Annotated in this window: 97 protein-coding genes and 2 tRNA genes (1 of these 99 running past the window's edge); 66 read left to right on the top strand and 33 right to left on the bottom strand. The window is 65.5% G+C overall.

Features of this window, described 5'->3' with window-relative positions:
- Positions 1–475: the 5' portion of an EamA family transporter gene (locus HQ354_RS06260; RefSeq protein WP_222634405.1), read on the bottom strand. It extends 458 nt beyond the left edge of the window; the window shows 475 of its 933 coding nt (coding positions 1–475); the start codon lies at positions 473–475; its stop codon lies beyond the left edge, outside the window.
- A gap of 72 nt (positions 476–547) precedes the next feature.
- Here HQ354_RS06260 and HQ354_RS06255 point away from each other — a divergent pair, with 72 nt between their 5' ends.
- Positions 548–1,447 (top strand): LysR family transcriptional regulator, encoded by a 900-nt coding sequence (locus HQ354_RS06255; protein WP_068423498.1) that lies wholly within the window; start codon positions 548–550, stop codon positions 1,445–1,447.
- Between the two features lie 34 nt (positions 1,448–1,481).
- On the opposite strand, the gene HQ354_RS06250 is transcribed toward HQ354_RS06255, so the two are convergent.
- Positions 1,482–1,874: an SHOCT domain-containing protein gene (locus HQ354_RS06250; protein WP_068423496.1), complete on the bottom strand. Its 393-nt coding sequence runs from the start codon at positions 1,872–1,874 to the stop codon at positions 1,482–1,484.
- A 126-nt stretch (positions 1,875–2,000) separates the two neighbouring features.
- Between HQ354_RS06250 and HQ354_RS06245 the strand changes: the two genes are divergently transcribed.
- Both HQ354_RS06245 and HQ354_RS06240 read left to right on the top strand, forming a co-directional pair.
- A complete protein-coding gene (locus tag HQ354_RS06245) occupies positions 2,001–2,432 on the top strand; it encodes a DUF6325 family protein (protein ID WP_167675788.1) in 432 nt (143 codons plus the stop codon).
- A gap of 10 nt (positions 2,433–2,442) precedes the next feature.
- Positions 2,443–2,718 carry an SHOCT domain-containing protein gene (locus tag HQ354_RS06240; RefSeq protein ID WP_068423494.1) on the top strand — a complete coding sequence of 92 codons (276 nt, stop codon included), beginning with the start codon at positions 2,443–2,445 and terminating at the stop codon, positions 2,716–2,718.
- 62 nt (positions 2,719–2,780) lie between these two features.
- On the opposite strand, the gene HQ354_RS06235 is transcribed toward HQ354_RS06240, so the two are convergent.
- Genes HQ354_RS06235 through HQ354_RS06215 form a run of 5 tightly spaced genes read right to left on the bottom strand, consistent with a single transcriptional unit; the run spans position 2,781 to position 8,326 of the window.
- Complete coding sequence (locus tag HQ354_RS06235) at positions 2,781–3,812, bottom strand: oligopeptide/dipeptide ABC transporter ATP-binding protein (protein WP_308115131.1); 1,032 nt, start codon at positions 3,810–3,812, stop codon at positions 2,781–2,783.
- Positions 3,809–4,867 (bottom strand): ABC transporter ATP-binding protein, encoded by a 1,059-nt coding sequence (locus tag HQ354_RS06230; protein ID WP_167675740.1) that lies wholly within the window; start codon positions 4,865–4,867, stop codon positions 3,809–3,811. Before HQ354_RS06230 ends, HQ354_RS06235 begins: the two co-directional genes overlap by 4 nt.
- Positions 4,864–5,799 (bottom strand): ABC transporter permease, encoded by a 936-nt coding sequence (locus HQ354_RS06225; RefSeq protein WP_167675738.1) that lies wholly within the window; start codon positions 5,797–5,799, stop codon positions 4,864–4,866. Before HQ354_RS06225 ends, HQ354_RS06230 begins: the two co-directional genes overlap by 4 nt.
- Positions 5,796–6,728, bottom strand: coding sequence for an ABC transporter permease (locus HQ354_RS06220; RefSeq protein ID WP_167675736.1), 933 nt, complete (start codon positions 6,726–6,728; stop codon positions 5,796–5,798). Before HQ354_RS06220 ends, HQ354_RS06225 begins: the two co-directional genes overlap by 4 nt.
- Before the next feature lie 44 nt (positions 6,729–6,772).
- On the bottom strand, positions 6,773–8,326 hold the full coding sequence (locus HQ354_RS06215) for an ABC transporter substrate-binding protein (protein WP_167675734.1): 1,554 nt from the start codon (positions 8,324–8,326) through the stop codon (positions 6,773–6,775).
- 296 nt (positions 8,327–8,622) lie between these two features.
- Between HQ354_RS06215 and HQ354_RS06210 the strand changes: the two genes are divergently transcribed.
- The 10 genes from HQ354_RS06210 (at position 8,623) to HQ354_RS06165 (ending at position 19,349) form a co-directional block, all read left to right on the top strand.
- Positions 8,623–9,795: an acyl-CoA dehydrogenase family protein gene (locus tag HQ354_RS06210; protein ID WP_167675732.1), complete on the top strand. Its 1,173-nt coding sequence runs from the start codon at positions 8,623–8,625 to the stop codon at positions 9,793–9,795.
- 52 nt (positions 9,796–9,847) lie between these two features.
- Complete coding sequence (locus HQ354_RS06205) at positions 9,848–12,004, top strand: acetate--CoA ligase family protein (protein ID WP_167675730.1); 2,157 nt, start codon at positions 9,848–9,850, stop codon at positions 12,002–12,004.
- Complete coding sequence (locus tag HQ354_RS06200; RefSeq protein ID WP_167675728.1) at positions 12,001–12,930, top strand: SDR family oxidoreductase; 930 nt, start codon at positions 12,001–12,003, stop codon at positions 12,928–12,930. The genes HQ354_RS06205 and HQ354_RS06200 overlap by 4 nt, the downstream gene beginning before the upstream one ends.
- Entirely contained in the window at positions 12,930–13,772 is an 843-nt protein-coding gene (locus tag HQ354_RS06195; RefSeq protein ID WP_167675726.1) for a MaoC/PaaZ C-terminal domain-containing protein, read from the top strand. Before HQ354_RS06200 ends, HQ354_RS06195 begins: the two co-directional genes overlap by 1 nt.
- Positions 13,769–14,560, top strand: a complete 792-nt coding sequence (locus HQ354_RS06190) for an acyl-CoA thioesterase domain-containing protein (protein ID WP_167675724.1) — start codon at positions 13,769–13,771, stop codon at positions 14,558–14,560. Before HQ354_RS06195 ends, HQ354_RS06190 begins: the two co-directional genes overlap by 4 nt.
- A 20-nt stretch (positions 14,561–14,580) precedes the next feature.
- Positions 14,581–15,042, top strand: coding sequence for a Zn-ribbon domain-containing OB-fold protein (locus HQ354_RS06185; RefSeq protein WP_167675722.1), 462 nt, complete (start codon positions 14,581–14,583; stop codon positions 15,040–15,042).
- Entirely contained in the window at positions 15,039–16,175 is a 1,137-nt protein-coding gene (locus HQ354_RS06180) for a thiolase (protein ID WP_167675719.1), read from the top strand. The genes HQ354_RS06185 and HQ354_RS06180 overlap by 4 nt, the downstream gene beginning before the upstream one ends.
- Before the next feature lie 88 nt (positions 16,176–16,263).
- A complete protein-coding gene (locus tag HQ354_RS06175) occupies positions 16,264–16,872 on the top strand; it encodes a TetR/AcrR family transcriptional regulator (protein ID WP_167675717.1) in 609 nt (202 codons plus the stop codon).
- Between the two features lie 153 nt (positions 16,873–17,025).
- Complete coding sequence (locus HQ354_RS06170; protein ID WP_167675715.1) at positions 17,026–17,862, top strand: MBL fold metallo-hydrolase; 837 nt, start codon at positions 17,026–17,028, stop codon at positions 17,860–17,862.
- Positions 17,859–19,349 carry an MFS transporter gene (locus HQ354_RS06165; RefSeq protein WP_167675713.1) on the top strand — a complete coding sequence of 497 codons (1,491 nt, stop codon included), beginning with the start codon at positions 17,859–17,861 and terminating at the stop codon, positions 19,347–19,349. The genes HQ354_RS06170 and HQ354_RS06165 overlap by 4 nt, the downstream gene beginning before the upstream one ends.
- Positions 19,350–19,380: 31 nt before the next feature.
- Here HQ354_RS06165 and leuA read toward each other — a convergent pair whose 3' ends face one another.
- The 4 genes from leuA to HQ354_RS06145 all read right to left on the bottom strand — a co-directional run bounded on the left by leuA (position 19,381) and on the right by HQ354_RS06145 (position 26,208).
- Positions 19,381–21,192 (bottom strand): 2-isopropylmalate synthase, encoded by a 1,812-nt coding sequence (leuA, locus tag HQ354_RS06160; RefSeq protein WP_068423641.1) that lies wholly within the window; start codon positions 21,190–21,192, stop codon positions 19,381–19,383.
- 172 nt (positions 21,193–21,364) lie between these two features.
- Entirely contained in the window at positions 21,365–21,598 is a 234-nt protein-coding gene (locus HQ354_RS06155; protein WP_167675711.1) for a hypothetical protein, read from the bottom strand.
- A 114-nt stretch (positions 21,599–21,712) separates the two neighbouring features.
- The gene (locus HQ354_RS06150; protein WP_222634406.1) at positions 21,713–24,337 is read right to left on the bottom strand and encodes a LuxR C-terminal-related transcriptional regulator; all 2,625 of its coding nucleotides are present in this window, start codon (positions 24,335–24,337) and stop codon (positions 21,713–21,715) included.
- Between the two features lie 203 nt (positions 24,338–24,540).
- The gene (locus HQ354_RS06145) at positions 24,541–26,208 is read right to left on the bottom strand and encodes an FUSC family protein (protein ID WP_222634407.1); all 1,668 of its coding nucleotides are present in this window, start codon (positions 26,206–26,208) and stop codon (positions 24,541–24,543) included.
- 129 nt (positions 26,209–26,337) lie between these two features.
- On the opposite strand from HQ354_RS06145, the gene HQ354_RS06140 reads away from it, so the two are divergent.
- The 15 genes from HQ354_RS06140 (at position 26,338) to HQ354_RS06070 (ending at position 52,431) form a co-directional block, all read left to right on the top strand.
- Positions 26,338–27,603 (top strand): aspartate kinase, encoded by a 1,266-nt coding sequence (locus tag HQ354_RS06140; protein ID WP_068426679.1) that lies wholly within the window; start codon positions 26,338–26,340, stop codon positions 27,601–27,603.
- Positions 27,600–28,622, top strand: a complete 1,023-nt coding sequence (locus HQ354_RS06135) for an aspartate-semialdehyde dehydrogenase (protein ID WP_068426676.1) — start codon at positions 27,600–27,602, stop codon at positions 28,620–28,622. The genes HQ354_RS06140 and HQ354_RS06135 overlap by 4 nt, the downstream gene beginning before the upstream one ends.
- Before the next feature lie 98 nt (positions 28,623–28,720).
- Positions 28,721–30,511, top strand: coding sequence for a multicopper oxidase family protein (locus tag HQ354_RS06130; RefSeq protein ID WP_167675707.1), 1,791 nt, complete (start codon positions 28,721–28,723; stop codon positions 30,509–30,511).
- A gap of 112 nt (positions 30,512–30,623) precedes the next feature.
- Positions 30,624–31,202: a TetR/AcrR family transcriptional regulator gene (locus HQ354_RS06125; RefSeq protein ID WP_068426668.1), complete on the top strand. Its 579-nt coding sequence runs from the start codon at positions 30,624–30,626 to the stop codon at positions 31,200–31,202.
- Positions 31,178–32,701, top strand: coding sequence for an NAD(P)/FAD-dependent oxidoreductase (locus HQ354_RS06120; protein ID WP_167675705.1), 1,524 nt, complete (start codon positions 31,178–31,180; stop codon positions 32,699–32,701). Before HQ354_RS06125 ends, HQ354_RS06120 begins: the two co-directional genes overlap by 25 nt.
- On the top strand, positions 32,698–34,398 hold the full coding sequence (locus HQ354_RS06115) for a GMC oxidoreductase (RefSeq protein ID WP_222634408.1): 1,701 nt from the start codon (positions 32,698–32,700) through the stop codon (positions 34,396–34,398). The genes HQ354_RS06120 and HQ354_RS06115 overlap by 4 nt, the downstream gene beginning before the upstream one ends.
- Positions 34,386–35,042, top strand: coding sequence for an acetoacetate decarboxylase family protein (locus tag HQ354_RS06110; protein WP_167675701.1), 657 nt, complete (start codon positions 34,386–34,388; stop codon positions 35,040–35,042). Before HQ354_RS06115 ends, HQ354_RS06110 begins: the two co-directional genes overlap by 13 nt.
- Before the next feature lie 51 nt (positions 35,043–35,093).
- On the top strand, positions 35,094–35,567 hold the full coding sequence (locus tag HQ354_RS06105; protein ID WP_068426659.1) for a Fur family transcriptional regulator: 474 nt from the start codon (positions 35,094–35,096) through the stop codon (positions 35,565–35,567).
- A gap of 75 nt (positions 35,568–35,642) precedes the next feature.
- Positions 35,643–37,157, top strand: a complete 1,515-nt coding sequence (locus HQ354_RS06100; protein ID WP_167675697.1) for a catalase — start codon at positions 35,643–35,645, stop codon at positions 37,155–37,157.
- 25 nt (positions 37,158–37,182) lie between these two features.
- Positions 37,183–37,653, top strand: coding sequence for a Dps family protein (locus HQ354_RS06095; protein WP_068426653.1), 471 nt, complete (start codon positions 37,183–37,185; stop codon positions 37,651–37,653).
- 92 nt (positions 37,654–37,745) lie between these two features.
- Positions 37,746–38,423: an HAD family hydrolase gene (locus tag HQ354_RS06090; RefSeq protein ID WP_167675695.1), complete on the top strand. Its 678-nt coding sequence runs from the start codon at positions 37,746–37,748 to the stop codon at positions 38,421–38,423.
- Positions 38,420–40,201, top strand: a complete 1,782-nt coding sequence (locus tag HQ354_RS06085) for a glycoside hydrolase family 15 protein (protein ID WP_167675693.1) — start codon at positions 38,420–38,422, stop codon at positions 40,199–40,201. Before HQ354_RS06090 ends, HQ354_RS06085 begins: the two co-directional genes overlap by 4 nt.
- A gap of 28 nt (positions 40,202–40,229) precedes the next feature.
- Positions 40,230–41,030 carry an SDR family NAD(P)-dependent oxidoreductase gene (locus HQ354_RS06080; RefSeq protein WP_167675691.1) on the top strand — a complete coding sequence of 267 codons (801 nt, stop codon included), beginning with the start codon at positions 40,230–40,232 and terminating at the stop codon, positions 41,028–41,030.
- Positions 41,031–41,040: 10 nt separating this feature from the next.
- A complete protein-coding gene (locus HQ354_RS06075) occupies positions 41,041–42,012 on the top strand; it encodes an LLM class F420-dependent oxidoreductase (protein ID WP_114330446.1) in 972 nt (323 codons plus the stop codon).
- A 201-nt stretch (positions 42,013–42,213) separates the two neighbouring features.
- Positions 42,214–52,431, top strand: a complete 10,218-nt coding sequence (locus tag HQ354_RS06070; protein WP_222634409.1) for a type I polyketide synthase — start codon at positions 42,214–42,216, stop codon at positions 52,429–52,431.
- A 60-nt stretch (positions 52,432–52,491) separates the two neighbouring features.
- Here HQ354_RS06070 and HQ354_RS06065 read toward each other — a convergent pair.
- Together HQ354_RS06065 and HQ354_RS06060 are read right to left on the bottom strand one after the other, a co-directional pair.
- Positions 52,492–52,565: transfer RNA gene (locus HQ354_RS06065), tRNA-Pro, on the bottom strand.
- A gap of 18 nt (positions 52,566–52,583) precedes the next feature.
- Complete coding sequence (locus HQ354_RS06060; RefSeq protein WP_068426697.1) at positions 52,584–53,570, bottom strand: metallophosphoesterase; 987 nt, start codon at positions 53,568–53,570, stop codon at positions 52,584–52,586.
- 104 nt (positions 53,571–53,674) lie between these two features.
- Here HQ354_RS06060 and HQ354_RS06055 point away from each other — a divergent pair, with 104 nt between their 5' ends.
- Positions 53,675–54,139 (top strand): GatB/YqeY domain-containing protein, encoded by a 465-nt coding sequence (locus HQ354_RS06055; RefSeq protein ID WP_068426643.1) that lies wholly within the window; start codon positions 53,675–53,677, stop codon positions 54,137–54,139.
- Between the two features lie 53 nt (positions 54,140–54,192).
- Here the strand turns inward: HQ354_RS06055 and HQ354_RS06050 are convergent, their stop codons facing one another.
- Positions 54,193–56,550: a penicillin-binding protein gene (locus HQ354_RS06050; protein WP_068426639.1), complete on the bottom strand. Its 2,358-nt coding sequence runs from the start codon at positions 56,548–56,550 to the stop codon at positions 54,193–54,195.
- Between the two features lie 299 nt (positions 56,551–56,849).
- Here HQ354_RS06050 and HQ354_RS06045 point away from each other — a divergent pair, with 299 nt between their 5' ends.
- Positions 56,850–57,173, top strand: coding sequence for a WhiB family transcriptional regulator (locus tag HQ354_RS06045; RefSeq protein ID WP_068426636.1), 324 nt, complete (start codon positions 56,850–56,852; stop codon positions 57,171–57,173).
- Positions 57,174–57,179: 6 nt separating this feature from the next.
- Here the strand turns inward: HQ354_RS06045 and HQ354_RS06040 are convergent, their stop codons facing one another.
- From HQ354_RS06040 to HQ354_RS06025, 4 genes are read right to left on the bottom strand one after another with little or no spacing between them, the layout of a single operon-like run.
- Positions 57,180–58,313 (bottom strand): ArsA family ATPase, encoded by a 1,134-nt coding sequence (locus HQ354_RS06040; RefSeq protein ID WP_068426635.1) that lies wholly within the window; start codon positions 58,311–58,313, stop codon positions 57,180–57,182.
- Positions 58,310–59,317, bottom strand: a complete 1,008-nt coding sequence (locus tag HQ354_RS06035) for an ArsA-related P-loop ATPase (RefSeq protein ID WP_068426634.1) — start codon at positions 59,315–59,317, stop codon at positions 58,310–58,312. Before HQ354_RS06035 ends, HQ354_RS06040 begins: the two co-directional genes overlap by 4 nt.
- 48 nt (positions 59,318–59,365) lie before the next feature.
- Positions 59,366–60,724: a wax ester/triacylglycerol synthase domain-containing protein gene (locus tag HQ354_RS25865; RefSeq protein ID WP_222634410.1), complete on the bottom strand. Its 1,359-nt coding sequence runs from the start codon at positions 60,722–60,724 to the stop codon at positions 59,366–59,368.
- Positions 60,725–60,737: 13 nt separating this feature from the next.
- Positions 60,738–62,105, bottom strand: a complete 1,368-nt coding sequence (locus HQ354_RS06025; RefSeq protein WP_068426626.1) for a WS/DGAT domain-containing protein — start codon at positions 62,103–62,105, stop codon at positions 60,738–60,740.
- Positions 62,106–62,164: 59 nt separating this feature from the next.
- Between HQ354_RS06025 and HQ354_RS06020 the strand changes: the two genes are divergently transcribed.
- Both HQ354_RS06020 and HQ354_RS06015 read left to right on the top strand, forming a co-directional pair.
- Positions 62,165–62,332, top strand: a complete 168-nt coding sequence (locus HQ354_RS06020; RefSeq protein ID WP_114330453.1) for a DUF4177 domain-containing protein — start codon at positions 62,165–62,167, stop codon at positions 62,330–62,332.
- Positions 62,333–62,335: 3 nt separating this feature from the next.
- Positions 62,336–62,791 carry a RidA family protein gene (locus HQ354_RS06015; protein WP_068426624.1) on the top strand — a complete coding sequence of 152 codons (456 nt, stop codon included), beginning with the start codon at positions 62,336–62,338 and terminating at the stop codon, positions 62,789–62,791.
- 37 nt (positions 62,792–62,828) lie between these two features.
- Here HQ354_RS06015 and HQ354_RS06010 read toward each other — a convergent pair whose 3' ends face one another.
- Positions 62,829–63,686 carry a Gfo/Idh/MocA family protein gene (locus HQ354_RS06010; RefSeq protein WP_068426622.1) on the bottom strand — a complete coding sequence of 286 codons (858 nt, stop codon included), beginning with the start codon at positions 63,684–63,686 and terminating at the stop codon, positions 62,829–62,831.
- A 17-nt stretch (positions 63,687–63,703) separates the two neighbouring features.
- Here HQ354_RS06010 and HQ354_RS06005 point away from each other — a divergent pair, with 17 nt between their 5' ends.
- The gene (locus HQ354_RS06005; RefSeq protein ID WP_068426615.1) at positions 63,704–64,483 is read left to right on the top strand and encodes an MBL fold metallo-hydrolase; all 780 of its coding nucleotides are present in this window, start codon (positions 63,704–63,706) and stop codon (positions 64,481–64,483) included.
- Here HQ354_RS06005 and HQ354_RS06000 read toward each other — a convergent pair.
- Complete coding sequence (locus HQ354_RS06000; RefSeq protein WP_019662947.1) at positions 64,480–65,154, bottom strand: Crp/Fnr family transcriptional regulator; 675 nt, start codon at positions 65,152–65,154, stop codon at positions 64,480–64,482. The two genes, HQ354_RS06005 and HQ354_RS06000, sit on opposite strands and share 4 nt — an antisense overlap.
- 256 nt (positions 65,155–65,410) lie before the next feature.
- Positions 65,411–65,671, bottom strand: a complete 261-nt coding sequence (locus tag HQ354_RS05995; RefSeq protein ID WP_222634411.1) for a hypothetical protein — start codon at positions 65,669–65,671, stop codon at positions 65,411–65,413.
- A gap of 161 nt (positions 65,672–65,832) precedes the next feature.
- On the opposite strand from HQ354_RS05995, the gene nth reads away from it, so the two are divergent.
- Genes nth through HQ354_RS05975 form a run of 4 tightly spaced genes read left to right on the top strand, consistent with a single transcriptional unit; the run spans position 65,833 to position 69,123 of the window.
- On the top strand, positions 65,833–66,570 hold the full coding sequence (gene nth, locus HQ354_RS05990) for an endonuclease III (protein WP_261768530.1): 738 nt from the start codon (positions 65,833–65,835) through the stop codon (positions 66,568–66,570).
- Complete coding sequence (locus tag HQ354_RS05985; RefSeq protein ID WP_114330458.1) at positions 66,567–67,226, top strand: TlpA disulfide reductase family protein; 660 nt, start codon at positions 66,567–66,569, stop codon at positions 67,224–67,226. Before nth ends, HQ354_RS05985 begins: the two co-directional genes overlap by 4 nt.
- Positions 67,223–67,936 (top strand): CoA pyrophosphatase, encoded by a 714-nt coding sequence (locus tag HQ354_RS05980; RefSeq protein WP_222634413.1) that lies wholly within the window; start codon positions 67,223–67,225, stop codon positions 67,934–67,936. Before HQ354_RS05985 ends, HQ354_RS05980 begins: the two co-directional genes overlap by 4 nt.
- Positions 67,933–69,123: a MarP family serine protease gene (locus tag HQ354_RS05975; protein WP_068426599.1), complete on the top strand. Its 1,191-nt coding sequence runs from the start codon at positions 67,933–67,935 to the stop codon at positions 69,121–69,123. The genes HQ354_RS05980 and HQ354_RS05975 overlap by 4 nt, the downstream gene beginning before the upstream one ends.
- A gap of 61 nt (positions 69,124–69,184) precedes the next feature.
- On the opposite strand, the gene HQ354_RS05970 is transcribed toward HQ354_RS05975, so the two are convergent.
- The 3 genes from HQ354_RS05970 to HQ354_RS05960 form a co-directional block, all read right to left on the bottom strand.
- On the bottom strand, positions 69,185–70,363 hold the full coding sequence (locus HQ354_RS05970) for an acetyl-CoA C-acyltransferase (RefSeq protein ID WP_222634414.1): 1,179 nt from the start codon (positions 70,361–70,363) through the stop codon (positions 69,185–69,187).
- An 81-nt stretch (positions 70,364–70,444) separates the two neighbouring features.
- Positions 70,445–71,380, bottom strand: a complete 936-nt coding sequence (locus tag HQ354_RS05965; RefSeq protein ID WP_222634415.1) for an alpha/beta fold hydrolase — start codon at positions 71,378–71,380, stop codon at positions 70,445–70,447.
- Between the two features lie 24 nt (positions 71,381–71,404).
- Complete coding sequence (locus tag HQ354_RS05960) at positions 71,405–71,923, bottom strand: phage holin family protein (protein ID WP_261768510.1); 519 nt, start codon at positions 71,921–71,923, stop codon at positions 71,405–71,407.
- A gap of 194 nt (positions 71,924–72,117) precedes the next feature.
- On the opposite strand from HQ354_RS05960, the gene HQ354_RS05955 reads away from it, so the two are divergent.
- Positions 72,118–73,491, top strand: a complete 1,374-nt coding sequence (locus HQ354_RS05955) for an MFS transporter (protein WP_243636750.1) — start codon at positions 72,118–72,120, stop codon at positions 73,489–73,491.
- A 54-nt stretch (positions 73,492–73,545) separates the two neighbouring features.
- Here HQ354_RS05955 and acs read toward each other — a convergent pair whose 3' ends face one another.
- Positions 73,546–75,489 carry an acetate--CoA ligase gene (gene acs / locus HQ354_RS05950; RefSeq protein WP_222634417.1) on the bottom strand — a complete coding sequence of 648 codons (1,944 nt, stop codon included), beginning with the start codon at positions 75,487–75,489 and terminating at the stop codon, positions 73,546–73,548.
- A gap of 447 nt (positions 75,490–75,936) precedes the next feature.
- On the opposite strand from acs, the gene HQ354_RS05945 reads away from it, so the two are divergent.
- The 5 genes from HQ354_RS05945 to HQ354_RS05925 all read left to right on the top strand — a co-directional run bounded on the left by HQ354_RS05945 (position 75,937) and on the right by HQ354_RS05925 (position 82,107).
- The gene (locus tag HQ354_RS05945; RefSeq protein ID WP_114330464.1) at positions 75,937–77,565 is read left to right on the top strand and encodes an ABC transporter substrate-binding protein; all 1,629 of its coding nucleotides are present in this window, start codon (positions 75,937–75,939) and stop codon (positions 77,563–77,565) included.
- A gap of 127 nt (positions 77,566–77,692) precedes the next feature.
- The gene (locus tag HQ354_RS05940; protein WP_068426581.1) at positions 77,693–78,619 is read left to right on the top strand and encodes an ABC transporter permease; all 927 of its coding nucleotides are present in this window, start codon (positions 77,693–77,695) and stop codon (positions 78,617–78,619) included.
- Positions 78,612–79,574 carry an ABC transporter permease gene (locus tag HQ354_RS05935; RefSeq protein WP_068426578.1) on the top strand — a complete coding sequence of 321 codons (963 nt, stop codon included), beginning with the start codon at positions 78,612–78,614 and terminating at the stop codon, positions 79,572–79,574. The genes HQ354_RS05940 and HQ354_RS05935 overlap by 8 nt, the downstream gene beginning before the upstream one ends.
- Complete coding sequence (locus HQ354_RS05930; protein ID WP_068426576.1) at positions 79,571–81,295, top strand: ABC transporter ATP-binding protein; 1,725 nt, start codon at positions 79,571–79,573, stop codon at positions 81,293–81,295. The genes HQ354_RS05935 and HQ354_RS05930 overlap by 4 nt, the downstream gene beginning before the upstream one ends.
- A 62-nt stretch (positions 81,296–81,357) precedes the next feature.
- Positions 81,358–82,107: an oxidoreductase gene (locus HQ354_RS05925; protein WP_068426574.1), complete on the top strand. Its 750-nt coding sequence runs from the start codon at positions 81,358–81,360 to the stop codon at positions 82,105–82,107.
- 381 nt (positions 82,108–82,488) lie between these two features.
- On the opposite strand, the gene HQ354_RS05920 is transcribed toward HQ354_RS05925, so the two are convergent.
- Entirely contained in the window at positions 82,489–83,322 is an 834-nt protein-coding gene (locus HQ354_RS05920; RefSeq protein ID WP_068426691.1) for an HAD family phosphatase, read from the bottom strand.
- 407 nt (positions 83,323–83,729) lie between these two features.
- Between HQ354_RS05920 and ssd the strand changes: the two genes are divergently transcribed.
- The 7 genes from ssd to HQ354_RS05885 all read left to right on the top strand — a co-directional run bounded on the left by ssd (position 83,730) and on the right by HQ354_RS05885 (position 88,286).
- Positions 83,730–84,833 carry a septum site-determining protein Ssd gene (gene ssd / locus HQ354_RS05915; protein WP_222634418.1) on the top strand — a complete coding sequence of 368 codons (1,104 nt, stop codon included), beginning with the start codon at positions 83,730–83,732 and terminating at the stop codon, positions 84,831–84,833.
- On the top strand, positions 84,830–86,005 hold the full coding sequence (locus tag HQ354_RS05910; RefSeq protein WP_084423775.1) for a TadA family conjugal transfer-associated ATPase: 1,176 nt from the start codon (positions 84,830–84,832) through the stop codon (positions 86,003–86,005). The genes ssd and HQ354_RS05910 overlap by 4 nt, the downstream gene beginning before the upstream one ends.
- Positions 86,002–86,799 (top strand): type II secretion system F family protein, encoded by a 798-nt coding sequence (locus tag HQ354_RS05905; protein WP_068426565.1) that lies wholly within the window; start codon positions 86,002–86,004, stop codon positions 86,797–86,799. The genes HQ354_RS05910 and HQ354_RS05905 overlap by 4 nt, the downstream gene beginning before the upstream one ends.
- On the top strand, positions 86,799–87,368 hold the full coding sequence (locus HQ354_RS05900; protein ID WP_068426564.1) for a type II secretion system F family protein: 570 nt from the start codon (positions 86,799–86,801) through the stop codon (positions 87,366–87,368). Before HQ354_RS05905 ends, HQ354_RS05900 begins: the two co-directional genes overlap by 1 nt.
- A 63-nt stretch (positions 87,369–87,431) precedes the next feature.
- The gene (locus HQ354_RS05895; RefSeq protein WP_068426563.1) at positions 87,432–87,635 is read left to right on the top strand and encodes a DUF4244 domain-containing protein; all 204 of its coding nucleotides are present in this window, start codon (positions 87,432–87,434) and stop codon (positions 87,633–87,635) included.
- A 20-nt stretch (positions 87,636–87,655) separates the two neighbouring features.
- A complete protein-coding gene (locus HQ354_RS05890) occupies positions 87,656–87,955 on the top strand; it encodes a TadE family type IV pilus minor pilin (RefSeq protein ID WP_068426559.1) in 300 nt (99 codons plus the stop codon).
- Entirely contained in the window at positions 87,939–88,286 is a 348-nt protein-coding gene (locus HQ354_RS05885) for an Rv3654c family TadE-like protein (RefSeq protein WP_068426557.1), read from the top strand. Before HQ354_RS05890 ends, HQ354_RS05885 begins: the two co-directional genes overlap by 17 nt.
- Before the next feature lies 1 nt (position 88,287).
- On the opposite strand, the gene HQ354_RS05880 is transcribed toward HQ354_RS05885, so the two are convergent.
- Both HQ354_RS05880 and HQ354_RS05875 read right to left on the bottom strand, forming a co-directional pair.
- The gene (locus HQ354_RS05880; protein WP_068426555.1) at positions 88,288–88,821 is read right to left on the bottom strand and encodes a MaoC family dehydratase N-terminal domain-containing protein; all 534 of its coding nucleotides are present in this window, start codon (positions 88,819–88,821) and stop codon (positions 88,288–88,290) included.
- 138 nt (positions 88,822–88,959) lie between these two features.
- Complete coding sequence (locus tag HQ354_RS05875) at positions 88,960–91,227, bottom strand: DEAD/DEAH box helicase (protein WP_261768528.1); 2,268 nt, start codon at positions 91,225–91,227, stop codon at positions 88,960–88,962.
- Positions 91,228–91,808: 581 nt separating this feature from the next.
- Between HQ354_RS05875 and HQ354_RS05870 the strand changes: the two genes are divergently transcribed.
- From HQ354_RS05870 to HQ354_RS05850, 5 genes are all read left to right on the top strand, one after another.
- Positions 91,809–92,012, top strand: coding sequence for a cold-shock protein (locus HQ354_RS05870; RefSeq protein ID WP_005248460.1), 204 nt, complete (start codon positions 91,809–91,811; stop codon positions 92,010–92,012).
- A gap of 186 nt (positions 92,013–92,198) precedes the next feature.
- The gene (locus HQ354_RS05865) at positions 92,199–92,786 is read left to right on the top strand and encodes a hypothetical protein (protein ID WP_167675673.1); all 588 of its coding nucleotides are present in this window, start codon (positions 92,199–92,201) and stop codon (positions 92,784–92,786) included.
- Positions 92,787–92,931: 145 nt separating this feature from the next.
- On the top strand, positions 92,932–95,943 hold the full coding sequence (topA, locus tag HQ354_RS05860) for a type I DNA topoisomerase (protein WP_222634420.1): 3,012 nt from the start codon (positions 92,932–92,934) through the stop codon (positions 95,941–95,943).
- A 200-nt stretch (positions 95,944–96,143) separates the two neighbouring features.
- Positions 96,144–97,331: a DNA polymerase III subunit delta' gene (locus tag HQ354_RS05855; RefSeq protein ID WP_068426548.1), complete on the top strand. Its 1,188-nt coding sequence runs from the start codon at positions 96,144–96,146 to the stop codon at positions 97,329–97,331.
- Between the two features lie 155 nt (positions 97,332–97,486).
- Positions 97,487–97,559 (top strand) — tRNA-Thr (locus HQ354_RS05850).
- 68 nt (positions 97,560–97,627) lie between these two features.
- Here HQ354_RS05850 and HQ354_RS05845 read toward each other — a convergent pair.
- The gene (locus tag HQ354_RS05845) at positions 97,628–98,839 is read right to left on the bottom strand and encodes a pyridoxal phosphate-dependent aminotransferase (RefSeq protein WP_068426546.1); all 1,212 of its coding nucleotides are present in this window, start codon (positions 98,837–98,839) and stop codon (positions 97,628–97,630) included.
- Between the two features lie 92 nt (positions 98,840–98,931).
- Between HQ354_RS05845 and HQ354_RS05840 the strand changes: the two genes are divergently transcribed.
- The 3 genes from HQ354_RS05840 to HQ354_RS05830 all read left to right on the top strand — a co-directional run bounded on the left by HQ354_RS05840 (position 98,932) and on the right by HQ354_RS05830 (position 101,631).
- Positions 98,932–99,555, top strand: coding sequence for a helix-turn-helix domain-containing protein (locus tag HQ354_RS05840; protein WP_068426544.1), 624 nt, complete (start codon positions 98,932–98,934; stop codon positions 99,553–99,555).
- 321 nt (positions 99,556–99,876) lie between these two features.
- The gene (locus HQ354_RS05835; protein WP_068426687.1) at positions 99,877–100,854 is read left to right on the top strand and encodes a LacI family DNA-binding transcriptional regulator; all 978 of its coding nucleotides are present in this window, start codon (positions 99,877–99,879) and stop codon (positions 100,852–100,854) included.
- A gap of 66 nt (positions 100,855–100,920) precedes the next feature.
- Entirely contained in the window at positions 100,921–101,631 is a 711-nt protein-coding gene (locus HQ354_RS05830; protein ID WP_167675667.1) for a type 1 glutamine amidotransferase domain-containing protein, read from the top strand.
- Between the two features lie 48 nt (positions 101,632–101,679).
- On the opposite strand, the gene HQ354_RS05825 is transcribed toward HQ354_RS05830, so the two are convergent.
- Entirely contained in the window at positions 101,680–103,356 is a 1,677-nt protein-coding gene (locus HQ354_RS05825; protein WP_222634421.1) for a phospholipase D-like domain-containing protein, read from the bottom strand.
- Between the two features lie 36 nt (positions 103,357–103,392).
- Positions 103,393–103,752 carry a nuclear transport factor 2 family protein gene (locus HQ354_RS05820; RefSeq protein ID WP_222634422.1) on the bottom strand — a complete coding sequence of 120 codons (360 nt, stop codon included), beginning with the start codon at positions 103,750–103,752 and terminating at the stop codon, positions 103,393–103,395.
- 71 nt (positions 103,753–103,823) lie between these two features.
- Here HQ354_RS05820 and HQ354_RS05815 point away from each other — a divergent pair, with 71 nt between their 5' ends.
- The 5 genes from HQ354_RS05815 (at position 103,824) to HQ354_RS05795 (ending at position 109,252) form a co-directional block, all read left to right on the top strand.
- The gene (locus HQ354_RS05815; RefSeq protein ID WP_222634423.1) at positions 103,824–104,696 is read left to right on the top strand and encodes a LysR family transcriptional regulator; all 873 of its coding nucleotides are present in this window, start codon (positions 103,824–103,826) and stop codon (positions 104,694–104,696) included.
- Positions 104,697–104,770: 74 nt separating this feature from the next.
- Positions 104,771–105,592, top strand: coding sequence for an SDR family oxidoreductase (locus HQ354_RS05810; RefSeq protein ID WP_068426531.1), 822 nt, complete (start codon positions 104,771–104,773; stop codon positions 105,590–105,592).
- A gap of 71 nt (positions 105,593–105,663) precedes the next feature.
- Positions 105,664–106,815, top strand: coding sequence for an acyl-CoA dehydrogenase family protein (locus HQ354_RS05805; protein WP_374107305.1), 1,152 nt, complete (start codon positions 105,664–105,666; stop codon positions 106,813–106,815).
- A gap of 20 nt (positions 106,816–106,835) precedes the next feature.
- A complete protein-coding gene (locus HQ354_RS05800) occupies positions 106,836–107,819 on the top strand; it encodes an ABC transporter substrate-binding protein (protein ID WP_222634425.1) in 984 nt (327 codons plus the stop codon).
- Between the two features lie 80 nt (positions 107,820–107,899).
- Entirely contained in the window at positions 107,900–109,252 is a 1,353-nt protein-coding gene (locus HQ354_RS05795; protein ID WP_167675665.1) for an NAD(P)/FAD-dependent oxidoreductase, read from the top strand.
- Positions 109,253–109,303: 51 nt separating this feature from the next.
- Here HQ354_RS05795 and HQ354_RS05790 read toward each other — a convergent pair whose 3' ends face one another.
- Together HQ354_RS05790 and HQ354_RS05785 are read right to left on the bottom strand one after the other, a co-directional pair.
- Positions 109,304–111,121, bottom strand: a complete 1,818-nt coding sequence (locus HQ354_RS05790; RefSeq protein WP_068426522.1) for an NAD(P)-binding domain-containing protein — start codon at positions 111,119–111,121, stop codon at positions 109,304–109,306.
- A gap of 154 nt (positions 111,122–111,275) precedes the next feature.
- Positions 111,276–112,151: an aldo/keto reductase gene (locus HQ354_RS05785; protein WP_068426516.1), complete on the bottom strand. Its 876-nt coding sequence runs from the start codon at positions 112,149–112,151 to the stop codon at positions 111,276–111,278.
- A 38-nt stretch (positions 112,152–112,189) separates the two neighbouring features.
- Between HQ354_RS05785 and HQ354_RS05780 the strand changes: the two genes are divergently transcribed.
- From HQ354_RS05780 to HQ354_RS05770, 3 genes are read left to right on the top strand one after another with little or no spacing between them, the layout of a single operon-like run.
- Positions 112,190–113,005, top strand: a complete 816-nt coding sequence (locus HQ354_RS05780) for a Cof-type HAD-IIB family hydrolase (RefSeq protein WP_068426513.1) — start codon at positions 112,190–112,192, stop codon at positions 113,003–113,005.
- A gap of 47 nt (positions 113,006–113,052) precedes the next feature.
- Entirely contained in the window at positions 113,053–113,598 is a 546-nt protein-coding gene (locus HQ354_RS05775; RefSeq protein ID WP_222634426.1) for an LpqN/LpqT family lipoprotein, read from the top strand.
- Between the two features lie 39 nt (positions 113,599–113,637).
- Positions 113,638–114,927 carry a plasmid pRiA4b ORF-3 family protein gene (locus tag HQ354_RS05770; protein ID WP_222634427.1) on the top strand — a complete coding sequence of 430 codons (1,290 nt, stop codon included), beginning with the start codon at positions 113,638–113,640 and terminating at the stop codon, positions 114,925–114,927.
- Positions 114,928–115,343: the final 416 nt, after the last annotated feature.

Below are 115,343 nucleotides of genomic sequence, written 5' to 3'. Positions count from 1 at the left end.
CGAGGTTGCCGAATGCCCAGCAGAGGCCGGCGAGCAGCGTCAGCAGGACGGGAAGCAGTGTTGCGGCTTGGGCTCGGTCATAGCCGATGAGCGCCATGCCCGCTATCGCGACGGAGATGCCGAGAATCTGGCGTCTGCTGATGCGCTCGCGCAGGAGAAGGGCGCCGAGGACGACCGTGAACGGCGCTGACGACTGCAGGACGAGCGACGCGAGCCCGGTCGGCATCCCCGCGTTCATCGCGCTGAACAGGAACGCGAACTGAAGAACCCCGAAGCCCACGCCGTAGAGCAGCAGCCACTTGATCGGGACCTTCGGCGGACGAACGAAGAGCAGCACCGGTACTGCGATGACGAGGAATCGCAGAGCGTTGAAGAAGAATGGAGGGAACTGATCGAGCCCGACGCGTATGGCCAGGAAATTCAGGCCCCACAGGACGGCGACAAGGATACCGAGGCAGCGGTCGCGGGTGTTCACTCGTTCATCGTCAGGTCTACCCACGTGTCAGCACAATCGAATGTTGCGACACCGACACTTAAGATTCGCTACATGAACGTCGAGCGCCTGCGAATACTGCGCGAACTTGCCGACCGCGGAACCGTCGGTGCCGTCGCAGTCGCATTGTCTTTGACGCCGTCGGCCGTGTCCCAGCAACTCAAACTGCTCTCGAAGGAGGCAGGGGTCGCGTTGCTGGAACCCGACGGGCGCAGACTCCGCCTCACCGACGCCGGCCATGCCCTCGTCCTTCGGGCCGACGAGGTCCTCGGGGCCTTGCGTCGAGCGACGGCCGAAATGGAGTCGTACAGTGCGTCACCGAAAGGGCGCGTGCGCGTCGCGCTGTTTCCGTCCGGTGCCGCTCTGTTGCTGCCGGGGGTTCTGGACCGCCTGCGAGACAGCGGGACACGAGTGGTTGCGCGTGACGAGGACCTACCCGCCTCGTCGGTGCCGGCGCTGCTTGCCGACTACGACGTCGTACTCACCCATCGCGACGATCGAGCACCGGCAACCGCTGCCGCGCGCATCGAAGTGGAATCCCTGATGCGTGAGCCGATCGACCTCGTGCTCCCGCCGAGTCATTCGTTGGCGTCGAGGCAGTCGGTCGATCTGCGCGAACTCGCCGACGAGCACTGGATCAGCGTCCGTGGCGGTTTCCCGGTCGACGACGTGTTGCTGTCCGTCGCCGCGGCAACCGGGGTGCAGCCTCGTGTGGTCCAGCGTATCAACGACTTCCGGGTCACCGAGGAATTGGTGGCGCGAGGCCACGGGGTCGCTCTACTGCCGCGATATGCCGTCGTACATCCTGCGCTCGTGCGTATTCCACTGTCAGGAGTGCGAGCAGGCAGGATCTACGAACTCGCGACGCGACCCCGTGCTCGCGAGCTGCCGGCCGTGAGGGCGGTGGTGGAGGCGTTCGAGGCGGAGGCTGCGCGTGTGCACGGAAATCCGTAGCCGTCCATGTATTTTCGTGCACATGCTCTGAGCGTCAGCGAAGAGCTTTCTCCTTCAGCTGTGAGAACTCCTCCTGCGAGATGGTGCCGTTGTCGAGGAGTGTCTTCGCGTGCGCGATCTCCTCGGCGGACGTACGGCCTGCCACCTGCTTGATGTATTGGTCCTGCTCGTCTTTCGCGTGCTGGACGGCGGCCACCTGCCGTTTCGTCATGTCGCCGCCCTTGACGATGATGTAGATCAGCGCGGTCAAGAAGGGCGCAACGATGAGGAAGAAGATCCAGATCGCCTTGACCCATCCCGACGTCTTGTGGTCGCGGAACAGGTCCCCGATGATCGAGAACAGCACCATCAGGTAGGCCACGAACGCGAAACTCACGATTACCAACCAGAGAAAATCCCAGAACGAGTCCACGGCTTGCTGCTCCATTCCGCTGATAGTGAATCCAGACAGCTCATCGTGGCTCGGACGCGCAACTTGATCATCATCCGAAACAGGTGAATTCACCCGCGCCGGATGATGCGCAGGCGCAGGGCGCGGAGAAGCATCGTGACGATGAACGAGACGATGTTCGACGTGGGTCCGGTGGGCGTTCTCGTGGTGACGTTTCCCGGCGATCGAGCCGACCCCGCCGTCGTCGCCGCGCTGGCGCAGGTCGTCGAGCAGCGTGTGATCACGCTGCTCGATCTCGTGTTCATCGGCCGCAGTCTCGACGGATCACTGCGGCAGGTCGATGTCGACGAGGCGCTCGACGACGTCGGTCTCGAAATACTCTCGCTCGAGGCGAAAGCTCTGATCAGCGACGAGGACCTCGACGTCGTACGGGGCACACTCGAGCCGGGCACATCGGCGGCGATACTCGTCTACGAGCAGACATGGGCGCGCACGCTGTCGCATGCGTCGCGCGAAGCCGGAGGAGATGTGGCGCTTCACGTCCAGATCCCCAGGGAAACAGTCGAAGTCGCGCTCGCGGCAGCACTGGTGTAGGAGGCAGGCGATGGTATTCGGACGCGGCCGCGTGGGCAGGCCGGGACTCCTCGGAACGGTGGCGCGCACGGCGGTGGTCGCCGGAACTGCCAACGCGACCAACAACATGATGAACCGTCGCAGGCAGGAGCGCGAGCAGCCGCAGCAGCCGCCCCGACAGGCTCCCTCACCCGATACGGGAGACGACCTCGTCGGCAAGATCCAGAAACTCGCGGACCTGCGCGACCAAGGAATTCTCGACGACGCCGAATTCGCGAAGGCGAAAGCCTCGCTGCTCGGCACCTAGCACCCCGGGGGCGGTGGAATCAGAAGGGCCCCGCGCTGATCGAGCGCGGGACCCCTCTGGTGTCAAGCGACCGAGTCCTTCTCTCGGATAATCGAATCGGCGAAATGGCAAGCGGACACGGACCCGTTGTCGCGTCGCTCGAGGTTCGGTTCGATGCGAGTGCAGACCTCCTGGGCGTATGGGCATCGCGATGCGAAGGCGCAGCCGGTCGGTGGATGCGCCGGGTCCGGCGAATCGCCCTCGAGAATGGTTTTGGGGCGTGCACGTTGGATAACCGGGTCAGGAACCGGAATCGCGGACAGGAGTGCTTTCGTGTACGGGTGGCGTGGTGAGTCGTAAACCTCTGCCGCAGAGCCGAGTTCGACGATTCGACCGAGGTACATGACTGCGATTCGATCACTGATATGCCGCACTACGCCCAGGTTGTGCGAGATGAACAGACACGTGAGGTCGAATTCCTTGTTGAGGTGGACGAGTAGGTTGATGACTTCCGACTGCGTCGATACGTCGAGTGCGGACACGGCCTCGTCGGCGACGATCACCTTCGGATCGAGCGCGAGAGCACGTGCGATGGCAACGCGTTGGCGTTGCCCGCCGGACATCTCGCCGGGATACCGCATCGCGAATTCGGTTCGCAGTCCTACCTTGGTCAGTAGTTCGGCCACTTGATCGTCGTGGTCTGCGCGCGAGGCCCTGTCGTAGATCCGCAGCGGCTCCGAAATCGCGTTGCCTACGGTCTTGGTCGGATCGAGCGATGCGTACGGGTCCTGGAAAATCATCTGCAGGTCCCGACGAGTGCGCCGAAGTTCTCGCCGGCCCAACGCCAGCAGATCTTTGCCCTGATACAAGACGGACCCTTCTTCCGGGTTCTCGAGCCGCAGGATCGAACGACCGAGTGTCGACTTGCCCGAACCCGATTCGCCGACGATGCCGAGCGTCTCACCGGCACGGATACCGACGCTGATGTCCCGCACTGCTCGGACGGTCTCACGGGGACGCCCCAGTACGTCGCGCGAACGCACGAAGGACTTGGACAAGTGCTGTACGTCGAGCAACACGGGCTTGGTGACGACGTTCTTCTCGAGAGTGGTCACAGCGACGCCTCCAGGTCTGCCGAATCGATGGTGCTGCGGGCCGGAACTGCCTCGATGGGCAACGCAGGGAGCAGGCCCGTCAGATCGTGGTCGGCGACGCGAACACACCGGGTGCTGCGGTCCGATCGGATTTCGATCAGTTCGGGATGCCGACCGTCGCACGTGCCCGCGACGGAATGTCGACACCGGGGCGAGAAGCGGCATCCCGACGGCATCTGCTCGGGCCGAGGGACCATGCCCGGGATCGCGACCAGATCATCCCCCGGTGCGATGCGTTGCGGTAGCGATTCGAGGAGCCCAGCTGTGTAGGGATGCAGCGGTTCCGCGAACAAGTGGTCGGCATGTGCAGTCTCGACGGGTTCTCCGGCGTACATGACGGTGACCTCGTCGCAGAAGTCCGCGACGACGCCGAGGTCGTGTGTCACCAGCAGCACCGCAGTGCCGAGTTCCGACTGCAATCGTCGAAGTAGTTGCAGCACACCGGCTTGCACGGTGACGTCGAGCGCTGTCGTAGGCTCGTCGGCGATCAGCAGTTTGGGATCACATGCGATCGACATCGCGATCATCGCGCGCTGCCGCATGCCACCGCTGAAGCTGTGGGGATAGTCCTTTGCCCGGCGTGCTGCGGCCGGAATTCCGACGAGGTCCAGCACCTCGATCGCCCTGGCCCATGCCTGCTTTCGTGAACTTCCCATGTGCGCGCGGACCGTCTCCGCGATCTGCTCGCCGACGGTGAAGACCGGGTTGAGACTGGTCATGGGTTCCTGGAAGATCATCGCGATCTCACGGCCGCGGATGGAGCGCATTCGGGCATCGTCCGCGTCCAAGAGATTCTCACCCGCGAAGTCGATGGTGCCGCGCGTGACTCTACTGTTGTGCTTCGGAAGTAGGCCGAGTATCGACAGTGCGGTCACAGTTTTGCCGGAACCGGATTCGCCGACGAGCGCACGAGTGCCACCCGCTGCAAGGTCGAGATGCGCGCCGGTCACTACCGGCGTCCAGCCTGCTTCGGTGCGAAATTCCACTTGCAGGTCGTCGATCGACAGAAGGTTCACGACTTTCTCCGTTCCTGGCCGACCGCGTCGCGGATGCCGTCGCCCAGCAGATTCAGGGACAGGATGGTGAGCATGATCGCCAATCCCGGCGGGACGACCATCCACGGGCTCTGGAATCGGTTGTCGAACGCGCTGCGGAGCATCGATCCCCAACTCGCGGTGGGTGGTTGGACGCCGAGTCCGAGGAAGCTCAGGCCGGCCTCGGCCAACAGGGCGAGCGACAGCATCAACGTGATCTGCACCAGCAGTGGTGATCTCACGTTCGGTAGTACGTGCATCAACACGGTGCGAGGCGTCGAGCACCCGACTACCTTGCTTGCTTCGATGTACGTCTCCTCCCGTACGTTGATGGTTGATCCTCGCACGACGCGGAACAGGCGAGGTGCGGATGCGGCGCCTACCGCCAGCATCGCGTTGAGGAGGCCGGGCCCGAAGATCGCGATGATCGCCAGAGCGAGCACGAGCGCAGGAAGGGCGATCAGGGCGTCGGCGATTCGTCCGGTGATCCAGTCGAACTTGCCTCCCAGATATCCAGCAAGAAGTCCGAGCGGTAGCCCGGTCACCGCCGCGAATCCAACGGCGATGAGCGGCGCGACGAGGGAAATCTGAGTGGCATAGATGAGCCGGCTCAGCGTGTCTCGCCCGAGCTGGTCGGTGCCGAGGATGTGACCATCGGAGAACAGGGGTAGGAACGCGGACGCCAGTTTCTGGTAGGCGGGATCGTACGGCGCGATCCACGGTGCAGCGATGGCGACGACGCCGAGGAGACCGAGAAAGATGAGGCACGCAATGTTGGTGCGGGACTTGAGGATTCGCCGGACGAAGAGACGACCAGGTGATGGTGGAGCCTGCCGGGTGCTGGTGGTCTTCGCCGAGGATTCGAGCTGACGTCGAGCGTTGTCCAGAGGCGACGAGAGAGGCTTGATCGTCATGATGTCCTGGCTTTCGGATTGAAGTACGCGTACGAGATGTCCACGAGCAGGTTGATCACGAGGACGAACAGCGTGATCACGACGACGAATGCCTGGATGACGGGGAAATCACGTTCGAGGATCGCCTTGAGAGCGACGGATCCGAGCCCCGGCATGCCGAACACCTGCTCGATGATCACCGCGCCACCGATGAGCGCGGCAGCCTGGAGACCGAACACGGTGACGACCGGCACGGCCGCATTCTTCGACGTGTGTTTGACGATCACCTTCCAGCGCGGCAGACCTTTTGCGGTGGCCGTGCGGATGTAGTCCCGTTCCAGAACGTCGATGACACCAGCCCGGGACTGCCTGGCGATCTCGGCAGCTGTGACGGTACCCAGTGCGAGGGCGGGCAGCACGAGGTGAGAGAACCATGCAGCGATGCCGTCGCTGAGAGGCGCGTACCCGGTTGCGGGGAAGAGTCGGAACTGCAACGAGAAGAACGTGACGAACAACAGACCGAGCCAGAAGCTCGGCATCGAGATGCCGAGGGTGGTCAGACTCGTGAGGGTTCGGTCGATCCACGTGCCCTGTCGTAGTCCCGCGAACACGCCGACGACGACTCCGAACACCAGCGACCACGACAGCGCGACGAACGCGAGAGACAAAGTGACGGGTAGAGCTTCGAGGATTGCGTCGATGTTGCGGTGGCTGCTGAGCAGCGAGGTGCCCAGATCGCCGGTCAGCAGGTTTCCGACCCAGCTGAAGTATTGAACGACGATGTTCTGATCGAGCCCGAGTTGGGCCCTGGTCGCGGCGATCTGCTCGGCCGACGCGTTCTCACCTGCCGCGACCACCGCGGCGTCGCCTGGGATCAAGTGGATCATCGAAAAACTGAGAATGGTGACGAGAATGAGCACTGGAACGGCAGCCAACAACCGTTTGACCATAAATATCAACACAATTGGAACACCTCATCCTTGTTCGGTGGGTTTCACTTGCTCACGTCCAACGTTCTGAGGCCCGTACCGCCGGTCTTGTAGAAGACGTAGTTTCCGACGTTTCCCTGGCTTGCGACCGAGGCCACCGAGTGACAGAGAACAATCTGAGCCGGACCCATCTCGAATGCCTCGGCCAGGAGGTCTTCGTACGCTGCCTTGCGTTCCTCGACGTCGGTGCTGCGCGCGGTCGCGGCGTACAACTCGCCCATCCGCTCGGTGGTCAACTTTCCGGGGTTGTCGCCTCCGGTGGGAAGGTATGCGGAGGACACGTAGAGGCCAGGGTCAGTACCGCCGCCGTACTGGCCGACGAGGGCGTCCGCCTCCCCAGTGACGAATCGTGCTCTGGCCTGAGTTGCGTCCATGACCTCGATGCGCATGTCGATGCCGATGTCGGCCAGGTTCTGCTGCACGACCTGGGCGTTGTTCTGGTAGATGGACAGGCTCGGAACCGCGGCGGTGAACGTGAAGCCGTCGGCGAGGCCTGCGTCGGCGAGCAGTTCGCGGGCGCGGTCGGGGTCGTAGTCCGACCATCCGCTGTCGTCGAGCGCGTCGCTGTGTGCGAAGTAGCCCTCCGGGTACGGTTGCGCACCAGGAACGCAGTCGCCCGAGTACAGGACTCGCGATATGGCAGCTCGGTCGATGGCGAGATTCATGGCCTGACGTACAGCCTTCTCGCCGAACTCACTTCTCGCGGTGTTCAGCGAAATTCGCGCCATGCTGGTGCTCGCGCCGTCGGAGGTGAACACCTGCAGTCCACCCGCTTTCGCTTCTTCCTTCTGCGGCCCGACTACGCCGGTCATCGTCGACTCGCCTGCCTGCAGCGAGTTCATGCGCGTTGCGGTGTCGAGCTGTATGAGGAAGGTGAGCTTGCTGAAGCGGTAGGCGTCGTCGTCCCAGTAGTCGGGCCTGCGGTCGAAGTGGTATTCGGTGCCGGGAATGCTGCTCGTCATCGTGAAAGCGCCTGCGCCGACTGGCTTCTGGTCGAGGTCGGTGTTGCCTAGCGCGGCAGGCGACACGAGCATTCCGGGGCGTGACGCGAGCAACGTCGGTAGCGAACCGCCAGGCCCGACGAGGTTGAGTCGAACGGTTCTCTCGTCGAGTACGTCGACCGACCCTATGGTCTTGTCGATCTGAGATTTGATCGTGGACTGCGGATCGGTGAGGATTCTGTCGATATTCGCCTTGACCGCAGCGGCGTCGACCGGGGTGCCGTCCGAAAATGTAGCTCCCGCACGCATGTTCAGGATGAATGAGGAATTCTCGTCGTCCAACTCCCAGCTCTCGGCCAGCATCGGTATCGGGTTGCCGTCGGTGTCGACGTCAGTGATCCGATCGTAGATCACCGTCAGTAACGGTAGGTCGTTTTCAGTAACTCCGCGATGGGGATCGAGGCTGCTGGGCACGACGATCTGCCCGTATATCACCGTCGCGTCACGATCGAGCGCATCGATGTCGAAAGTCCGCTGGTCGATGCCGGCGCATGCTACCGAGACGGCGCAGACGGTGGCGAGTACAGCTGCGCGTCCGAGAATCGAGCGGTACGACATGTGATGACCTCCGAATGGGTCGAGGGGAGGCGCCCTTCGAGCGGCGAAATCGACTGTGACTCTGCCCGAGAGGGGCTTCTTCGATACGTCGCGCCCGGCGCCCTGGAGCGATTTCTAGAAGGATGTTCTAAAACATTTGCCGTGTCAAGGCTCCGCGCCGATCTCGAGAAATCGGGCGGTGCGGGCTTGACAAGAGGCAGTCAATCGTCCACTGTCCATCTAGATCGAAGTTCTAGAATATGATTCGATCCCGCCTCCATTCTCATCCCCGTGGACCCGGAAGGGACGTGCAAGACATGGTCGATTTTGCATTGAACGAAGAAGAAGAATTGATGCGCAAGTCGGTGCGCGCATTCCTCGAGAAGGAGGTGATTCCGCTCGAGAGCGAGGTGCTTCGGAACGAGCGTGAGGGCCGGCCCGGCCTACCGCCCGAGGACATCAAGGCGCTGCGGACGAAGGCGCGCAAGTCGGGATTCTGGGGTATCAACACCCCCGAGGAGTACGGAGGGGCCGATCTGGGGCCGGTGATGAGCGCGATCATCGCTGCCGAAGCAGGTCGGACCTTCGTGCCGTTCTCCTTCGGTGGTTCGGCGGACAACATTCTCTACGGAGCCAACGACGAGCAGAAGCAGCAGTATCTGATTCCGACGATCGAGGGTGAGCGACGATCGTGCTTCGCGATCACCGAACCCGGCGCAGGATCCGACGCACGGAGCATCAAGACCCGCGCGGTCAAGGACGGTTCCGACTGGGTCATCAACGGCGAGAAAATCTTCATCACCGGCGGCAACGAAGCCGACTTCGTCATGGTTTTCGCCGTGACCGACAAGGAGAAGGGAGCCAACGGAGGCGTTACGTGCTTCATCGTCGACCGCGACATGGGCTGGACTTCCGCACCGATTCCGACGATGGGGCAGTGGGGTCCGGCAGCACTGTCCTTCGTCGACGTCCGTGTCCCCGAGAGCAACGTGCTCGGTGAAGTGGGCAAGGGATTCGAGCTCGCAATGAGCTGGATCGGCCAGGGCCGCTACATGATCCCCGCCCGAGCGATCGGCTCCGCCGAACGTCTTCTGGACATGGCGATCGAGCACTCGAAGAACCGCGTGTCGATGGGGCATCCGATCGCCGAGTATCAGGCTATCCAGTGGCAGATCGCTGACTCGCACGTCGAGATCGAATCGACGAAGCTCCTGACGTTGCGCGCGGCATGGATGGTCGCACAGGGCGTCGACGCCAGGCATGCGTCGTCGGTGGCCAAGCTGCACGGTTCGATCATGGCCAACAACGTCGTCGATCGTGTCCTCCAGATCCACGGCGGCATGGGCTACACGAAGGAACTCCCGATCGAACGGTGGTACCGCGAGCTGCGACTCCTGCGGATCTTCGAAGGCACCGACGAGATTCAGCGTCGCACCATCGCACGCAATCTCATCAAGGGATATGTCAATTCCGACGGCTTCGGCCACTGACGCCAGAGATGCTGGAACGCAACAGCGCGAGTCGACGACAGGACGAGAATTCATGACCAACCCGACAATCGAGGCCCTCGATCTACGCGCTTTGTTCGAGCCCCGCTCGATCGCACTGATCGGGGCGACGGACAAATCGCCATGGTCTCTCAACACATTTCAGAACATCAAGGACAGCGGTTTCGCGGGCGAGACGTATCTGGTCAACCGTTCCAGTTCGGTTGTCCACGGAGAACGCACGTATCCCAGCCTCGCGGATCTGCCGGATGTGGTGGACCTGATATTCGTCATGGTCCCGACGACAGTGGTGCTGTCCACCCTGCAAACGGCAGTGGAACATGGCGTACGGGCAGCCGTGATCCTGACATCGGGATTCGGCGAGACCGGTGCCGAAGGAAAGGCGCTGGAGGACGAGATCGTTGCATTCTCCCGCGCGAGCGGCCTGACGGTGCTGGGGCCCAACGGCAACGGATTCATCAATGCCGCGGAGAAGATCACGCCCTACGGGTTGCCGATCGGGCGTCCCCTCCTGACCGGGTCCGTCGGGTTCGTGCTGCAGAGCGGAGCGCTCGCCAGCTCGGTTCTGCAGTTTGCGCAGGCCAGGAACGTCGGACTCAGTTTCCTGACGGCCATGGGCAACGAGTCGATGATGTCCGTGACGGACGTGATGGAATACCTGGTCGACGATCCCAACACATCGGTCATCGCCCTGTTCCTCGAATCCGTGCGCGACCCGCACGAGTTTCGGCGAATCGCCCGGCGTGCGCTCGCTGCGGGCAAGCCGATAGTTGCGCTGAAGATCGGGCGTAGCGCGCTCGGTGCCCGTGCGGCACTGGCCCACACCGGCGCGCTCGTCGGCGACAATGCGGTCATCGACGCCGCTTTCGAACAGATGGGCGTCATCAGGGTTCGCTCGCTCGAGGATCTGATCTTGACGGCCGGATTGATGGCCAGCCTCGGCGGCGGCCTGCCGGGACCGCGGATGGGCGTCGTGACGCCGTCGGGCGGAGCGTCGGAGATCATCGCCGACCGTGCCGAGGACGAAGGACTCGAACTGCCGGCGTTCTCCGACGACACCACTCGACAACTACAGGACATCGTCCCGGACTTCGCCACCGTGCAGAACCCACTCGACGTCACCGGGTACGTGGTCATCGATCGAACCCTCATGCGACGCTCACTGGCGGTGGTCGCCCAGGATCCCGAGGTCGATTTCACAGTCCTGCTGTCGGAGTTGCCGCGCGTCCCCGCCGCCGACCCCGAGTCGGCACTCGCCGCGTACGGCGACTCGGCGAAGAACATCAAGGCAACGGCCGTTCCCACGGTCGTGCTGAGCACGGTGCTCACCGATGTGACCGATCACGGCAGGTCGATTGCTGCGGCGACCGATTTCCCACACGTCCTCGGCGGAATCGAGCACGGAATCACGGCATTGGGCAACGCCGTCCGATGGGCGGCGATCCAGCGCAACTTCGCCGGCGACGACATCCCGAGTCCCGAGACCGGGTCTGTTTCCCTCGATCGTGAGCCGACGGGCATGTGGACCGAATACGCGGCCGGAAGGTTGCTGCGCGAGCATGGTGTGCCGGTGGTTCCGACGGAACTGGCGACGACGGCCGACGAGGCAGTCTCGCACGCCGACGCGTTCGGCTACCCGGTCGTACTGAAGGCGGTCGCCGAGAACCTCGGCCACAAGAGCGAAGTCGGAGGCGTCCGTCTGAACCTGCACAACGCCGACGACGTCCGGGATGCGTTCGACTCGGTGACCACTGCGTTGCAGAAGATGGGCTCGACGGGAATCGCGACCATCGTGCAGCCGCACCGAAGCATGGACGGAATCGAGATGCTCGTCGGTGTGGTGCGAGACCCCGTGTGGGGGCTGACTCTCGCGGTCGGGTTGGGCGGTGTGTGGGTCGAGGTGTTGGCGGACGCTGCGATTCGGGTCCTGCCCGTGTCCCACGACGACGTGCGGCAGGCGATCGACGGGCTGCGCGGCATCACACTGCTGAAGGGTGCGCGCGGTACCGCCCCAGTGGATCTCGACGCGTTGGCGGCCCAGGTCAAACGCATTGCCGACGTCGCATACGGCCTTGGCCATCGACTGCAGGCGCTGGAGATCAATCCCCTGATGGTGAGCGGATCGCACTGTGAGGCGCTCGATGCGCTCATCACGTGGAGCCCGACCGACGAAGAAGAGGTATCGCGATGAGCGGAATTTGTGAGGGCAGAGTCGTCATCGTCACCGGCGCGGGCCGCGGCATCGGACGAGGTCATGCACTGGAGTTCGCACGCGAAGGCGCGACCGTCGTCGTCAACGACATCGGCGCCGACGTCGACGGGTCCGGGACGGCCGACGGGCCTGCGGGAGAGGTCGTCGACCTCATTCGCGCAGCCGGAGGCACGGCGCGGGTCGACGGCACGGACGTGTCCGACGAGGACGGTGCGAGGCGACTGATCGAGGAAACCGTCGAGCACTACGGCGACCTGCACGTCTTGGTCAACAACGCGGGAATCCTGCGGGACCGAATGATCACGAACATGACCGCCGCAGAGTGGGACGACGTCATCCGCGTCCATCTGCGTGGGACGTTCATGCCCCTGCGCCACGCATCGCGCTACTGGAAGGAGCGGTCCAAATCCGGTGCTGCCGTCGACGCGCGCGTGATCAACACGACGTCGTCGTCGGGCATCTACGGAAACGTCGGTCAGGGGAACTACGGCGCAGCGAAGGCCGGTATCGCGAGCCTGTCGATCATCGCGTCGATGGAACTCGCCCGCTATGGGGTGACCGTCAACGCGGTCGCGCCCGCAGCGCTGACTCGGATGACCGAAAACCTGGGCGGCAACGTCGGCCGGAAGGCGCCCGCACCAGGCGATTTCGATCCGTCGGCAGCGGACAATATCGCACCGCTCGTGGTCTGGCTGGGAAGCGAACAGTCGCGCGACATCACCGGCCGTGTGTTCAACGTGCGCGGAGGACACATCAGTGTCGCCGAGGGGTGGAGCGCAGGCCCGAGTTTCGACAAGGGTGCGAGGTTCGAACCCGGCGAACTCGGCGAGGTGGTGCCGCGCCTGGTCGCCGAGGCGGCAGGTAACGCGGCGATGAACGGGCTCGTACCGGAGAAGGTGTCCTGATGGCCCTCGATCTCGGCGTCGTCGGGGTGCCGAGCAATCCCGTGCAGCGGACGTGGTCGTCGAAGGATGCCCTGCTGTACGCGGTGGGTGTCGGTGCCGGGCAGGACTCGTCTCTGGACGAATTGTCGTTCGTAACCGAGAACTCCGCGGACGTCGCGCAGCAGGTCCTGCCGACGTTCGCGGTACTGGCCACACAAGCACGGTCCGGGCGATCACTGGGAACCTTCGATCCCGCGATGCTCGTACACGCAGAGCAAGCCTTCGAGACCACCGGGCTGCTGCCCGTCGACGGTGACGTTCAGGTGAGATCGACCGTGACGTCGATGCAGGACAGGGGAAGTGGAGCGCTCGTGGTCACCGAGGCGACCGCAGTCGACTCCGCAACCGGTGAGCTCGTCGCGTCGTCGCGCTCGTCGGTCTTCATCCGGGGTGAATCGGTCGGCAGTACCGGAGACCGCACCGGCGACGCGCCGATGCCGAACACCGCGCCTGATTCCAAGCTGACCTACGCGACGCGTCCGGAACAGGCTCTGCTGTACCGCCTTTCCGGTGATCGCAACCCCTTGCACTCGGATCCTTCGTTCGCTGCGCGCGCAGGATTCCGGTCACCGATCCTTCACGGACTGTGCACGTACGGCGTCACCGGGAGGGTGCTGCTGCACGAGCTCTGCGGTTCCGACCCGACGCGACTGCAGTCGATGTCGGGACGGTTCACCAAGCCGGTGTTCCCCGGTCAGGAGTTGACGGTGTCGATCTGGGACACCACCGACGGCATACGTTTCCGGGTGACCACGTCGGACGACACCGTGGTCCTCGACCGCGGAACGGTGACCGTCCGATGACCGCCACGGTTCGGGAAGCGGCTGTGTCACGGCCGGACACCAAGGCGCCGTTCTTCGACGGCGGCGACGGACGCTACGAACCGCGGCCGCATGCCCGAAGTCCGTGGTCCGAGAATCTCGTTCACGGGCGCCTCGTTTCCGGGCTGATGGCGCGGGAAGTGGAACGGGAACACCTCGCCGATGGATTCCACCCGGCTCGAATGACAACCGATCTGTTCCGCCCCATTCCGATGGGGCCGATCGACATCACGACGTACGTACGACGAGCGGGCCGACGCGTCAGGATCGTGGAAGTCCAGGCATCCGTCGACGGCATGCCCGTGGCGTCGGCGAGTGTGCAGGCATTGCTCGCTGGAGCTGAATCGACTCCTGTGGCCTGGTCGCCCGTCGAATATCGCGCTCCGGCACCGGAATCGGTGTCGCCGCCCGTGAGGCAGGCGCCCAGGCACTTCGGAGAGGTGCGACGGCTGGAACCGTCGGAAGACGGCCGAAAATTCTCCTGGTTTCGTGAGACGTGCCGGCTGCTCGAAGGTATCGGTGACACGCCCTTCGAGATCGCGGCGATGGCGGCGGATTGGGTAAGCCCCTTCACAAACATGGGGGCGAAGAGTCTGAACTTCATCAACGCCGACGTGACGCTGTACCTGAGCCGGCTCCCGATCGGCGAGTGGATCGGCTTCGAGAATCTCGACCACGCGGTCGACAACGGCGTTGCGGTATCCGTGTGCGCCCTCCACGACGAACAGGGCCGCATAGGTACAGCGGCATCGGCTGCCCTGCCCTACTAGCACTACGAGAAGAGATACAGATGACAAGTTCCACGGTGCCCTCGTCCGCCGAGGTGAAGCCGAAGAAGACGCTCCGCAAACTCGCACCGAAACCCACTCCGGAGACGGCGTTCTACTGGGCCGAGGCTGCGGCGGAGCGACTGGTGGTGCAACGTTGCCTGGACTGCAGAACCGCGTACTTCTATCCCCGGGATTTCTGCCCCGCATGCAATTCCGGCAACGTCGAATGGATCGAATGTTCGGGGCGTGCGTCGCTGTACAGCTACGTCATCGAACACCGCCCAGGACCAGGATTCGAGGACGAGGGGCCCTACGTCGTCGCCGTAGTCGAACTGGAGGAAGGACCACGCATGATGACCAACATCGTAGGCGTCGAACCCGATCCCGATCTGTTGCCGCTCGACCTCGATCTCGTCGTCCGCTTCGAAGAACGCGGTGACATGAAAGTTCCCGTGTTCGGGCCTGCCGGGAGTGCGTCGTGAGTACCGGTGTCGTGATCGTCGGCGCGGCCGAGACGGACGAGATCGGGACGCTGCCGCACCGGTCGACACTCGGGTTGCACATCGAAGCAGCACGAAATGCGTTGGCAGACTGTGGACTACACCCGAAAGATGTCGACGGCATCGCAGGGGTCTCGATGCCGGGGCCGCTGTCGGTGGCTCACAGCCTCGGCATCGAACCACAATGGATGGATACGACGAGTGTCGGTGGGACGTCATTTCTGACGCACGTCCGTCATGCGGTTGCCGCGTTGAGCACCGGTCAGTGTTCGGTCGTATTGATTACCCACGGCGAATCCGGCCGGTCGAGAGTCGGTGCGCCCGCGTACGCACCGGATGCGGCGTCGTTGCCAGGCCAATTCGAGGCGCCGTACGGAGTCACGGGACCGCCGAGTCGATTCACGCTGCCATTCCTGCGGTTCATGAAGGAGACGGGCACGCAGGCGCGACATCTCGCCGATGTGGCTGTTGCGCAGCGCAAGTGGGCGAGTATGAACCCCAGGGCGAAGTTCCGCGACCCGATCACCGTCGACGACGTGCAGAATTCACCGGTCATCGCGTGGCCGTTCCATCTACTCGAATGCTGCCTGGTCACCGACGGTGGTGGAGCACTCGTCCTGACGACCGTGGACCGGGCGCGTGATCTCGACGTCCCGACCGTCGAGATCCTCGGCACCGGGGAAGGATACGAAGGGCCAGGAATATCGATGATGGAGGACTTCACCTCTTTCAAGGGATTCAAAAAGTCGGGGGCTGCCGCGTTCCGATCGGCGGGTCTGTCACCGTCGGACATAGACCACGTCATGATCTACGACGCCTTCGCCCATCTTCCGCTGTACGGATTGGAAGATCTCGGGTTCGTGGGGCGCGGGGAAGCCGGCGAATTCGTGCGTGAGGGGCATACGTCGCCAGGTGGATCGTTGCCGGTCAACACCAACGGCGGTGGTCTGTCCTATACGCACACCGGGATGTACGGGATGTTCGCGATTCTCGAATCGGTCCGGCAGTTGCGCGGGGATGCTCCAGCCCAGGTGGACGGTGTTCGAACGAGCCTCGTACAGGGCAATGGTGGCATGTTCGCGGCAGGGGCGACCCTTGTTCTCGGTGCGGCATAGCCGGGGCAGCCCTTCCCGGCTTGACCGCGTCTCAATTCTAGAATTACGCTCTTCCGATGTGGTACGTAAAGTGGGCGCGGGGGATTTCGTGACCGACAGAGATTCGTCGCCGACGACATGGCAGTGGGCCAAGACCGGTGAGACGCAGAGAAAGTTGCTCGACGCCGCGCAGACAGTGTTCGCGGAAGCTGGTTTCTTGAACGCCAACATCTCCGAGATCGTGGAGAAAGCAGGGTCGAGCACGGGAAGCCTCTACCACCACTTCGGTGGTAAAGCGGAACTGTTCAGCGCGCTGTGGGATCGACACAACTCCGCACATCTCGAACAGGTTCGTGCCGCAGTTCTCGAGCAACGCCGTTCGGGTACGACGGACCCCCTGGAACTGTTCTGTATCGGTGCCCGCGCTTACCTTGCGGGAAGTTGGCAGCGTCGGGACGTCGCCCTGGTCTTCGTCGACACGGATGGACCGCCTGGGTTCGAAAAACTACGGCGAGACAACCGAATCGAGTGGATTCGCCAGAACTCGGCGCTTCTCGGCCCCGGGAACGACAGTGAGCACCGCATCACGCTCGGGGTGCTGACTGACATCATCGTCGAGTCTGCGAGGGAAGTAGTGCTGAACTGCAAAACCAAGCGGCAGGCGAACGTCGTCGCCGACATCATGTGCGACTTGATACGGCGGATCGCGGCGAACTGACGCCTGAGTTCGTGGCATCGATGGCCCGTGGCATCCGATAGACGGTTGCCGCGGGCCATCGATGCTCTGCGGGAACAACTTTCGTGACTTCGGGTAGCGACTTACGTCAAATATTCGAGTAGCATTCTAGAAGTACCTTCTAGAGAGGTTGCCATGTTGACATCGAGAACTGAAGTTCCCCAGGTAGGCGTTGCGGTGCGGGTGGCGCCGCGAGTCGAGTGGTTGCTCGCGCCGAACGCCGGCGCGTGGACATTCGAGGGCACCAATACCTGGATAGTGGGGGACCCGTCGGCGGCAACCTGTGCGGTGATCGATCCTGGCCCGGACGACGGGCGTCATGGGGAGGCGCTTCGTGCCACAATCGGTGACCGCATAGTGACGGAAGTTGTTCTGACGCACGGGCACGACGATCATGCCGGTGCGCTGGCGTCGCTCGTGGGCGAAACGGGTGCGGCTGTCATCGCCGCTCGCCGGCCGGACGGCGCCCCCACCGCGCACGACGGTGACCGGCTGACGCTCGCGGGTGCGGTGGCCGCAAACATCGTATCGACTCCTGGGCACACTCGGGATTCGTTGTGTGTCCATCTGCCCGACGACAGGGTGGTGTTCACCGGTGACACGGTGTTGGGCGCAGGTTCTCCCGTCGTACATCCGAAGCTGCTGCGGAGCATGCTCGACAGTCTCCGCGCGCTCGAACGAATCGGTTCGACGAACACAGTGTCGGTCCTCCCGGGGCACGGCCCGGTCCTCCCGGATCTCGCAGCCGCGGTCAAGCGTCGAATCGACGCGCGGCTCAGAAGAATTCATCAGGTCGACGGCCTCCGGAGCCAGGGATACTCGGCCGTCCCGGTGATGGTCGAGCGGATGTATCCGCATCTGGAGCACCCGGACGTGGTCAAGGCAGCGCACAGTTCGGTACAGGCAATGCTGACGTTCCTGGACGAGGAGCAGCCCGAGGGGCAGGTGTCGGAACAGGATCGACAACGATGACCGCGAGACCGGACACCGACGCAGAATGCTCGCACGACACAGCGCGATCCGAACGCGACGTCATGCGCGATGCGTGGCGGACGCTCAGTGTTGTGGCGTTCGCCAGCATGGTCATCGGCATGTCGGGGAGTGCGCTGAATGTCGCACTGCCGACTGTTGCAAGGCATTTCGACGCCAGCAGCCTCGCCGCCAGCTGGATTCTTCTCGCCTACATGCTCACCAACACCGTGTTGTTGGTGGCATTCGGGCGTATGGCGGACATGTTCGGACGCAGGACGATGTACCTCACCGGTCTTGCGTTCTACACCGTGGGCAGCGTTGCGTGCGGGCTCGCCCCCAATGCCTGGTGGCTGGTGGGATTTCGGGTGATCCAGGCTGCGGGCGGCGCGATGTTACTGACCAACAGCGCGGCTCTCGTCACCGCCGCTTTTCCCCGCCGGCGCCTCGGCGAGGGCATGGGCATATACCTCGCGTCGTTCTCCATCGCTCAGTTGTGCGGACCGACACTCGGCGGTCTGCTCGCCCAGCAGGCTGGTTGGCAGTGGGTCTTCTGGTTCAACGTCCCGATCGGAATCATGTGTCTGATCTGGGGGTTCGTCGCACTGAAACCCACGCCGCGTACCGGTCGTTCGTACTCGCTCGATCTGCGTGGCAACGCCATGATTCTCGTTGCTCTGACGTGTGGTCTAGCGGCGCTGTCTCAGGCCACATCGCTCGGATGGTCCCACCCACTCGTCGTCGGCGGGCTGTTGATCAGCGCAACGATCGTCCCACTGTTCCTGTGGTTCGAGAAGTCCGTGGACGATCCGTTGATCGACATTCAATTGTTCAAGCACTGGCCGTTCGGGTTCGGGCTGCTCGCGTCTTTTCTCAACTCGATCTCGCAAAGTGGCGTCGTTCTGTTGATGGCACTGTATTTCCAGGCGGTTTCGGGTGTCACACCACTCGTCGCGGGAGTGATGGTGTTGCCAGTGGCGGTCGCCGCGTTGACGGCATCGCTGAGTTCGGGTCCGCTGCAGCGCATCGTCTCGGCGTCGACGCTTGCCGTGATCGGCAATGTCGTCACCGTGGTGGCGCTCGTCGTACTGTTCGTGGGAACAACCGGGCGAATGCCGCTCTGGGTGCTCCTCGTGGGGTTGGCAATAGCCGGATTCGGTTCCGGCCTGTTCATGCCGTCCAATGCGACCGCGATCATGGGCGACCTGCCCGACGAACGGCTCGGCATCGCAAACGCCATGCGACTGTTGCTTCAGACGAGTGGATTCGTCGTCGGTACCGCAGTGATTCTCTCCGTCGTGACCAGTGCACTTCCCCTGGAACTACGAAAGTACGTGTTCGCCGGCACGATCAGCGAGATCTCGGATGCGGCCGTCGAGCAGCTGCTCACCGGCTACGGCCGAACAGTCGCCGCGATGGTCGCGGTAGCGGTCCTCACTGTCGGGGTCTCGCTCTTCGCCCGACACTCCCGCATCGTCGATCGGCGATGATCAACCGTGCGGGAGTGCGGCGAGGTGGTGCTTACTTCAGCGCGCGGTTGACCGCCGAGACGACTGCGCGCAGAGACGCCGTCGTGATGGAGGTCGCGATGCCGACGCCCCAGACGGTGACGGCATCGCCGTCGGGTCCGGTGACCGAGGCTTCTACGTACGCGGCGGCCTGGGCGTCGTCGCCCGCCGACATGGCGTGCTCGGAGTAGTCGAGGACGCCGATGTCGTAGCCGACGGTGGAGAGGGCGTCGACGAAGGCAGCGAGCGGTCCGTTGCCGTGGCCGTTGATGTCCTGTTCGACGCCGTCGATCTTCACCGTCGCGACGATCTGGTCGGTGCCACCGTCGGTTTCGGCTGCGATGACCTTCTGCTTGATGCGCTCGAGCGGGCGGATCGGGCTCAGGTACTCGTCGGCGAAGACGTCCCACATCTCCTTCGGCGACACCTCGCCGCCCTCACCGTCGGTGATGCGCTGAACGGCCTGCGAGAACTCGATCTGCAGTCGACGCGGCAGCGCGAGACCGTGATCGGACTTCATGATGTAGGCGACGCCGCCCTTGCCCGACTGCGAGTTGACGCGGATGACGGCTTCGTACGTGCGTCCGACGTCCTTCGGGTCGATCGGCAGGTACGGAACCTGCCACAGGATGTCGTCGACGTCCGAATCCTGCTCGTCCGCAGCAACTTTCATCGCGTCGAGGCCCTTGTTGACGGCGTCCTGGTGGCTGCCGGAGAACGCGGTGTAGACCAGATCGCCGCCGTAGGGGTGCCGCTCGTGCACCGGCAGCTGGTTGCAGTATTCGACGGTGCGGCGGATCTCGTCGATGTTGGAGAAGTCGATCTGCGGGTCGATACCGCGCGTGAACATGTTCAGGCCCAGCGTCACCAGGCATACATTGCCGGTGCGCTCGCCGTTGCCGAACAGGCATCCCTCGATACGGTCGGCGCCTGCCTGGTAGCCGAGTTCGGCTGCGGCGACACCGGTTCCGCGGTCGTTGTGCGGGTGCAGCGACAGAATGATGCTGTCGCGACGGTTCAGATTGCGGCTCATCCACTCGATGGAGTCCGCGTAGACGTTCGGCGTCGCCATCTCGACCGTGGCGGGCAGGTTGAGGATGATCGGCTTCTCGGGCGTCGGATCGATGATGTCGACGACGGCGTCGCACACCTCCTTGGCGTACGCGAGCTCGGTGCCGGTGTACGACTCGGGCGAGTACTCGTAGCGCCAATCGGTGTCGGGGTAGTTCGCGGCGACCTCGAGGCACTTGCGTGCGCCGTCGGTCGCGATCTTCTTGATGACGTCGCGGTCGGCCTTGAACACGACGCGACGCTGCAGGATCGACGTCGAGTTGTAGAAGTGCACGATGACGTTGCGTGCGCCCTCACAGGCCAGGTAGGTGCGCTCGATCAGCTCGGGGCGACACTGCGTCAGGACCTGGATGGTCACGTCGTCGGGAATGGCCCCGTCTTCGATGATCTCGCGAACGAAATCGAAGTCGGTCTGGCTGGCGGACGGAAATCCGACCTCGATCTGCTTGTAGCCCATGCGGACGAGCAGATCGAACATGCGACGCTTGCGCGCCGGGCTCATCGGGTCGATCAGCGCCTGATTGCCGTCACGCAGGTCGACGGCGCACCACTGGGGTGCACGGTCGGTGACCTTGTCGGGCCACGTGCGGTCGGGGAGCGTGACGGGCTCTACCTCTTCCGCGAACGGGCGGTAACGGTACGTCGGCATCGACGAGTTCTTCTGTGTGTTCCACACAGGCTGGTCGCTGGGCGCGGGGCGCGACGGCGGGGTGATGGTGCGCGATCCGGACGTGAATGCGTCAGCTGGTGACATGGTCTCATCTCCGAGTTCTGGCTGAATTGATGATCGACCGGCGCGATGAAACCCCGCGACGGGAAGCCAGTCTGGATCAGACCCCGTCGCGGCGATCAAGAAGAAGCGCGCGCTGCATGTCTGCGAGTGTACTACCGGCCACAAGCCTCCGACGGCCGGGTTGGTTCGCAGATCAGTCCGGAAGCCGCCTGAGCTCGACGAGCGTGAGGCCGAGAGCGTCGAAGCGAGCCAACATTCCGCGGAGTGCGGTCTCGTCGTCCAACGGACCGAACAGGCGGGTGTAGGGCTGCGGAATCGGGGAGACGGCCAAGTCCGGGAACGCGGCCATCGCGCGTTCGGACAACGAACCTTCGACGACGAATTCGTAACGGACCCCTCCTGGAAAGGCGTCGGCCTGCTGCGCCATGGTGCCGCTCCTTCTCGGATCCGCACTTCGAGTGTCGCTTCCAAGAATGCCTGGTAGCAGAGCGTCGGGTCATCACCCGCAGATGGTGATAAGCGGCTTCGCCGCGCGCACGAGCTACAGCAAACCCAGCTCGTGCGCAGCAGCGATCGCGTCCCGCCGCGACCGCACCTCGAGCTTGCGATAGATGCCGCGTAGGTGCGTCTTGATGGTGTTGACCGAGACGAAGTGGTCCGACGCTATCTGCTCGGCGGTTCGCCACGACGGCAGCTCCCGCAGGAGTTCGAGTTCGCGCGGAGTGAGCGTCGTCGACGACCGGGGTTCGACGTCGGGGTGCCGGTGCGGAATGGCGGTGCGGGCCGCGTCGGCGAACGCTTCGAGCCGACCGAACCGGCCGTGGTTACGCGTCAGGACGTCGCGCACGTTCTGCCCGGCCTCGGCGAACGGGCGCAGAATCCGTTCCGGCTCCGCCAGCGCGAGCGCGCGCGTGGCGAGCTGGAACGACTTCGTCGGATTGCGGCGGGTGAGCGCGATCGACGACGCCGCGAGCAGTGCTCGGATCAGCGTGACGGGACTGACGCATCGTCGCGAGCCGTCGACGACCGCGGCGAGTTCGGATTCGGCAGCATCGAGTCGGCCCGCACGGCGATGGACGTCGGCGGCGAGGAGAGAGATCTCGCCGGTCCGGCCGAGCCGCCTCGACGTCACACCGACGAGTTCTGTGGCCCACAGCGACTCGCCCGCCGCGAAGTACTTCTGCTGCACGACCGGAACGAGTAGTGCTTCGAGTCCCGGGATGACGGGCCGTTCGTACTCGATCCATTCCCGTCCGACCTTCGGAACACCGTGCGCATCGGTACGGGTTCCGAGCGCACTCGCGGCACGGCGACCGTACTCGGCGACAGCAGGTTCCGCCGCGAGACCGATGGTGGCCCACAGCGTCGTCGAATGCGTGACGGCGTCCATCCGCAGATGCGCGACGACCGCTGCGAGCGACAGTGCGGCGTCGGCGATCTCGGTGTCGGCGATCCCATGACGACGTGCGTGCTCGACGGCGGCGCGGGAGCCCCGCAGCGCGTCGTCGAGGTGACCCCCCAGTAGTTCGACGGCGGCCGCGGCGGTCATACACATCAGTGCAGTCCGGTGCAGCCGTCCGGCGCGGGCGTTGGCGGTGGCGTCGGACAACAGCTTTCGGGCCTCGGACGTTCGCCCGAGATACATTCGCGCGATGCCCGCGGTCGCCAGTGTGAAGGCGTCGAGGCCTGGGTCGTCCGCCCGTCCGATGTCGAGCATCTCGAGCTTGTCGAGTGCAGCACGGATGTTCCCGGTCTGCATCGCAGCCTGCACCTCGAGAGTGCGATGCAGCAGCTCCGAACGGTCGTCGACGCGGCCGTCGGTGGCATGGCCGCGCAGTGCCGCGAGGGTCGACATCGCAGGTGCGGTGTCACCGACCGTCAGATGTGCTGCGGCACCGAGCAATCGACCGTACGCCGATTCGGCGACGGCGCGTGGCCCGTGCTCGAGGGCTCGCAGGATGACGTCGGAATGCCCTTCGAGGACGAGATCGAGCCCGGACGTCGTCAACGTCGCGACGGCCGCGGGACCGTCGCCCGAATGCATGCTGTGTTCCAATGCCTGCAGTGGCTGCTTCGACGCCGTGAACCAATGTGATGCAACGGTTTCGAGATTTCGAACCTGTTCGACGCCCCATCGATACATCTCCGCGCGCAGGTACTCGCGCATGAGGGGGTGATAGCGATAGGTCGGTGTCGGCCCCGGAGTCTCCTCGATGAGGAAGTTGCGCGCCAACAGCATGTTCAGTGTCTGCCGGACCTCGCGGCTGCCGGTGAGTTGTTCCGCGAGATCGACGGTGAACCACGCGGGAACCGATGTCTCGACGAGGAACCGGCGGACCGCGGGCGTCAGGCCTTCGAGAACCTCGCTGACGAGATAGTCCGCGACGCTGTGCTGCGAGCCGGTGAACCGATCGACCGTCGAACCGGGATCGGGGCTGTCGGCGAGTGTCATCGCGGCCATCCGCAGGCCGGCTGCCCATCCCTGCGTTCGTTCGATCACTGCGTCGAAAGCATTGCTGCTCAACAGAATTCCTGCATTTGCGAACATCGTGTCGGCTTCGGCTCTCGTGAAGGCGATGTCGACCGAACCGATGTCGCGCACACGTCCGTCGAGTCTGAGCTTCTGCAGAGCGAGCGGCGGCTCGTATCGGCCCGCGACGACCGTGCGCAGTCCGCGGGGCGGCCAGTGCAGGAAGTTGCCCAGTGCAACGAGAACGTCGGGGTCGTGCAGAAGATGAGCGTCGTCGAGAACGAGCACGACCGGGACGTCGACGCCGTCGAGCGCAGCGAACAGCAGTGCACTGAAGTCGTCGTACCCGGGTTCGCTCGGTGCGGGCAGTTCCGCAACGGCATCGGCGACCTGGCTCGATCCGCTCTGCATCAACGCCGACACCACGCACGATCGGAGAGTCGCGAGCGAATTGTCCGTCTCGTCGACGGACACCCACGCGACGGCCGTGTCCGTCGCGGCGAACGCATCGGCCAACCAGTCGACGAGCAGCGTCGTCTTGCCGGAACCCGCTGGGGCCGTGAGCAACATGACCGTGCCCGGCTCCGCGACGGCGACGTCCAAAGACTCGATCAGCCGGCCGCGACGGATGGTGGCTCCGGGGCGCGCTGGGACCCGGCATCGTAGATGCGGCACAGCACAAGGCAACGCGGTCATCCGATCGACCCTCCCGACGGTATGGCGCACGCGGGCCGATGGAGTGCCGATGGCCCGACACGGTGAGCTTGGTCCGTACCTCGTTGGCGGACCCGCCAATAGTATTACCGTTCAGTCGGATTCGGGTCGGTGAACCGAGAAGGTCTTCCGGCACCGATTGTTTCGAGCCGCCGGATGGGAGTGGCCGTCGGGAAACGAACGCTTTATCGGCCCGGAGGTTTCGATTCTCGGCCTCGATCGAACCGCTCGTGCTGTTTCCGGGCGGAGTCGAGATCGTCGATTCTGGTGAGCCAGTCGTCCGATGCGACGCCGGGGCCGTCTTCCGACCCTACCGCGCAATGGGCGAGCAGTTCGTACCCGAGTCGATCGACCTCGACGTGCCGTCCCCACCGCGCTTCCGTCCAGCGACGGTCGTTGTGCGCGGCTTCCGCCCCCGCGAGCGCCGAGTTGATCAATTCGAACTGCAGATCGCGGCGGAGTTCCATGCACACCGGATCCGACGGACGCGACGTCGACAGACACTGCGTGAGACGACGGGACAGTTCGAGCACCCGCCCGTCGGACCACCCGAGTGCGCGTCGGAAAGCATGTCTCTGCGCTCCCCACAGCGCGGCGAACGCGACGGCGACGCCCAGGAACGTCTCGACGATCCGGTCCACGACGACGGCACCTGTCGAGAAGTCCGGGTGCGACAGCGTGCCGATCGTCAGTGCGAGCGGCGTGATGAACACGACGGCGAGGCCGTAGTTGCGAGGCACCGACACCTCGATGAAGAACTGCAGTGCCATCACGACCAGGATGACCCCGGCGCCGTGAACCGGCGCGAGTTGCAGCCCGGCGAACACCGCGACGCCGAGCACGGTGCCACCCAGCCGCAGCAGACCGCGGTAGCTGCCGTGGATCCTGTCCGGACCTTGTTGCAGAACGAGAACAGCGCCGAGTACCGCCCAGTCCGGCCTCGGCAATCCCAGCGCGACGGTCGATCCACCGGCGACGACGGCAGCGCCGAACACCCGGACCGACGTGGCGACGGCGTGAGATCGACGGTCGAGCGACCGTGCCAGGCGGTAGCGGACGCTCGGGCGGTCGAGCGGAAGTGTGTCGCTCACGGGCTCGAACACCGTGTCGGAGCTGCTCCCCGCCCGCAGCGCCGCAGCGAATCGGTGGTGGGCGTCGAACAACGTCTCGACGAGGGCGGGCCGCGGCGATCGGCCGGGGAGACCGGCGTCGTAGACCGCTTTCCATGCCGTGTGCAACCGCGAGCCGGCGATTCTTCTGGCGCTCGGATCCTCCAGGTAACCGTCGACGGCGGTGACCGCCGCCGCGACGGCCTGTTGCTCGGGCGCACGAGGTGACCACAGCATGGCCGTCATCGAGACGACGGCAGCGGTGACGGCGCCTGCTGCCGCCCAGGCTGCTGCCGTCGTCGGCGATATGTGGGCGCTCGGGAGATACGACGACACCGCGCACACCAGGACGAAGAAGAATGCGCCCGGGATCCCGATGCGCAGCGCAGCCACGACGTAGACGGCGATCGCTGCGACGAGCGACAGCACGAGAACCGGAACCATAGCGACCTCGACCGTTCCGGCGGACGCGCCGACGAACACCGACGTGACCAGCGCGGCTCCCGCCGTCGACACGACCCGCCACCTGGCTCGATACGGTTTCCCCTCGCCGTAGATCACCGCGAAGCTCCCGGCGACGACTAGAAGTACCGCGTCCTGGTGACCGAGAAGCCACGCGATCGACGCCGGAATCCCGAAGGCCACCGCGGCCCTGACGCCACCCGGCCATTTGCGTCCGGCCGACGGCAGACCGAACAGCATGCGCCGCGCACTGGGCCGCGGAGGCAGTGTCAGACCGTTCACTCGAACACATGCTAGAGCCCAGGCGAACAGGGATGTCCCAGGTAGCGACCGTCACCCTCGGCACGCCCACCGGTAAGGTGTTCGTCGATCACTGCCTTGAACCAGCGATAACAGCGGAGGTACACACGCGTGGCTCTCATCGTCCAGAAGTACGGTGGATCGTCGGTGGCTACCGCCGAACGCATCCGACGCGTTGCTGAACGAATCGTCGAGACCAAGAAGGCGGGCAACGACGTCGTAGTCGTCGTCTCCGCCATGGGTGATACCACCGACGAACTCCTCGACCTGGCCGAACAGGTCTGCCCGGCGCCCCCGGCGCGCGAGATGGACATGCTGCTGACGTCGGGTGAGCGCATCTCCAACGCCCTCGTCGCCATGGCGATCCATTCGCTCGGCGCCGAAGCGCGATCCTTCACCGGCTCCCAGGCGGGCGTCGTCACCACCAGCGTGCACGGCAATGCCAAGATCATCGACGTCACCCCGGGCCGCGTCCGCGACGCGCTCGACGAGGGATCGATCGTGCTCGTCGCCGGCTTCCAGGGCGTCAGCCAGGACAGCAAGGACGTCACGACGCTCGGACGCGGCGGCTCGGACACGACGGCCGTTGCCCTGGCAGCGGCGTTGAACGCCGACGTCTGCGAGATCTACACCGACGTCGACGGGATCTTCACCGCCGATCCGCGCATCGTTCCCAACGCTCGCCATCTCGACACCGTCTCGTTCGAGGAGATGCTGGAGATGGCCGCGTGCGGAGCGAAGGTGCTCATGCTGCGCTGCGTCGAGTACGCGCGTCGATACAACGTTCCCGTACACGTTCGCTCGTCGTACACCACGAAACCCGGAACCGTCGTTTCCGGATCTATGGAGGACATTCCAGTGGAAGAAGCCATTCTCACCGGCGTCGCGCACGATCGAAGCGAAGCCAAGGTCACCGTCGTCGGCATCCCGGACTCCCCGGGCTACGCGGCCAAGATCTTCCGTGCCGTCGCCGACTCCGAGATCAACATCGACATGGTGCTGCAGGGTGTCTCCAAGGTCGACACCGGCAAGACCGACATCACCTTCACCTGCCCGAAGGCCGACGGCCCCACGGCCGTCGAGAAGCTGACGAAGCTGCAGTCCGAGATCGGCTTCGCGCAGGTGCTCTACGACGATCACATCGGCAAGGTGTCGCTCGTCGGCGCAGGCATGAAGAGCCACCCCGGCGTCACCGCGACGTTCTGCGAGTCGCTCGCCGCCGCAGGCGTCAACATCGATCTCATCAGCACGTCGGAGATCCGAATCTCCGTGCTGGTCAGCGATACTCAGCTCGACGACGCAGTCCGCGTACTGCACGAGGCATTCGATCTCGGCGCCGAGGAAGAAGCCGTCGTACACGGAGGTACAGGACGATGACAGTAGTTGCAGTCGTAGGCGCGACCGGCCAGGTCGGTGCCGTCATGCGCACCCTGTTGGAGGAGCGCAACTTTCCGGCCGACACCGTGCGTTTCTTCGCGTCGGCGCGTTCGGCGGGCAAGAAGCTGCCGTTCCGCGGCGAGGAGATCATCGTCGAGGACGCGTCGACCGCGGACCTCAGCGGCATCGACATCGCTCTGTTCTCGGCGGGCGCCACGCTGTCTCGCGAGCAGGCACCGCGCTTCGCCGAGGCAGGCGCCGTCGTCATCGACAACTCGTCGGCCTTCCGCAAGGATCCCGAGGTTCCCCTCGTCGTCAGCGAAGTCAACCCGCAGGACGCGAAGAACCCGCCCAAGGGCATCATCGCCAACCCGAACTGCACCACGATGGCCGCGATGCCGGTGCTCAAGGTGCTGCACGACGAGGCGGGTCTGCAGCGTCTGATCGTCTCCAGCTACCAGGCCGTCTCCGGTAGCGGACTCGCAGGCGTCGAGGAACTCGCGACGCAGGCACGTGCCGTCATCGGTGACGCGGAGAAGCTGGTGCACGACGGAAGCGCCGTCGACTTCCCGGCACCGAACAAGTACGTCGCGCCGATCGCGTTCAACGTCCTGCCGTTGGCAGGATCGCTCGTCGACGACGGCAGCGGCGAGACCGACGAGGACCAGAAGCTGCGCAACGAGTCGCGCAAGATTCTCGGGTTGCCCGACCTGCTGGTCAGCGGAACGTGTGTGCGTGTCCCGGTCTTCACCGGCCACTCGCTGTCGATCAACGCGGAGTTCGGCAGCCCGCTGTCGGTCGAGCGTGCGCGCGAGCTGCTGGCGTCGGCGCCCGGTGTTTCTCTCGTCGACGTTCCGACGCCGCTCGAGGCTGCGGGCAAGGATGCGTCGCTCGTCGGCCGAATCCGTCAGGACCCGGGTGTCCCCGAGGGCCGCGGACTCGCGCTCTTCGTTTCCGGCGACAACCTGCGCAAGGGTGCTGCTCTGAACACCATTCAGATCGCGGAGCTGCTGGTCTAGGCGGCTTCGCCGCTCGTGAGCAGAAATGTGTAGTGGGCTACGCATTTCTGCTCACGAGCGCCGCCAGGCGCCTACTGTGGTCGCCATAGGGGGTGCGTGTGGACGGAATTTCGCGCAGAACTGCTCTCCGCCTGGCCGCGTTCGGCACTGCCGCGGCACTGGTCCCGGCCGTTCGAAGTGCCGGAGCTCAGGACATCTTCGGCGGCCACAGCCCGCTGCTGTTCCATTCCCCGCCGCTGCGGCCCTTCGCCGACGAGCTGCCCCGGCTCCCCGTCGTCAGCGGGACGACTCTCGCACTCGACGCGCACAGCAGCGCCCACTCCTTCCATGCCGATCTGCCGCCGGCTCCGACCTTCGGGTACGGCGGACTCGACTATCTGGGCCCGACCGTCGAGAGTGTCCAAGGGCAACCCTGGACGCTGCAGTACACCAACACGACGCAGGGCAATCCGCTTGCCGCGGACATGGATATGTCGCTGCACGCGATGAGCGAGCACGACCGACACATGACGCCGACGTCGCTGCACCTGCACGGCAGCATCACCCCGCCTGCCAGCGACGGACACTCCGAGATGTTGGTCTATCCGGGAGTGTCGCTCACACAGAGCTTTCCGGGGCTGAACGAGGCGGCCGGACTGTGGTACCACGATCACGCGATGTCGATCACGCGCATCAACGTCTACGCCGGTCTCGCGGGCATGCATCTCGTTCGAGACCGATACGACACCGGCGGGCCGGACAATGCGCTCGGGTTGCCGTCGGGTGAGTTCGAGATACCTCTGATACTGCAGGAAAAGATCATGAATCCCGACGGGAGCATGAGCATTCGAACGAACGTCACTGTGCCACAGGGAAGATGGGAAGGCGGCGGCACCGGAGACGTCGGCGTCGTCAACGGAAAGATCTGGCCGACGATGGAGGTCGCGCGCGGGTTGTACAGGTTCCGGATCGTCAACGCCGGGTCGTACTCGGTGTGGAATCTGTTCCTGTCCAACGGGATTCGGTTCTGGGTGATCGGAAACGATGCCGGATTGCTCGACGCGCCCGTCCTGGCCGACAGCGTCCGACTGGCGCCGGCGGAACGCGTCGACGTGCTCGTGGATTTCGGAGCTCTGCAGCCGGGCGAGGTCGTCGAGCTACGCAACGACGAGCCGCCGCCCGCGCAGGCCGCGTCGTTGGGTGCGGTGCCGATGCCGCTGTTCTGTCAGTTCAGGGTGGCGTCCGGACGAGGGTTCGTCGGTGACGTCATGACGATGTACCGCGGCGGCAAGGGGCAACCGGCGCTGCTGCCGCCACCTCCGACGCCGACGGTGCAGCGCACGGTGACCGTCAATCAACCGTCGACCGGATTGTCTCTCGAGACGCCGATGATGAACCTGAACAACCTGTTCTACGACTCGCCGGACATCGAAATGCCTGCTCAGGGCACCGTCGAACAGTGGAGCATCGTCAACACGACGGTCGAGCCGCATCCGATCCACCTGCATCTGGTGCACTTCCGGACGGTGGGCAGGGCGCCGATCGACCTGAACGCGTACACCCGGGACAATCCGCGACCGAACGTCGGCGTCAGGTGGGCGCCCGACGTCGAGCGATACATGACGGGTCCGCTGGCGCCACCTGCGGCATGGGAGGCGGGTGCGAAGGACACCGTCAACACGTATCCGGGCACGGTGACGCGGATACTGGTGCGCTTCCTGACGGCCGACGAGCTCGGATTCGACCCGGACGCAACATTTTCCGCGCCGGCGGGTGGGCACGAGATGAGTGGGCACGACATGGGTGGCCATGGGAGCGGCGGCGGTGAGTTGCGGGGCTACATGTGGCATTGCCACATGCTGGACCACGAGGACCACGAGATGATGCAGCGTTTTCGGGTCGTGCGCTGACGCACCCGTGCGTGCTTGGTTGCACTTTGGGCCAACTATCCGCGCACGGATGGCGCAGCCGCACTAAAAAGCAGTCTGGACTGTTTGTTGTTTTCGCGTTATCGTCGTTCCTGTGACCCACAGCACCGAAGCACCTCCGCGGCGCACCCAGGCGGAACGGGCGGCAGGCACGCAGGCCAAACTGCTCGACGCGGCGATCGACTGCCTCGTCGAGCTGGGCTTCGCGAAGACCAGCACCCAGGAGATCGCCCGACGCGCAGGCGTGTCCCGCGGCGCCCAGCTGCACCACTTTCCGACCAAGGAAGCGCTGGTCACCGCCGCGGTCGGCCATCTCGTCGACAAGCGACTCGCCGAGATTCTCGCGACCGAACCGGATCCTGAACGCGGCCTCGAGGTGCTGAGCGACGCGTTCTCCGGCCCGCTGTTCTACGCGGCGCTCGAACTGTGGGTCGCAGCGCGAACCGATCCGGCGTTGCATGCGGCGATGGTCCCGCTCGAACGCCGCGTCTCCGACGCCATCATGGGCGGCGCGACAGCGATCATGGGCAGCCGTATGACCCGGGAATCGATCGAACTCAGTGTCGAGTTGGCCCGCGGACTTGCCGTGTCCGCTCTGTTCCGAACCCCCGAATCCGACGCCACTCTACGTGCCCGGCTTCTGCCGGCATGGGAAGACAAGGTGATGCAGTGACTGCAATCGAAGGAACGTTGCCGGAGTCGGTCCAGGTACTCGTCGTGGGTGCCGGATTCGCCGGAATCGCCGCTGCAGCACGGATTCTCGACGACGACCCGAGCGCGGACATCCTCGTCATCGAGCGTGCCGACGACGTCGGTGGTACGTGGCGCGACAACACCTATCCGGGGTGCGCGTGCGATGTGCCGACGTCGTTGTACTCGTTCTCGTTTGCTCCGAGCCCCGACTGGACCCACACGTTCGCCCGTCAGCCGGAGATCTACCGGTACCTGCGCGGCGTCGTCGACTCGCTGGGACTGCGGCGACGCATCGTCACGGGATGTGAACTGCTGTCGGCGACATGGGATTCGGTTACGCAGCGGTGGACCGCGGAAACGTCGCACGGAACGGTCACGGCCACGGTTCTCGTCGCCGCCACAGGCGCATTGTCGACTCCGAAATTTCCGAACGTGCCCGGGATCGAGAAGTTCACCGGCACGATGTTCCATTCGGCGACATGGAATCACGAGCACGATCTGACGGGTCGCCGTGTCGCGGTGATCGGCACCGGGGCGTCGGCGGTGCAGTTCGTGCCCGAAATCGTCGACCGCGCACAGCGTCTCACGGTGTTCCAGCGCACGCCCGCGTGGGTCGTTCCGCGTCTGGACCGCACGCTCGGCAGGCTGGAAAAGGCGCTGTACCGACGCTTCCCGGCAACGCAGAAGGCGGTTCGCGGCGCGATCTACGGCTATCGCGAGGCCTACGTCAGCGCCCTGGCGCACCACCCGGGCATCCTTCCGCTGGTCTCGAACGTCGCCAAGATGCATCTGCGCAGGCAGGTCAAGAACCCGGTCAAACGCGCCGCGCTGACACCGGACTTCATGATCGGCTGCAAACGTATGCTGCTGTCGAACGATTGGCTGTCGACGCTGGACCGCGACGACGTCGACCTCGTCGACAGTGGCCTCGCCGCCATCGGGGAGAACTCGGTGACCGACGCCCGAGGCAACGAGTACGACGTCGACACCATCATCTTCGCGACCGGGTTCACTCCGACCGAACCGCCTGTGTCGCACACGCTTCGAGGCGTCGACGGCCGTACGCTCGCCGAGGTCTGGGGTGGCAGCCCGAACGCCTACCGCGGAACGACCGTACACGGGTTCCCGAACCTGTTCCTCATGTACGGACCCAACACCAACCTGGGACACAGCTCCATCGTCTACATGCTCGAGTCTCAAGCCAACTACCTGGTGTCGGCGCTGCAGCAGATGCGTCGGCACGACATCGCGGTCATCGACGTCATGAAACAGTCGCAGGTGCAGTACAACTCGTGGATTCACGACTCACTGTCCGGAACCGTATGGAACGCAGGCGGGTGCTCGAGCTGGTACCTCGACTCGGAGGGCCGTAACCCGGTGATGTGGCCGACCTACACGTTCACCTTCCGCAACTCGACCCGCACGTTCGACGTCGACGAGTACACAACGATCCCCGCCTCGAAAGGTGCGACGGTATGAGCGATTACGACGTTCTGATCATCGGATCCGGTTTCGGCGGAAGCGTCGCGGCGCTGCGTGCGACCGAGAAGGGCTATCGTGTCGGCGTTCTCGAATCGGGCCGACGGTTCGCCGACGACGAGTTGCCGAAAACCAGCTGGCGTCTGCGGAAGTACCTCTGGGCGCCCGCCCTCGGCTGCTACGGCGTGCAGCGGATCCACCTGCTGCCGGATGTGCTGGTCATGGCGGGAGCCGGCGTCGGCGGCGGTTCGCTGAACTACGCGAACACGCTGTACCAGCCGCCGAAACGGTTCTTCGAGGACCCGCAGTGGGGCCACATCACCGACTGGCAGCGCGAACTGGCGCCGTACTACGACCAGGCCAAGCGCATGCTCGGCGTCACGACCAATCCGACGATCACGCGGTCGGACAAGGTCATGAAAGAGGTGGCCGAGGACATGGGCGTCGGCGAGACGTTCACCAGCACGCCGGTCGGTGTGTTCTTCGGCGACGCGGGCAAGACGTCGCCTGATCCGTTCTTCGGCGGTGTCGGCCCGACGCGGACCGGGTGCACCGAGTGCGGTTCGTGCATGACGGGATGCCGCGTCGGCGCGAAGAACACGCTCGTCAAGAACTACCTCTACCTCGCCGAACAAGCTGGGGCAGAGGTGCATCCGCTGACGACGGTCACCGCCGTCGGGCCGGCAGAGAACGGCGGCTACGAGGTCGTGACGCGTCGTACCGGCGGCAAGGTGCGTCGAGCGGAAAAGGTGCTGACGGCCGACCAGGTCGTGTTCGCGGCCGGCACCTACGGCACGCAGAAGCTCTTGTTGGCCATGAAGGAAACGGGACAGCTGCCGTGTCTGTCCGATCGCATCGGCAGTCTCGTCCGCACCAACTCCGAGGCTGTGCTCGCTGCAACCGCGCGCGGACGCGACGTCGACTACACCGAGGGTGTGGCGATCACGTCGTCGTTCCATCCCGACGATCACACGCACATCGAGCCGGTGCGATACGGCAAGGGCAGCAACGCGATCGGACTTCTCCAGACCGTCCTGAGCGACGGCGGCGGAAGGACGCCACGAATTCTCAAGACGCTCGGCGTCGCGCTGCGGCATCCCGGCGCCGCAGTCCGTAGCCTGTCGGTGCGCCGATGGTCAGAACGCACCGTCATCGCACTCGTCATGCAGACCGACGACAATTCGCTCGAACTCGGCTCGAAGAAGGGCTGGTTCGGTCGGCGTCTGACGAGCCGACCGGGTGCGGGAGATCCGCCGCCGCAGTGGATTCCGCAGGGCCACGAGGCAATTCGACTGCTCGCCGACAAGATCGACGGTGATCCGGGTGGGTCGATCGCCGAGATCGTGAACATCCCGATGACGGCCCATTTCCTGGGCGGGTGTGCGATCGGGGATTCCGCCGAGCGTGGCGTCGTCGACGCCTACCATCGCGTGTACGGCTACGAGGGGCTCCATGTCGTCGACGGGTCGGCGGTCAGTGCGAACCTCGGAGTCAATCCGTCGCTGACGATCACGGCGCAGGCCGAGCGTGCGATGGGGCTGTGGCCGAACAAGGGCGAGCAGGATGCGCGTCCTGCCGTCGGGACGCCGTACCGCGAGGTCGCCCCGACGGCGCCGACGCGGCCCGTCGTGCCGGCTGCCGCACCGGGTGCGCTGAGACTCCCACTGCTGCAGGGAGGGTCGTCATGTGGAGCGTGATCGAGTCCGAAGCCGACCACGGCGACTGGCCCGACAGTCCGCCGCCGCCGTGGCCTGCGGAAGTTCGGGCGACGATCTGGTGGCATCGTGCGACCGCCGCGGGACGGGAACTGCTGCCCGAGGCTTCGCTGCCGGTGACGGTCGCGATGGTCGTGGACTACGCGAGTTCTCCCGTCGGCCCCTACCGCGAGATCCTCGCAAGCCCGACGCTGCGACGCCCGGGCGGTGGACACGGGAAGCTTCCTCGGTTGGCGGTGCCGTTCATCGCCGTCGACTCCGATCGCTCCGTGCACGGCGGCAGAACGCACTGGCAACTGCCGAAGGTCCTCGCCGATTTCGACGGTGACGTGCTGGGGGAGTCGCGCGCCGAGGGGCCGGACTGGTCGGTGGCCACCACGGCGTCGAGACGCGGCCCGACGTTCCCGATGAAGGGCGGAATCGGGTTCTCGCAACCCGTCGACGACGAGTTCCTGATCGCGGGCTCCCGTCTGACCGGCAAGGCGCGGCTGTGCCGCGTGACGGTCGACGCGCAGGGCCCGACGCTGGGCTCGTGGCTGAAGTCGGGCACGCATCTGGGTCTGCAGATCGTGTCGGGGAAGATGACGACGGGCCCATCGCGCCTGGTCACGGTACCGGAGGACTGACAGGCTCCCCGCTTTCTTGACTAATTCCAGAAAAGCGGCATACTCGAATGCATGCCCAAGGACGACGTGACCACGGATCCGGCCGCGCTGCTGCGCAGCGTCGGTCTCCGTGTCACCGGTCCGCGTGTGGCAGTCCTGAATGCAGTCGCAGCCCGGCCGCATTCGGATGCCGACGACGTGGCAGCGGTGGTACGGGCCGAAACCGGTTCGGTGTCGACGCAGGCGGTCTACGACGTGCTCCGCGCGTGTGTGAAAGCCGGTCTGTTGCGACGCATCGAGCCGGCCGGATCTCCTGCGCTGTACGAGACCCGGATAGGCGACAACCATCACCACCTCGTGTGTAGAAGTTGTCAGAAAGTGGTCGACGTCGATTGCGCGATCGGCGCGGCGCCGTGCCTCGACCCGTCGGATTCCCAGGGATTCGTCGTCGAGGAAGCCGAAATCGTGTTCTGGGGGCTGTGTTCCGAGTGTGTCTCGGCAGCGCGTGCTTCCGCAGCGAACGTTTCGGTTACCGGTACCCCGTAGTTCCATGCACTGTTCTTGCCTTCCGAGCCAGCCCCTCGGAAGGCGCCCAGCCAACCGACCAGGAGGCATGCAGACATGACCAACCCCACGACCACCAACTCCGGCATTCCGGTTCCCAGCGACGACCAGTCGCTGACCGCAGGCACGCAGGGGCCGATTCTGCTCCACGATCACTACCTGATCGAGAAGATGGCGCAGTTCAACCGTGAGCGTGTGCCCGAGCGAGTGGTGCACGCCAAGGGTTCGGGCGCGTTCGGCGTTCTCGAGATCACAGAGGACATCTCGCAGTACACGAAGGCCGCGGCCCTGCAGAAGGGTGTGACGACCGAGGCACTGGCACGGTTCTCGACGGTGGCAGGCGAGCAGGGTAGCCCCGACACCTGGCGTGACCCAAGGGGTTTCGCGCTCAAGTTCTACACAACCGAGGGCAACTGGGACCTCGTCGGCAACAACACGCCGGTGTTCTTCGTCAAGGACCCCATCAAGTTCCAGGACTTCATCCGAAGCCAGAAGCGCATGCCCGATTCCGGTCTGCGCGACCACAACATGCAGTGGGACTTCTGGACGCTCTCTCCCGAATCGGCGCACCAGGTGACGTGGCTGATGGGTGATCGCGGTATCCCGCGCAGCTACCGTCACATGGACGGGTTCGGTTCGCACACATACCAGTTCATCAACGCATCCGACGAGCGTTTCTGGGTCAAGTTCCACTTCAAGACCAACCAGGGCATCGACTTCCTGACGCAGGAGAAGGCCGACGAGCTGGCGGGTACGTCGCCCGACAACCACCGTCAGGATCTGTTCGGCGCCATCAAGGAAGGCAACTTCCCGAGCTGGGACTTCTACATTCAGGTCATGCCGTACGACGACGCGGAGAACTATCGGTACAACCCCTTCGATCTGACGAAGGTCTGGTCGCAGAAGGACTACCCGAAGATCAAGGTCGGCAAGCTGACGCTGAACCGCAACCCGGAGAACTTCCACGCGCAGATCGAGCAGAGCTCGTTCGAGCCGTCGAACCTCGTGCCAGGCATCGCTGCCAGCCCCGACAAGATGCTGCTCGGCCGGATCTTCTCCTACGCCGACGCGCACCGATACCGCATCGGAACCAACTACGCGCAGCTGCCGGTCAACGCGCCGAAGTCGCCGGTGAACACCTACTCGAAGGAGGGGTCGATGCGGTACGCGTTCAACTCTCCCGAGACGCCGGTCTACGCGCCGAACTCGTACGGCGGACCGCATGCGGACAGCGCGAAGTACGGCAACGACGGATCCTGGGACTTCGAACCGCGATTCGTGCGCACCGGGTACGTCGAACACCCCGAGGACGGCGATTTCGTCCAGGCGGGCATCCTCGTTCGCGAGGTCATGGACGACGCGCAACGAGAACGCCTGGCGTCGAACATCATCGGACACGCACTCAACGGAGTGACCGAGCCGGTTCTGCAGAGGGTCTTCGAATACTGGCGCAACGTCGACGCCGATCTCGGCAAGAAGGTCGAGGAGGGTGTCCGCGCAGGGCAGTCCGACGCGGCCCCCACCACGAGCCAGTCGCCTACCACCCCCGGTGACGAAGCCGAAAAAGTATGATCCTCTCACCAACAGGAGGTAAGAGATGACCAACCCCATCACCAGCACCCTCGACGCCGGACAGCAGAAAATTGCCGGAGATGCCTTGCAGGGCACCGTCGTCGACCTGATCGATCTCTCGCTCATCGCCAAGCAGGCGCACTGGAACGTGATCGGAAAGAACTTCCGATCCGTGCACCTCGCTCTCGACGAGTTGGTCACTGCGGCACGTGATTTCACCGACGAGGCAGCCGAGCGCGCCACCGCGATCGGTGTCAGTCCTGACGGCCGCTCCGAGACGGTGTCGGCAACCGCAGGCACCAAGGGCTTCGGCACCGGATGGACGAAGGACGACGAGGTGACGGCCGCCGTCGTCGACAACCTCGCTGCCGTCGTCGATCGGCTGCGTGGACGCATCGCCGACACCGAGGCCGCGGATCCGGTGACGCAGGACCTGCTCATCGCCATCACCGCTCGCCTCGAGCAGCTGCACTGGATGTGGCAGGCGCAGGTCTGACCTGTCGTTTCACGGTAGAAGGGGACTCCTCGTTCGAGGGGTCCCCTTCGTCGATTTGTTTCGTGGAACAAACCGGTGGGTAGTTCGGTGCCATGACTTCACGTCCCGGCGCAGTTCTGTTCGACATCGACGGCACACTCGTGGACTCCAACTACGTGCACGTCGACACGTGGTCGAGGGCGTTCGCGGACGCGGGTGTGGCCGTACCGTCCTGGAGGATCCACCGATGCATCGGCATGGACGGAGACAAACTGCTCGAAGCACTGGTCGGGGCGTCCGACAGCGCCGTGGCGCTCGAAGCGAAGGACCTGCACAGCGACTACTACAGCGACGCCAGTGGCCGTCTGCAGATTCTTCCCGGTGCGCGCGAACTGCTGCAGCGGATCGAGGACGAGGGACTGACCGTCGTGCTCGCGACGTCGGCACCCGAATCGGAGCTCGCGACACTGCGTGACCTTCTCGACGTCGAGGACATCGTGTCCGTGGTGACGTCGTCGGAGGATGCCGAAGACGCGAAGCCGAGCCCGGAACTCGTCGACGTGGCGTTGCAGCGTGCGGGAATTCCGGCCGAGAACGCAGTCCTGGTCGGCGACAGCGTGTGGGACATGAAGGCGTCTCGCGCGGCGGGTGTCACATGTCTCGCGGTCCGGTGCGGTGGTGTCCCCGACGCCGAATTGCGCGCTGCCGGAGCAGAAGACGTGTACGACGACCCCGCCGATCTGATCGAGAAGTTGAGCGACAGCCCCATCGGGAGACTGATCGACGCATGAGTCGTCAGCAGGGCTACACAGGCATCGAGAACTACGCGGCAATCGGCGACGGGCGCACCGTCGCGATGATCGCCGACGACGGCCGGATCGACTGGCTTCCACTTCCCAACCTCGATTCGCCTCCCCCGTTCGCGGCGCTGCTCGACGCCGAGCACGGCGGCTGTTTCGCGCTGGCGCCGGCGGAGGACTTCACCGTCGAGCGCGATTTCGTCGACGGCACCAACGTGTTGTCGACGGTCTACACGACTCGCAGCGGATCGGTGCGCGTCCTCGATTCGCTCAATACCGGTGTGGCAGGCCGTCTTCCGTGGGTCGAGCTGGCCCGTCGGGTCGATGGAATCGACGGAGCGGTCGAGATGCGGTGGCGCGTGGCTCCCGGCACGATGATGGGAATGACGTCGCCGTGGGCATACGACACCGCCTACGGGACGGTGCTCCGCGCGGACGGCGTGACGATGGCGATGCGAACATTGAACGCCGACGACGTGACGATCGAATCGCAGAGCGTCGGAGGCACTTTCACCACCTCGCCGGACTCACGGCATCTCGTCGGGCTCGTCGCAACCGAGAACGAGCCGCTGCACCTGCCCGAGCCGGTCAAGGTGGCCGAGCGCGTGGATCGGACCATCGGCAATTGGCGCGTCTGGTCCGAGGAGTTCTCCTACGACGGGCCGTGGACCGATCATGTCGAACGCAGTGCGCTCGCTCTGAAGCTGTTGCTGCACGCGCCGTCCGGGGCCATCGCGGCCGCGGCGACGACGTCACTTCCGGAGAACAGGACCGGAGGCAAGAACTGGGACTACCGCTATGCCTGGGTTCGCGATACCGCGTACACGATCCGCGCGATGTTGAGATTCGGGATGCGCGAGGAAGTGCACGGTGCAGTTGCTTGGCTGCTGAAGGTGATTCGTGCCAACGACCCCCTCGTCGGCGTGTTCTACACCCTCGGCGGAGACGCTCCCGGCGGAACCGAGAAGCCGGACATACCCGGATGGCGCGGAATCGGACCCGTCGTGAACGGCAACCGAGCAGCCGATCAGTTGCAGCTGGGCATATTCGGTGATCTGTTCTCCATCGTTCGCCTCTACGTCGACGGCGGCAACATTCTCGACGCCGACACCGGACGCCTGTTGGCGAGCATCGCCGACGAGGCGTGCGACTCCTGGCAGCGTCGCGACGCGGGAATCTGGGAGTTGGAGGAGGAACACCACTACACCAACTCTAAGCTCGGATGCTGGCAGGCGCTCGACTGCGCTGTGCACCTCGCCGAGCTGGGACAGATCCCCGGCGTGCCGGACCGGTGGCGGGCGGAGAAGGAACGCATCCGGGACTTCATCGAGAACGAGTGCTGGTCGGACGAACGGCAGGCGTACATGGCCTACCCGGGCTCGAACAGTCTCGACGCGTCCGTTCTCCTTGCGGCAGAGATGAATTACGACCGCGGCGAACGCCTGTCGTCGACCATCGACGCGCTCGGCGACGAACTCGGCGTCGGCCCGCTGCTCTATCGCTACAGCGGCGTCGACAAGGAAGAGGCCACCTTCGTCGCGTGTGCGTTCTGGCGAGTGTCCGCGTTGTCGTGCGTCGGCCGCGTCGACGAGGCGAAGGCGCTGATGGATCAGCTGGTCGAGCTGTCCAACGACGTCGGTCTGTACAGCGAGATGATCGATGCTTCGGATGGGTCGTTCCTGGGTAACTTCCCGCAAGGGCTCAGCCACCTCGCACTCGTGAACGCAGCGCTGACCATCGCGCACGAGCACGACGCAAGTTCGAACTAGCTACTTTTCGATCGGAGCAGAGAATCTGATGGACCTGGGTATCGAAGGACGGACCGCGCTCGTCACCGGCGCCGATTCCGGAATCGGTTGGCACACTGCGAAATTACTTCTCGAAGAAGGCGCCACCGTCGTCATGAGCGATCGTGATCCGAACAAACTGGAGGAAGCGAAGAACGAACTCGACGCGCCCGAAGGTCGCTTGTTCGCCTTTCCGGCAGACGTGACCAAGACCGCCGAGGTCGAGGACCTGGCGGCGAACGTGCAGAAAGCCGTCGGCGACATCGACATTCTGGTGCAATCGTCGGGAGTCACCGGCGCACAAGGACTGTTCCACGAAATCGACGAAGAGGGGTGGGCCAGCACCATCGACATCGACCTCATGGGGCCGGTGAGGTTGCTGCGCGCGTTCCTTCCCGCGTTGCGACGCGGCGGCTGGGGCCGCATCGTGCTGCTCACGTCCGAGGACGCCGTGCAGCCGTACGACGACGAATTGCCCTACTGCGCAGCCAAAGCGGGCGTACTTGCGCTGTCGAAGGGACTTTCGCGCAGTTACGCGTCGGAAGGATTGCTCGTCAACGCCGTGTCACCGGCGTTCATCCACACGCCGATGACCGACGCGATGATGGACAAGCGAGCCGAAGAAGAAGGCACCGACCGCGAGGGCGCCATCGAGGGCTTCCTCGCCGAAGAACGCCCGTTCATGGAATTGGGCCGACGCGGCGAGCCCGACGAAGTGGCATCCGTCGTCGTGTTCCTGTGTTCCGATCGCGCGAGTTTCGTCAACGGTTCGAACTACCGGGTCGACTCCGGTTCCGTAGCAACGATTTAGGAGAGACGGCATGACCAATTTCGGCTACACACTGATGACCGAGCAGGCCGGGCCCAAAGACCTGGTGAAGTACGCCGTCGAAGCCGAGAACGTCGGCTTCGACTTCGAGGTCGCCAGCGACCACTACTCGCCGTGGCTGTCCTCGATGGGGCACGCGCCCTATGTCTGGACCACGCTGGGAGCCGTCGCGCAGGCCACCGAACGCGTCGAACTGATGACGTACGTGACGTGCCCGATCATTCGGTATCACCCAGCCGTCGTCGCCCAGAAGGCTGCGACGCTGCAGATCCTCGCCGACGGCCGCTTCACGCTCGGCCTCGGCACGGGTGAGAACCTCAACGAGCACGTCGTCGGTGAGGGATGGCCGTCCATCGACAAGCGTCAGGACATGTTCGTCGAGGCGCTGGAGATCATCGAGAAGCTCCACGCCGGCGGCCTCGTCACCTACGAGGGGAAGCACTTCCGCGTCGACTCCGCCCGGATCTGGGACCTGCCCGAGAACGGTGTCCCCATCGGCATCGCGGTGTCCGGCGAGAAGTCGATCGAGCGGTTCGCGGCCTACGCCGACCACCTCATCGCCGTCGAGCCGAACCCCGATCTGGTCAAGGGATGGGCCGATCACCACGACGGGCCGTCGCGCACCATCGGTCAGATTCCGATCTCGTGGGACCCGGACAAGGACGCGGCCATCGAGCGGGCGCACGACAAGTTCCGCTGGTTCGCCGGTGGATGGGCCGTCAACGCCGACCTGCCGACGACCGCAGGCTTCGCAGGGGCGACGCAGTTCGTCCGCAAGGAAGACGTGGCCGAGACCATTCCGTGCGGTCCGGATCTGGACGCCATCGTCGACGCGGTCAAGCCGTACTGGGAGGCAGGGTTCACCGACATCGCGCTCGTACAGGTCGGCGGGGAGACGCAGGAGCGGTTCTTGGCCGAGGCGGCCGGGCCGCTGCTCGAGAAGCTGCGTAACGCGTCGGCATAGCTGCACGTGCGTGCGAATGTAGTGGCGCCTTCTGGTCGCTCCGCAGGCTTCGCTCCTGGCCCTCTATACATTCGCACGCACGGGTCGCTCGCGGCTTTTCCCGTTCCGGCCGTCGTCGCCGACTCCCGCGGATAGACTCGATTCTTCGAGAATTCGGGGACTATCGGGGGAGGTCCACGGCTGTCGGTGTGGGAGGGCGACGTGGCCGATCGAACGACGCTGCTGGACTATCTGAAGAAGGTCACCGCCGAGCTGTACCAAGCCCGGGAGAAGCTGCGCGACGCCGAGGACGCGACCCGCGAACCGATCGCCGTCATCGGCCTCGGATGCCGATTCCCTGGCGGAGTTCGATCACCCGACGACCTGTGGCGCCTTGTCGAATCGGGTCGCGACACCGTCTCCGACTTCCCCGACGACCGCGGATGGCCGTCGTCGGCGCTGTACGACCCGACAGGCGAGCACGGTGGCACGACGTACACCGTGCGCGGCAGCTTCCTCGACGATCCCGCCGGCTTCGACCCCGAGGTGTTCGGCATCTCGCCACGCGAAGCCCTCGCGATGGATCCGCAGCAACGCGCGCTGCTCGAAACCAGCTGGGAGACCCTCGAACATGCGGGCATAGACCCCAGATCGGTGCACGGCCGACAGGTCGGCGTGTTCACCGGATTGTCCGGCATCGACTACGCCTCGCGCGTCGGCGGAATGCCACCCGAGGAACTACAGGGCTACTTCATCACCGGCAACGCGATGAGCGTCGCGTCGGGCCGTATCGCGTACAGCCTCGGACTCACCGGGCCCGCCGTCACCGTCGACACTGCGTGCTCGTCGTCGCTCGTGTCCCTGCATCTGGCGGCACAGGCGTTACGCAGCGGTGACTGCGCACTCGCGCTCGCGGGCGGCGCGACGATCATGGCGACGCCTGCCGTGTTCGTCGAGTTCAGCCGCCAGCGCGGCCTCGCGCGTGACGGCAGATGCAAGGCGTTCTCCGCAGCTGCCGACGGCACCGCGTGGGGCGAGGGCGCGGCGATGATCGCTCTCGAGCGGCTGTCCGACGCGAAGCGCCACGGTCGTCGGATACTCGCCGTCGTGCGCGGTAGTTCGGTGAACCAGGACGGCGCGAGCAACGGACTGACCGCACCGAACGGGCAAGCGCAACAACGCGTCATCGCGCAGGCGCTCGCGGGCGCCGAGCTTCGACCGGAGGACGTCGACGTCGTCGAAGCACACGGCACCGGAACGACGCTGGGCGATCCGATCGAAGCGCAGGCCCTCCTCGCCACCTACGGCCGCACCCGCCGCGAGAGCCCGTTGTGGCTCGGGTCGGTCAAATCGAACCTCGGACACACACAGGCCGCAGCGGGTGCCGCGGGCGTCATCAAGATGATCATGGCGATGCGGCACGGTGTGCTGCCCCGGACGCTGCACGTCGACGCGCCGACGCCGCACGTCGACTGGTCGTCCGGTGGAGTGAGGCTTCTCGAAGAACCCGTGCCCTGGCCCGAGACCGGCAGGCCGCGTCGGGCAGCGGTGTCGTCGTTCGGCATCAGCGGCACCAATGCGCACGTGGTCCTCGAAGAACCTCCCGCTGTCGACGCCGTGTCCGGCGAGACGTCCGACGACCCTGTCGCCTGGGTACTGTCCGGACACACCGACGCGGCACTGCGCGATCAAGCTGCCCGGTTGCGCGCAGCAGTCGGGCCCGATCACGACCCGGCGGCTGTGGCGGCATCGCTGATCCACGGCCGCGCCCGCTTCGATCGGCGAGCTGGGCTGGTGGGCACCACGACCGACGAGCTACTCGGTGGCCTCGACGCGTTGGCGCGCGGTGACCCGCACCCGAGCCTCGTTCTCGGCGCTGCGCACGACGCAGGTGACCGGCCCGTGTTCGTCTTCTCCGGTCAAGGCGCCCAATGGGTCGGAATGGCAACCGAATTGATCGAATCGTCCGCGGTGTTCGCCGCCGCGATGCACGACTGTGCAGAAGCACTACAGCCCTACATGACCGTCTCGGTTCTCGATGCGTTGAACGACGCAGAATTGCTCGATCGCGTCGACGTCGTCCAGCCCGCTCTCTTCGCCGTCATGGTGTCGTTGGCTCGGATGTGGCAGTCCTACGGCGTCGAACCTGCTGCGGTGGTAGGGCATTCGCAAGGTGAGATCGCTGCGGCCCACGTGGCGGGCGCCCTCACTCTTCCCGACGCGGCCCTGGTGGTCGCGGCACGCAGCGCGGTGATCTTCTCGTCCGCAGACCGGCGTGGAGGGATGGCCTCGGTGGCGCTGCCGGCCGTCGACGTGCGGTCCGATCTCGAAAGACGTTCGTCCAGTGTGGAAGTCGCGGCCGTCAACGGACCGACGGCCACGGTGGTGTCCGGGCACGGTGACGAGCTCGACACGCTCGTCGCGGAGTGGCAGAGCCGAGGCATCCAGGCCAAACGACTCGCGGTCGACTACGCGTCGCACCACGCGGACGTGTCGAATCTGCGCGAGCCGATCCAGGCCGCGTTGGCATCGGTGATGCCCGTGCGGAGCGCCATCCCGTTCGTCTCGTCCGTGACAGGCGGGGTCGTCGACGGCGCCGAGTTGGGCGGGCAGTACTGGTATCGCAACCTCCGCCACACCGTCCGATTCGACGATGCGGTGAGAACCCTTGCAGCACAGGGGTACCGCCAGTTCGTCGAAGTCGCGCCGCACCCGATCCTGACCGCGGCGCTGCAGGAAACCCTGGACTCGGCAGGTGTCTCCGGTAAAGCGATCGGCACACTGCGACGCGACCGCGCAGGTCTGCGTCGGTTCACATCCGCACTCGCCGAAGCGCATGTGAACGGCATCGACATCGATTTCGACAAGATCGACTGGGCGCGTCGCGGGACGCACGAATGGATCGATCTCCCCACCTACGCGTTTCAGCACCGCCGCTTCTGGCTCGATGCCGTCGTGCCCGACGGGGACGTGACGTCGGCCGGTGTGGATCCGGGTGGGCATCCGATGCTGGCTGCCTCGATGGTTCTCGGTGACGGGAGTGGCGTCGTCGCGACCGGAGTGCTGTCGTCGCACCGACTTCCGTGGCTCGCGGACCATGGCGTGAACGGCACACTTCTGCTTCCCGGCACGGCGTTCGTCGAACTGGCGTTGCATGTGGGCCAACGCGTCGGGTGCGACCGGATCGACGACCTGGTCGTCGCGGTGCCCCTCGTCGTCCCGGCCGACGGCGAGGTCGCGGTGCAGGTATCCGTGCAGGGTGACTTGGGTAGCGGGTCGTCGACCGTTGCGGTGCATTCACGACCCGTCACCGCGTCGTCGGACCATCCGTGGACGATGCATGCGACCGGAACGATGAGCGCTGGAACGACGTTCTACGACGGGAACGAACAGCCCTGGCCACCCGACGCCGACCCGGTCGACATCGACGGCATGTACGACGCCCTCGACACGACAGGCTACGAGTACGGCCCGCTGTTCCGAGGGCTGCGTCGTGCGTGGCGACGCGGCGACGAGTTGTTCGGGGATGTGGTGCTGAACGCGGACGACGCCGCCGACGCGGTCGCCGGGTACGGAATTCACCCTGCACTGCTCGACGCTACGCTGCACGTCATCGCGCTAGCCGAGGCGACGACAGGCACCACTCCTCCCCAGGTCGTTCCTGCAGGCTCCACTCCCGCCCCCGCCCCCGGTGTCCGATTGCCGTTCGCGTGGAACGACGTGCGGTTGCACGCCGAGGGTGCCACCGCGGCCAGGGTTCACGTCATGCCGATCGGGCCGGAACGGTACCGGGTGGCGGTGTACGACGTCACAGGGCAACCGGTTCTGACCGTCGGCAGCCTGACGCTACGACCCATCACCGACACCGCACCGACGCTCGGCACGACGGGCAGCCTTTACCGCGTGGAGTGGCTACCGGTCGGGATGACGAATGCGGCTGTGCGACAGTCCATCGATCTGTTCGACGCGTTGGCCGGGGGAGATGCAGGCGGCCGTGTTCTTCGACTGGATCTGCGCGCGGTCGACGGTGACGACACACCCACCAGGGCGCACGACAGCGTCCACGCCGCACTGTCGGCGGTACAGGAGTGGCTCCGCGACGACGGACTGGCCGGGACCGAACTTCTGATCACAACACTGCAGGCGGTGTGCGCCCGGGACACCGACTCGATCGACGACGTGGCGATGGCGCCTGTCTGGGGGCTGATCAGTGCGGTGCAGCACGAGCATCCCGATCGGATCACGATGGTGGACCTGGACGGCGATCCGGACGAATCGGTCCTGTCGGCAGCGTTGTCCTGCAACGAAAGTCAGCTCGCAATGCGCGGCGGCGTCCTGCTGGCCCCGATGCTGGCGTCGCAGTCCGTCGTCGACGACGCCGTACCCACTGCCTTCGGGCCGGACGGAACGGTGTTGATCACCGGCGGAACGGGAACGATCGGCTCCCTCGTCGCCCGGCATCTCGTCGAGAAGTACGGAGTCGGGAAGCTGGTGCTGGTCGGTCGGCACGAGCACCGTCTCGCACCGGACATCCCCGACGCCGAGGTACGCGTCGTCGCCTGTGATGTCGCCGATCGAGATGCCGTCGCCGCGATGCTCGACGGCATCGACGACCTGGTCGGGGTGATCCATGCGGCGGGCGTGCTCGACGACGCCACCGCCCAGGCCCTGACCGGCGAGCAGCTCGACCGCGTGATGCGTCCCAAGGTCGACGGCGCGTGGAATCTACACGATCTGACGAAGGACAGGGATCTGCAGGCGTTCGTGCTGTTCTCCTCTGCCGCAGGCATTCTCGGCGCAGCAGGACAAGCGAACTATGCGGCAGCCAACGTGTTCCTCGACGGCCTTGCCCAGCATCGCCGAGCCCGTGGTCTGCCTGCCGTCGCGATGGCGTGGGGACTGTGGGACACACCGAGCGCGATGACGTCGCATCTGAGCGAGACGGATCTGAGCCGTCTGCACCGCGTGGGTATGGACACCATCGACCAGGCGTCCGGGCTCGCGCTGTTCGACGCCGCACTCGCGGTGGACCGCCCGCTGATCGCCCCGCTGCGCCTGTCCAAGCGCACCGCCGCGTCGGGCGCTGCGCCGCCGATCCTGCGCCGAATACTCGGACTGCGCCGTCGCACCGCGGCGACCGAGTCTCCGACCGGATTGGCCGAGGAGCTCGCCTCGCTCGATGCCGACGCCCGTCATCTACGGGTGCTCGACCTCGTCACGACGCACGTAGCCGCAGTGCTGGGGCACGAGGGCAAAGAGGACATCGACCCCGAACGCGCGTTCAAGAACCTCGGGTTCGACTCGCTGACGGCCGTGCAGCTACGCAACGACCTGGCGTCGGCCACCGGCGTCACGCTCGCCGCGACGGTGGTGTTCGACCACCCGACCGCCGACGCGCTCGCCCGCGAGCTCGAGGCACAGGTGCTCGGCATCTCCACAAGCGTTCCGCAGGAGACACGTTCGCGACGGGACGACATCCCGATCGCGATCGTCGGTATGGCATGTCGCTACCCGGGAGGGGTGGCCGAGCCTGAGGATCTATGGAGGCTCGTCCGCGACGGGCGGAACGTCGCCGGCCCGTACCCGGACAACCGAGGGTGGATTCTCGACGACGTCTACGACCCCGATCCGGCGAAGCCGGGCACGACGTACATGAAGGAGGGCGGGTTCCTGTACGACGCAGACGAATTCGACGCCGCCTTCTTCGGGATCAGTCCGCGCGAGGCCGTCGCGATGGACCCGCAGCACCGTCAACTGCTCGAACGAGCGTGGGAAGCGCTGGAGAGTGCAGGCATCCCGCCGGATGCTCCCGGTCTCGAGGATACCGGCGTGTTCGTCGGAATGATGGGCAGCGACTACGGCTTTCACCTGATGAGCCAGCGCAACGTCGATGCCGAGGGTTATCTGATGACCGGCACCAGTAACAGCGTGGCGTCCGGTCGAATCTCGTACACACTCGGTTTCACCGGACCGGCGGTCACCGTCGACACCGCCTGTTCGTCGTCGCTCGTCGCGATGCACCTGGCGTCACGGGCTTTGCGCGACGGTGAATGCTCTCTCGCGCTCGCGGGCGGCGCGACCGTGATGGCGACGCCGGGTGTGCTCGTCGAGTTCAGCAGGCAACGTGGTCTCGCCGCGGACGGGCACTGTAAACCGTTCTCCGACAGAGCAGATGGGACCGGGCTGAGCGAGGGCTCGGCAATGGTGGTGCTCGAGCGTCTCGACGACGCCCGTCGCAACGGCCATCCGGTGCTTGCTGTCGTCCGGGGATCGGCAGTCAACCAGGACGGGGCATCGAACGGGTTGACGGCGCCGAACGGGCCGTCGCAGGAACGCGTCATCCGACAGGCACTGGCCGATGCGCGGCTCACACCCGCTGATATCGACGCGGTCGAAGCGCACGGAACCGGAACGACACTCGGCGACCCGATCGAGGCGCAGGCGCTGATCGCTACGTACGGCCAGGACCGACGCGACGACCCGTTGTGGCTCGGTTCGATCAAGTCGAACATCGGACACACCCAGGCGGCGGCCGGCATCGCCGGAGTGATCAAGATGGTGATGGCGATGCGTCACGGCACGCTACCGCCGAGTCTGTACGGTGACACACCGACTCGCGTCGTCGACTGGACCGCCGGAGACGTGCGGTTGCTCGGTGAAGAGGTGCCCTGGCCGTCGAACGGCAGGCCGCGGCGCGCGGGAGTGTCGTCGTTCGGTATCAGCGGCACGAACGCGCACATGATTCTCGAACAGCCACCGCTCTTCTCGCGTGTCGAGACGTCGACGGCGACTCCGCTCGTGTGGGTTCTGTCCGGGAAGACGGTCGACGCGATGCGAGCCCAGGCGGCCACTCTGATGCAGTTCCTCGAGACCGAGGATTCTCCGTCGCCTGCAGACATCGCGTACACGCTCGCCACCGGGCGACCTGCGTTCGCCCATCGGGCGGCGATCGTCGGTGACGACCTCGCGGACCTGCGCTCGGGTCTCGCGAGCGTCGCCGCGGGCACCGCCGCGTCGAATGTGCTGGAGGGCAGTCGGATACGTGGCAAGTCGGCGATGATGTTCACCGGCCAGGGCGCGCAACGACTCGGCATGGGCGCGCGGTTGTACGAGACGTTTCCGGTGTTCGCAGCCGCGCTGGACGACGTCTGCGACGCACTCGACGAGCATCTCGACATGCCGGTGCGGGAGGTCATGTGGGGATCGGACGCGGGCCTGTTGGACCGGACCGAATTCACCCAACCTGCTTTGTTCGCCGTCGAATCCGCGGTGTATGCGCTGCTGCGATCGTGGGGACTCGCGCCGGACTGTCTGATCGGTCATTCGATCGGTGAGATCACGGCGGCCTGTGCGAGCGGTGTGCTCGACCTGCCCGACGCGGCCGCGCTGGTCACCGCCCGAGGCAAGGCGATGCAGTCGACCGAGCCGGGTGCGATGATCGCCGTGCGGGCGCGGGCCGAGGACCTCGACGCGATCGTGGACGGCCGCGTCGACGTCGCGGGGATCAACGGGGTCCAGTCGATCGTGCTGGCAGGCCCGGTGCGCGAGATCGATTCGGTGGCAGACGAATTGAAAGAAAAGGACATCACTGTCACGCGCTTACGCGTCGAACGCGCGTTTCATTCTTCGCTGATGGATCCGGTCCTGGACGACTTCGGCCGGACGGCGGCCGGACTTTCCCTGCGCATGCCGTCGATTCCGTTGGTGTCCAACGTGACCGGCCGAGTCGGGGATGTCGCGGGACCGAACTACTGGGCGCGGCACGTCCGAGAACCCGTTCGCTTCCACGACGGCATGCGTGCTCTGGACGAACTCGGCGTCACGACGGTGATCGAGGTCGGGCCGGGATCGGTGCTGACAGCCCTCGCGGCAGAGGTCGTGCCGAACGCGATCGCAACCCTGCCTACGGACGACGAACCACACGACGTGATGCGGGCGTTGGCGTCGTCCTTCGTGTGGGGTGCGTCGATCGACTGGGACGCCGTGCTCCCGGGGTGCACCCGAGTCGCATTGCCCACGTACGCGTTTCAGCGGCGATCGTTCTGGCCGGCCCCGGCGCGCGGGTTCGCCGGTGAACCCGCCGATCTGGGCCTGAACGACGCAGGCCACCCGCTGCTCGGAACCCAGCTCGAACTGGACGACGGCACGGTGGTGTTCACCGGACAGCTGTCGCTGCAACGAGATCCGTGGCTCGTCGACGACCGTACCCTTCTGCCCGCGGCGATCGTCGAGCTGATGCTGCATGCAGCGGGAACCGTCGGATTCGACAGTATTCGCACACTCGCCCTTCACGAGCCTGTCGAGTTTCCGGCTTCCGGAACCGTGAGCATCCGCGTCGTCGTCATGCCCGCGGACGACGACGGTTCCCGCACGGTCACGCTGTCGACGGCCGAGACCGTGCACGCGACAAGCACTCTCGTGGATGTCGTGAACGTGGTTCAGGGCGACACCGACTCGGCGGACGCGTTCGCCGTGACGCTCGACGACGGGATCGACGCAGACGGTTACGGCGTTCATCCGTTGCTTCTGCAGGGCGCGCTCGATGCGGTCGGTGAGTCGCCGACGGGGCTGACCGGAATTGCTCTCGGTAAGACAGGCGCCAGTACCGTGACCGTCTCGCGCACCGCCGAAGGACTCCGTCTGCACGCCGACGACGGAGAGCCGGTCCTCACCGTCGACGCTGTCCGCGTCGCACCCGAGGACGGTCGCGTCGGCTCTGCGCGGCGGCTGCATCACACGGTGTGGATCCCGGTGGAGTCGACTGTAGTTGTGCACGAACGCTCTTCGCGGCGTCTGATGATCGCGAGCACTGCCGACGTGGAATCCGCGCACACACAGTGCGCGCGCGTGCTGACGGAACTCCAGGACGACACGACGAATACGGATGGGCCTCTGGTCGTCGTCACTCGTGGCGCCATGGCCGTGGGACCCGACGACCGGGTGGATCCCGCCGCGGCCGCGGTATGGGGTCTCGTCGGGTCAGCGCAGAACGAAAACCCCGGCCGCACTGTACTGCTCGACGTCGACGACCCCTCCGACCTGGATGCGGTGGTCGACGTCGCCGTCGCGACCGGGGAGCCCCAGGTGGCCGTGCGAGAAGGCGCATTGTTCGCACCTCGGGTGCGGCGTCTGGATGCCGAGGAACAGTCATCGGACACCGTGTTGGATCGAGACGGCACCGTTCTGATCACCGGTGGGACAGGTACTTTGGGAACGCTCGTCGCCCGCCACCTCGTGGAGCAACACGGCGTCCGGCATCTGATCCTGACCAGCAGGCGCGGGCCGAAAGCCGACAATGCCGAGGACCTGCGCCGCGAACTGACGTCCGCGGGTGCCAATGTCGACATCCTCGCGTGCGACGTCGCGGACTACGAGGCCGCAGCGGCGCTGCTCGATGCAGTCCGTGCCGACCATCCGCTGACGGCCGTCGTCCATGCAGCCGGCGTCGTCGACGACGCGACCCTGTCCTCCCTGACCGCGGAGAAGCTCGACGCCGTGCTGCGGCCGAAAGCTGACGCAGCGTGGAATCTGCACCGGCTCACCGAGGGCATGGACCTGCAGGCCTTCGTGCTGTTCTCCTCGCTCGCAGGCGTTCTCGGCGCTCCCGGTCAGGGAAACTATGCCGCCGCCAACATGTTTCTCGACGCGCTCGCCCTGCGTCGGCACCGGGAAGGCCTGCCTGCGACGTCGATCCAATGGGGCATGTGGGAGCCACCGAGTGCGATGACGGCCGAGCTCGGTCCCATCGACCGCGCCAGGGCGTCGCGAACCGGGATGATCGCGCTGCGAGAATCCGAGGGGCTCGCGCTGTTCGACAGCGCGGTGGCGTCGGGCGAACCGGTTGTGGCCGCGGTGCGTCTCGACCGGTCCGTGTCCGAGGTTCCACCGCTGTTCCGCGGCCTCGTGCGCCAGGCGCGCGCACCGCAGGTGGCGTCGGACGTCCACGGCAGCGGGCCCGACGCGTGGGCGGAGACGCTGGCCGAGCGGACCGTCCCGGAACAACGGCATTTGATGCTCGATCTCGTCCGCGCCGCCGCCGCGACCGTCCTCGGGTACGAGACAGCGGACTCGGTTGACCCGGACCAGGCGTTCAAGGAACTCGGATTCGATTCGCTCGCCGCGGTCGCGCTGCGCAACCAACTCGGCGCGACGACAGGCCTCAGGCTGCCTCCCACAGTGGTGTTCGACCATCCCAGCTCACGCGCCGTCGCCGACTTCCTCCGAAGCGAACTGATGCCCGATCCCGTGACGGCCGCGCTCGCCGACGTCGAACGCCTCCGCGCCGCAGTCTCCGAGGTGAGCGACGACTCTCGGGCGCAGATCGCGGAACGGCTCTCGGCTCTGCTCGCCGACCTCGGTCCGACTCCGGACGCGACCGTCGACCGAATCCACGCCGCGACGAGCGACGAGATTCTCGACCTCATCGACAGGGGGCTCTGACGGCTTTTCCCCGAGAAGCAGAAAACCCCCGGCTCTCGGTGAGAGCCGGGGGTTTCGCTGTCGGGGTGGCGGGATTCGAACCCACGACCTCTTCGTCCCGAACGAAGCGCGCTACCAAGCTGCGCCACACCCCGTGTACCGCGTGCAGAAGTCTAGCGTACGACTGCCTCGGAACGCGAAACGCCCTCGTCGGACCCGGTTTTTCCGCCCTTTCTCGGGGCCGGAGTGAGCGTCAACAGCGTCGCTTCGGGCCTGCAGCAGAACCGCGCGGGAGCCCACGGGGACGTGCCGATGCCGGCCGAGACGTGCAGCTGGGTGTGTGCGCCCCACTTCGACGGACCCTTGACCCGTGAGCGGTCGAGCTGGCAGTTGGTGACGAGCGCGCCGTAGAACGGCAGGCACAGCTGACCGCCGTGTGTGTGGCCCGCGAGAACCAGGTCGTAGCCGTCCTCGGCGAAACGGTCGAGGACACGCGGCTCGGGGGAGTGCGTGATGCCCAGGCGCAGATCGGCCAGCGGGTTGGGCTGACCGGCGATGGTGTCGTAGCGGTCGCGCTTCAGATGCGGATCGTCGACGCCCGCCGACGCGATCCGGACACCGGCCACCTCGAGCTCCCGACGGACGTGCGTCACGTCGTGCCATCCGCGCTCGGTGAACGCGGCACGCAGGTCGCGCCACGGCAGCGACTCGCCCAGCACGCGCTTGTGTTCCTTCTTGAAGTACAGCAGCGGGTTCTTCGGCTTCGGCGCGAAGTAGTCGTTGCTACCGAACACGAACAGGCCGGGACGCGCGAGAAGCGGGCCGAGGGCTTGAACGACGGCAGGCACCGACCGCATGTGCGACAGATTGTCGCCGGTGTTGACGACGAGATCCGGCTCGAGCCGGTCCAATTCGCGCAGCCAGTTCTGTTTCATGCGCTGGCCCGGCATCATGTGCAGGTCGCTGATGTGCAGCACGCGCAGCGGAGAGGATCCTGGTTCGAGGACGGCCATCGACGTCTCGCGCAGCGTGAATGCGTTGCGTTCGATGAGCGTTGCATACCCGATCCCGAGTGCTGCGGCTCCCGCGGTCGCGAGGGCTGCGCTCCGGACGGGTGCCTCGGCCGCGCTCCGACGAGCACGTGCTGCGGCATCGAGAATGCTGGAGTTGGTAGCACTGTTGTTCACGAACACACAGCCAACGATACGTCAGGCCTGGGAATCGACGTGCGGTGTCGGGGAGAGCCCGCGTAGCGTTCTGTGACATGTCCGAACTCAAGTCCCAGCTCCGATCCGATCTCACCGCCTCCATGAAGGCGAAGGACAAACTCCGCACCGCAACGATCCGGATGCTTCTCTCCGCGATTCAGACCGAGGAAGTCTCGGGCAAGGAAGCCACCGAGCTGACCGACGAGCAGGTGCTCAAGGTGCTCGCGAAGGAGTCGAAGAAGCGCGGCGAATCCGCCGAGATCTACACCGAGAACGGTCGCGGAGAGCTCGCGGCCAACGAGCGCGCCGAGGCGCAGATCATCGACGAATACCTACCGACGCCGCTGACCGACGCCGAGCTCGCCGACGTCGCGGACACCGCGATCGCTCAGATCGCCGAGGAGATCGGTGAGCGTCCGGCGATGAAGCAGATGGGTCAGGTCATGAAGGCGGCCACGGCGCTCGCCGCAGGCAAGGCCGACGGCTCGCGCATCTCGAAAGCGGTCAAGGATCGGCTCTAGCGAGCCGCGCACGTGCGTGGGAATGTATAGCCCGCTACACATTCCCACGCACGTCAGCGCGGAGCGGTGAGCCCCGGTATCGCCGGGATCTGAATGTTCGGCGGAATGGTCGGGATCTCGATGTTCGGCAAGGACGGGACCGCGGGCGCGGCAGGAGCCTGACGCACCGACCCGTCGCTGACGTAGATCGTGATGGTCGATCCGGGAATGGCCGAACCCGACGGTGACTGCGACGTCACCGTCCCGCGGGAGGCCGAGCTCTCACTGGTCGCGACCGACACCTGGAAGCCTGCGCCCTGCAGCGTCGACGTCGCCGAACTCTGCGACTGACCCGTGACGTCGGGAACCTGTCCGTTGGCCGAGCCTCGCACGTACTTCTGATCCACCGGCGGCAGTTCCACCGGACCGAACTTCGTCGCCACCGGACTCATCGCGTTGTACCAGGTGCGGGCCGGCTCGTTACCGCCGAACAGGTTACCGTCGCCGCACGGGCGCAGCGGGAACGAGCAGATCTCTCCGGGCGTCGGCGAGTCACCGTAGGTGAGCACAGCAGCGGCGTAACGGTTGGTGAACCCGAGGAATCCGGACGACATGTGCGACTCGGTGGTACCGGTCTTGCCTGCCATCGGAAGCGTCCAACCGACCGAACCTGCAGCCGACGCCGACGTTCCACCCGGCTGATCGTCCTTGCTCATCGCGTTCGCGAGCGTGTTGGCCAGACCCGGCTCGACGACCTGCTCGCAGGCCTGCTGCGTCACCGGAACCTGCTTGCCCTCACGGTCGAACACGGAGTCGATCGGCGTGGGCGGGCACCACTTGCCCCCGGACGCGAGCGTCGCGGCCACGTTCGAGAGCTCGAGCGGATTGACCCACGTCGGTCCGAGGGTGAACGAACCGAGGTTCTGCGACTTCTGCATGTCGGCCATGCTCTGCTCGCCGAACCCGGACGTGTTGGGGTCGGCGTACGACCGCAGCCCGAGACGCACCGCCATATCGACCGTCGGTGTGACGCCGACGGACTCGATCAGCTTCACGAACGCGGTGTTCGGCGACTGCGCCAACGCGTCGGTCACGGACAGCTGAGCCGGGTAGTTACCCGCGTTCTCGACGCAGTACGTGGCAGCCGGGCAGCCGCGGGCACCTCCGTCACCCATTCCCTTGACCTCGGCCCGTCTCGGCACCTGCAACACCGCGCTCGTTCCCAGGCCGCGTTCCATCGCCGCTGCCGTCGTGAACACCTTGAAGATCGATCCCGCGCCGTGACCGACGAGAGAGTACGGCTGAGCCTGCACGGTCTCGTCCGCGTCGGCGTCGAGGCCGTACGTGCGGCTACTGCCCATCGCGAGGATGCGATGAGAATCCTGACCCGGTGCGACGACGTTCATGACCGTCGCGACGTCGTCGACCGTCGGGCTCGTGTTGGACACCAACGCGGCTTTGGTCGAGTTCTGGACCTCCGGATCGAGCGTCGTACGGATGAGGTATCCGCCCTTGTCGATCTGCTCGCGACTGATACCTGCGTTGGCCAGGTACTGCAGTGCGTAATCGCAGAAGAATCCGCGGTCACCCGCTGCGATGCAGCCCCGGGGTAGCGAGTTGGGCGTCGGGAGGACGCCGAGAGGCTCGGACTTGGCGGCGCGGAACTCGTCGGCCCGGTCCGGGATGTTCTGGATCATCGTGTCCAGAACGATGTTTCGTCGTTCGGTGACGCCCTGCTCGTTGGTGTACGGATTCAGCGCGGAGCTGGACTGCACCATGCCGGCGAGCATCGCGGACTGCTTGGCGTCGAGCTGGCTCGCGTCGACACCGAAGTACGTCTGTGCGGCGTCCTGGATGCCGAACGACGCGTTGCCGAACGGCACGAGGTTCAGGTACCGCGTCAGGATCTCGTCCTTGGTCAGTTCCTTGTCGAGCGTCAGCGCCATCCGGATCTCACGGATCTTGCGGGCAGGCGTCGTCTCGATCGCCGCGCGGCGCTCGGCGTCGGTCTTCGCGACGACCAGCAGCTGGTAGTTCTTCACGTACTGCTGATCGAGCGTCGACGCGCCCTGCTCGACCTGGCCGCTCGTCGTGTTGGTCAAGAACGCGCGCAGCGTGCCCTGCCAGTCCACGCCCTGGTGCTCGGCGAAGCGCTTGTCCTCGATGGAGACGATGGCGAGCTTCATCTCGTTGGAGATCTTGTCGCTCGGCACCTCGAATCGCCGCTGCTCGTACAACCAGGCGATGGGATTGCCTGCGGCGTCGACCATCGTCGACACCGCGGGAACAGCACCCTCGACCAGTTCGGCGGACACGTTGTCGACGGTGTCGGCCGCACGATTGGACGCGTAGCCGAACCCTCCCGCCAACGGGAACATGACGCCGGCCAACAGAGCACCTGCAAGTGCGGAACATCCGGCGAGCTTCGCCACGGTTTTTCCAACTGACACGACTGACAGAGTACGTGTGTCGCGCCCCCTGTCCCAGGTGCCGTCGGAGAGCTATGCGAGTAAGCCCTGGTCGGGACGCGCGTACCAGAAAAGTGCCGTTGTCATCTTGCGTTCGACGCTGTCTTTACCTAAATTGTGAGCACGGTGTGATTCACATAACACTTGCATATGAATGTGGGGCAGCTCCTAAGTCGGTGTGCTTCGAGCGGTGAAGCAGTCGTCGGTACGGGGCTTGTGGAATGTCCAACGAGGGCGTTCGAATTGCAAAGGGGTATCCGCAAATGCACACGACAGCAGCACCGGCGCGGCTCGATGTCGAAGAAGCAGAAGCTCGAATTGCCTGGGTGTCCCAGGCCAGATGCTCGGGCACGGATCCTGACCAGCTTTTCGTCAGGGGGGCGGCACAGCGTAAGGCCGCAACGATCTGCAGGCACTGTCCTGTACTGATGCAGTGCGGAGCCGACGCACTGGACAACAGGGTGGAATTCGGCGTCTGGGGTGGGATGACAGAACGGCAACGGCGTGCACTGCTCAAGCAGCACCCCGAAGTCGAATCATGGGCGGACTTCTTCGAGTCGCAGCGCCAGCAGCAAGCTGCGATCTGACGGCGGTCAGGCCGACTGCGTCAGCTGATCGGCCACCGCACGCAGGGCGTGCAGATCCGACACCTCGAACGGTAACGACGGCACGCCGACGATCGGAACTCGCGGATGCGCCGACGTGAACCGTCGGAGCAGACGCAGTTCGCGAGTCGCGGTCACCGAACGGGCAGCGTGGATTCGTAGAACTGCTGCGGTCAACGCCGCTGCGTCGTCGTCGACGTCCGTCAACTGGTCCGCGGCCGTGACCGCGTGATCGGCCGGCAACGCCGACAGCGTCGGGTGGGTCCGATTGAGCACGAGGCCCGCCAGCGGCATCCCCTCACCGCTGAGCCTGTCCACGAAGAACGCCGCCTCACGCAGCGCGTCGGGCTCCGCCGCCGCGACCACGATGAAACTGGTGCCGGGTGCCCGCAGGAGCTGGTAGGTGCGCGTCGCACGTTCCCGGAAGCCGCCGAACATCGAATCCAGCGACTGCACGAACGCCGACGCGTCCGTCAGCATCTGGCTGCCGATCACCGTCGACACTCCGCGTAGTGCCAGGCTCATCGCGCCCGTCACCATGCGTGTCAGGCCGCGGCCGGGGGCCATCAGCAACCGGATGAACCGGCCGTCGAGGAATGATCCGAGACGTTGCGGGGCGTCCAGGAAGTCGAGCGCGTTACGCGACGGCGGCGTGTCCACGACGATCAGATCCCACGTCCGATCCGCGGCGAGCTGGCCCAACTTCTCCATCGCCATGTACTCCTGCGTGCCGGAGAACGACGACGCAACCGTCTGATAGAACGGGTTGGCCAGCACCTGCTCGGCCTTCTCGGGCGTCGAATGCTCGATGACCATCTCGTCGAACGTGCGACGCATGTTCAGCATCATCGCGTGCAGCTCGCCCTTCGCCCCGGCGGGCAGCTTCACCGGCTGGGGTGAATTGTCGAGCTCACCGACCCCGAGTGCCTGCGCGAGACGCCGCGCCGGATCGATCGTCAGCACGACGACCTTGCGTCCTTCCTCGGCAGCCCGCAACGCCATCGATGCGGCCGTCGTCGTCTTGCCGACGCCGCCTGCCCCGCACACCACGACGATGCGCGACGACGCGTCGCGCAGAATCCTGTCGATGTCGAGGACTGCCGTTTTACTTGGAACGGTCACTTGACACCCTGCTCTCTGAGTTCCGCCGCCAGTTCGTACAACCCACCGAGGTCGACGCCGTCGGCGAGCATGGGAAGGTGCAGGCGTGCCGTATCCAACTCGTCGAGCTGGGCGGCGCTCTCGACCTGCGCGGACAACGTCGACGCATGTTCGATGGTTTCGGTCAGCAGGCCCGCGAAGTCGTCGTCGGACAGCGAAATCCCGGTCTTCTCCAGCCCGGTCCGAATGGCTGCCGCGTCGACGGTTCCGTGTGCCGCGTCGGACAGCGCGTCCGCCGGGAGATAGGCAGGCTCGGTGCGATTGACGACGACGGTGCCCAGGCGCAGGTCGGCGGCTTCGAGCTCGCGCACTGCGTCGGCTGTCTCCTGCACCGGCAGCGCCTCGAGCAGCGTGACGAGGTGCACGACGGTGTCGGCCGAGTGCAGCAGCCGCACGACGCCTTCGCTCTGCGAGCGCACCGGACCGCCCTTCGCAAGGTCTGCCATCGCTTTGGTGACGTCGAGGAAATTCCCGATCCGACCCGTCGGCGGGGAGTCGACGACGACCTCGTCGTAGACCCGCCGGCCCGCCTTGTCCGTGCGGATGACGCACTCCTTGACCTTGCCGGTCAACAGCACGTCGCGCAGGCCGGGGGCGATGGTCGTCGCGAACTCGATAGCGCCGATCTTCCGCATCGCGCGGCCGGCGAAGCCGAGGTTGTAGAACATGTCCAGGTATTCGAGGAACGCCGTCTCGATGTCGATGGCGAGCGCGTAGACCTCGCCTCCGCCCTCGGCCGACGCCACGCGCGTCTCCGTCGGCGGCAGCGGCGGAACGTCGAACAGCTGGGCTATGCCCTGGCGTCCTTCGACCTCGACCAGCAGGACGCGCCGCCCGTCGGCGGCGAGCGCCAACGCCAGCGCGGCAGCGACCGTCGACTTCCCGGTGCCGCCCTTGCCCGAGACGAAATGAAGTCGCGCGGCGGCAGCCTTGTCCGGCCAGCCGTCGAAACTCGATGTAGCCACACCACGACCATATAGAGGAATCGCGAACTGCCTCGTCAGAAACGCACTTCAGCTCGTTGCGTCGGCAACATCGGCGACGGCGTCGGCCAGGATCTCGGCGTAGCGCTCGTGGTCCGGGAACGTGTCGGGGCACGCGACGACGCATACCGAGACCGCGTCGCCGAGGCCGTAGAAACCGTGGGTGAGCGACCGAGCAGGCCCGAGCATCGGAAACCCGGCCGTGAAGGTGGCCGGTCGACCGCACAGCTCGAGATTTGCATCGCCTCGGTCGACGCTGACCACGGTGACGTTCGTCAGCACCGATTCGGGAACGCGATGGTTCGGCGGTATGCGTCGGGCGTTCAGCTTCCTCATCGCCAGAAAAATCGGCGCGGGGATCCGGTTCTCCGCGGTGATCCACCGCAGCAGAGCGGGGTCTGCGATCTCGGCGCGGGCGCGCGACAGCGACTCGCGGATCGCGCGTGCACGCTTCCGCAGATCGGGGATGCTCACGTGCAGATCGACGGTTCCGTTGACGATGCGGTTGACGGCGGTCCACCGTGCATCCTCGGGAACGGCCATCGGCACAAGTGAATTCAAGCTCTCGGGCGCCCCGTCGCCTATTTCGGCAAGGTACCGTTCCGTGGCCAGGCTCACCGCGGCCAGCCCGAGCGTCGTCACCGACACGGACTTCTTCGCGAAAAGATCCGGCGGACATACGTGTACGTGCGATACGCGTGCGGGAGTCGGGTCGGCATTGCTCGCTATCGCGGGGCGCGGTGAATCGCGTTGTGCTGGTTGCGAACCGTGCACGCGCTCGTAGTCGCGACGTGCTCGCCATGCCGCGACGCGGGCAGTCGCCGTCCGAAACGGCAGAGCAAGCGCCGAGGCGATCGCGATGGGAAGAAGCGACGCCGACGTCCGAGCGGGTTCGTGTCCTGCGGACGTCTCGGTCGGCTTCGGCGCGAACAACAGCCGCGCGAGCCGTGACGCACCTCGGCCGTCCGTCAACGCGTGACTGACCTGGAACACGACGACCACGGCATTGCCGGGGGTCTGCGGAACCCCGGACACCTCGCGGGCGACGTGGATATGCCATGCCGCGCGTGTCGCGTCGACCGGGTCGGTGAGAAGGCGGTCGACGACTCGTCGGAACTCCGGCCACGTCGGCGCGTCCGAGATTTCGTGAACGTGCGACTGCGCCGGCGCGTCGTCGAACACCCAGCGCGGGAAATCGAGATTGCCCGGCACTTCGACGATGCGTTGCGCCAGTTCGGGAATGCGCTGCGCTCGGGCTTCGACGAAATCGCAGATCTGACGAAACGTGGGCGTCGGCCCGGCCGGAGCGAACGCGAGCAGGACGTATTGGTCGCGCGACGCATCACCGGAGTAGTGGAATGCGGCGTCGATGATGTCGAGGCGACTCACGTGTGGCACCCTCTCACAGTTCGCGGATCGAATCGATCAACGATTCGACGTACTTCTCGTGGTCGGGAACGACATCGGGGCACGCGAGCACGACGACGGTGATGATGTCGCCGCCACCGAAGAAACCGTGCACCAGTGGGCGGTTCTCGGCCAGCATCGGCGTACCCGACGTGAATGTCACACGGCTGCCGCATAATTCGAGCATCGGTCGAGTGCGGCCGCGGTCCACGCTGACGACGTTCGTGTGGGTCCAGAACGTCGTCGGACGCACGGTCTTTCGACGTTGCCGAAGGCGCTGCGCGGCAAGTACGACGGGTGCAGGCAGAAGTTCCTCCGCGCGAGCGATGTCGAGCAGTTCGGGTGACGTGACGCGTCGGCGTTCGGCGACAACCGATTCCGCGATCAGTCGAGCCCGCTTGGTCGGATCCGATTCACCGAGGTGCAGATCGACCATGCACGACAGAGCCCGGTTGGCCGACGACCATTCGATGTCGGGACCCAGGGAGACCGGGACACTCGCGTTGAGGACGTCGGGGATGTCGTCGCCGTGTGCGCGCAGGTACTTCTCGGTCGCCGACGCGACGGCGGCCAGGGCCGCGGCCGTGACGGGAACCCCGCGTCCCCGCAGCGCCGACGCGGGCAACGGGACGATGTGGACGGCACGGCTGCCGGTGGGATCGACCGTGAGCCGCGTCGACGGTCCGGGCCGTACCGGCGGCGCCAGCTGAGAACGACTGGCTGCGTAGCGTTTTCGGGCCGAACGAATGTGAAGTCCGTAACGGGCCAGTCGTATCGGCGTCGCGAGTACCGACGCGGTCGCGGCCAGTATCGGTGCTCGTGGCCGTCGGACAGGGGCGTGTCCGGGTAGCGCTGCGCCGACGACGTCGTCGGGTGTCCCGGGAGGTGCGAACAGTGCACTCGCGATGCGGGTGAGACCGAGACCGTCGGTCATCGCGTGACTGACCTGCAGGACGACGACCGTCGCCGCGCCGTCGACCGTCGGCACATCGCGGACGCCTCGGAGAACGTGCAGATGCCAGGCCCGGACCCGCGCGTCGAGACCGACCTCGAGAATGGACGAGATGCGCGTCTGGCACTCGGGCCACGACGTGCCCGTGAGGTCGTGGTCGGACAGGTGATCGGCGGTGTCGCCGGCACTGGGAACCCACGACGGGAAGTCGAGGCCGAGTGGCGCTTCACGCAGCACGATGTTCAGGCCTGGCACCACCGGTCGCCGCGCTACGACGTGCGCTTCGATCGCCTCGAACGTGGGAGGGACGGCGTCCTCGGCGTCGAACACGTAGATGCCGTACATGTCCGTCGGTCCGCTCACCGCGCGCAGGAAGTGGAACGCCGCGTCCTTGATGTCCAGTTTTGCCATGGTGAGTGGACTGTAAGGTGCACTCAGCGGTCTGCGCCAATGCGACTAGGCTCACCCGCATGAGCGAACGAATCACCTGGGAATACTTCACCGCGCCGGTCCTGATCCACGCGACCAAACAGATCCTCGACAACTACGGAGCCGAGGGCTGGGAACTCGTCACCATCATGTCCGGACCCAACGGGGGCGACACGTTGGTGGCCTACTTCAAGCGTCCGAAGGTCTGACGCATGGCTGACTGGTCGACGCGCCTGGACGAGCTCGGCATCGAGCTGCCGTCCGTCGTACCCCCTCTGGCTGCGTACATTCCGGCCGTGCAGACGGGTTCGCTGGTCTACACGTCCGGACAGCTACCGATGGTCGCAGGCGAACTGACCGCGACGGGCAAGGTCGGCACCGACGTGTCCGCCGAGGATGCCGCCGAGGCAGCCCGCGTCTGTGCCCTCAACGCGCTGGCTGCCATCGACGCCCTCGTCGGGGTCGACGCGATCAAGCGGGTCGTCAAGGTCGTCGGCTTCGTCGCGTCGGCACCTGGATTCACCGGGCAGCCCGGTGTCGTCAACGGGTCGTCGAACGTCATCGGCGAGATCTTCGGCGACGCGGGCAAGCACGCCCGGTCAGCGGTGGGCGTCGCGGAACTGCCGCTGAACGCGCCCGTCGAGGTCGAGCTGATCGTCGAGGTGTAGGGGCCTTCGGCCCACGTGAGCGCGAATGTATAGCCCTCTATGTATTCGCGCTCACGTGTGCGAGCACCTTCTGCAAATGCAGACCCCGCTGCACCGAGCAGGGATGGTCGATTCCGGACTCGATCGACTCCAGGAACTCGTCGAGCAGCACCGCGAAGCAATCCGTCGCGGGCGTCGACCTGTCCGCCAACGACACGACACCGTCGCTGCCGCTCAGTTCCACGCGAAACAGCGACGGCTGCACCGGCGTCCGCAGCGACAGCGACGAGGTGCTGATCGCGCCGCCGTCGTGCTCGAGCACGACGGTCCACGTATCCGACGCCGCATCGAGTCGCGCCAGAGCGACCCCGGCGATGGGACCGAGCGCGACATCCAGCAGATCGAAGACGTGTGGTCCCACATCGAACAGAGCTCCGTCGCGATGGCGCCATTCGGACAGCGAGTACTCGCCGCCCAGCACGGCCCCCGAGAGCCACGTCCCCGACCCGGCACTGAACGTCCGTCCGTCGGTCTCCGCGAGAAACGCCCGCGTCTCCGGCGCGAACCGACGCGTCAGCGCCACGATCGACCGCACCGACGCGTGTCCGACGGCGTCGGCCAGCCGGCGCGCCTCGTCGAGCGTCGCGGCGATCGGCTTGTCCAACAGCATGTGCTTGCCCGCCTCGGCTGCCGCGACGGCCATCGGTGCCTGCACCTCCGGCGGCACCGCGAACGAGACGGCGTCGACATCGGCGAGCAACGCGTCGTAACTGTCGTACACGGGCGCTCCGACGGCCGCCGCCGCGTCGGGACGTCGCGCCCACACTCCGGCGAACTCGACGCCCGGATGCGCGGCGAGCGCGGGACCATGCGTCGACCGCGCCCAGGGGCCTGCACCTACCAGTCCGATTCTCATACTCCTAAAGTACGGCTATGACTCTCGCGCACCCGGCCTACGGTCAGCTCCGGCAGGTAACCGACACCGCGGCGGTTCTGCTCGCCGACAATCCAGGCAAGATGACGCTCGACGGCACCAACACGTGGATTCTTCGTGCACCGGGGAGCGGCGACTGCGTCGTCGTCGATCCGGGACCGAAGGACACCGACCATCTCGACGCGGTGGCGTCGACGGGCAACGTCGTGCTCGTGTTGGTGACCCACCGCCACAAGGACCACACGGGCGGACTGAAGAAGTTCCACAAGATGACGGGTGCGCCGATTCGCGCGCTGTCGGAGAAGTACGTTCACGGCAGCACGACGCTGACCGACGGGGAAGTGATCGACGCTGCGGGCGTTCGCATCACCGTGTTGGCGACACCCGGGCACACCGCGGATTCGCTCAGCTTCGTCCTCGACGACGCGGTCCTGACCGGCGACACGATCCTCGGTCGCGGCACGACGGTGCTCGACCCGAAGGACGGCACGCTCGCCGACTACCTGTCGTCGCTGGACCGTCTCGAAGCCGCGGGCGACGGCAAGATCGCGCTACCAGGGCACGGCGCCGAGGTTGCGAACACTGCCGAGGTGGCGCGGTTCTACCGCAAGCACCGGCTGGAACGGCTCGATCAGATCAAGGCGGCGCTCGACGAGCTCGGTCACGATGCCAAGCCGATGCAGGTGGTCAAGCACGTCTACGCGGACGTCGACAAGAAGCTGTGGCCAGCTGCGCGCATGTCGGTGAAGGCGCAGCTGACCTACTTACGGGAGAACTAGCGCGCGCGACGAGCGAGACGCTCGGAATCCGAGATCAGCACGCTCTTGCCTTCGAGGCGCAGCCATCCGCGGTGCGCGAAGTCGGCGAGAGCCTTGTTGACGGTCTCGCGCGATGCGCCGACGAGCTGGGCGATCTCTTCCTGCGTCAAGTCGTGCGTGACGCGCAGCGAGCCGGCTTCCTGCGTGCCGAAGCGCTGAGCGAGCTGCAGCAGAGCCTTGGCGACGCGTCCGGGAACGTCCGTGAAGATCAGGTCGGCGAGGTTGTTGTTGGTACGACGCAGGCGACGGGCCAACACGCGCAGCAGCTGCTCGGCGATCTCGGGACGCTGATCGATCCACGCCTTGAGTGCGTCGCGATCCATGCTGACCGCGCGCACCTCGGTGACCGTCGTCGCGGTCGACGTGCGGGGGCCGGGGTCGAAGATCGACAGCTCACCGAACATGTCCGACGGGCCCATGATCGTCAGCAGGTTTTCGCGTCCGTCCGGGGAGCGGCGTCCGAGCTTGATCTTGCCGGAGACGATGATGTACAGCCGGTCACCGGGCTCGCCCTCGTTGAAGACCACATGTCCTCGGGGGAAGTCGACCGGCTGCAGCTGCTTGGTCAGCGCCGCTACTGCGGAGGGTTCGACTCCTTGGAAGATGCCGGCCCGTGCCAGGACGTCGTCCACTTGCGCTCCTTTTGGGATGTCGCCGACCCAGTCACCCGCGCCGACGATGGCGTTTCTCGCGACACGAGTCCGCGCCTCTCACGACGCCCGGACTCATGTCCGTAATCAAACATGACATTTATCTCGGTGAAGTCTACGTCGCCGAGATCGGAAGTGAGTGGCAGGCGCCACCGAAACGTCGTGAAGAAATCGCACGTAATGGACCATTCACCGAGAATTCACCGTCGAACGAGGGTGTTCGACGCGTTTTCGGGGGTCAGCTTGCGCGTTGGTCGGCCAGGTCCTCGGCGTCGTCGACGACGGGCGCGCGGCGCTTGCGGTTGTTGAAACGGTCGAGCGCGTGCGGCATGCCCTCGTTCGCGAGCGTCGCGACCTCGGACGAACTGGCCTGATCGAGGAACTCCTGGACTTCCTGCTCGTGAACCCCCAGCTTGCTCAACCTGAACTCCACACGCTCCATGGCGAGCGCGAACATCATCAGGAGCACTGGAAAGAGCACCACGGCGAGTCCTTGCATACCGAGCAGTAAACACCCGAAAGGTCTCGATAAGAACACAGGGCAGATTCGTTGCCGATTCTTGTCCGTACAGTTGTGGAGTGAAATCGACTGCCGCCTCGGGCCCCGACGTGCGCAAACGCGAGGAGACCCGACTGGGGCTCGTGCGACGCGCTCGCCGCATGAATCGCGAGCTGGCCCGGGCTTTTCCGCACGTCTACTGCGAACTCGACTTCACAACTCCTCTCGAACTCGCCGTCGCGACCATCCTCTCGGCGCAATGCACCGACAAACGCGTCAACTTGGTGACGCCCGCTCTGTTCGTGAGATATCGCACTGCCCGCGATTACGCGGAAGCCGACCGAACCGAGCTGGAGGAGTACATCCGCACGACGGGCTTCTACCGCAACAAGGCGAACTCGTTGATCGGTCTCGGCGCGGCGCTGCTGGAGAAGTTCGACGGCGAAGTGCCCGGGAATCTGAAGGACCTCGTGACGCTTCCCGGTATCGGTCGCAAGACGGCCAACGTCGTGCTCGGTAATGCCTTCGACGTTCCCGGCATCACCGTCGACACGCATTTCGGCAGGCTCGTCCGACGGTGGCAGTGGACCGAAGAAGAAGACCCGGTCAAGGTCGAACATGCAGTCGGCGCGCTCATCGAGCGCAAGGAATGGACGGATCTGTCGCACCGCGTGATCTTCCACGGCCGACGCGTCTGCCACGCCCGCAAGCCCGCGTGCGGAGTCTGCGTTCTGGCCAAGGACTGCCCGTCCTACGGGCTGGGACCCGTCGACAAGGTGGCTGCGGCGGCGTTGGTGAAGGGACCCGAGACGGACCACCTTCTCGAATTGGCAGGAGTGGAGCCTGCGGAACGACCCTCGGGGTCAGGCGTGACGCCCGCTTCCGGAAGCGGGTCATGAACGCGTCTGCCGGCCGGTGGTCCCTCGCGGCGTTGGTCGTCGTCGCCGCGCTCGTGTTCGCGATCTGGCCTCGGGGGAACGACGAACCGACCACGACGACCGGTCCGGGGCAGGGCGCCCCGATCTCCGAGGAACGACGCGACGCCGACACTGCGCAGGCGCTTGCTCCACTGCGGGAACGAGCCGCCCTGGATGCATGCCCGACGCCTCCTGCCGGGGCCGTCTCGTCCGGCCCGCTTGCCGGTGTCGAACTCGAATGCATCGGCGACGGCAGCCGCGTCGACCTGGGTGCAGCGCTCGCGGGCAAGCCCGCTCTGATCAACCTGTGGGCGTATTGGTGTGGACCGTGCAAGGAGGAACTTCCGCACCTGCAGGAGTACGCCGACTCGGTTGCGGACGAGCTGACCGTGCTGACCGTGCACCAGGATCGCAACGAGGCCAACGGGTTGACGAAGCTCGCCGACTACGGCGTTCGCCTTCCGGGTGTACAGGACGGTGCAGGCCGTATAGCAGCCGCGGTCGGCGCGCCGAGCGTGCTACCGGTGTCGATTCTCGTCGACGCGGATGGCAATGTCGCCAGAGTGTTGCCACAACCTTTCCGAAGCGTCGACGAGATCGACGAGGCCGTTCGCACCGATCTCGGAATCGCCCGGTGACCGCGCCGCAGTGGTTGAAAGCCGTCGTCGACGCAGCCGGGGGAGAACGCGGCCTCACCGACACCGACGGCATCAATCCCGTGCTGCAACGTAAGGCCGTCGGCCCCGAGCCGACGCGTCCCGCCTCTGTCCTCGTGCTCTTCGGTGGAGCGTTCGACGCCGATCCGGCCGCTCGCGGGGGACTGCCCGCGGACGCCGACGTCCTGTTGACTCAACGAGCTGCGACGCTTCGGCAACACAGCGGCCAGGTCGCCTTCCCCGGTGGTGCAACCGATCCCGGCGACGAGTCTCCGATAGCCACCGCATTGCGCGAAGCACAGGAAGAGACGGGACTCGATCCGTCCGGTGTGCAACCGCTCGCGACGATGCCCGGAATCTACGTGCCGCCGTCGCGGTTCGACGTCGTTCCCGTGCTCGCGTACTGGAGAACGCCGAGCCGCGTCGGAGTCGTCGACACGAACGAGGCAGAACGCGTCGTCCGTGTGCCGTTGCGTGAACTGCTCGACCCGGACAATCGGTTTCAGGTCCGACACCCCGCCGGGTATCAAGGCCCTGCTTTCGCCGTGGACGGGATGCTCGTCTGGGGCTTCACCGGCGGTATTCTTGCGGGTCTTCTGGCCGTCTCGGGCTGGGAGACCGAGTGGGATACATCCGACATTCGCGATCTGGAGGCGAGCTTGGCTGCCGTTGGCGCAGGGTTGGAACGATGACGGGCGGGACCTGGGTCGACATCGTCGTCGTCGGTATCGCGTTGCTCGCAGCGGGTTCCGGATGGCGGCAGGGCGCGGTGGCGTCGGCGATGGCGTTTCTGGGCGTCATTCTCGGGGCTGTCGCGGGCATCCTGATCGCACCGCACGTTCTCGAGCACGTCGACGGGACGAGGCTGCGCGTGTTCGTCGGCATCGCGCTCATCGTGGTTCTCGTCATCATCGGCGAGGTGTCCGGGATGGTTCTCGGGCGGGCACTCCGTAGCGGAATGCATTCGCGCGGTGCCCGGTCCGTGGACAGCGGCGTCGGCGCGGTCCTGCAGGCTGCGGCCGTGCTCGCCGCGGCGTGGCTACTGGCGATACCGCTGACGTCGTCGTCGCAACCCGAGGTCGCCACTGCCGTGCGCAGTTCGCAGGTGCTCGGCAAGGTCGACGAGGTCGCACCTCAGTGGCTCCGCGGGATCCCCAAGGAATTCTCGGCGCTGCTCGACACGTCCGGGTTACCCGACGTCATCGGTCCGTTCGGGCGTACGCCGGTCGCGAACGTCGAACAGCCGGATCCCGCCCTGGCCGCGAGCCCGCTCGTCGCGCAGTTGCAGCAGAGCGTGCTGAAGGTTTCCGGTGTCGCACCGAGTTGCCAGAAGGCGCTCGAAGGATCCGGATTCGTCGTCGCACCGCAGGTCGTCATGACCAACGCGCACGTCGTGGCCGGAACCGAAGGCGTCACCGTCGATTCGCTCGGCACGGTCTACGACGCCGAGGTCGTGCTGTTCGATCCCGAAGAAGACGTCGCGATCCTGCGAGTCCCCGGGCTGGACGTGCCCGTCATGAACTTCTCGCCGGAGCCTGCGGTGTCGGGGGAGAGCGCGATCGTGCTCGGCTACCCAGGAGGTGGCCCGTACACGGCGAGTCCGGCACGTATTCGCGAAACCCTGAACCTGGAAGGGCCGGACATCTATCGAACCGGGACCGTCGAACGTCAGGTGTACACGGTCCGCGGATCGGTGCGTCAGGGCAACTCCGGCGGACCGCTCGTCGCCGAGGACGGCCAGGTGCTCGGACTCGTGTTCGGTGCGGCCGTCGACGACCCCGACACCGGATTCGTGCTGACGGCCGACGAGATCGGCGACGAGCTGGCCAGTGGTGTCAACAGCTCGAGCGTTGTCGGCACCGGCGCCTGCATCGTGTAGCGGCTACGCCGCACGTGCGTGCGAATGTACAGCCCGCTGTACATTCGCACGCACGACGGCGTCAGGCCCGGAGAATCAGCGCGTTGCCCTGACCGCCACCGCCGCACAGGGCCGCAGCGCCGACGCCACCGCCGCGGCGCTTCAGCGAATGCGCCAGCGAGAGCGCGAGGCGCGCACCCGACATGCCGACGGGATGGCCGAGAGCGATCGCGCCGCCGTGAATGTTCACCTTGTCGGCGTCCAGGCCGAGCTGACCGACCGTCGCGAGTGCGACACCGGCGAACGCCTCGTTGATCTCGACGACGTCGAGGTCGCCGACCTTCAGTTCGCCATCCTTTTCGAGCGCCTTCGCGATCGCGTTGGCGGGCTGGTGCAGCAGCGAGGTGTCCGGGCCGGCGACGAACGCCGACGTGCCCAGCTCGGCGATCCATTCCAAGCCGAGCTCCTCGGCCTTCGTCTTGCTCATCAACACCACGGCGGCGGCGCCGTCGGACAGCTGTGACGCGGACCCGGCCGTGATCGTGCCGTCTTCGAGGAACGCGGGACGCAACTTGCCGAGACTTTCGGCGGTCGTGCCGGCCCGGATGCCCTCGTCGTCGGAGACCGTCGTCGATCCGCGGCGGCTCTTGATCTCGACGGGCACGATCTCGTCGCCGAACCGGCCGTCCTCGGTCGCCGCAGCAGCGAGTTCGTGTGAGCGAGCGGCGAACGCGTCCTGGCCGGCGCGATCGATGTCGGTGCCCTTCACGTAGCGGTCGGTGGCCTCGCCCATGGACACGTCGTCGAACGCGCAGATGAGGGCATCGCGGTCGAGGGAATCGTCGAGTGACGCCGAGCCGTAGCGGAATCCGGTGCGTGCACCGCGCGCGAGATAGGGCGCGTTGGTCATCGATTCCATGCCGCCTGCGACGACGATGTCGGCGTCACCGGACTTGATCAGCCGATCGCCGTCGATGATGGCCTGCAGTCCGGACAGGCACAGGTTGTTGATCGTGATCGCAGGCGTCGTCAGCGGGATCGACGCGGCTGCTGCCGCCTGGCGGGCCGGGTTCGGCCCGACACCTGCCTGTACGACATTGCCCATGATGACCGCGTCGACGGATCCGACGTCGACCCCGGCCTTCTCGAGTGCGCCGCGGATCGCGTGCGCGCCGAGATCCGCTGCGCTGAGCGACGCCAGTGCGCCGGCAAGTTTTCCGATCGGCGTCCGTGCGCCCGCAATCAGTACGGTCTGTGTCATGTGCGTCTCCCGTGGTCGTCGGTGAGACGCACAATACTTGGGCGTCCTAGCGTTTTCGCACGCGCCCAGCTCCCGCGGGCGTCAGGGCTGATCGCGGCACAGCGCCAGAAGCTCCGCCGTCACCTCGTCGGGCGCTTCCTGATGCGTGTAGTGACCCGCGCCGACGACGGTGTGCAGACGCCGTTGCGGTGCCCACTTCGCGTCGGCCGCGACGGTCTTCCGCAGCACGTACGGATCGTGTTCACCGTGGATCTGCAGAACGGGAATGTCGAGTGTCGTGTCCATCGCCTGCATGAATCGGCGCCCGTCGGACCGGAATTGGCTGCGGAACGCCCACCGCTGATATTCCAACGCGCAGTGCGCGGCACCGGCGATGCGAATCGCGGATCGCATCTGCGTCGCGACACCGTCGAACTCGTCGCTGTTCTGCCACGAAGCGGAGGTCCGCGCTCGCAGAATGCGCTCGACGGCAGCCCCGTCGTCCTTGGTCAAGGCACGCTCGGGCGCGATCGGGACCTGATAGCGCAGGAAGAACGGCAGCAGTGCGCGTCGCTGACCCTTGTCGCGCAGGACGCCGTGCCGCAGCGCGATGGGGTGGGGCGACCCGACCAGGCCGATCGCGCGTGTCATACGCGGATGCAGCGCGGCCGTCGCCCAACAGACGAGACCGCCGTCGGCGTGTCCCACCAGCGTCGCGTTGGTGTAGCCGAGAGCGCGAATGAGCCCGACGACGTCACCGGCCAGGGTCCAACCGTCGTAGCCGCGAGGCGGTTTGTCGGTGTCGCCGTAACCGCGCAGGTCGACGGCCACCGCCCGAAAACCGGCGCTCGACAGCGCCGTCAGTTGATGGCGCCACGACCACCAGAAATCGGCGAAGCCGTGCAGAAGAACGACGAGCGGGGCGTCCGACGGCGCATCGGCGGTCTCGACGACGTGAAATCGGATGCCGTTGGCATGGACGTCGCGGTGGATCCACGGTCCACCGAAGCGAACGGTGGACGGATCAGGCTGGATCATCGGCGAGCCCGGCGACGCGCGTCGCTACTTCTTGTAACCGGGGATGCCGGGCGTGGTCTCGTGCTGGTTCGGCAGAACCGTCGACGCCTGCTTCAGCGAGTCGATGGTCTTCTCGGGCTTGCGCAGTTTCTTCACCCGCCGGTATCCGAGGAACGCGAGGACCGCGGCCACGAGAACCATGAAGGCGAAGACGATCAGGAACGCAGCCCACCGGGGCAACCAGATGTCGAGAGTCTCGGCGGCGAAGAAAAAGAAGAAGAAGGCGCTGAAGATGAGGACCGCGAGAGCGAGGATGAAGAACAGGCTTCCCTGCAGGCCCTTCTTGATCTCACCGGTCACCTCCGCCTTGGCGAGCTCGACCTCGGCACGAACCAGAGTGGAGACCTGCGTCGTCGCGTCCTTGACCAGGCTGCCGATGCTGCCGGTTCCCGGGGCGCGGTAGTCGGGGTCCGACAGAGGGATCGACGAGATCGTGTTCGGTACGCCCTCCGGGTATGCAGTGCCGTTGCCTGCAGTGCCATTGCCGCGATTGGTCTCGCTCAACTTCTCGACCCCTCCACTTGCTGGTGCTGATGATTCTGGTCTCGGCCGGTCTGCCGTAACACTAGTGCCGAACAGGTCGGAAGCGCTCAGGCGGCTGCCGTCCATGTCGCCGATATTCGGGATCCGCTGATTTTCTCAGGTTGTGATCAGGTAATTTGCACACTCGTACATACCCTCTCTTCAGGAGCACAACCGTGAGCACTACCTCCGCCGTTCCCGGCGACGGCACCACGGCACCGGCACCGGAGGTACCACGGTCTCGTATCGTCGTTGCTTCCATGGTCGGGACGTCGATCGAGTTCTTCGACTTCTACATCTACGCCACCGCGGCCGTTCTGGTCTTCCCCAAGCTGTTCTTCCCGGCAGGCAACGACACGACGGCTCTGCTGGCGTCGTTCGCCACGTTCGGCCTCGCATTCGTCGCTCGTCCCGTCGGCTCGATCCTGTTCGGCCACTTCGGTGACCGGATCGGACGCAAGGCCACTCTCGTCGGCTCGCTTCTGACGATGGGTATCGCCACGTTCGCCATCGGACTGTTGCCGACGTACGCAGCCGCAGGCATTCTCGCGCCCGCGTTGCTGGCGTTGATGCGCTTCGCGCAGGGCGTCGGCCTCGGCGGCGAGTGGAGTGGCGCAGCACTGCTCGCGACGGAGACCGCGAAACCGGGCAAGCGCGCCTGGGCTGCGATGTACCCGCAGCTCGGTGCGCCGATCGGCTTCTTCTTCGCCAACGGCATCTTCCTGCTCATCGTCATGATGACGGGTTACGACGCGGCCAACTCCGGCACCGACCACGCGTTCCTCACGTGGGGCTGGCGAATTCCGTTCCTGCTCAGCGCCGTCATGGTGATCATCGGTCTCTACGTGCGTCTGAAGCTCGAGGAGACGCCGGTGTTCAAGCTTGCGGTCCAGCGTGGACAGAAGGTCAAGACGCCGCTCGCAGAGGTCTTCAAGACCAGCTGGCGTCAGCTCATCATCGGCACGTTCGTCATGCTCGCGACGTACACGCTCTTCTACATCATGACGACGTGGGTGGTCAGCTACGGCACCGGCAAGGTGTCCGACGTCAACGGTCCGAAGATCACCATTCCGTACACCGACTTCCTCGAACTGCAGCTGATCGCCGTGCTGTTCTTCGCCGCACTCATCCCGGTCGCGGGCTGGCTCGCGGACCGCTTCGGTCGTCGCCCCACGCTGATCGTCATCACGGCGGCGATCATCGTGTTCGGTCTGTCGTTCAACTGGCTCGCCGCTCCGTCGGAGGCGACCGCGGGTCGGATGCTGGTGTTCATGTGCATCGGACTCGCACTGATGGGTCTGACATTCGGCCCGATGAGTGCCGTTCTGCCCGAACTCTTCTCGACGAACGTGCGCTACACCGGATCCGGAATCGCGTACAACACGTCGTCGATCCTCGGTGCCGCGGTGGCGCCGTTCATCGCGACGTGGCTGGTGTCGTCCTACGGCGTCGGCTGGGTCGGTGTCTACCTGGCCATCGTCGCCGCACTGACGTTGATCTCGCTGATCGTCATGCGGGAGACCAGGGATCAGCAGCTCGAGAACGTGTAAACACACGTGCGTGCGAATGTATAGCGGGCTATACATTCGCACGCACGAGCCGCGTCAGCGGCCTTTCTTGATCGCCTCGAAGACAGCGGGGTCGACGAGCGTGGAGGTGTCGCCGAGGTCGCGGCCTTCGGCGACGTCGCGCAGGAGGCGTCGCATGATCTTGCCGGAGCGGGTCTTCGGCAGTTCGGGGACGATCGAAATCTCCCGTGGCTTGGCGATCGGTGAGATCTCCTTGGCCACTTCGGCTTTCAGCTCGGCGATGAGGTCGTCGCCGGTGTTCTCCACTCCGGAGCGCAGGATCACGAACGCCACGATGCCCTGACCGGTGGTCTCGTCCGCGGCGCCGACGACGGCTGCTTCGGCAACACCGTGATGCCCGACGAGGGCGGATTCGACCTCGCTGGTGGAGATGCGGTGGCCGGAGACGTTCATGACGTCGTCGACGCGGCCGAGGACCCACAGGTCGCCGCCGTCGTCGAAGCGGGCGCCGTCACCGGCGAAGTACCAGCCCTGCTCGGGATAGCGGGACCAGTAGGTTTCCTTGTAGCGATCCATGTCGCCCCAGATGCCGCGGAGCATCGACGGCCAGGGCTGGTCGAGAACGAGGTAGCCGTTGCCGCCGGGGCCGAGAGGCTGGGCGTCGTCGTCGACGATCTTGGCCGAGATGCCCGGTAGCGGGGTCTGTGCGGAGCCGGGTTTGGTCGAGGTGACGCCGGGGAGCGGGGAAACCATGATCGATCCGGTCTCGGTCTGCCACCAGGTGTCGACGATGGGTGCGGTGCCGCCGCCGACGACGTCGCGGAACCAGCGCCACGCTTCGGGGTTGATGGGTTCACCGACCGAACCCAGCAGGCGGACCGTCGACAGGTCGTGTGCTTCGGGAATCTCCTTGCCCCACTTCATGAATGTGCGCACGAGGGTGGGGGAGGTGTAGTAGATCGAGACCTTGTACTTCTCGATGACGTTCCAATGCCGGTGCTCGTCAGGCGAATTGGGGGTTCCTTCGTAGACCACCTGAGTTGCACGGTTCGAGAGCGGGCCATACACGATGTAGGAATGCCCTGTGACCCAACCGATGTCGGCGGTGCACCAGTAGACGTCCTTGCCGGCCTTGTGGTCGAAGACGTTGTGGTGGGTGTACGAGGTCTGCGTCAGGTAGCCGCCCGAGGTGTGGATGATGCCCTTGGGCTTACCCGTCGTCCCCGAGGTATAGAGGATGAACAGTGGGTGCTCGGCCGGGAACGGCTGCGCCTCGTGCTCGGTAGACGCCTTGGCGACGGTGTCGTGCCACCACAGGTCGCGCCCGTCGGTCCAGGAAACGTCGGAGTCGGTGCGCTTGACGACCAGAACATGCTCGATGGAGGCGGCGCCGTCGACTGCTTCGTCGACGGTGGCTTTGATCGGGGCGGGCTTGCCGCGTCGCCACTGGCCGTCGGTGGTGATGACGAGTTTGGCTTCGGCGTCGTCGACGCGCGAGCGCAGGGCGGTGGCGGAGAAGCCGGCGAAGACGACCGAGTGGGTCAGTCCGAGGCGGGCGCACGCGAGGATGGAAACGATCGCTTCGGGGATCATCGGCATGTAAATCGCGACGCGGTCGCCGGCGACGAGTCCCAGGTCGGTCAACGTGTTCGCGGCCTGGGACACCTCGGCGAGCAGATCCGAGTAGGTGACATCGCGAGAATCGCCCGGCTCGCCTTCCCAGTGGATCGCGACCTGGTCGCCGTGCCCGTCGATGACGTGCCGGTCGACGCAGTTGTAGGCGACGTTGAGTTCGCCGTCGCCGAACCACTTCGCAACGGGCGCATCGGACCAGTCGAGCACCTCGGTGAACGGGGTGTGCCAGTGCAGCCTGCGTGCCTGCTCGGCCCAGAACGCCAGACGGTCCTTCTCGGCCTCGGTGTACAGGTCCGCAGTCGCGTTCGCCTGAGCCGCGAAATCCGCGGAGGGCGGATACGAATCCGACGCGGTCTCATGGGCTCCGGAGGTACTGGTCGTCATCTCGAATAGCTCTCTTTCGTCCGTCGATTTCGCCGCTCAGCACATCACCGAACACGGGCTTGCAGGCGCTAGTGAGCGTAGTCACATGTGAGCGCGGTCGCATCGTTGCAGCGCCGTGCAACCCTGTGATCTGCGGCGATCGGTCGGTTTGGCGCGGTAGGCGGTATTCAGGGCCGTCCCGTCGGGCAGGTCCGAACGTAGGGGCGCGTGCGGCGTCGAAAACGAGTTGCCGAAACGTTTCGATCATGTTGCGTGGTTACTCGTGAGTCAGCAATTTGCGGGGGAGCTCACATCGTCATCTCAGGATGTGTCTAGAGTCCTGTGTATTCAGATCGTTGCCCCCGCGTACGACGCGGGGTAGGCGGTCGCCCCCACATACTCCGTGGGCGTGACGCCCATGGGGTCGATCGCGGCGAACCCGCGATCGAACCGAAGAGAGGATTTGCTTTGCGTAGAACGCGCATCGCGACTGCCGCGGTTGCGGTCGTCGTAGGAGCCGCGCTGGTGACAGCGTGCTCGTCGAGTGACTCGTCCAGCGGCGGTGGATCCGGTGATGGTTCCGCGATCGTCAACGCATGGAGCGGTGAGCCGCAGAACCCGCTCGTTCCCACCAACACCAGCGAGAACACCGGCGGACGCGTCGTCGACTCCATCTTCGCCGGTCTCGTCTCGTACACGCCGGAAGGCGGCGTCGAGAACGAAGTCGCCGAGTCCATCGACACGACCGACGGCCAGAACTACACCGTCACGCTGAAGGACGGCTGGACGTTCACCGACGGCTCCCCGGTCACGGCGAAGTCCTTCGTCGACGCGTGGAACTACGGCGCGCTGTCCACCAACGCGCAGCTTCAGGGTTCGTTCTTCGATCCCATCCAGGGCTACGACGAGGTCGCGGCCGAGAACCCGACGGTTCAGACGATGTCCGGTCTCCAGGTCGTCGACGACAAGACGTTCACGATTCAGCTGAAGCAGCCCGAAGCTGCGTTCCCGGATCGTCTCGGTTTCGCCGCGTACTACCCGCTGCCCGAGGTCGCCTACGCCGATATGGCTGCGTTCGGCGAGAACCCGATCGGCAACGGCCCGTACAAGTTCGCGCAGGAAGGTGCATGGCAGCACAACGTCCGCATCGACCTGGTCACCAACCCGGACTACGACGGCAACCGCAAGCCCGTCAACGGCGGCATCAACTTCATCCTGTACAGCAACCTCGACACCGCGTACACGGATCTGCTGTCGAACAACGTCGACGTTCTCGACAACGTCCCGTCCTCTGCTGTGACGACGTTCGAGACCGACCTGCCGGACCGCACGGTGAACCAGCCGTCGGCCAGCATCGAGACGTTCACCATCCCGGGCCGCCTCGCGCACTTCGGCGGTGAAGAAGGTGTTCTGCGTCGTCAGGCGATCTCCAAGGCGATCAACCGCGACCAGATCACCGAGCAGATCTTCAACAACACCCGTACCCCGGCCAAGGACTTCACCAGCCCGGCCATCGAGGGATACACGGACTCGCTCGAGAACGAAGGAAACGTCGAGTACGACCCCGAAGGCGCCAAGGAACTCTGGGCACGGGCCGACGCGATCGCACCGTGGTCCGGCACGTTCGCCATCGCGTACAACTCCGATGGCGGACACCAGGAATGGGTCGACGCTGTCACCAACAGCATCCGCAACACCCTCGGTATCGAGGCGCAGGGCGCCCCGTACCCGACGTTCGCGCAGCTGCGTACCGAAGCCACCAACCGCACCATCCCGACGGCATTCCGTTCGGGCTGGCAGGGTGACTACCCGCAGCAGTACGGCTTCCTGGCGCAGAACTACCAGACCGGCGGCAGCTCCAACGACGGTGACTACTCGAACCCCGAGTTCGACCGTCTGCTCCGCGAGTCGGCCAGCGAGACCGACAAGGACAAGGCGCAGGACCTGATCAACCAGGCTCAGTCGATTCTTCTGAACGACCTGCCCGCGGTCCCCAACTGGTACCGCAACGCGGCCAGCGGTTGGTCCGAGAACGTGAGCAACGTTCAGATCGGCTGGGACGGTATCCCGATCTACTACGCGATCGAGAAGAACTGATCGAAGTAGCTCCATCCTCATGAGACCGAGCAGGGCGGTAGGTCTTCACCTACCGCCCTGCTCGTGTGCTTCCCCCGAATTCACGTCGTCTCGGTGACGTCCGCCTTTTCTCGAAGGAGGTGATCCGATGCTTTGGTACATCGGACGCCGATTACTTCAGATGATCCCCGTCTTCATCGGGGCAACATTTCTGATCTATGCCATGGTCTTTCTGCTTCCCGGCGACCCCATTGCAGCGCTCGCGGGAGACAAAGCCATCAGCCCGGCCGTCGCCGACCAGCTTCGTGCCCGCTACAACCTCGACCAGCCGTTCATCGTGCAGTATCTGCTGTATCTGAAGGGCATTTTCACGTTCGACTTCGGAATGTCGTTCTCGGGCCGCCCGGTCAGTGAAGTTCTCGTTCAAGCATTTCCGATCACCGCCAAGCTCGCGGCGATGGCTCTCGTCATCGAGGGTGTGTTCGGCGTCGGCTTCGGTCTGATCGCAGGCCTGCGCAAGGGCAAGTTGTTCGACTCGACGGTCCTCGTCGTCAGCCTCGTCATCATCGCCGTGCCGATCTTCGTCATCGGCTTCCTCGCGCAGTTCTTCATCGGCATCAAATGGGGCATCGTCCCGCCCACCGTCGGTGGCAACACGAGTTTCAAGAACCTGTTGCTACCCGCCTTCGTGCTCGGTGCGGTGTCGTTCGCGTACGTGGTGCGTCTGACGCGGACGTCGGTGGCGGAGAACTTGAACGCCGACTTCGTCCGCACGTCGACGGCAAAAGGCTTGTCGCGCAGCCGCGTCGTCAACGTGCACGTGCTCCGCAACTCGCTCATCCCGGTCGTCACGTTCCTCGGCGCCGACCTCGCCGCATTGATGGGCGGCGCGATCATCACCGAGGGAATCTTCAACATCAACGGTGTCGGCGGCACGATCTATCAGGCCGTCATCCGGGGCGAAGCGCCGACGGTGGTCTCGTTCGTGACCGTTCTGATCGTCGTGTATCTCCTCGCGAACCTCGTCGTCGATCTCCTCTATGCAGCGCTCGACCCAAGGATCCGCTATGCCTGAGTCAACTACACCGCAGGCGGGACGCGCAGTCCGCCAAGCACGTTTCGTCGAGAAGGACGACGTCGTCGACGTCAGCCAGACCGATGCCGTCAGCATCGACGAGACGCCGTCGAGCATCTGGCGCGACGCGTGGCGCAGTCTGCGCAAGCGCCCGATCTTCATCGTGTCGGCGGTCATCATTCTCGCGGTGATCGTCGTCGCCGCGTTCCCGAGTCTGTTCACCAGCACGGACCCGCGCTACTGCAATCTCGACTTCAGCATGCAGGGACCGCAGTCCGGGCACATCTTCGGATTCGACCGCCAGGGCTGTGACATCTACGCCCGCACCATCTTCGGCGCCCGCGCGTCGGTGCTCACCGGCGTCGGCGTGACGTTCCTCGTGCTCGTCATCGGCGTCCTGTTCGGTTCGTTCGCAGGGTTCTACGGCGGCTGGGCCGATTCGCTGCTGTCGCGTCTGACGGACATCTTCTTCGGTGTGCCGCTGATCCTCGCGGCCATCGTGCTGATGCAGCTGTTCACCGACCGCACCATCTGGACGGTGATTCTGGTCCTCGCGCTGTTCGGTTGGCCGCAGATGGCCCGTATCACCCGAGGTGCCGTCCTCGCAGCGAAGAACAACGACTACGTGATGGCGTCGCGCGCTCTCGGAGTATCGAAGGTGCGCACGCTGATTCGGCACGTGCTGCCGAATTCGATGGCGCCGATCATCGTCATCACGACGATCTCGCTCGGTACGTTCATCGTCGCCGAGGCGACGCTGTCGTTCCTCGGTATCGGCCTCCCTCCGACCGAGGTGTCCTGGGGCGGTGACATCAGTGCCGCGCAGGTGACCCTCCGTCAGGGATCGACCATTCTGTTCTATCCCGCTGCCGCACTGGCGATCACGGTGCTGGGATTCATCATGATGGGCGACGCCTTGCGCGACGCTCTCGACCCGAAGGCACGTAAGCGATGAGCATCGAAACCGAGAACATCGAGCAGCCGCTGCTGGACATCAAGAATCTCGAGGTGTCGTTCCAGTCGAATTCCGGCCCGGTGCCGGCAGTTCGGGGCGTCAGCCTGACGGTGTACCCGGGGCAGACGGTCGCGATCGTCGGCGAGTCCGGGTCGGGCAAGTCGACGACGGCGCACTCCATCATCAACTTGCTGCCCGGTACCGGAAAGGTGACGGCAGGCGAGATCTGGTTCGACGGGAAGGATCTCGCTCAGGCGAAGGAGAAAGACTTCGTCGAGGTCCGTGGAAGCCAGATCGGTCTCGTCCCGCAGGATCCGATGTCCAACCTCAACCCGGTGTGGAAGATCGGTTTCCAGATCGAGGAGGCGTTGGCCGCCAACAACATCGCGAAGGGCAAGGCGGCGAAGGCGCGGGCGATCGAACTGCTGGACGAGGCGGGCCTCTCCGAGTCGGAGAAGCGCGTCAACCAGTACCCACACGAGTTCTCCGGAGGTATGCGTCAGCGTGCGCTCATCGCGATCGGCTTGTCGGCGCGTCCGAAACTGTTGATCGCCGACGAGCCGACGTCCGCACTCGATGTGACGGTCCAACGGCAGATCCTCGATCACCTCGAGGGCTTGACCAAGGACCTCGGCACCGCCGTGCTGCTCATCACGCACGATCTCGGCCTCGCGGCCGAGCGCGCCGAGCACCTCGTCGTGATGAGCAAGGGGCGGATCGTGGAATCCGGTCCGGCACTGGAGATCCTGCAGAATCCGCAGCACCCGTACACGAAGAAGCTGGTCTCCGCGGCGCCGTCCCTGGCGTCGCAGCGGCTGACGTCGTCGGTCGCCCGCAAGGACATCGTCGAGCACGCCAAGGAGGTGGCCGAGGAGGTCGCCGCCGAGGAGACGGCAGCGGGAACTGCGTTCGAGCCGGAGAAGAGCACGGTCCTCGTCGTCGACAAGCTGACCAAGCAGTTCAAGCTACGTGGTGGCAGTCCGTTCAAGTCGTCGCTGTTCACAGCCGTCAAGGATGTGTCGTTCACGGTCCAGCGCGGCACGACGACGGCCATCGTCGGCGAGTCCGGATCGGGCAAATCGACTGTCGCACAGATGGTTCTGGGCCTGCTCGAACCGACCGAGGGCTCCGTGAAGTTCGACGGACGCGACGTCGCAGGTCTCGGCAACAAGGAGGCCTTCGCCTTCCGTCGCCGCGTGCAGCCGATCTTCCAGAACCCGTACGGGTCGCTCGATCCGATGTACTCGATCTACCGGACCATCGAGGAACCGCTTCGTACCCACCGGGTCGGAACCAAGAAGGAACGCGAAGCGCGCGTACGGGATCTGCTCGACAAGGTCTCGCTGCCCGCATCGGTGATGCGGCGGTTCCCGAACGAGCTGTCCGGTGGTCAGCGTCAACGTGTCGCAATCGCGCGTGCGTTGGCTCTGCAGCCGGAAATGGTGGTGTGCGACGAGGCGGTATCCGCCCTCGACGTGCTGGTGCAGGCCCAGATCCTGGAACTGCTCAACGACCTGCAGTCCGAGTTGGGGCTGACGTACCTCTTCATCACCCACGACCTGGCCGTCGTACGCCAGATCGCCGACGACGTCCTCGTCATGCGGTCGGGTGAGATCGTCGAGGCGGCCAAGACGGACGAGGTCTTCGACAACCCGAAGCAGGAATACACGCAGCGTCTACTCGCTGCCATCCCGGGTGGATCCATTCCCCTCGGGGCGTGAGACGGACGGAGCCTGCGGGTCACTCCGCAGGCTCCGCTCCTGCCCAGGTAGCGTCGTGTGTCGTGACGGACCCCCTGGCCCCGCTTCTGGAACTCCCCGGCATCGCCGACGCGGCCGAGCGTGCCCGCGACGCGCTGGGCGCCGTGCATCGGCACAAGACGAATCGACGCGGATGGCCTGCGACCGCCGCAGAAGCCGCGGTCCGCGCCGCGCGGTCGTCGTCCGCGCTCGAGGGCGGTTCCATGGACTTCCCACGTGAAGGGGAGGAAGGCGACCCCGTCCTCGCCGGCTCGCTGCGTGTGGCGTCGGCACTCGACGGCGACGCGTTGCAGAACATGCTGGCGGTGTGGAAGCGAGCACCGCTGCAGGCACTCGCCCGACTTCATCTACTCGCGGCTGCCGATCTCGTCACCGACGACTCCCTGCTGGGTCGGCCGCGTGAAGGCGACAGCATCGGTGAACGACTCGACCTCCTCGCCCAGCTGGTCACCGGCGGAACGTCCGCACCCGCACCCGTCATCGCGGCGATCGTGCACGGGGAGTTGTTGACGCTGAAGCCTTTCGGCACAGCCGACGGCATCGTGGCCCGTGCAGCGTCGCGGTTGGTCGCGACGGCGTCTGGACTCGATCCGCACAATCTCGGTGTCCCCGAGGTCAGCTGGATGCGTCGATCCCAGGCGTACCGCGACGGGGCAGTCGGTTTCTCGGCAGGCACCGCGACGGGCGTCGGAAGTTGGATCATGTTGTGCTGCGGCGCACTCGAAGCCGGAGCTGCGGAAGCGACGTCGATCGCCGACGCGTCGGCGAGCTGATCTCGTCCCGCGCCCACCCGCTCACGTGAAAGGCGGCGATGCCGACTGTGAAAGTCGGCGTCGCCGCCCGTCAGCACGGACTATCCGGTTACCAAGCGTGCATAGGTGGGCTGTGGCGATCTGGGATCGCGAGGCCTCGGCGCCGGTTCGGTGAGGAGGGAGGTCATCCCTGCAACCGGTGCAGGGTTCTTGCTGCCGCCTACCGAATCTCGCAGGCCCACAGCGCTTCTGCCATGTCAGCGGCGCGCTCCGCGTGGGTACCTGATGTCCGTGCTGGGAGTCCGGGTCGGGAGAGCGAACCTTCTCTTCCGGATCGATCTTGGCCTTCCGTTTCTCCGTGCTTCTTTTCTACCCTGTGGTGCGGCTCACATCAAGGGGTTGTCAGCCTTTTCTTCGGAGCAATCCGTAGGTGACCGCACCGGCTATCACAGCACCGAAACCCACTGCGGCACTTGCCGCAACGGCCGTGCCCGACGGTGCCTGAATCCGGGCGCGCAAGGATACGGGATTCGAGAAAGTGAGGATGGGCCAGCCCTGTGTCGCCGCTTCCTTGCGCAGAGCGCGATCCGGGTTGACCGCAGTCGGATGTCCGACGGCGTGCAGCATCGGTAGATCCGTCATCGAGTCCGAATAGGCGAAACATTGTGCCAAATCGTAGTTTCGGGCCGCGGCGAGTTCCTTCATCGCTTCGACCTTGCCTTCGCCGTAGCAGTAGAACTCGACCGTCCCGTTGTATCGGCCATCGACGACTTCCATGCGCGTCGCGGTGCTGATGTCCGCTCCCAGCATCTCCGCGATCGGGGCGACGATCTCCTCCCCGGACGCGGACACCACGACGACGTCGTGGCCCCGCAGTTTGTGATCGGCGATGAGTTCGGTCGCCTCGGCGAACACCAGCGGATCGACTATGTCGTGCAACGTTTCCGCGACGATGGACCTGATCTGCTCGACGTCCCAGCCGGCGCTCATGGCGGCGATATGAGCGCGCATCCGTTCCATCTGATCGTGATCTGCTCCGGAGAGGAGGAACAGAAACTGCGCGTAGCTACTCTTCAGTACTGCACGTCGGTTGATGAGACCTTGATCGAAGAACGGCTTGCTGAATGCAAGCGTGCTCGACTTGGCGATAATTGTCTTGTCCAAGTCGAAGAATGCGGCAATTCTTCCGGCAGGGCGAGGTGATTCGGCGTCGTCGGCGCCGGCGCTGGTGGTCACGGTCCTCACAATAGAGGGCTGACGTGTCTCGCCGATGTCTCGAGCGAAACTACCGGTGGAAAACATGAAACTTGAACTTGCAAACAGCGCCTTGGCCGGGTGTAGTATTGATGCAGTCCGATTCGGTTCGGACGAGTTCAGCCCGACCCCCCGGGGCTGAACTAGACGACGACCCTCGCCTCCTCCCCCCCTGGCGAGGGTCGTCCTCTGTTTCGGGCCCTGTGTCGCCCAGTCATCTCGTCCTGGTGTGCGGATTCTGTTGTGCGGTAACCGGACTTACCAGTCGGTAGTGCGCTCGTGCCGGTAGTGGTACCACCGTCCAGTAATTCATCCACAGCCCCCGAATTCATCCACAATCTCGGAAAGAGTCTTGGCGACGGCCCGCAGATCACGCAGTCTCTTCGCTCATGGAACAAGAACCGACTGTGCGTCCGCGGGTGGTCCTGCTGCTGACCGCGGACGCAGTCCTGCGAGCGGATGCGCTTCGTGTCGCCGCGGCCGCGGAGTGCACTGTCCACGAGCACGATTCGACGGAGGGGCCGACCCCTCCTGGGCGCCTCGACTGGGACCGGGCGCACGTCGTGTTGCTCGACCCGGCGCACACGGCCGAGGTGCTCTCGGGCCGGCTCCCGCGGCGTGACGGCGTCGTCGTCCTGTCCCGGGGAGAGCCCGACGTCGAACACTGGCGCGCCGCAACATCGGTCGGTGCGACCAGCGTGTTCGGCCTCCCGAACGACGAACACGCTCTGATACGTGTCCTCACCGCACACGCACGTGATCGCGACGGGGACGGCGGTGCCATCGCCGTGATCGGTGGCCGCGGAGGAGCCGGTGCGTCGACGCTCGCTGCGGCTCTCGCGTCGACCTCCGCGGCGCACGGCACACGAACGCTGCTCGTCGACGGCGACGCCTTCGGCGGTGGTCTCGATCTGCTGCTCGGCTGGGAGGACGTGCAGGGACTGCGGTGGCCGGGGCTCGCCGTCGAGGGCGGGCGCGTCACGGCGGAGGCCTTGCACGGTGCGCTCCCGTCGGTGAACGGGCTGTCGGTGTTGGCGGCCGGTCACGCGACGGACCACATCGACGCGCGTGCGTGCGAAGCCGTCGTCGACGCGGGTCGGACGGCAGGCGATCTCGTCGTGTGCGACGTTCCTCGACATCCAGGAGTGCACAGCGACGCGCTTCTCGACGCGGCCGACCTGGTAGTTCTCGTGGTGACGGCCGACATCGGCGCTGTCGCGAGCGCCCAGACGGTCGCGGCGTACGTGACCTCGCGCAACACGAACGTCGGCCTCGTCGTGCGCGGCCCGTCGCCGGGTGGCATCCGCGGCGTGGATGTGGCCGACAACCTCGGGCTGCCGTTGCTGGCGACGATGCGGCCCGACGCAGGCCTGGCCCAGCGTGTCGAGCGTGGAGGCATCGTACTCGGACGGCGATCGGCGTTGCGCGTGGCTGCCGAGGACATCCTTACGACATTCGGCCGGCGGCCTCGAAGTGGCCGGTGGGCAGCATGACGACCGTCGTCACTGCCGAACTGCTCGATCGCGTCCGTGAGCGATTGGCGAGTTCGGCGGAGGATCCCACTCCTGCGCTCGTCGCGAGTGCGGTGCGCATCGAAGCGGGCGGGGTCATCGGAGACACCGATCTTCTCGACGCTCTCCGGGTGCTTCAGACCGAACTGACCGGCGCGGGTCCGCTCGAAACGCTGCTGGTCGATCCTCGTGTCGCGGACGTACTGGTCACATCACCGCACGAGGTGTGGGTGGATCGAGGAGAAGGTTTGGAGCGCAGTGCAGTTCGATTCGCGGACGACGCTGCCGTCCGGCGCCTCGCGCAGCGTTTGGCCCTGTCGGCGGGGCGTCGATTGGACGACGCGCAGCCGTGGGTCGACGGCCAGTTGCCCGGAGTGGGCGACGGGACGTTCGGTGTTCGTCTGCACGCCGTTCTCGCGCCGATCGCCCGGGGAGGCACATGCTTGTCGCTGCGCGTGTTGCGTCCGACGACGCAGGGTCTGGACGCGTTGGCGGCACGCGGAGCGATCACGTCCGATGCGCTGGTGCTGTTGCGACGCATGATCGCCGCGCGTCTGGCGTTCCTCGTCGTCGGGGGCACAGGTGCAGGAAAGACGACGATGCTCGCGGCCCTCCTCGGCGAGGTAGCACCCACCGAGCGCATCGTCTGCGTCGAGGATGCCGCGGAACTGGCGCCTGCACATCCACACGTGGTGCGACTGGTGGCGCGCGCGCCGAACGTCGAGGGCATCGGCGAGGTGACGGTCCGCCAACTCGTCCGACAGGCGCTGCGCATGCGGCCCGACCGACTCGTCGTCGGTGAGGTCCGCGGCGCCGAGGTCGTCGACCTGTTGACGGCACTCAACACCGGTCACGACGGTGGTGCCGGAACCATTCACGCCAATTCGCCTGCCGAGGTACCACCGCGGCTGGAAGCCCTTGCTGCACTGGGTGGTATGGACCGCGGCGCGCTGCACAGTCAACTCGCGGCGGCCGTTCAGGTCGTCCTGCACGTGCATCGCGCGCACGACGGTGCACGCCGATTGCGCGAGATAGCCGTCGTCGTGCCGGATGCCGACGGCGCGGTGACCATCGTTCCCGCATGGAGCGTACATGGCCACGTCGACCGAGGCCGAGAACTGTTCGACGCCATGGTCGAACGGAGAACGACATGAGCGCCCTTGCGTTCGCTGTCTGTGCAGCGGCCGTCGTCGTTCTGCCAGGGCCGCGACGGCGAGTGTTGTTGCTGCGCAGACCGACTGAGGTCGCGAAGGCGGGCGGCATCTCGCGCAGGGTCGCGGTGGGATCGGGGGCGGTGGCGCTCCTGGTGTCGACCTATCTCGTCGGCGGTGTCAGCGCAGTCTGTGCGACCGCTGTCGTCGCGAGCACTCTCGTCGTGCGTCGTCGACGCGCCCTACGAGACCGCGCTCGACGCGTCGAGATCGATTCGCTCGCAGCAGGTCTCGACGTCGTCATCGGCGAGTTGAGCGTCGGATCCCATCCGGCGCTCGCCTGCGCGGCCGCTGCCGACGAGGGCAGCGGCGACGCGGCGGTCGCATTCGGCCGGGCCGCGGGACGTGCGAGACTCGGCGGGCATGCTCATGCAGGGCTCGCGATCACGGATTCGGTTCTGACGAAGGAGCTTTCACGACTGTCCACCGTGTGGAAGGTCGCCGACGAATACGGCCTCGGACTTGCCGGTTTGCTCGCCGCCGCGCGGTCGGACATATCCGCGCGCCGACGCTTTCGCGATCGAGTGACGTCCGGGCTCGCCGGCGCACGAGCCACGGCCACCGTGCTCGCCTGTCTGCCTGTCGTCGGGGTTCTCCTCGGGCAGTTGATGGGAGCCGAACCGCTCGGCGTGCTCCTGGGCGGTGGGCTCGGGGGAGTGCTGCTGGTCGTGGGCTCGGCTCTGGTCTGCGCTGGACTGCTGTGGTCCGACGCCATCACCGGCAGGGTCGTCCGGTGATGTGGACGGCTGCGGTGTGCGCCGCGTCGGCGCTGCTCGTCCTGCCCGCGTCCACCTCACCTCTCGGGCGTCTCGGGAAGGACGGCCCGGCACCGGGCGATGCCGAACCGGTGGCCGTCGCCGATTCTCACTCCGTGGCAGCGACTTTCGACTTGCTTGCGGCGTGTCTTCGTGGCGGGTTGCCGGTCGGAACCGCTGCGGCGGCAGTGGCCGACACCGCCCCGGAGCCTCTCGGGACGGCATTGCGCACCACTGCGGATCTCCTGGTCCTGGGCGCCGACGCCGACGCGGCCTGGGCCCCGGTGGAGGCCGAGCCGGACATCGAGTCGTTGGCACGGATGGCCCGACGATCGGCGCGGTCAGGTGCGTCGCTGGCCGACGGTATCGCGGAACTCGCCGACGAGAGGCGCGCGCAAGCCGAGGATGCGGCTGCAGCCGCGACCGAACGCGCCGGGGTGCTGATCAGCGGCCCGCTCGGGCTGTGTTTTCTGCCCGCGTTCGTGTGCCTGGGCATCGTTCCGGTCGTCGTGGGGCTCGCGCGCACCGTGCTGGGTGGGGGTCTTCTGTGAAGGCCGGGGTAACAGACTTCCGGGACGGGGCCGCCGTCTCGGAGAACGAGGAGGGGGAACACCATGTTGGGGAACATCATTCGAGAGGCGAGGGCACGCATCGTCGTTGCAGCCGTCGCAGACGACGGAATGTCCACGGCCGAATACGCGATCGGTACCATCGCCGCCGCTGCGTTCGGAGCTATTCTGTACACCGTCGTGACGGGCGATTCCATCGTGGGCACACTGACGGGAATCATCGACAAGGCGCTCAACACGTCCGTGTAGCCGATGACGGCGGCGCGACGGTGGAGGCGGCGATCGCGGTCGCGTCCATCGTCGCTGTCGTCGTGATGTGCATCGGCGCGATTCTTGCTGTCTCGCTGCATGTTCGATGTGTGGATGCGGCACGCGAGACGGCACGGCTCGTCGCTCGTGGCGACACGGTGTCGACGGTGGATCTGGCGCCGGACGAGGCGCGGGTGACCGTCACCTCGACAGGCGGGTTCGTGACGGTGCGTGTCGAGGCGGACACGGCTCTACCCGGGTTGACGGTCAGCGCGCAGGCTGTCGCGGCGATCGAATCGGCGGATGACGATGGATCGTGACGACGGGGGCGTGACAGTCCTCGCGGCTCTGGCGGTGGCGGCGTTGGTGGTCGTCGTGATCGCGATCGTCCACGTCGGATCCGCAATCAGCGGGCGACACCGGGCGCAGTCGGCGGCGGACCTGTCCGCGCTCGCGGCGGCATCGGCTCTCGATCTCGGAATCGCCGACGCGTGTGCCGCGGCAGCAGACGTCGTCGAGCGTGCGGAGGCCACGTTGGTCGACTGCACCGTCGACGGGTGGGATGTCGTGGTGGAAGTGTCGATCACGTTGCCGCTCGGGCGTTTCGGGGTGCGCGACGCCACCGCCGCGGCGCGGGCGGGGCCGGCGTGACCTACCCTCCCTGGCGCAGAACCCCGTCGAGTACACCTTGGAAATTCTCGCTCTCCGGGTTACCGCCGGTGCGCGCGACGAAGGTGGTTTTCGTCGTGGCGACGAGCTCACCGGACGCGTCCGTGATGTCGTTGGCGGTGACCATGATGTCGCTGCCGCCCGACTGCCGGAACGACTCGAGACTGAGGTCGCTGGACAGTACGTCGCCTGCTCGGAGCGGACGGTGGAGCTTGATCTGCTGATCGGTATGCAGGATGTCGCCGATGCCGTAGCCGATGAGCAGGTTCTCGAACAGCTCGGGAAGTACGGCAGTGCCGATGACGCTGACGAACGTGACGGGTGCTATGACGCCGTCGTGACCGAGTTCGCGACCGGCGCCGTCGTCGAAATGCGTCAGGTGATCGTCCTGCACGGCACGGGCGAATTCCTTGATCTTCTCCCTACCGATCTCGTAGGTGAAGCTCACGACATGATGCGCTCCGACCCTGTCGAGAATGTGGCCGGTGGCTGAGGGGCTTATCGATACCGTCGACATGTGCTGAACCTTTCGACTCTGCGATTCTACTAGTCCAGCAGCCTCGAACCAATTTGGTGGGGCAGTGGAGAAAGTCTTTGCTGGGTCCCAACGAAAGGCCCGGTTCTCGTGTGGTTCGTCATCACAGGGTCGGGTTCGTCACCTGGTGGGAAGTGCGTCGAGTACCGCCTGCAGAACCACGATGGCGCCTGCTTTGTCGAGCGGGTCGTTGCCGTTGCCGCACTTCGGAGATTGCACGCACGAGGGGCACCCCGTTCGGCATTCGCAGGACTCGATCGCATCTCTCGTCGCCTCCAGCCAGTCGCGGAATGCGCGGTGGCCTCGTTCGGCGAATCCGGCGCCGCCGTCGTACCCGTCGTAGACGAACACCGTCGGCAATCCGGTGTCGGGGTGCAGCGCCGTCGACACACCGCCGATGTCCCAACGGTCGCACGTCGCGACGAGCGGTAACAGACCGATCGCGGCATGCTCGGCCGCGTGCAACGACCCCGGGAAGCGTTCGGGCGACACGCCACGCTCGATCAGCAGTTCCGGCGTGATCGTGTACATGACCGCGCGCGTGTCCAAGGTCTGCTCGGGCATGTCGAGTTCGACGGAATCGAGCACCTCACCCGAGTGCAGTCGACGCAGATACCCGATCACCTGATGGGTGACGTTCACCTGAACCAGCGCGAGCGTCACCTCACCCAGCATGGCTTGCGAATGCACGGCCGTCACCGAGATGTCCGTCGTCTCTCGCGCAGAGGTGTTCCAGTCTGGCTGCTCCGGATGTACCAGCGCGAGACCGTCTTCGAGATTCAGATCGTCGACGACGAAGGATTCGCCCTGGTGAATGTGTACAGCGCCGGGATGGACTGTGGCAGGGGCTCTTCCGGCGTCGACGGTGCCGAGCATGCGTCCGGTTTCGCCGTCGACGATCGCGACCTCGGTGCCGCTCCCGCCCCGAATGTTCACCGACGAGTGCGGTGCGTATTTCTCGCCTTCCGGTGTGATGAACCACCCGTGCGGGCGTTTGCGCAGCAGCCCGTCTGCGACGAGTTCGGCGAGTACTGCCTCGGCGTCGAACTCGTCGGCTTCCGCGGCGGTGATCGGCAGTTCGGCTGCAGCGCAGAGTATCTGAGGTCCGAGGAGGTAGGGGTTCGTCGGGTCGGTGACCGTTGCCTCGATCGGCTTGTCGAGCAAAGCACCGGGATTGTGCACGAGATACGTGTCGAGTGGATCGTCTCGTGCGACGAGCGCGACGAGCGATCCTTCACCGCGTCGGCCCGAGCGGCCCGCCTGCTGCCAGAACGACGCAACCGTGCCGGGAAAACCTGCGACGACCACGGCGTCGAGACCCGCTATGTCGACACCCAATTCGAGAGCGTTGGTCGTCGCCACACCGAGAAGAGTGCCGTCGGACAGATCGGATTCCAGCTTGCGACGGTCCTCCGCGAGGTACCCGGCGCGGTACGCGGCGACGCGGGCGGGCAGGTCGCGATCGACGTCGGCCAGGAACCGCTGCGTGCCCAACGCGGTGACCTCCGCTCCGCGCCGTGATCGGACGAAAGTCAGTGTGCGAGCGCCCTCCACGACGAGATCCGCCATGATGCGCGACGCTTCTGCACCCGCCGATCTTCGTACGGGGGCACCGTTCTCGCCGGTGATCTCCTTCAGTAGCGGCGGTTCCCACAGTGCGACCGTCCGTGGCCCGTGCGGCGACCCGTCCTCGGTCACCTCCTCACATGGGGCGCCGACGAGACGCGACGCCGCGGCGCCGGGATCGGACGTGGTGGCGCTGGCGAGCACGAAGACGGGGGACGCGCCGTAACGCGCACACACGCGTCGAAGACGCCGCAGGATCAGAGCGACGTTGGAGCCGAAGACGCCACGGTAGTAGTGGCATTCGTCGACGACGACGTAGCGCAGATTCCGCAGGAACCGGGACCAGCGCTCGTGAGCGCCGAGGATTCCGATGTGGACCATGTCGGGGTTGGTGAAGATCCACCGCGCGTTGGCTCGGGCCCACTGCCGGATTTCGATCGGGGTGTCGCCGTCGTACGCGCTGGGGAAGACATCGGCCAGTTCCGGTGCATCAGCGCGTAACTCGTCCGTGATCGAAATGGTGTTGCGAAGTTGATCTGCGCCGAGCGCCTTCGTCGGAGCCAGGTACAACGCGGTCGCCCGCGCGTCGTCGAGAAGGGTCGTCAGAATCGGCATCTGGTATGCCAGAGACTTTCCCGACGCTGTGCCTGTTGACAGGACAACGTGATGACCTTCGCTGGCGAGGGTTGCGGCGCGGACCTGATGACTCCAGGGGCGTGGGATCCCACGATCACGCAGCGTCGCTTGTACTTCGGACTTCAACCATGTTGGCCAGTCGACTATTTGGGCTTCCTGCCCGGGGAGTTCGGCGACGTGTGTCAGTGGCTGCTCTCCCGAAGGAGTGCCGGCGAGAACACGATCGAGAAGCGCGCGGCCGTAACCGGCAGCGGGAGTGGGCTGCCCGCCATCGACCGGCGTGCTCGGGGTGCATTCGTTCGAATGACCCCTGTTCGACGGATCCGGTTGGGTCACTGATGCTCTCCATGCTCACTCGAAACTGCGTGCCGCGTCGGCCAGGCCCGCGACCTGCGGTTTTCATGCTATCGCCAGCCCGATTCGAGGCGTGTGGCGGCCGGGCGTCGGCCCAGGTGGGAGGCGGTGAACGATGCAACGGGCGTTGTCACGGTCCTCAAGATCAACAAAATTGGCGAAAACTGCCATTTTCGACTGTTGGAAAACCGCAAGTCGTGGTTGACTTGACGTGGTCGCAGCTTCTGTGTTCGTTTTCACGCTCGCAGGATCGATGTTGCGAGCGCTGTGCTTTTGGAGCGTTTCCTGAGGGGGTCTCTGTTCTTGCAGGGGTTCTGCTGAGGGGGAAAATCAGGAAGTACAACGGTCGGAACCGGCCCGGTGGACTGTAAGTGCTGTCCATCGCATCCGGTGTTAGAAAGAGAAGGAAAAGCATGGCACAGGGAACTGTGAAGTGGTTCAACGCCGAAAAGGGCTTTGGATTCATCGCACCAGAAGACGGCTCCGCTGACGTTTTCGTTCACTACTCCGAGATCCAGGGCAGCGGCTTCCGCACCCTCGAGGAGAACCAGCGCGTCGAGTTCGAGGTCGGCCAGGGAACCAAGGGGCCCCAGGCGACCGGCGTTCGCGCGGTCTGATTTCGAATCCGCTCGCCTGCACGGCGAGTCGAATCGACGAAACTCATCCCCCTCACACGTGTCGGCTCTGCCGAGCGGTGAGGGGGATGAGTCGTTTCGTGGGTATCGCAGAGTCTTTCGGTTTCGGTGTGCGGACACGTGCGCATCGGACGTCGTGACTCGACCCGATGTCCTACTGTCCACACTGTGAACCAGTTGTCGTTCTTCTCGGCCGAGTCGCTGCCGCCGTCGGTGACGGACTTGAGCGGGTTGCTGGCGTCGACCGGTCACGTCGTTCTGTCGGGCGCGGGTGCTCGGATCTCCGTGGTCGTCGACGACGAATGGCGCGCGGACGCCATCTCGGATCTGATCGCCGAGTGTGGACTCGTCGCCGAGATCGGTCGCTCGGAGGAGGATCGTCCCCTCGTGCGGACGGCGTCCGTGGCCGAGTTGTCCGCGCTGGCGTCCCAGTGGACCAAAGGCGCGGTGAAGTCCATGCCTCCTGGTTGGGTGCCGGGCGCGCGCGAGCTCCGCGCGTGGGTTCTGGCTGCCGGCCGTCCCGAGGCCGACGGCGAGCGCTACGTGCTCGGCCTCGATCCGCACGCGCCGGACACGCATGCGCCTCTCGCTCAGGCACTGATGCGTGCCGGTATCGCTCCGACGCTGATCGGTACTCGTGGTTCCATGCCGGGGCTACGCGTCACGGGGCGTCGGCGTCTGTCGAGGCTGGTGGAGAACGTCGGAATGCCGCCCCGGAACGACACCGCACGCGCCAGCTGGCCACGTGCCGAGTAGGCGAATCCGCAGCTGATCTGACAGTGTTTTGACGGCGTATGCCACTCTGTTACCAGACGCACCGGCAAAATTGTCGGATTGATGAGGAAGACAATTCCCGCAGATCGACTGTCGGGAACGCGACGAAGGAAGGTTCGGCAGCAAGGTGGCAGCACGGAATAACGGCTCGGGGGGCACCACCACCGGCTCTGCGGAGCCGCGCCGCCTTGTCATCGTCGAGTCCCCGACCAAGGCGAAGAAGATCGCCCCTTACCTGGGCAAGAACTATGTCGTCGAGGCGTCGGTCGGTCACATCAGAGATCTGCCGCGCGGAGCGGCCGACGTGCCGGCCAAGTACAAGGGAGAGCCCTGGGCGCGGCTCGGCGTCGACGTCGACCACGACTTCGAGGCGCTCTACGTCGTCTCTCCGGAGAAGAAGGGGAAGGTCGCCGAGCTCAAGGGCCTGCTCAAGGATGCCGACGAGCTCTTTCTCGCCACCGACCCCGACCGCGAGGGCGAGGCCATCGCGTGGCATCTCCTCGAGACCCTGAACCCCAAGATCCCTGTTCGACGCATGGTCTTCCACGAGATCACCAAGCCGGCGATCCTCGCGGCCGCTGCCGACACGCGTGAGCTCGACCAGGACCTCGTCGACGCACAGGAGACCCGTCGCATCCTCGATCGCCTGTACGGCTACGAGGTCAGCCCGGTGCTGTGGAAGAAGGTCATGCCGAAGCTGTCGGCAGGCCGCGTGCAGTCCGTCGCGACCAGGATCATCGTCCAGCGCGAGCGCGATCGCATGGCGTTCCGCACCGCGGAGTACTGGGACATCTCGGCGACGCTCGACGCCGGTGCCGATCAGTCGCCGCGCAGTTTCGGGGCACGTCTGGTCAACGTCGACGGCGCACGCGTCGCCGCAGGTCGTGATTTCGGTGCCGACGGCAAGCTGAAGTCGGACGCCGTCACCGTGCTCGACGAGTCGCGGGCACGTCGCCTGGCCGAAGCGCTCGAGGGCGTCGATCTGACGGTGGCGTCGGCCGAGGACAAGCCGTACACCCGCAAGCCGTACCCGCCGTTCATGACGTCGACCCTCCAGCAGGAGGCAGGCCGCAAGCTGCGGTTCAGCTCGGAGCGGACCATGCGCGTCGCGCAGCGTCTGTACGAGAACGGCTACATCACCTACATGCGTACCGACTCGACCACGTTGTCCGAGTCGGCCATCTCCGCGGCACGTGCGCAGGCAACCGAGCTGTATGGCGCGGAATACGTCCACCCGTCGCCCAGGCAGTACACGCGCAAGGTCAAGAACGCTCAGGAAGCACACGAGGCGATCAGGCCTGCCGGTGACGTCTTCCAGACTCCCGGCCAGCTGCACTCGGCACTGCAGACCGACGAGTACCGCCTCTACGAGCTCATCTGGCAGCGCACGGTGGCGTCGCAGATGGCCGATGTCCGCGGTACGACGCTGACGCTGCGCATCACCGGCACCGCAGGAACCGGCGAGGAGTGCACCTTCTCCGCGTCGGGCCGCACCATCACGTTCGCCGGCTTCCTCAAGGCGTACGTCGAGAGCGTCGACGACGAGGCCGGTGGCCAGTCCGACGACGCAGAGTCGCGCCTGCCTGCGTTGAAGGCGGGCCACGCCGTCACGGCTACCAAGCTCGACCCCGACGGCCACACGACCAACCCGCCCGCTCGGTACACCGAGGCGTCGCTCATCAAGACGCTCGAAGAGCTGGGCATCGGCCGCCCGTCGACCTATTCGTCGATCATCAAGACCATCCTCGACCGCGGCTACGTCTACAAGCGCGGTAGCGCGCTGGTGCCGTCGTGGGTCGCGTTCTCGGTGATCGGTCTGTTGGAAGCGCACTTCGGCCGGCTCGTGGACTTCGACTTCACGGCAGGCATGGAGGACGATCTCGACGCCATCGCCGGTGGCCGCGAACGTCGCGGTAACTGGTTGACGAGCTTCTATTTCGGTGGCGACACCGGCGCCGAAGGGTCGGTCGCCCGATCCGGTGGTCTGAAGAAGATGGTCGGCACCAACCTCGAAGACATCGACGCGCGTGAGATCAACTCGATCCGGCTGTTCGACGACGCCGAGGGGCGCGAGATCCACGTTCGCGTCGGCCGTTACGGTCCGTACCTCGAGCGGATGATCGAAAACGACGACGATCCCGACGGGGATCCGATCTCGCAGCGCGCCAACCTGCCCGACGACCTTCCGCCGGACGAGCTGACCATCGACGTCGCCGAGAAACTGTTCTCGACGCCGCAGGAGGGCCGTCGTCTCGGTGCCGATCCGTTGACCGGGCACGAAATCGTCGCCAAGGAAGGACGATTCGGCCCGTACGTCACCGAGATCCTTCCCGAGCCGGAGCCGGAACCTGCTGCCCCGGAACCGGACATCGTTCCGATTCCCACAGGTGACGACGGTGGCGGTTCGACGAAGACCGCGGTGAAGAAAGCTGCGGCCAAGAAGGCACCTGCGAAGAAGGCCGCCAAGAAGGTCGCCGGACCGAAGCCTCGTACCGGTTCGCTGTTCAAATCGATGGATCTCGCGACCATCACGCTCGACGACGCACTCAAGTTGCTGTCGTTGCCGCGTGTCGTCGGCGTCGACCCCGAGTCGAAGGAAGAGATCACCGCGCAGAACGGCCGCTACGGTCCGTATCTGAAGAAGGGCACGGACTCTCGTTCGCTGGCCGACGAAGACCAGCTGTTCTCCGTGACCCTCGACGAGGCGCTCAAGATCTACGCCGAGCCGAAGCGTCGCGGCCGTCAGGGTGAGGCCAAGCCGCCGCTGCGTGAGATGGGCGTCGACCCGGTCAGCGAGAAGCCGATGGTCATCAAGGACGGTCGTTTCGGTCCGTACGTCACCGACGGCGAGACCAACGCCAGCCTGCGCAAGGACGACGACGTCGCGTCCATCACCGACGATCGCGCGTCGGAGCTGTTGGCGGACAGGCGTGCTCGTGGCCCGGTGAAGAAGAAGGCCACGAAGAAGGCTGCCACCAAGAAGGCAACCGTGACCAAGACGGCCACGAAGACGGCTGCCAAGAAGACGCCCGCGAAGAAGGCTGCAGCGAAGAAAACGGCGGCCAAGAAAGCGCCTGCGAAGAAGGCACCCGCCAAGAAGGCTGCAGCGAAGAAGGCACCGCCGGCGTCCGAGGAGTAGCGAGCTCCTTCGGTCGCTCGCCGCCATTGGCTATTCGCTTGAATGGTCCATTCATGTTGTCCGTCAACATGAATGGACCATTCAAGCTGTCCAACGGTTGCTGCGGTCCATCGATGCCGAGGTGACTGTGGCACAACATCCGCGCTGCTCCTCGAGGACGTGGAGAAGAGACGTCGGACCCGCCGACTAGGCTGCCTTCCATGGCGGGAGTATTCGATCGATTGATCGGCCAAGAGGACGTCGAAGCCGAATTGACGGGTGCAGCCGTCGGCGCTCGCCTCGGTGACGGCGGGTCGGCGATGACACACGCCTGGCTGTTCACCGGCCCTCCCGGGTCCGGACGCTCGATCGCCGCCCTGTGTTTCGCTGCAGCCCTGCAATGCACCAGCGAGGGGACGCCCGGCTGCGGCGAGTGCCACGCATGTACGACGACGATGGCAGGCACCCACGGCGATGTCCGACGCATCATCCCGCAGGGCTTGAGCATCAGCGTCAAGGAGATGCGCGACATCGTGCAGATCGCCGCGCGTCGTCCGAGCACCGGGCGGTGGCAGATCGTCGTCGTCGAGGATGCCGATCGTCTCAGTGAGGCCGCCGCGAACGCGCTGCTGAAGGTCGTCGAGGAGCCGCCGGAGCGGACGGTCATTCTGCTGTGTGCGCCGTCGACCGATCCGGAGGACATGTCGGTCACCTTGCGGTCCCGGTGCAGGCACGTTCATCTCGTCACGCCGACGTCGTCGGCCATTGCGCAGGTACTGCAGACGCGCGATCAGCTCGACGAGGAGACGGCCCGGTGGGCGGCGTCGATCAGCGGTGGTCACGTCGGACGGGCCCGCAGGCTCGCGAAGGACGAAGACGCACGTGCGCGACGCAAGCGCGCGTTGGGGCTGGCGTCCGCGGCTGCGAGACCCAATCAGGCGTACCTCGCGGCCGAGGAGATGGTGAAAGCCGCCGAACTCGAGGCTGCCGAGATCAGCGACGCGCTCGACGGCGTCGAAATGGAAGAACTGCGGACGGCACTCGGTGCGGGCGGCACCGGCAAGGGCGCGGCGGGAGCGCTACGCGGGTCGGCGGGTGTCATCAAGGAGTTGGAGGCGCGTCAGAAATCGAGGCGCACCCGCAATCTGCGTGACTCCTTCGACCGCGCGCTGATCGACCTCGCCGGCCTGTACCGCGATGCGTTGGCGCGGTCGTACGGGTCGACGGCCACGCTGAATCACCCGGACATGGCCGATCAGATCGAGCGAATGGCCAGGGGAGCGTCGCCCGAGGCTCTCCTGAAGAGCATCGAGGCGATCCTCGACTGCCGCGAAGCGCTGGCACTCAACTCGAAGCCCAAGTTCGCGGTGTACGCGATGGTCGCGCAGTTGGGTGCGGCGCTGCGCTGACGTTCGCCCAGCCCATCAGCATGGATGGCACACGCCAACTGTCTATCGGATGCCACGGTCCATCGATGCGCCACGGAGGCCGCCGAACCCCCGCTGACGTGCCGATTTCATTTTCCGCGGGTTGCTCCGTTAGACTCACGAACGCCGAAAGGCACGCCGCCTTAGCTCAGTCGGTAGAGCATTTCACTCGTAATGAAAAGGTCAAGAGTTCGATTCTCTTAGGCGGCTCCGACAAGAACCCCGACGCGCACCAGCGCGCCGGGGTTCTTGCTTTCTGGTGTGCCCCCGGGCCGAGCTCACTGTTTGTAGTTCGCCAAGAACTTTCCGATTCTCCCGATGATCGCTTCGAGGTCGTCCGCGTGCGGGAGCGTCACGATGCGGAAGTGATCCGGCCGCGGCCAGTTGAATCCCGTTCCTTGCACGATGTGCAGTTTCTCCTGCAGCAACAGATCGAGGACGAACTTCTCGTCGTCGTGGATCTGGTAGTAGTCGAGGTCGATGCGCGGGAACACGTACAGCGCGCCCTTGGGCTTGACGCAGGAGATACCGGGAATGTCGTTGAGCGACTTCCACGCCTGGGTGCTCTGCTCGTAAAGGCGGCCGCCGGGTGCAGTCAACTCGTAGATGCTCTGACGTCCGCCGATGGCGACCGAAATGGCTTGCTGTCCCGGCACATTGGGGCACAGACGTAGGCCGGCCAGCATCGTGAGTCCCTCGATGTAGCTCGACGCGTCGACGGATGCACCGGTGAGCACCATCCATCCGGCCCGCAGACCCGCGCTGCGATACACCTTGGACAGACCCGAGAACGTCACGCACAGAACGTCCGACGCCAATGCTGCAGTGCTGGTGTGGGTGGCGCCGTCGTACAGAATCTTGTCGTAGATCTCGTCGGAGAACACGACGAGCTGATGCCGGCGCGCCAGTTCGAGTATCTGCAGCAAGACCTCGTCGGGGTAGACGGCGCCGGTCGGGTTGTTGGGGTTGATGAGCACGATCGCCCGCGTGCGGTCGGTGATCTTCGACGCGATGTCGTCGACGTCGGGGAACCAGTCGGACGCCTCGTCGCACACGTAGTGCACGGCGCGCCCGCCGTTGAGAGTCGTGGCCGCGGTCCAGAGCGGAAAGTCGGGCGCAGGAATGAGTACCTCGTCGCCCGTTTCGAGCAGCGCCGTCATCGACATCATCACCAGTTCGGAGACGCCGTTGCCGAGGAAGACGTTCTCGACGTCGACGTCCTGGACTCCGCGGGTCTCGTAGTACTGCGCGACGGCGCGGCGCGCGTGCAGCAGCCCCTTGGACGTCGAGTATCCCGACGACGTCGGGAGCATACGCACGATGTCGGACAGAATCTCCTGCGGTGCGTCCAGCCCGAACTCGAGGGGATTGCCCGTGTTCAGCTTCACCACGTGGTGTCCCTCGGCCTCGAGGCGAGCCGCGTGTTCGGCAACGGGTCCGCGAATCTCGTACGAGACACCGGAGAGCTTGCTCGACTGCCTGACCTGCATGAAGGTTCCTTTCCGTGGTGGAGTCACCCAACCTACTTGGTTCGCCCAAGTTTGCGCTTGGATTTTCCAAGTGACCGTCTACGATGGCAAGCATGCCACGTCGGAGCTATCAGCAGTACTGCGCCATAGGCCGAACCCTCGACATCGTCGGTGATCGGTGGAGTTTGCTCGTCGTGCGCGAGCTCTGCGGCGGTCCCCGTCGCTACAGCGACCTGTTCGCCGACCTGCCGGGAATCAGCACGGACGTTCTCGCGGCTCGTCTGCGTGACCTCGAAGCGGACGGCGTCGTCGCGAAGCGTCTGATCGGGCCGCCCACCAATGCCTCGGTGTACGAACTGACCGAGGAAGGGGAGGGCTTACGGCCGGCGCTGAGGGCACTTTCGGAATGGGGTGCGGGCCGTCTGGGCGAGCGCGGCGACAAGGATGCCGTCCGCGCGCATTGGATGGCGTTCCCGATCGGTCGTGCGATCGCGGAACGCGTCGGAAAGGCGGCGGTCAACGTGCGGATCGGAAGCGAGCCGACGTTCCACGTCCTGGTTGCCGACGGTGACATCGAGCATCACGACAACGAAATCGATTCCGCCGACGCGGATATCGTGCTCGACCTCGACGACGCCATCGCGATCGTGCGTGGTGAACGATCGCTGCCTGTCGAGGCGGTCACCTGGCATGGCGACACCCCGCCGCCCGGGAATTCGCGGGCGATCAGTCAGTAGCTCATCGGCAATGTGCAGCGGTGTGCTTGATAGATAAACGGTTGTCCACACCCCTGCCGACGGCTTTACTCACAGGGGTGTAATTCTTGTACACATGCCCTGTGCTGGGGGAATGCCCGACCACCCCGGTTTCATCCCCAGCCCATCCACAGCTTCCGGCCGACGGTCCTCGAGATTTCCACAGATCTATCCACACCCTGTTAGTGCATATGTTCGAATCCGGCGGATGATGTTCGGGACGGCTCGGTCCACTAGCGTTTCCCAGGAGCGAGCAGGAAGGAACGACGAGTGGCCGAGGAGATCGACGGCGTCAGACCCACGATGGCCGACGTCGCACGCATCGCCGGCGTTTCTCCCGCGTTGGTGTCCATCGTCATGCGTGGTGTCCCCGGGGCGAGCGATGAGACTCGGCACCGAGTCAAGGCGATCGCCGACCGAATTGGGTACGTGCCGGACCGTCGGGCACAGAAGCTGCGGCAGACCCAGTCGCGACTCCTCGGGGTGACCTTCGATCTGCAGCAACCGTTCCACGGCGACCTCGTCGAACACGTCTATACGGCCGCGGAACGACATGGTTACGACGTCATGCTCAGTGCGGTGGCCCCGACCCGTGACGAAGAGAGTGCGGTGCAAGCACTCGTGCGCGAACGATGCGACGTGGCGCTTCTGCTCGGATCCGGCTTGGGGACAAGGGAACTCACCGAGATCGACGCGCGTATTCCCGTCGTCGCGCTGCTGCGGTCGAGCGGCGTCGACGCCATCGGATCGGTCCGCGGCGACGACGTGGCCGGCATCGGCACGGCGGTCGACCATCTCGTCCAGTTGGGGCACAGGCGCATCGCGCACATCGACGGAGCTGCAGCGCCGGGAGCCGAGGACAGACGCCAGGGATTTCTCGCGGCCATTCGACGTCACGGCCTCGACGAGCACGCTCGCGTCGTCGCGGGTGGAATGACGGAAACCGAAGGCGCGGAGGGAATGCGGCAGCTGTTGGCGTCGGGTGAGGTACCGACGGCGGTCGTGGCGTTCAACGACAACTCGGCGACCGGAGTTCTCGATCACCTTCTACGACGGGGCATCGACGTGCCGGGCGATATTTCCGTTGTGGGATACGACGATTCGCGTCTGTCGCGAATCGCGCACATTCAATTGACGTCGATCTCGCACGATGTCGCCGCCGTGGCCGACGCGGCCGTCGACAGCGGGCTCGCTCGGTTGGCAGGTGAACAGGCCGAGGATGTCGTGCTGGCGCCCACGTTGGTCCGACGCCGGACGACCGCGGTGCCGCGGGAGCGCTGACGTCCGTTCCGTCCGCGCTCGGCCAGGCACGATTGGGCGATGCCGTCATCGGGCATGCGACGGGGCATGACGAATCTACTTTTTGCAGTCACGTCCGCCGATCAGTGGACTCTGAAGGACGGCACGAAACATCCGACGGGCTTCTGGGCCGAAGAACTCGTCGCATCTCACCGCACATTTGTCGAGGCAGGCTGGAACGTGACGGTCGCGTCGCCGGGTGGAAAGCCGACCGTCGTCGACGAGGGATCTCTCGCTGTCGACGCCAACGGTGGTGACGAAGCCAAGGTCGACGAGCTGAAGAAGTACTTGGAGTCCGTCGATTCGGTGCTGCGCAGCCCTGCGGTGCTCGAAGACCAGAAGGCGGGCGACTACGACGCCATCTTCGTCCCGGGCGGACACGGACCGATGGAGGATCTGGCGGTGTCGCCGCAGGTCGGTGCCATCATCACCGAGCTTCTCGACGCAGGAAAGCTCGTGTCCGCGGTATGTCACGCACCTGCCGCGTTCCTGCCGGCCACGCGCCAGGACGGTACCTGGGTGTTCGACGGCTACGAGCTCACCAGCTTCACCGACGAAGAGGAAACGCAGGCAGGTCTGGCCGACAAGGCTCCCTGGCTGCTGGAAAGCAGACTCCGCGAGTCGGGTGCCCGCTTCTCGTCCGGTGACGCCTGGGAGCCGCACATCGTCGTCGACAGGAATCTCTACACCGGGCAGAACCCTGCGTCGACCAAGCCGCTGGCCGACAGGGTGGTGGAGGCGCTACGCACCCGTGCGTGAACAGTTGGAGCCCAGACCAACCAAGTGCGCACGGGTGCCGCAGGCAACCTAGAACTTCTTGCGAAACCGCATGCCGATAGGGCGGCCGTCGGGGTCGACGAACAACCGGTACGCCACCGACGCGAGACGCTGCTGCCACACGGGCGGCACGTCGATGTCGTGACGCCGCAGCCGCCCGGCAGGACGCGGACCGCCGGACGGGTTCTCGTGCCACGCGTCCAGACGATCCGCGTGCGCCGCGACGGTGTCGAAGCACGACGCGGGGTCGACGAGATCGTCGTCGTCCCCGACGTCGCGGCCCAGATGCTCACGGAGTAGTTCGAGGCGGAAGTCCCGTGCAAACACCCGGGCGCCGTCACCGAGACCGGATGGGTCGGTGGGCTCGCGCGGATCCTTCTCGTCGTCGACGATCGCCGCGGTCAGTTCCGAATCATGGGTCCACGATCGACGATTGAAGTTGTCGGAACCCACCGCAGCCCAGACGTCGTCGACGATGCACACCTTCGAATGCACGTATACCGGTATGCCGCGGTCGTTCTCGAGATCGAGCACGAGAACGCGGTCGGCGCCGGCGTCGCGAATGACGTCGAGTGCGGCCGAATGCCCCAGCAGGGCAGACGGAATGGTGATCGCGCTGTCGTCGTCGAGATGCTTCGGCACGACGATGATCAACCGCAGTTCGGGCGCCCGACGCAACGCGGCCGCGAACACCTCGGCGACGTCGACCGACCACAGATACTGGTCCTCGACGTAGATCAGACGTCGCGCCCGGCGCAGCGCCTTCGCGTAGGCGCGGGCCGTGCTGCGCTCACCCTTCGTCGCGAACGGATACGCCGGGCGTCGACGCGGGTACGTGCGCAACAGCTGGATCGCGCACGAACCCGCCGGATCCGACGCGGGCAGCTGCTCGGGAAGGTCCGACGGCTCACGCGTCGCACCGCGGATGGCGTCGGGAATCGCATGCCAGGGCAGTCGCGACAGCGCGGCCGGGTCTTCCCATCGCTCGCGGAAGACGTCCTCGACGTCGCGTACCGCCGGGCCCTCGATCTGCACCTGGATGTCGTGCCACGCCGGGATCTCCCCGTACTCGGGCGGAAACGGCCGACTGACGGGGTCACCGAAATGATCCGCGTCGTCGCGTCGTGCACGGGCAAGATCGATGCCCCCGACGAACGCGAGGTCGGAGCGGTCGGCGTCCCGATAACGGATCACGACGAACTTCTGGTGATGACTGCCCAACGCCAGCACGCGCTGATCGAGAATCACCTCGCCGCCCGCCTCTTCGAGCTTCAGAGCGAGCTTGCGGTTCTTCGGGCCCGTGAAACCGAGCGTCTCGATGTGCGACCGCCACACCATTCCTTTGACGACGCCACCGCGCCCGGCCACGTCGGCCAACGCGTCCTCCACGGTGACGCCGTCGTCGGTGAGGAATTGCTCGGGGTCGCCGCGCCAATCGGTGAACATCACCAGATCGCCGTCTCCGGCCACGGCCAGCGCGTCGGCGAGGGCAGCGAAATACGGCTTGCCGTGGACGAGCGTCGTGACGCGGTTGCCGACGGTCCATGCCGCGATGCGGGTGTCGGGGTTACCGCGTTCCTCGGCGCCGAGGAACCACGGGTGCGTGTCGCTTCCGAAGTCCTGGACCTGATCGTGCAGCGCGGCGCTGCTGCGGCCCAGCCGTCGCGCGACCGCATCGATGGTCCGGGTCAGCCGCTGCGGTATCACGGAGAGGAATACTGTCAGAGCGCCGACGGAATGGCCCTACGAGGTCGGGGTGAACTCCGGCTGATCGATGATGCGCACCCAGGAGCCGTCTGCCTGACGCTTGACGACCTGCGCTCGGGCGCCCGCCCCGTCCTTCGGGGCTGTCGACGTCAGGGCGATGTCGCCGTGGACGAGCGTCGGGAGGCCTTCCTCGTACTCGAAATGCGGGCCGTGGGCCAACACGGACGCCCACAGGTCGCGGATCGCTGCCCGTCCTACCGTCGTCCGACCAGCGGGGTAGGCCATGACAGCGTTCTTGTCGTAGAGGGCGGCGACGCCGTCCGCATCGCCTGCGTTCGAGCGCTCGACGAACAGTCGCGTGATGTCTTCCGGGGTCATTGCTTTGTCCTGTGTCATGTTCTTCAGCCTGCAAGCGCACCTTTCAGAAGTCCAACGCATTGTTCCGATGTAAACTAGAATCAGAGCTTATGGAACTTCGTCAGCTCGAGTACTTCGTCGCCGTCGCGGAGGAAGCCAACTTCACGCGTGCGGCCGAGCGGGTGAACATCAGCCAGTCGGGCATCAGTGCTCAGATCAAAGCGCTCGAACGCGAGGTCGGCGCCGAGCTGATCGACCGCCGCAGTCGGGTCGCCGCGCTCACCGTCGCAGGAAAGGCGGCAGTGCATCACGCGCGGGCAGCTCTGGCGTCGGCGGAGTCGTTGCAGCGCAGCGTCGACGAGGTGAACCTGTTGGTGCGTGGGCGCATCGATGTCGGCATGGTCACCGCGTGCACCGTGACCCCGCTGTTCGACGCGTTGGCGTCGTTCCATCGAGACCATCCAGGCGTCGAAGTGTCTCTGTCCGAGGACAATTCGGATGTGCTGATCGAGCGTGTGCTCGCCGGTTCACTGGACGTCGCCTTGGTGGGTACCGCCGCCGATCCGCCCGACGAGCTCGAATCGCTCGTCCTGATCCGGGAGGGGCTTGCGGCGTGCGTGCCGCCGGAGCACCCGCTGGCCGGACGATCGGACGTCACGGTTCGGGAGCTCTGCGCATATCCCGTCGTCTGTCTCCCGCCGGGAACGGGAATCCGGTCGGTGTTCGACGAATCCTGTTCGCGCACAGACGCGAAGCCGAACGTCGCGTTCGCCGCCAGCGCCCCGGCGGCGGTGGCGGATCTGGCCGCGCGGGGTATGGGCGTCGCGGTTCTCAGTCGGTCGATGAGCACGGATTTCACGGACCGGCTGGTGTCGGTTCCCATCTCGGACGCGGTCGTGGATGCTGTTCTCGCACTGGTCTGGTCGCCCAATCCGAGTGTCGCGGTCCGGGCGTTCACGCGCCACGTGCACGCGAATGCGTAGTGCTCGTGTCACTCCGCGGGCTCGCGCGCACTGGGGCGGAGGCACCGCGGAGATCGGGGTGATATACCTGGGTGATGAAGGTTACAGGCAAGGTTGCCGTCGTCACGGGTGGAGGCGGTGGAATCGGGGGAGCCCTCGCCGAACGGCTGGCCGCAGAAGGCGCCCGTGTCATCGTGTCCGATATCGATCCGACTGCCGCGTCGAACGTCGTCGCACGCATCGACGAGACGAGCCCCGGCGTCGCGGTCTCCCTGGGTGGCGACGCGTCGAAGACCGAGGACATCACCGCGCTCATCGCGCTGGCCGAGGACACCTACGGGCCTGTCGACCTCTATTTCGCCAACGCCGGAATCAGCGGCGCACCCGGCCTCGACGCGAGCGAAGCCGAGTGGGATCTGTCCTTCGACGTCAACGTGCGCGCTCACATCAGGGCCGCGCAGTTGCTCGTGCCGACATGGTTGGAACGTGGTGAGGGTTACTTCGTCAGCACCGCGTCGGCAGCCGGGCTTCTGACTCAAATCGGTTCTGCCACATACTCGACGACGAAACACGCCGCGGTGGGATTCTCCGAATGGCTGAATGTCACGTACGGCGATCAGGGCATTCGCGTCAGCTGCCTGTGCCCGATGGGCGTCAACACGAAGCTGCTGTACGAGGGCAAGGATTCGGGCGACGCTCTGGGCGTCGCCGCGACCAACGCCGTGTTGTCCGCCGGCGAAGTGCTCGAGCCGTCCGACGTCGCCGAAATCGTGCTCGCTGCGATGGACGCCGAACAGTTCTTGATCCTGCCGCACACCGACGTGCTCGAGATGTACCGCCGCAAGGGAGCCGACTACGACAGGTGGCTGCACGGAATGCGGCGATACCAGAAGACATTGATGGGCCGGACCAACTGAGGGGATCTCACGTGTCGTTCTTCGAAAGAACCGATCGCGCAAAGAAATACGAATCCGATCTGCTCGAGTTCATGGACTCGCACATCTATCCGGCCGAGGCGGTCTACGAGGAACAGATGCGTGAGGCGGGTGACCCGCACGCGCAGCCGCAGATTCTCGAGGATCTGAAGGTCGAAGCGCGACGCCGTGGTCTGTGGAACCTCTTCCACCCACACCCCGAGTGGGGGCCCGGTCTGACCAACCTCGAATACGCGCCGCTCGCCGAGATCATGGGACGCAGTCTGTTGGCGCCCGAAGCGTGCAACTGCAACGCTCCCGACACCGGCAACATGGAAGTCTTCACCTTGTTCGGCAGCGACGAGCACAAGGAGAAGTACCTGAAGCCGTTGCTGGACGGCACCATTCGGTCCGCGTTCGCAATGACGGAACCCGACGTCGCCAGTTCCGACGCCACCAACATCGAGATGAGCATGGTGCTCGACGGTGACGACTACATCCTCAACGGTCGAAAGTGGTTCGCGTCCAACGCGATGCACAAGAACTGTCGCGTCCTCATCGTCATGGGCAAGACCGACCCGGACGCCGCGACGCACCGGCAACAGTCGATGCTCGTGGTTCCCATCGACGCGCCGGGCGTGACCGTCGTCCGCAATCTCCCCGTCTTCGGCTACGTGGACCGCGAGGGTCACGCCGAAATCCTGTTCGAGGACGTGCGGGTGCCGTCGAAAGACGTCTTGAAGGGCCCGGGCGAGGGGTTCGCGATCAGCCAGGCTCGGCTCGGACCAGGCCGCATCCACCACGCGATGCGCACCATCGGTGTCGCCGAGCGTGCGCTGGAGCTGTTGTGCCGAAGGGCGTCGTCGCGCGTCACGTTCGGCAAGCCCGTCGCGGCGCGCGCCAACATTCAGGACTGGATCGCCGAGGCGCGCATCGACATCGAGAAGACGCGGTTGCTGACGCTGAAGGCCGCGCATCTCATGGACACCGTCGGCAACAAGGAAGCGCGCACGGAGATCGCGGCCATCAAGGTCGCAGCGCCGGAAATGGCGCTCACGATCATCGATCGGGCCATCCAGGTGCACGGCGGCGGCGGCGTCTCGAACGATTTCCCGCTGGCCATGATGTACGCCCACGTGCGTACGCTGCGGCTGGCCGACGGGCCCGACGAGGTGCACAAGCGCGCGATCGCGAAGATGGAGCTGAAGAAGTACATGCAAGGCTAGGCTGTGCTAACTTCCTCGGCATGAAACGCATCCTTACGCGGGTCGTGCTTGCCGGAGTGGTCGTCGCGGGCCTGGTGGCCTGCAGTAGCGCGAGTCAGGACGAGGCGTCGACCGACACGAGGACGGTCACCGTCGAGCACGTCGCGGGGGCGACGACCATCGAGGGCACGCCCGAGCGCATCGTGGCGCTCGGGCAGCAGTGGGTCGACGCGTTGGCCGAATTCGACGTCACGCCCGTCGGCTACGTTTCGGCAGGTTCCCAGGGCGACGACCGCAAGCTGTTTCCGTGGCAGACCGGCCTCGCCGAGGATGCGACGATGCTCGACTCGTCGACGGTGGACACGCTCGACGCCACCCCACCGACCGAGGAGATCGCCGCACTGGCACCGGACCTGATTCTGGTGTCCGGCATCGCGTCCCCGGATCCGTTCGAGGGTTTGAACCAGCTCGCGCCGACGGTATTCCCCGAGGCTGCAACGGTCGACAGCTGGCAGTGGCAGATCGAAACCCTGGGCAGGATTCTCGATCGTGAGGACGACGCGGCGGCGATCGTCGCCGAGGGACAGGACTTCACGAACGGCATCGCCGAGCAGTACCCGGGGCTCGACGGCAAGACCGCCGTCCTGGCTCAGTACATCGTCGCCACGCAGCAGGCCGTCGCGGTCGTGAACCCCGACGACGGTGCTGCGAAGGTCTTCTCCAGCATCGGGATGAGCGTTCCGGCCGATCTGGCTGCATCGCCCGATGTCACGGGTGGTCGCATCGTCTTCAGTCCCGAACGGATCAACGAGCTGAGCGCCGACCTCGTCGTCATGCTGCCCAACGGCGGCACCGCGGCGGATCTCGAAGCGCTCCCCGGGTTCGACACTCTGCCTGCGGTGGCCGGCGGCGGTCTCGCGGTGCAGGACTACGCGACGGTCGTCGGATTCAATCTGCCGTCCAAGGCGTCGATCGAGTACTCGCTCGACAGGATTCGTCCGCAGTTGGAGGCGGTAGGTGGATGACGCCGCACGTGCGCGCGAATGTATAGCCCTCTACGCCACATTCGCGCGCACGTGCGGCGAAGCCGCATTATGGTTTTCTCATGCGCACATGGCGACAGCGTCACCGCACGTCAGCACCGCTTCCGGCCTCGCCGGCGAAGATCGTCGTGGTGGGAGGCGGGTTCGGAGGCTTCTATGCTCTCCGAACTCTGCAGAAACTCCTCGAACCCGAGCGGGCGACGCTCACACTCGTCGCGCCGAACGACTATTTGCTCTACAGCCCACTCCTGCCCGAGGTGGCGACGGGTGTGCTCGACCCCCGCGACATCGCCGTCTCCCTGAGACAGACGCTTCGCCGCACGAAAACAGTGCTGGGGCACGTCGGTTCCGTGGACTTCGACGGCCGACGGCTCAGCGTGAAGGGCCGCGAGTCCGAGACTGCATTGGAGTGGGACAAGCTGATTCTCGCGCCCGGATCGGTGACGCGGCAGTTCGACATCCCCGGCGTCGCCGAGAACGCGCACGGGCTCAAGACTCTCAGTGAAGCCACGTTCATCCGCAACCACGTTCTGGCGCAGCTCGACGCGGCCGACACACTCCCGGACACGCCCGCCGGTCGCGCCGAGCGCGTGGAACGACTCACCGTCGTCGCCGTCGGAGCCGGCTACACCGGCACGGAATTCGTTGCGCAGATGCAGAATTGGATCAAAGGCATCGCAACACGGTGGGCGAGTATCGATCCCGACGACGTGCGCTGGCTGCTCGTCGACGTCGCGCCCGCCGTTCTTCCCGAACTGGGCGAGCAACTCGGCAAGGAGGCGATGGACGTACTGGCCGAGCGCGGCGTCGAGGTCCGGTTGGAAGTCTCCGTCGAGTCGGCGACGGAGACCACTGTGACGCTCACCGACGGGACCGTCGTTCCGTCGCGCACGCTCGTATGGGGTGCCGGTGTCGCGCCGAGTCCGCTGATCGCGAAGCTCGGGTTGCCGACCGAGAAGGGTCGCCTCGTCGTCGAACCCGACCTGTCCGTGCCCGGCCACCCGGGTGTCTGGGCGCTGGGGGACGCGGCCGCGGTGCCCAACCTGGCCGCCGACCCGTCGGCACCCACGCCGCCGACGGCCCAGCATGCGCAACGCCAAGGCGTCAGAGCGGCGCGCAATGTCGCGGCGAGCCTCGGCGTCGGAAAGGCGAAGCCGTACATCCACAAGGATCTCGGACTCGTCGCCGATCTCGGTGGTTTCGACGGTGTCGCAAAGCCTTTGGGGGTGCAGCTGAAGGGGCCGGTCGCGAAGTTCGTGGCGCGTGGCTATCACCTCTACGCCTTGCCGACGGCGGCTGCGCGCGTGCGGGTTGCGACGGATTGGCTGTATGCGTCGATCCTGCCGACGCGTGTCGTCAATCTGGACCAGGTGCGGTCGGAGGATGCGTTGATCGCGAAAGCACAAGGGTCGTGAGTGGGAATGCGTAGCCCGCTGCGCATTCCCACTCACGAGCGGCGAAGCCGCCTACCGAAGGTGATGCACTTCCTGCAGCCCGTAGACCGGGGTGTCGATGCCCTCGTACCGCGCCTTGATCTGCAACGCCAGGTACAGCGAGTAGTGCCGCGACTGGTGCAGATTGCCGCCGTGGAACCATAGGTTTTCCTGCTGCGTCGGCTTCCACATGTTGCGCTGCTCGCCCTCCCACGGACCCGGGTCCTTGGTGGTGTCGGAGCCGAGGCCCCAGCACTTGCCGACCTTGTCCGCGGTCTCCTGGTCGATCAGATCTGCGACCCATCCGTTCATCGAGCCGTAGCCGGTCGCGTAGACGACGACGTCCGCCTCGAGCTCGGTGCCGTCGGAGAGAACGACCGCGTTCTTCGTGAGGTGATCGACCTGTCCGGCAACCAGTTTGATCTTCCCGTCCGCGACGAGTTCCGATGCGCCGACGTCGATGTAGTAGCCCGATCCGCGACGCAGATACTTCATGAACAGTCCGGATCCGTCGTCGCCGAAGTCGTGTTGGAAACCGGCCTTCTCGAGCCGATCGTAGAAGTCCTTGTCCTGCTCGGCGATCTTCTGGTACACGGGGATCTGGAATTCGTGCATGATCCGATACGGCAGCGACGCGAACGTCAGATCCGCTTTGCCGGTCGTCATTCCGGATTCGACGGCGCGCTCGGAATACAGGTCGCCCAGGGCAATTTCGCACAGCGAATCGGACTTGACGATGTGCGTCGACGACCGCTGCAGCATCGTCACGTCGACGCCCGTTTCGTACAGGGCTTTGCAGATGTCGTGCGCGGAATTGTTCGAGCCGACCACGACGACCTTCTTGCCGACGTACGCGTCGGGACCCGGGTGTTCGCTCGAATGGTGTTGTTCCCCTTCGAAGATGTCCATGCCCGGGAAGTTCGGGACGTTCTTCTTGCCGGACATTCCCGTCGCCATCACGAGCTGCTTCGGCTTCAGGACGACTTCCTCGCCGTCACGATCGACGACGACCGTCCACTCCTTCGCCTTCTCGTCGTACGTCGCGGACTTGGCCGTGGTTCGGCTCCAGTACGGAACCTCCATGACCTTCGTGTACATCTCGAGCCAGTCGCCGATCTTGTCCTTCGGCGCGAACACCGGCCAGTTCGACGGGAACGGCAGGTAGGGCAGGTGGTCGTACCACACCGGATCGTGCAGGCAGAGCGACTTGTAGCGTCCGCGCCACTGATCTCCCGGCCGGTTGCCGCGGTCGACGACGATGGCGGGCACCCCGAGTTGACGGAACCTCGCACCGAGAGCGATACCGCCCTGACCGCCGCCGACGATCAGCGCGTACGGCTGGACGGTGTAGCCCAGTTCCTTCTCCTCGATCTCCTTCTTCTCCGCCCAATTCTGGGTATCGGCGTTCGATCCGTGCACCGCGCCCTTGATGCGCGTCCTGCCCTGACGCTCCTCGTGGCCTTTCAACTCCTGCATGGTCGTCAGGAGCGTCCAGCCTTCGTCGCCCTTCAGACGCAGGTGGCCCTTTCCGCGGCTCGTGGCGGTCTCGAACTCGATCCACGCCGACGTGACGCCGTCGGCCTCCTCCGGGGTTTCCGTCGTCCGGAAGCCGGTGGGGTCCGTGTCGTGCAGACGCTCGCCGAGCATGTCGGCGATTCCGTCTCGGCCCTCGACCGTCTTGATGTTCCAGGTGAACGTGACCAGATCACGCCAGAAGCTGTCGACAGCGAACTTGCCGGCCGCCCGCTCGATGTCGCGGGCAGCCAGCGCAGCTTCGAAATCCGCCAACCAGGCGTCGACGCGTTCCTGTGGGGTCAAGGCGAGAACCGGCGGTTCGATGGTCTGGGTCATGGAAGACTCCCTCGTTCGTGTCCGTGTGCTGTGATCCAGCACACTCCATGCGGGCACGAACCGTCGAGAGTTGCAGTGGGTTGCACGTGACGCGCATCACTCGACGTGGAGGGTCGATCACCGCGACCGGTGCGGCCGGTCCTCGCGCGAACCGCTAGTCCGGAGCGCCGAGGTTCAACTCGTCGGGATGCGCGCCGACGCGTACGCCGTCGTCGAGCGTTGCGATCTCGCTCAGATCCTCGTCGGTCAGTTCGAAGTCGAAGACGTCGATGTTCTGCGAAATACGTTCGTCGTGAACGGATTTCGGGATCACGATCAAGCCGTTCTGCAGGTGCCAGCGAATCAACACCTGCGCGGCCGACTTTCCGTGTCGCTCACCGATGCGCGTGATCACGTCGTCGGTCAGAAGCGTGTTGGGCTTCGACGCGTTACCCCACCCCGAGTTGCTGGTGCCGCCGAGCGGACTCCACGATTCGACGGCGATGTCGTGCTGCCCTGCCAGGTCGCGAATGGCCTGCTGGGTGAGATGCGGATGCAATTCGACCTGGTCGACGGCCGGAAGCCGTCCGCCGCGATCGATGAGCATCTGCAGATGGCGTGGCTCGAAGTTGCACACGCCGATGGCCTTCGCTCGACCGGAGTCGGCGATCTTCTCCAGCGCATCCCACGTGCGAAGAAGTCGGTCGTCGTTCTGCAGGGGCCAGTGGATGAGATACAGGTCGACGTAGTCGAGGCCCAACTTTCCGAGGCTGACGTCGAACGCCGCCAAGGCAGGCTCGTATCCCTGGTCCGCATTCCACAGTTTGGTGGTGACGAAGATGTCCTCGCGCGGCACGGACGAGGTGCTGATTCCGCGGCCGACCGCTTCCTCGTTGCCGTATGCGGCCGCGGTGTCGATGTGGCGATACCCGGCTTCGTCCAGCGCGTACCGAACGGCATGTTCGGTTTCGGCGTCGGCGGCCTGCCACACGCCGAGGCCGAGCTGCGGGATCGTGGTTCCGGAGTTCAATGTCAGATTCGGAGTGCTCACCTCGTCCAGGCTAGAGCGTCTTTGGCATCATCGTCGGTGTGACTGTGCAACTCGTGGCCACCGATCTCGACGGCACACTTCTCACCTCCGAACGGACGGTGTCGACGCGTACCGCCGATGCGATGGCCGCGGCCAGGGCGTCGGGAATCGAGATCGTGTGGGCGACGGCACGCGCGAGGCACTCCATTCACGAACTCGCCGGGTCCTGCGGCTTCACCGGGAAAGCGATCGGCGCCAACGGTGCGGTCGTTCTCGATCTGTCCGACGGCACCCCGGTCATATCCGGTACGACGGCCATCGACGCCTCGGCCGTCGAAGCCGCGATGACCCGAGTTCGCGAGCTCGTGCCCGGCGTCGTGTTCGCGACGGTCGGGCCGACGGCGTTCGTGGCCGAACACGGGTACGCAGCATTGTGCGTGTTCGCCGACCACCATCGGCACCCGCACGAAATGGTCGTCTCCACAACGGTTCTGGAGGAGGAACCGACGGTCAAGATCGTCGCGCGTCACCCCGAACTGTCGAGCGTCGATCTGTATCGCACGGTCCTGAGTGCCGAGGTAGGTGGCGTCGAGCTGACTCATTCGGGCGCGCCGTACATCGAGATGTCGGCGGCGGGTGTGTCCAAGGCGAGTGCACTGTCGCGACTGTGCACCGAACTGGGTATCGACCGTGAGTCCGTCGCCGCCGTCGGCGACGCCTTCAACGACCTCCCGATGCTCGAATGGGCAGGAACTCCACTCACGACGGCCAATGCCATGCCCGAGATCAAGAACGTGGCGCATCGTGTGCTGGAATCGAACGACGACGACGGCGTCGCACTCTATCTCGAGGAACTCGTGCGTTTGCGCGCGTGAAACCCTGTGTTGCAACCAAATTCGTGGAACGACGAGGAGACCACCGCATGACCGAGGTAGACGGCAACGGATCCGGCGGCATGACCGCCGCGCAATATCTGTCGGTGAACGGGATCGCCGTTACTCCGTCGGACAGTGTGCTCGCGGCGACGCTGGGAATCGCCGCGTCGGCGCCGGCGGGGTGGCAGGCAGCACCGGTGGGCCAGTTCCCGGGAGCGACCGAGGTGCTCGTCGAACCAGGCTTGGTCGAGAACGGTTTCGCGCCGAATGCCGTCCTCCTCGTCGGCAAGCTCTCCGAACCGGTCGATGCTCAGGCGCTGTTGGACTGCAGTTTCACCGACGCTCGCGTGATGCCGGGGTGGGTCGAGTTGGAGGCGCAGGCCGAAAACCTCGGACCGTGGCCTGCACGCTTCATCCGCGGGTCGTTCGCTGCCGAGCAACTGGACCTGGCCGTGACGACGAGATACGCCGTCGTCGGCGTCGACGATCAGTTTCTCGTGCAGTTGACGGTGACGGTTCTGGCCGACCAGATCGACAAGCTGGCGTTCGACATCGACGCGATCAACAGCGGGCTCTTCACCGACATCTCGTGACGCCGTGGCTTGTCGCCCGACGCCGCTAGTGTCGGGTGCATGCCGAATCGCAGCGGACGAGCGCGGCACCTGTGGGTGGTGCCGGACCTTCCCGACGACTCATCGAGTCGTTCGACGGTGGCCGAGTTGGCAGGCCCCGCTGCCAGAACCGGCCGGCCGCTGCGGGACGCGCAGTTCGTCCTGCGGGTGACTTTGCGCGACGGCGAGCCTGCCGTGTGGCGCCGGATTCGCGTGCGGTCGGACCTGCTGCTTCCGGAACTGCACACGGTTCTGCAGACGGCGATGGGGTGGTCCGGCCGTTGTACACACTGCTTCTCCGGACACCCCATGGTCGACGACGACGCAGCTCACGGGCACCTGCGTATCGACGCGCTGCTGGCTGAGGTCGGGGCGTCGCTCGACTACACCTACGACGCCCATGGCGGGCAGGTCCACACCGTCGAACTCGAGGACATCGTCTTTCACGTCGACGACCCTCGATCCCGTTGTCTCGACGGTCGAAACGTGTGCCTGCCCGAGGATCGCGACGACAGCGTCGATGTCGCTGCCTTCGACCGCGGTGCCGTCGACCTCCGCATGCGCGCGCTCAGCATGTCGCGGTCCGTCGACACGGAGAGCGCGGCCGAGTCGCCCCTGGTTGCGAGACTGCTGCGCAGGTTGCGAGCGACCGACGTTCCGCAGCTGACCGCGTTGCTGCCTCGCTGTGAGTTGACCATCGAGAGTTCCGTCGACATCCCACTCGCGGAGATCGCGATGTCGAAACTCGCCTGGTTCCTCCACCGCGTCGGCGAGCGAGGCGTCGAACTAACCGGGGCAGGCTATCTACCTCCGTCGCTGGTCGAGGCCATTCGCGACGAGCTGGACTGGGGAATCGGCTGGCATGGAACGAGCTTGCGAGAGGTCGATCATCACCAGGTGACGGACCTCCGCGACGCAGCGAGGAGTCTGGGGCTGGTACGCGTGCTGAAAGGCACGTTGGTGAGAACGAAAGCCGGCACCCACCTGGCCGACGACCATGTCGGGCTCTGGCAGCACTGCGTCGCTCGGTTGCCGATCGGCAGGGAGGCGCAGGAGAAGGACGCAGGCACGCTGTTCCTGATAGCCCTCGCGTCGTCTGCGTCGGCTCGGCATCGGGACGAGCTGGCCACCCATGCGATGGCGGCGCTGGGATGGGCGATGGACGCACGTATCGCCGGACAGAGGACGGTCGCGTTCCTCGACCTGATCGGCGCGCACGGGCCGATGTACTACTTGGGGCGAACGGACGTGGACGCGCCGCAGTGGGCTCGTAGGTTCGCGCGCGACGCGCTCAGGTCGTCGACGCGGTAGGGCGGGGTCGGTAGTTTCGGGGCGTCTCGACCGTGCCCGACGGCTTCTCCTCGCGACCTACCGCCTCTGACCAGGCGATTTGGAGTTCTGCGACTCGTCGCGTAACTTTTGTCGAGTCAGAGCGACACGGACACCGACTCCGAGCCGAGAGGCCGGAGACAACGAGGTTGTACGGAGTGCCTGACATAGTGTGTCCCCCAAGAGTCGGAAGTTTGCTTCCGAGACCAAGCTGGGATAGGCTGGAACAGTTGCCCTTGATGCTGGCAGGCGTGAGTCTGCGGGTGGATGGTGTGCGCGTGTTCTTTGAGAACTCAACAGTGTGTCGATGAATGTCAGTGCCGAATGTTTTTGGCGCTCATGCCTTTCGGGGTGTGGGTGTGACGTCTTCTTGCTTCATTCTTCCCGTCTGGGGTGAG

Origin of the sequence: Rhodococcus sp. BP-261, assembly GCF_019835205.1 — a bacterium.
Lineage (GTDB): Bacteria > Actinomycetota > Actinomycetes > Mycobacteriales > Mycobacteriaceae > Rhodococcoides > Rhodococcoides kyotonensis_B.
The sequence above is the reverse complement of the archived record's forward strand: the minus strand, read 5'-3'. Positions and strand labels throughout refer to the sequence as shown.

Bases quoted from the DNA above. Each gene is read 5' to 3' on its own strand.
- HQ354_RS05935 (WP_068426578.1), top strand. From the start codon at position 78,612: ATGCCTGAGTCAACTACACCGCAGGCGGGACGCGCAGTCCGCCAAGCA.
- HQ354_RS06020 (WP_114330453.1), top strand. From the start codon at position 62,165: ATGAGCGAACGAATCACCTGGGAATACTTCACCGCGCCGGTCCTGATC.
- HQ354_RS06220 (WP_167675736.1), bottom strand. From the start codon at position 6,728: ATGGTCAAACGGTTGTTGGCTGCCGTTCCAGTGCTCATTCTCGTCACC.
- HQ354_RS05985 (WP_114330458.1), top strand. From the start codon at position 66,567: ATGAACGCGTCTGCCGGCCGGTGGTCCCTCGCGGCGTTGGTCGTCGTC.
- HQ354_RS06045 (WP_068426636.1), top strand. From the start codon at position 56,850: ATGCACACGACAGCAGCACCGGCGCGGCTCGATGTCGAAGAAGCAGAA.
- HQ354_RS05830 (WP_167675667.1), top strand. From the start codon at position 100,921: ATGACGAATCTACTTTTTGCAGTCACGTCCGCCGATCAGTGGACTCTG.
- HQ354_RS05910 (WP_084423775.1), top strand. From the start codon at position 84,830: ATGACGACCGTCGTCACTGCCGAACTGCTCGATCGCGTCCGTGAGCGA.
- HQ354_RS05900 (WP_068426564.1), top strand. From the start codon at position 86,799: ATGTGGACGGCTGCGGTGTGCGCCGCGTCGGCGCTGCTCGTCCTGCCC.
- HQ354_RS05880 (WP_068426555.1), bottom strand. From the start codon at position 88,821: ATGTCGACGGTATCGATAAGCCCCTCAGCCACCGGCCACATTCTCGAC.
- HQ354_RS06155 (WP_167675711.1), bottom strand. From the start codon at position 21,598: ATGGCGCAGCAGGCCGACGCCTTTCCAGGAGGGGTCCGTTACGAATTC.
- HQ354_RS06250 (WP_068423496.1), bottom strand. From the start codon at position 1,874: ATGGAGCAGCAAGCCGTGGACTCGTTCTGGGATTTTCTCTGGTTGGTA.
- HQ354_RS05775 (WP_222634426.1), top strand. From the start codon at position 113,053: ATGACCGAGGTAGACGGCAACGGATCCGGCGGCATGACCGCCGCGCAA.
- HQ354_RS05810 (WP_068426531.1), top strand. From the start codon at position 104,771: ATGAAGGTTACAGGCAAGGTTGCCGTCGTCACGGGTGGAGGCGGTGGA.
- HQ354_RS06210 (WP_167675732.1), top strand. From the start codon at position 8,623: ATGGTCGATTTTGCATTGAACGAAGAAGAAGAATTGATGCGCAAGTCG.
- HQ354_RS05845 (WP_068426546.1), bottom strand. From the start codon at position 98,839: ATGCAGGTCAGGCAGTCGAGCAAGCTCTCCGGTGTCTCGTACGAGATT.
- HQ354_RS05795 (WP_167675665.1), top strand. From the start codon at position 107,900: ATGCGCACATGGCGACAGCGTCACCGCACGTCAGCACCGCTTCCGGCC.
- HQ354_RS06170 (WP_167675715.1), top strand. From the start codon at position 17,026: ATGTTGACATCGAGAACTGAAGTTCCCCAGGTAGGCGTTGCGGTGCGG.
- HQ354_RS06090 (WP_167675695.1), top strand. From the start codon at position 37,746: ATGACTTCACGTCCCGGCGCAGTTCTGTTCGACATCGACGGCACACTC.
- HQ354_RS05885 (WP_068426557.1), top strand. From the start codon at position 87,939: ATGACGATGGATCGTGACGACGGGGGCGTGACAGTCCTCGCGGCTCTG.
- HQ354_RS06200 (WP_167675728.1), top strand. From the start codon at position 12,001: ATGAGCGGAATTTGTGAGGGCAGAGTCGTCATCGTCACCGGCGCGGGC.
- HQ354_RS05805 (WP_374107305.1), top strand. From the start codon at position 105,664: ATGGACTCGCACATCTATCCGGCCGAGGCGGTCTACGAGGAACAGATG.
- nth (WP_261768530.1), top strand. From the start codon at position 65,833: ATGAATCGCGAGCTGGCCCGGGCTTTTCCGCACGTCTACTGCGAACTC.
- HQ354_RS06195 (WP_167675726.1), top strand. From the start codon at position 12,930: ATGGCCCTCGATCTCGGCGTCGTCGGGGTGCCGAGCAATCCCGTGCAG.
- HQ354_RS06120 (WP_167675705.1), top strand. From the start codon at position 31,178: ATGGGAAGACAAGGTGATGCAGTGACTGCAATCGAAGGAACGTTGCCG.
- HQ354_RS06205 (WP_167675730.1), top strand. From the start codon at position 9,848: ATGACCAACCCGACAATCGAGGCCCTCGATCTACGCGCTTTGTTCGAG.
- HQ354_RS05970 (WP_222634414.1), bottom strand. From the start codon at position 70,363: ATGACACAGACCGTACTGATTGCGGGCGCACGGACGCCGATCGGAAAA.
- HQ354_RS06055 (WP_068426643.1), top strand. From the start codon at position 53,675: ATGTCCGAACTCAAGTCCCAGCTCCGATCCGATCTCACCGCCTCCATG.
- HQ354_RS06245 (WP_167675788.1), top strand. From the start codon at position 2,001: ATGAACGAGACGATGTTCGACGTGGGTCCGGTGGGCGTTCTCGTGGTG.
- HQ354_RS05940 (WP_068426581.1), top strand. From the start codon at position 77,693: ATGCTTTGGTACATCGGACGCCGATTACTTCAGATGATCCCCGTCTTC.
- HQ354_RS06135 (WP_068426676.1), top strand. From the start codon at position 27,600: ATGACAGTAGTTGCAGTCGTAGGCGCGACCGGCCAGGTCGGTGCCGTC.
- HQ354_RS06080 (WP_167675691.1), top strand. From the start codon at position 40,230: ATGGACCTGGGTATCGAAGGACGGACCGCGCTCGTCACCGGCGCCGAT.
- HQ354_RS06215 (WP_167675734.1), bottom strand. From the start codon at position 8,326: ATGTCGTACCGCTCGATTCTCGGACGCGCAGCTGTACTCGCCACCGTC.
- HQ354_RS06185 (WP_167675722.1), top strand. From the start codon at position 14,581: ATGACAAGTTCCACGGTGCCCTCGTCCGCCGAGGTGAAGCCGAAGAAG.
- HQ354_RS05870 (WP_005248460.1), top strand. From the start codon at position 91,809: ATGGCACAGGGAACTGTGAAGTGGTTCAACGCCGAAAAGGGCTTTGGA.
- HQ354_RS05975 (WP_068426599.1), top strand. From the start codon at position 67,933: ATGACGGGCGGGACCTGGGTCGACATCGTCGTCGTCGGTATCGCGTTG.
- HQ354_RS06225 (WP_167675738.1), bottom strand. From the start codon at position 5,799: ATGACGATCAAGCCTCTCTCGTCGCCTCTGGACAACGCTCGACGTCAG.
- HQ354_RS06015 (WP_068426624.1), top strand. From the start codon at position 62,336: ATGGCTGACTGGTCGACGCGCCTGGACGAGCTCGGCATCGAGCTGCCG.
- ssd (WP_222634418.1), top strand. From the start codon at position 83,730: ATGGAACAAGAACCGACTGTGCGTCCGCGGGTGGTCCTGCTGCTGACC.
- HQ354_RS05820 (WP_222634422.1), bottom strand. From the start codon at position 103,752: ATGACACAGGACAAAGCAATGACCCCGGAAGACATCACGCGACTGTTC.
- acs (WP_222634417.1), bottom strand. From the start codon at position 75,489: ATGACGACCAGTACCTCCGGAGCCCATGAGACCGCGTCGGATTCGTAT.
- HQ354_RS05965 (WP_222634415.1), bottom strand. From the start codon at position 71,380: ATGATCCAGCCTGATCCGTCCACCGTTCGCTTCGGTGGACCGTGGATC.
- HQ354_RS06115 (WP_222634408.1), top strand. From the start codon at position 32,698: ATGAGCGATTACGACGTTCTGATCATCGGATCCGGTTTCGGCGGAAGC.
- HQ354_RS05905 (WP_068426565.1), top strand. From the start codon at position 86,002: ATGAGCGCCCTTGCGTTCGCTGTCTGTGCAGCGGCCGTCGTCGTTCTG.
- HQ354_RS06025 (WP_068426626.1), bottom strand. From the start codon at position 62,105: ATGGCAAAACTGGACATCAAGGACGCGGCGTTCCACTTCCTGCGCGCG.
- HQ354_RS05770 (WP_222634427.1), top strand. From the start codon at position 113,638: ATGCCGAATCGCAGCGGACGAGCGCGGCACCTGTGGGTGGTGCCGGAC.
- HQ354_RS05815 (WP_222634423.1), top strand. From the start codon at position 103,824: ATGGAACTTCGTCAGCTCGAGTACTTCGTCGCCGTCGCGGAGGAAGCC.
- HQ354_RS05895 (WP_068426563.1), top strand. From the start codon at position 87,432: ATGTTGGGGAACATCATTCGAGAGGCGAGGGCACGCATCGTCGTTGCA.
- HQ354_RS06105 (WP_068426659.1), top strand. From the start codon at position 35,094: ATGCCCAAGGACGACGTGACCACGGATCCGGCCGCGCTGCTGCGCAGC.
- HQ354_RS05840 (WP_068426544.1), top strand. From the start codon at position 98,932: ATGCCACGTCGGAGCTATCAGCAGTACTGCGCCATAGGCCGAACCCTC.
- HQ354_RS05995 (WP_222634411.1), bottom strand. From the start codon at position 65,671: ATGCAAGGACTCGCCGTGGTGCTCTTTCCAGTGCTCCTGATGATGTTC.
- HQ354_RS06110 (WP_167675701.1), top strand. From the start codon at position 34,386: ATGTGGAGCGTGATCGAGTCCGAAGCCGACCACGGCGACTGGCCCGAC.
- HQ354_RS05800 (WP_222634425.1), top strand. From the start codon at position 106,836: ATGAAACGCATCCTTACGCGGGTCGTGCTTGCCGGAGTGGTCGTCGCG.
- HQ354_RS06100 (WP_167675697.1), top strand. From the start codon at position 35,643: ATGACCAACCCCACGACCACCAACTCCGGCATTCCGGTTCCCAGCGAC.
- leuA (WP_068423641.1), bottom strand. From the start codon at position 21,192: ATGTCACCAGCTGACGCATTCACGTCCGGATCGCGCACCATCACCCCG.
- HQ354_RS06165 (WP_167675713.1), top strand. From the start codon at position 17,859: ATGACCGCGAGACCGGACACCGACGCAGAATGCTCGCACGACACAGCG.
- HQ354_RS06240 (WP_068423494.1), top strand. From the start codon at position 2,443: ATGGTATTCGGACGCGGCCGCGTGGGCAGGCCGGGACTCCTCGGAACG.
- HQ354_RS06010 (WP_068426622.1), bottom strand. From the start codon at position 63,686: ATGAGAATCGGACTGGTAGGTGCAGGCCCCTGGGCGCGGTCGACGCAT.
- HQ354_RS05790 (WP_068426522.1), bottom strand. From the start codon at position 111,121: ATGACCCAGACCATCGAACCGCCGGTTCTCGCCTTGACCCCACAGGAA.
- HQ354_RS05835 (WP_068426687.1), top strand. From the start codon at position 99,877: ATGGCCGACGTCGCACGCATCGCCGGCGTTTCTCCCGCGTTGGTGTCC.
- HQ354_RS06085 (WP_167675693.1), top strand. From the start codon at position 38,420: ATGAGTCGTCAGCAGGGCTACACAGGCATCGAGAACTACGCGGCAATC.
- HQ354_RS06075 (WP_114330446.1), top strand. From the start codon at position 41,041: ATGACCAATTTCGGCTACACACTGATGACCGAGCAGGCCGGGCCCAAA.
- HQ354_RS06095 (WP_068426653.1), top strand. From the start codon at position 37,183: ATGACCAACCCCATCACCAGCACCCTCGACGCCGGACAGCAGAAAATT.
- HQ354_RS06190 (WP_167675724.1), top strand. From the start codon at position 13,769: ATGACCGCCACGGTTCGGGAAGCGGCTGTGTCACGGCCGGACACCAAG.
- HQ354_RS06005 (WP_068426615.1), top strand. From the start codon at position 63,704: ATGACTCTCGCGCACCCGGCCTACGGTCAGCTCCGGCAGGTAACCGAC.
- HQ354_RS05930 (WP_068426576.1), top strand. From the start codon at position 79,571: ATGAGCATCGAAACCGAGAACATCGAGCAGCCGCTGCTGGACATCAAG.
- HQ354_RS06255 (WP_068423498.1), top strand. From the start codon at position 548: ATGAACGTCGAGCGCCTGCGAATACTGCGCGAACTTGCCGACCGCGGA.
- HQ354_RS05855 (WP_068426548.1), top strand. From the start codon at position 96,144: ATGGCGGGAGTATTCGATCGATTGATCGGCCAAGAGGACGTCGAAGCC.
- HQ354_RS06150 (WP_222634406.1), bottom strand. From the start codon at position 24,337: ATGACCGCGTTGCCTTGTGCTGTGCCGCATCTACGATGCCGGGTCCCA.